Annotated in this window: 104 protein-coding genes, 1 tRNA gene, 2 pseudogenes and 2 riboswitches (2 of these 109 running past the window's edge); of the genes and pseudogenes, 63 read left to right on the forward strand and 44 right to left on the reverse strand. The window is 59.6% G+C overall.

The genetic code is table 11. The features are described from left to right. A protein-coding gene (locus QTL94_RS12750) for a DUF1993 domain-containing protein (protein WP_289801876.1) crosses the window boundary here: on the forward strand, positions 1–49 show its final stretch. It extends 461 nt beyond the left edge of the window; only the last 49 of its 510 coding nucleotides appear in the window; the start codon falls outside the window, past its left edge; its stop codon occupies positions 47–49. A gap of 4 nt (positions 50–53) precedes the next feature. Here QTL94_RS12750 and QTL94_RS12755 read toward each other — a convergent pair whose 3' ends face one another. Next, positions 54–1574 carry an alkaline phosphatase family protein gene (locus QTL94_RS12755; protein ID WP_065690565.1) on the reverse strand — a complete coding sequence of 507 codons (1521 nt, stop codon included), beginning with the start codon at positions 1572–1574 and terminating at the stop codon, positions 54–56. 9 nt (positions 1575–1583) lie between these two features. Continuing rightward, positions 1584–2567: a UDP-glucose 4-epimerase GalE gene (gene galE / locus QTL94_RS12760; protein WP_065690564.1), complete on the reverse strand. Its 984-nt coding sequence runs from the start codon at positions 2565–2567 to the stop codon at positions 1584–1586. Positions 2568–2918: 351 nt separating this feature from the next. Here galE and QTL94_RS12765 point away from each other — a divergent pair, with 351 nt between their 5' ends. After that, entirely contained in the window at positions 2919–3701 is a 783-nt protein-coding gene (locus tag QTL94_RS12765; protein WP_065690563.1) for a class I SAM-dependent methyltransferase, read from the forward strand. Positions 3702–3849: 148 nt separating this feature from the next. Here the strand turns inward: QTL94_RS12765 and QTL94_RS12770 are convergent, their stop codons facing one another. From QTL94_RS12770 to QTL94_RS12785, 4 genes are read right to left on the reverse strand one after another with little or no spacing between them, the layout of a single operon-like run. After that, positions 3850–4503, reverse strand: coding sequence for a CDP-alcohol phosphatidyltransferase family protein (locus QTL94_RS12770; RefSeq protein ID WP_065690562.1), 654 nt, complete (start codon positions 4501–4503; stop codon positions 3850–3852). Next, complete coding sequence (locus QTL94_RS12775; protein ID WP_065690561.1) at positions 4487–4897, reverse strand: hypothetical protein; 411 nt, start codon at positions 4895–4897, stop codon at positions 4487–4489. Before QTL94_RS12775 ends, QTL94_RS12770 begins: the two co-directional genes overlap by 17 nt. Beyond that, on the reverse strand, positions 4894–5844 hold the full coding sequence (locus tag QTL94_RS12780; protein WP_065690560.1) for a phosphatidate cytidylyltransferase: 951 nt from the start codon (positions 5842–5844) through the stop codon (positions 4894–4896). The genes QTL94_RS12775 and QTL94_RS12780 overlap by 4 nt, the downstream gene beginning before the upstream one ends. After that, positions 5841–6485 carry a lysophospholipid acyltransferase family protein gene (locus tag QTL94_RS12785; RefSeq protein WP_065690559.1) on the reverse strand — a complete coding sequence of 215 codons (645 nt, stop codon included), beginning with the start codon at positions 6483–6485 and terminating at the stop codon, positions 5841–5843. Before QTL94_RS12785 ends, QTL94_RS12780 begins: the two co-directional genes overlap by 4 nt. Positions 6486–6645: 160 nt before the next feature. Between QTL94_RS12785 and QTL94_RS12790 the strand changes: the two genes are divergently transcribed. From QTL94_RS12790 to QTL94_RS12820, 7 genes are all read left to right on the forward strand, one after another. Then, positions 6646–6960: a DUF6074 family protein gene (locus QTL94_RS12790; protein ID WP_065690558.1), complete on the forward strand. Its 315-nt coding sequence runs from the start codon at positions 6646–6648 to the stop codon at positions 6958–6960. Between the two features lie 207 nt (positions 6961–7167). Continuing rightward, positions 7168–10638, forward strand: coding sequence for an indolepyruvate ferredoxin oxidoreductase family protein (locus QTL94_RS12795; protein WP_289801885.1), 3471 nt, complete (start codon positions 7168–7170; stop codon positions 10636–10638). A gap of 24 nt (positions 10639–10662) precedes the next feature. Then, positions 10663–11826, forward strand: coding sequence for an isovaleryl-CoA dehydrogenase (locus QTL94_RS12800; RefSeq protein ID WP_065690556.1), 1164 nt, complete (start codon positions 10663–10665; stop codon positions 11824–11826). 37 nt (positions 11827–11863) lie between these two features. After that, positions 11864–13471: a carboxyl transferase domain-containing protein gene (locus QTL94_RS12805; RefSeq protein WP_289801888.1), complete on the forward strand. Its 1608-nt coding sequence runs from the start codon at positions 11864–11866 to the stop codon at positions 13469–13471. Between the two features lie 7 nt (positions 13472–13478). Continuing rightward, positions 13479–15464, forward strand: coding sequence for an acetyl/propionyl/methylcrotonyl-CoA carboxylase subunit alpha (locus QTL94_RS12810; RefSeq protein WP_289801890.1), 1986 nt, complete (start codon positions 13479–13481; stop codon positions 15462–15464). Next, positions 15464–16345, forward strand: a complete 882-nt coding sequence (locus tag QTL94_RS12815; protein ID WP_289801892.1) for a hydroxymethylglutaryl-CoA lyase — start codon at positions 15464–15466, stop codon at positions 16343–16345. The genes QTL94_RS12810 and QTL94_RS12815 overlap by 1 nt, the downstream gene beginning before the upstream one ends. Further along, positions 16342–17121, forward strand: a complete 780-nt coding sequence (locus QTL94_RS12820; protein ID WP_289801893.1) for a crotonase/enoyl-CoA hydratase family protein — start codon at positions 16342–16344, stop codon at positions 17119–17121. The genes QTL94_RS12815 and QTL94_RS12820 overlap by 4 nt, the downstream gene beginning before the upstream one ends. A 127-nt stretch (positions 17122–17248) precedes the next feature. Here the strand turns inward: QTL94_RS12820 and QTL94_RS12825 are convergent. Further along, a tRNA-Ser gene (locus tag QTL94_RS12825) sits at positions 17249–17338 on the reverse strand. 304 nt (positions 17339–17642) lie between these two features. Between QTL94_RS12825 and rplU the strand changes: the two genes are divergently transcribed. From rplU to QTL94_RS12845, 4 genes are all read left to right on the forward strand, one after another. Then, the gene (gene rplU, locus QTL94_RS12830; RefSeq protein ID WP_007790977.1) at positions 17643–17960 is read left to right on the forward strand and encodes a 50S ribosomal protein L21; all 318 of its coding nucleotides are present in this window, start codon (positions 17643–17645) and stop codon (positions 17958–17960) included. Positions 17961–17994: 34 nt separating this feature from the next. Then, entirely contained in the window at positions 17995–18264 is a 270-nt protein-coding gene (gene rpmA / locus QTL94_RS12835; RefSeq protein ID WP_007790980.1) for a 50S ribosomal protein L27, read from the forward strand. 129 nt (positions 18265–18393) lie between these two features. Then, positions 18394–19047 carry a GNAT family N-acetyltransferase gene (locus QTL94_RS12840; protein ID WP_289801898.1) on the forward strand — a complete coding sequence of 218 codons (654 nt, stop codon included), beginning with the start codon at positions 18394–18396 and terminating at the stop codon, positions 19045–19047. Next, the gene (locus QTL94_RS12845) at positions 19044–19628 is read left to right on the forward strand and encodes a GNAT family N-acetyltransferase (protein WP_289801900.1); all 585 of its coding nucleotides are present in this window, start codon (positions 19044–19046) and stop codon (positions 19626–19628) included. The genes QTL94_RS12840 and QTL94_RS12845 overlap by 4 nt, the downstream gene beginning before the upstream one ends. A gap of 41 nt (positions 19629–19669) precedes the next feature. Here QTL94_RS12845 and QTL94_RS12850 read toward each other — a convergent pair whose 3' ends face one another. Continuing rightward, complete coding sequence (locus QTL94_RS12850; protein WP_289802345.1) at positions 19670–20533, reverse strand: endonuclease/exonuclease/phosphatase family protein; 864 nt, start codon at positions 20531–20533, stop codon at positions 19670–19672. 83 nt (positions 20534–20616) lie between these two features. Here QTL94_RS12850 and obgE point away from each other — a divergent pair, with 83 nt between their 5' ends. The 7 genes from obgE to modC all read left to right on the forward strand — a co-directional run bounded on the left by obgE (position 20617) and on the right by modC (position 27797). Next, the gene (gene obgE / locus QTL94_RS12855) at positions 20617–21699 is read left to right on the forward strand and encodes a GTPase ObgE (RefSeq protein ID WP_289801902.1); all 1083 of its coding nucleotides are present in this window, start codon (positions 20617–20619) and stop codon (positions 21697–21699) included. Next, entirely contained in the window at positions 21686–22855 is a 1170-nt protein-coding gene (gene proB / locus QTL94_RS12860; protein ID WP_289801904.1) for a glutamate 5-kinase, read from the forward strand. The genes obgE and proB overlap by 14 nt, the downstream gene beginning before the upstream one ends. Continuing rightward, complete coding sequence (locus tag QTL94_RS12865) at positions 22848–24131, forward strand: glutamate-5-semialdehyde dehydrogenase (protein ID WP_289801906.1); 1284 nt, start codon at positions 22848–22850, stop codon at positions 24129–24131. Before proB ends, QTL94_RS12865 begins: the two co-directional genes overlap by 8 nt. A gap of 37 nt (positions 24132–24168) precedes the next feature. Further along, complete coding sequence (locus tag QTL94_RS12870) at positions 24169–24762, forward strand: nicotinate-nucleotide adenylyltransferase (RefSeq protein WP_065690546.1); 594 nt, start codon at positions 24169–24171, stop codon at positions 24760–24762. 410 nt (positions 24763–25172) lie between these two features. Then, entirely contained in the window at positions 25173–25958 is a 786-nt protein-coding gene (gene modA / locus QTL94_RS12875; protein ID WP_065690650.1) for a molybdate ABC transporter substrate-binding protein, read from the forward strand. A 76-nt stretch (positions 25959–26034) separates the two neighbouring features. After that, on the forward strand, positions 26035–26736 hold the full coding sequence (gene modB, locus QTL94_RS12880) for a molybdate ABC transporter permease subunit (RefSeq protein WP_065690545.1): 702 nt from the start codon (positions 26035–26037) through the stop codon (positions 26734–26736). Beyond that, positions 26733–27797 carry a molybdenum ABC transporter ATP-binding protein gene (modC, locus tag QTL94_RS12885; RefSeq protein ID WP_289801909.1) on the forward strand — a complete coding sequence of 355 codons (1065 nt, stop codon included), beginning with the start codon at positions 26733–26735 and terminating at the stop codon, positions 27795–27797. The genes modB and modC overlap by 4 nt, the downstream gene beginning before the upstream one ends. Here the strand turns inward: modC and QTL94_RS12890 are convergent, their stop codons facing one another. Continuing rightward, positions 27798–28175, reverse strand: a complete 378-nt coding sequence (locus QTL94_RS12890) for a winged helix-turn-helix domain-containing protein (RefSeq protein ID WP_289801910.1) — start codon at positions 28173–28175, stop codon at positions 27798–27800. 204 nt (positions 28176–28379) lie between these two features. On the opposite strand from QTL94_RS12890, the gene rsfS reads away from it, so the two are divergent. From rsfS to QTL94_RS12920, 6 genes are all read left to right on the forward strand, one after another. Continuing rightward, entirely contained in the window at positions 28380–28823 is a 444-nt protein-coding gene (gene rsfS, locus QTL94_RS12895; protein ID WP_065690649.1) for a ribosome silencing factor, read from the forward strand. A gap of 116 nt (positions 28824–28939) precedes the next feature. Continuing rightward, entirely contained in the window at positions 28940–29422 is a 483-nt protein-coding gene (rlmH, locus tag QTL94_RS12900; RefSeq protein WP_065690542.1) for a 23S rRNA (pseudouridine(1915)-N(3))-methyltransferase RlmH, read from the forward strand. Between the two features lie 148 nt (positions 29423–29570). Next, positions 29571–30977 (forward strand): murein hydrolase activator EnvC family protein, encoded by a 1407-nt coding sequence (locus tag QTL94_RS12905; RefSeq protein ID WP_198928686.1) that lies wholly within the window; start codon positions 29571–29573, stop codon positions 30975–30977. Continuing rightward, on the forward strand, positions 30967–32289 hold the full coding sequence (locus QTL94_RS12910; protein ID WP_065690540.1) for a S41 family peptidase: 1323 nt from the start codon (positions 30967–30969) through the stop codon (positions 32287–32289). The genes QTL94_RS12905 and QTL94_RS12910 overlap by 11 nt, the downstream gene beginning before the upstream one ends. 82 nt (positions 32290–32371) lie before the next feature. Further along, complete coding sequence (locus tag QTL94_RS12915) at positions 32372–33565, forward strand: divergent polysaccharide deacetylase family protein (protein ID WP_289801912.1); 1194 nt, start codon at positions 32372–32374, stop codon at positions 33563–33565. A 13-nt stretch (positions 33566–33578) separates the two neighbouring features. Beyond that, positions 33579–34112, forward strand: a complete 534-nt coding sequence (locus tag QTL94_RS12920; RefSeq protein ID WP_289801913.1) for an RNA pyrophosphohydrolase — start codon at positions 33579–33581, stop codon at positions 34110–34112. Positions 34113–34151: 39 nt separating this feature from the next. Here QTL94_RS12920 and bfr read toward each other — a convergent pair whose 3' ends face one another. The 5 genes from bfr to QTL94_RS12945 all read right to left on the reverse strand — a co-directional run bounded on the left by bfr (position 34152) and on the right by QTL94_RS12945 (position 40946). Further along, positions 34152–34637 (reverse strand): bacterioferritin, encoded by a 486-nt coding sequence (gene bfr / locus QTL94_RS12925; RefSeq protein WP_065690537.1) that lies wholly within the window; start codon positions 34635–34637, stop codon positions 34152–34154. After that, positions 34603–34992 carry a (2Fe-2S)-binding protein gene (locus tag QTL94_RS12930; RefSeq protein WP_289802346.1) on the reverse strand — a complete coding sequence of 130 codons (390 nt, stop codon included), beginning with the start codon at positions 34990–34992 and terminating at the stop codon, positions 34603–34605. Before QTL94_RS12930 ends, bfr begins: the two co-directional genes overlap by 35 nt. A gap of 101 nt (positions 34993–35093) precedes the next feature. Then, on the reverse strand, positions 35094–38543 hold the full coding sequence (locus tag QTL94_RS12935) for an error-prone DNA polymerase (protein ID WP_289801916.1): 3450 nt from the start codon (positions 38541–38543) through the stop codon (positions 35094–35096). Beyond that, positions 38540–40012 (reverse strand): Y-family DNA polymerase, encoded by a 1473-nt coding sequence (locus tag QTL94_RS12940; RefSeq protein ID WP_289802347.1) that lies wholly within the window; start codon positions 40010–40012, stop codon positions 38540–38542. Before QTL94_RS12940 ends, QTL94_RS12935 begins: the two co-directional genes overlap by 4 nt. Continuing rightward, positions 40005–40946 carry an ImuA family protein gene (locus QTL94_RS12945; RefSeq protein WP_289801918.1) on the reverse strand — a complete coding sequence of 314 codons (942 nt, stop codon included), beginning with the start codon at positions 40944–40946 and terminating at the stop codon, positions 40005–40007. Before QTL94_RS12945 ends, QTL94_RS12940 begins: the two co-directional genes overlap by 8 nt. A gap of 162 nt (positions 40947–41108) precedes the next feature. Here QTL94_RS12945 and QTL94_RS12950 point away from each other — a divergent pair, with 162 nt between their 5' ends. Next, a complete protein-coding gene (locus QTL94_RS12950; RefSeq protein ID WP_289801919.1) occupies positions 41109–41546 on the forward strand; it encodes a metallopeptidase family protein in 438 nt (145 codons plus the stop codon). 8 nt (positions 41547–41554) lie between these two features. Here QTL94_RS12950 and QTL94_RS12955 read toward each other — a convergent pair whose 3' ends face one another. Both QTL94_RS12955 and QTL94_RS12960 read right to left on the reverse strand, forming a co-directional pair. Further along, the gene (locus tag QTL94_RS12955; protein ID WP_289801921.1) at positions 41555–41761 is read right to left on the reverse strand and encodes a DUF1737 domain-containing protein; all 207 of its coding nucleotides are present in this window, start codon (positions 41759–41761) and stop codon (positions 41555–41557) included. Positions 41762–41772: 11 nt separating this feature from the next. Further along, on the reverse strand, positions 41773–42681 hold the full coding sequence (locus tag QTL94_RS12960) for an HpcH/HpaI aldolase/citrate lyase family protein (RefSeq protein WP_289801923.1): 909 nt from the start codon (positions 42679–42681) through the stop codon (positions 41773–41775). 113 nt (positions 42682–42794) lie between these two features. On the opposite strand from QTL94_RS12960, the gene QTL94_RS12965 reads away from it, so the two are divergent. The 3 genes from QTL94_RS12965 (at position 42795) to leuD (ending at position 44318) form a co-directional block, all read left to right on the forward strand. Next, on the forward strand, positions 42795–43037 hold the full coding sequence (locus QTL94_RS12965; protein ID WP_065690529.1) for a hypothetical protein: 243 nt from the start codon (positions 42795–42797) through the stop codon (positions 43035–43037). Between the two features lie 117 nt (positions 43038–43154). Beyond that, entirely contained in the window at positions 43155–43583 is a 429-nt protein-coding gene (locus QTL94_RS12970) for a VOC family protein (protein ID WP_289801926.1), read from the forward strand. 126 nt (positions 43584–43709) lie between these two features. Next, complete coding sequence (gene leuD / locus QTL94_RS12975) at positions 43710–44318, forward strand: 3-isopropylmalate dehydratase small subunit (protein WP_065690527.1); 609 nt, start codon at positions 43710–43712, stop codon at positions 44316–44318. Between the two features lie 53 nt (positions 44319–44371). Here leuD and QTL94_RS12980 read toward each other — a convergent pair whose 3' ends face one another. Continuing rightward, positions 44372–45304 carry a pyridoxal-phosphate dependent enzyme gene (locus QTL94_RS12980; RefSeq protein WP_289801929.1) on the reverse strand — a complete coding sequence of 311 codons (933 nt, stop codon included), beginning with the start codon at positions 45302–45304 and terminating at the stop codon, positions 44372–44374. Positions 45305–45481: 177 nt separating this feature from the next. On the opposite strand from QTL94_RS12980, the gene leuB reads away from it, so the two are divergent. The 3 genes and pseudogenes from leuB to QTL94_RS12995 form a co-directional block, all read left to right on the forward strand. After that, positions 45482–46594: a 3-isopropylmalate dehydrogenase gene (leuB, locus tag QTL94_RS12985; protein ID WP_289801931.1), complete on the forward strand. Its 1113-nt coding sequence runs from the start codon at positions 45482–45484 to the stop codon at positions 46592–46594. A gap of 118 nt (positions 46595–46712) precedes the next feature. After that, a complete protein-coding gene (locus QTL94_RS12990) occupies positions 46713–47474 on the forward strand; it encodes a phosphatase PAP2 family protein (protein WP_289801933.1) in 762 nt (253 codons plus the stop codon). A 79-nt stretch (positions 47475–47553) separates the two neighbouring features. After that, positions 47554–48285, forward strand: a pseudogene (locus QTL94_RS12995) (phosphatase PAP2 family protein); the annotation flags it as partial. Between the two features lie 52 nt (positions 48286–48337). On the opposite strand, the gene QTL94_RS13000 reads toward QTL94_RS12995, so the two are convergent. Together QTL94_RS13000 and QTL94_RS13005 are read right to left on the reverse strand one after the other, a co-directional pair. Beyond that, on the reverse strand, positions 48338–50224 hold the full coding sequence (locus tag QTL94_RS13000; RefSeq protein WP_289801935.1) for an MFS transporter: 1887 nt from the start codon (positions 50222–50224) through the stop codon (positions 48338–48340). Positions 50225–50494: 270 nt separating this feature from the next. Then, positions 50495–52258: a glucan ABC transporter ATP-binding protein/ permease gene (locus tag QTL94_RS13005; RefSeq protein WP_065690521.1), complete on the reverse strand. Its 1764-nt coding sequence runs from the start codon at positions 52256–52258 to the stop codon at positions 50495–50497. A gap of 323 nt (positions 52259–52581) precedes the next feature. On the opposite strand from QTL94_RS13005, the gene QTL94_RS13010 reads away from it, so the two are divergent. The 3 genes from QTL94_RS13010 to QTL94_RS13020 all read left to right on the forward strand — a co-directional run bounded on the left by QTL94_RS13010 (position 52582) and on the right by QTL94_RS13020 (position 57542). Beyond that, entirely contained in the window at positions 52582–53322 is a 741-nt protein-coding gene (locus QTL94_RS13010) for a helix-turn-helix transcriptional regulator (protein WP_289801937.1), read from the forward strand. A 116-nt stretch (positions 53323–53438) separates the two neighbouring features. After that, complete coding sequence (gene pyc, locus QTL94_RS13015) at positions 53439–56903, forward strand: pyruvate carboxylase (RefSeq protein ID WP_065690519.1); 3465 nt, start codon at positions 53439–53441, stop codon at positions 56901–56903. 78 nt (positions 56904–56981) lie between these two features. After that, positions 56982–57542 (forward strand): NADPH-dependent FMN reductase, encoded by a 561-nt coding sequence (locus tag QTL94_RS13020; RefSeq protein ID WP_065690518.1) that lies wholly within the window; start codon positions 56982–56984, stop codon positions 57540–57542. A 24-nt stretch (positions 57543–57566) separates the two neighbouring features. Here QTL94_RS13020 and QTL94_RS13025 read toward each other — a convergent pair whose 3' ends face one another. From QTL94_RS13025 to QTL94_RS13035, 3 genes are all read right to left on the reverse strand, one after another. After that, positions 57567–58328: an amino acid ABC transporter ATP-binding protein gene (locus tag QTL94_RS13025; protein WP_065690517.1), complete on the reverse strand. Its 762-nt coding sequence runs from the start codon at positions 58326–58328 to the stop codon at positions 57567–57569. Then, positions 58325–59005: an amino acid ABC transporter permease gene (locus tag QTL94_RS13030; protein ID WP_065690516.1), complete on the reverse strand. Its 681-nt coding sequence runs from the start codon at positions 59003–59005 to the stop codon at positions 58325–58327. Before QTL94_RS13030 ends, QTL94_RS13025 begins: the two co-directional genes overlap by 4 nt. A gap of 105 nt (positions 59006–59110) precedes the next feature. Continuing rightward, complete coding sequence (locus QTL94_RS13035; RefSeq protein ID WP_065690515.1) at positions 59111–59884, reverse strand: amino acid ABC transporter substrate-binding protein; 774 nt, start codon at positions 59882–59884, stop codon at positions 59111–59113. Positions 59885–60123: 239 nt separating this feature from the next. On the opposite strand from QTL94_RS13035, the gene QTL94_RS13040 reads away from it, so the two are divergent. The 3 genes from QTL94_RS13040 to ispG all read left to right on the forward strand — a co-directional run bounded on the left by QTL94_RS13040 (position 60124) and on the right by ispG (position 63506). Then, positions 60124–60906: a DeoR/GlpR family DNA-binding transcription regulator gene (locus tag QTL94_RS13040; RefSeq protein WP_289801943.1), complete on the forward strand. Its 783-nt coding sequence runs from the start codon at positions 60124–60126 to the stop codon at positions 60904–60906. A 57-nt stretch (positions 60907–60963) separates the two neighbouring features. Further along, a complete protein-coding gene (locus QTL94_RS13045) occupies positions 60964–62157 on the forward strand; it encodes an MFS transporter (protein ID WP_289801945.1) in 1194 nt (397 codons plus the stop codon). Between the two features lie 95 nt (positions 62158–62252). Continuing rightward, a complete protein-coding gene (gene ispG, locus QTL94_RS13050; RefSeq protein ID WP_289801947.1) occupies positions 62253–63506 on the forward strand; it encodes a flavodoxin-dependent (E)-4-hydroxy-3-methylbut-2-enyl-diphosphate synthase in 1254 nt (417 codons plus the stop codon). An 18-nt stretch (positions 63507–63524) separates the two neighbouring features. Here the strand turns inward: ispG and QTL94_RS13055 are convergent, their stop codons facing one another. Then, positions 63525–64166, reverse strand: a complete 642-nt coding sequence (locus QTL94_RS13055; protein WP_289801949.1) for a LysE family translocator — start codon at positions 64164–64166, stop codon at positions 63525–63527. A 104-nt stretch (positions 64167–64270) separates the two neighbouring features. Then, a complete protein-coding gene (locus QTL94_RS13060; RefSeq protein WP_289801951.1) occupies positions 64271–65185 on the reverse strand; it encodes a polyprenyl synthetase family protein in 915 nt (304 codons plus the stop codon). A 133-nt stretch (positions 65186–65318) separates the two neighbouring features. Between QTL94_RS13060 and mtgA the strand changes: the two genes are divergently transcribed. The 4 genes from mtgA to QTL94_RS13080 all read left to right on the forward strand — a co-directional run bounded on the left by mtgA (position 65319) and on the right by QTL94_RS13080 (position 67767). Beyond that, the gene (gene mtgA / locus QTL94_RS13065) at positions 65319–66065 is read left to right on the forward strand and encodes a monofunctional biosynthetic peptidoglycan transglycosylase (protein ID WP_289801952.1); all 747 of its coding nucleotides are present in this window, start codon (positions 65319–65321) and stop codon (positions 66063–66065) included. A gap of 160 nt (positions 66066–66225) precedes the next feature. After that, on the forward strand, positions 66226–66873 hold the full coding sequence (locus QTL94_RS13070; protein WP_289801953.1) for a glutathione S-transferase family protein: 648 nt from the start codon (positions 66226–66228) through the stop codon (positions 66871–66873). A 156-nt stretch (positions 66874–67029) separates the two neighbouring features. Next, entirely contained in the window at positions 67030–67215 is a 186-nt protein-coding gene (rpmF, locus tag QTL94_RS13075) for a 50S ribosomal protein L32 (RefSeq protein ID WP_003543812.1), read from the forward strand. A 144-nt stretch (positions 67216–67359) separates the two neighbouring features. After that, positions 67360–67767, forward strand: coding sequence for a hypothetical protein (locus QTL94_RS13080; protein ID WP_065690507.1), 408 nt, complete (start codon positions 67360–67362; stop codon positions 67765–67767). Positions 67768–67838: 71 nt separating this feature from the next. On the opposite strand, the gene phaR is transcribed toward QTL94_RS13080, so the two are convergent. Beyond that, on the reverse strand, positions 67839–68411 hold the full coding sequence (gene phaR, locus QTL94_RS13085) for a polyhydroxyalkanoate synthesis repressor PhaR (protein WP_289802138.1): 573 nt from the start codon (positions 68409–68411) through the stop codon (positions 67839–67841). Between the two features lie 235 nt (positions 68412–68646). Between phaR and QTL94_RS13090 the strand changes: the two genes are divergently transcribed. Continuing rightward, positions 68647–69828: an acetyl-CoA C-acetyltransferase gene (locus tag QTL94_RS13090; RefSeq protein ID WP_289802140.1), complete on the forward strand. Its 1182-nt coding sequence runs from the start codon at positions 68647–68649 to the stop codon at positions 69826–69828. A 65-nt stretch (positions 69829–69893) separates the two neighbouring features. After that, positions 69894–70619 (forward strand): beta-ketoacyl-ACP reductase, encoded by a 726-nt coding sequence (locus QTL94_RS13095; protein WP_065690503.1) that lies wholly within the window; start codon positions 69894–69896, stop codon positions 70617–70619. Between the two features lie 66 nt (positions 70620–70685). On the opposite strand, the gene QTL94_RS13100 is transcribed toward QTL94_RS13095, so the two are convergent. After that, entirely contained in the window at positions 70686–71462 is a 777-nt protein-coding gene (locus QTL94_RS13100; protein ID WP_289802143.1) for a class I SAM-dependent methyltransferase, read from the reverse strand. A 182-nt stretch (positions 71463–71644) separates the two neighbouring features. Between QTL94_RS13100 and QTL94_RS13105 the strand changes: the two genes are divergently transcribed. Then, positions 71645–72577 carry a LysR family transcriptional regulator gene (locus tag QTL94_RS13105; protein ID WP_289802144.1) on the forward strand — a complete coding sequence of 311 codons (933 nt, stop codon included), beginning with the start codon at positions 71645–71647 and terminating at the stop codon, positions 72575–72577. A gap of 33 nt (positions 72578–72610) precedes the next feature. Here QTL94_RS13105 and QTL94_RS13110 read toward each other — a convergent pair whose 3' ends face one another. From QTL94_RS13110 to metA, 7 genes are all read right to left on the reverse strand, one after another. Further along, positions 72611–72763, reverse strand: a complete 153-nt coding sequence (locus tag QTL94_RS13110) for a hypothetical protein (protein WP_289802146.1) — start codon at positions 72761–72763, stop codon at positions 72611–72613. Positions 72764–72846: 83 nt separating this feature from the next. After that, the gene (locus QTL94_RS13115; RefSeq protein ID WP_289802148.1) at positions 72847–72996 is read right to left on the reverse strand and encodes a hypothetical protein; all 150 of its coding nucleotides are present in this window, start codon (positions 72994–72996) and stop codon (positions 72847–72849) included. Between the two features lie 144 nt (positions 72997–73140). After that, the gene (gene nagA / locus QTL94_RS13120; protein WP_289802348.1) at positions 73141–74292 is read right to left on the reverse strand and encodes an N-acetylglucosamine-6-phosphate deacetylase; all 1152 of its coding nucleotides are present in this window, start codon (positions 74290–74292) and stop codon (positions 73141–73143) included. Further along, complete coding sequence (locus tag QTL94_RS13125) at positions 74292–75323, reverse strand: SIS domain-containing protein (protein WP_289802150.1); 1032 nt, start codon at positions 75321–75323, stop codon at positions 74292–74294. Before QTL94_RS13125 ends, nagA begins: the two co-directional genes overlap by 1 nt. Continuing rightward, positions 75316–76092, reverse strand: coding sequence for a GntR family transcriptional regulator (locus QTL94_RS13130; protein WP_289802151.1), 777 nt, complete (start codon positions 76090–76092; stop codon positions 75316–75318). Before QTL94_RS13130 ends, QTL94_RS13125 begins: the two co-directional genes overlap by 8 nt. 122 nt (positions 76093–76214) lie before the next feature. Then, the gene (locus QTL94_RS13135; RefSeq protein ID WP_289802154.1) at positions 76215–77228 is read right to left on the reverse strand and encodes an aldose epimerase family protein; all 1014 of its coding nucleotides are present in this window, start codon (positions 77226–77228) and stop codon (positions 76215–76217) included. Between the two features lie 137 nt (positions 77229–77365). Then, positions 77366–78289: a homoserine O-acetyltransferase MetA gene (gene metA / locus QTL94_RS13140; protein WP_065694590.1), complete on the reverse strand. Its 924-nt coding sequence runs from the start codon at positions 78287–78289 to the stop codon at positions 77366–77368. 34 nt (positions 78290–78323) lie between these two features. After that, positions 78324–78401: riboswitch (SAM riboswitch) on the reverse strand. Positions 78402–78551: 150 nt separating this feature from the next. On the opposite strand from metA, the gene QTL94_RS13145 reads away from it, so the two are divergent. Then, a complete protein-coding gene (locus QTL94_RS13145) occupies positions 78552–80378 on the forward strand; it encodes an ABC transporter ATP-binding protein/permease (protein WP_289802157.1) in 1827 nt (608 codons plus the stop codon). Positions 80379–80884: 506 nt separating this feature from the next. On the opposite strand, the gene QTL94_RS13150 is transcribed toward QTL94_RS13145, so the two are convergent. After that, positions 80885–83446 carry a GcvT family protein gene (locus tag QTL94_RS13150; protein ID WP_289802159.1) on the reverse strand — a complete coding sequence of 854 codons (2562 nt, stop codon included), beginning with the start codon at positions 83444–83446 and terminating at the stop codon, positions 80885–80887. 526 nt (positions 83447–83972) lie between these two features. Between QTL94_RS13150 and QTL94_RS13155 the strand changes: the two are divergent. Then, positions 83973–84128, forward strand: a pseudogene (locus tag QTL94_RS13155) (IS5/IS1182 family transposase); the annotation flags it as partial. Here QTL94_RS13155 and QTL94_RS13160 read toward each other — a convergent pair. From QTL94_RS13160 to QTL94_RS13170, 3 genes are read right to left on the reverse strand one after another with little or no spacing between them, the layout of a single operon-like run. Further along, the gene (locus QTL94_RS13160) at positions 84125–85945 is read right to left on the reverse strand and encodes an ABC-F family ATP-binding cassette domain-containing protein (RefSeq protein WP_289802161.1); all 1821 of its coding nucleotides are present in this window, start codon (positions 85943–85945) and stop codon (positions 84125–84127) included. The pseudogene QTL94_RS13155 and the gene QTL94_RS13160 sit on opposite strands and share 4 nt — an antisense overlap. Positions 85946–85948: 3 nt before the next feature. Further along, complete coding sequence (locus QTL94_RS13165) at positions 85949–86599, reverse strand: thiamine diphosphokinase (RefSeq protein ID WP_289802163.1); 651 nt, start codon at positions 86597–86599, stop codon at positions 85949–85951. A gap of 45 nt (positions 86600–86644) precedes the next feature. Next, positions 86645–87169: a MarR family winged helix-turn-helix transcriptional regulator gene (locus QTL94_RS13170; RefSeq protein WP_113521431.1), complete on the reverse strand. Its 525-nt coding sequence runs from the start codon at positions 87167–87169 to the stop codon at positions 86645–86647. A gap of 120 nt (positions 87170–87289) precedes the next feature. Between QTL94_RS13170 and QTL94_RS13175 the strand changes: the two genes are divergently transcribed. The 5 genes from QTL94_RS13175 (at position 87290) to QTL94_RS13195 (ending at position 94204) form a co-directional block, all read left to right on the forward strand. After that, positions 87290–88825, forward strand: a complete 1536-nt coding sequence (locus QTL94_RS13175) for an MDR family MFS transporter (RefSeq protein ID WP_289802166.1) — start codon at positions 87290–87292, stop codon at positions 88823–88825. Between the two features lie 60 nt (positions 88826–88885). Next, a riboswitch (TPP riboswitch) is annotated at positions 88886–89003 on the forward strand. A gap of 75 nt (positions 89004–89078) precedes the next feature. Continuing rightward, positions 89079–90077, forward strand: coding sequence for a thiamine ABC transporter substrate binding subunit (gene thiB, locus QTL94_RS13180; protein ID WP_244499582.1), 999 nt, complete (start codon positions 89079–89081; stop codon positions 90075–90077). Continuing rightward, positions 90077–91714: a thiamine/thiamine pyrophosphate ABC transporter permease ThiP gene (gene thiP / locus QTL94_RS13185; RefSeq protein WP_065694582.1), complete on the forward strand. Its 1638-nt coding sequence runs from the start codon at positions 90077–90079 to the stop codon at positions 91712–91714. Before thiB ends, thiP begins: the two co-directional genes overlap by 1 nt. Continuing rightward, entirely contained in the window at positions 91707–92414 is a 708-nt protein-coding gene (locus QTL94_RS13190; protein ID WP_065694581.1) for a thiamine ABC transporter ATP-binding protein, read from the forward strand. The genes thiP and QTL94_RS13190 overlap by 8 nt, the downstream gene beginning before the upstream one ends. Positions 92415–92659: 245 nt before the next feature. Next, positions 92660–94204, forward strand: a complete 1545-nt coding sequence (locus tag QTL94_RS13195; protein WP_289802168.1) for a M48 family metalloprotease — start codon at positions 92660–92662, stop codon at positions 94202–94204. 52 nt (positions 94205–94256) lie between these two features. Here the strand turns inward: QTL94_RS13195 and QTL94_RS13200 are convergent, their stop codons facing one another. The 5 genes from QTL94_RS13200 to QTL94_RS13220 all read right to left on the reverse strand — a co-directional run bounded on the left by QTL94_RS13200 (position 94257) and on the right by QTL94_RS13220 (position 100426). Beyond that, the gene (locus QTL94_RS13200; RefSeq protein WP_065694579.1) at positions 94257–95120 is read right to left on the reverse strand and encodes an RNA polymerase factor sigma-32; all 864 of its coding nucleotides are present in this window, start codon (positions 95118–95120) and stop codon (positions 94257–94259) included. Positions 95121–95497: 377 nt separating this feature from the next. Beyond that, positions 95498–96070, reverse strand: a complete 573-nt coding sequence (locus QTL94_RS13205; protein ID WP_065694578.1) for a CarD family transcriptional regulator — start codon at positions 96068–96070, stop codon at positions 95498–95500. Between the two features lie 397 nt (positions 96071–96467). Further along, positions 96468–96806, reverse strand: a complete 339-nt coding sequence (gene fdxA, locus QTL94_RS13210; RefSeq protein WP_065694612.1) for a ferredoxin FdxA — start codon at positions 96804–96806, stop codon at positions 96468–96470. 191 nt (positions 96807–96997) lie between these two features. Then, positions 96998–97402, reverse strand: a complete 405-nt coding sequence (locus tag QTL94_RS13215; protein ID WP_065694577.1) for an RNA-binding S4 domain-containing protein — start codon at positions 97400–97402, stop codon at positions 96998–97000. A gap of 3 nt (positions 97403–97405) precedes the next feature. Beyond that, on the reverse strand, positions 97406–100426 hold the full coding sequence (locus tag QTL94_RS13220) for a helicase-related protein (RefSeq protein WP_065694576.1): 3021 nt from the start codon (positions 100424–100426) through the stop codon (positions 97406–97408). Between the two features lie 674 nt (positions 100427–101100). Between QTL94_RS13220 and QTL94_RS13225 the strand changes: the two genes are divergently transcribed. Next, on the forward strand, positions 101101–101256 hold the full coding sequence (locus tag QTL94_RS13225) for a DUF3309 family protein (RefSeq protein ID WP_083199696.1): 156 nt from the start codon (positions 101101–101103) through the stop codon (positions 101254–101256). A gap of 31 nt (positions 101257–101287) precedes the next feature. Next, positions 101288–101557 (forward strand): YMGG-like glycine zipper-containing protein, encoded by a 270-nt coding sequence (locus QTL94_RS13230; protein ID WP_065694575.1) that lies wholly within the window; start codon positions 101288–101290, stop codon positions 101555–101557. Between the two features lie 153 nt (positions 101558–101710). On the opposite strand, the gene efp is transcribed toward QTL94_RS13230, so the two are convergent. Beyond that, entirely contained in the window at positions 101711–102280 is a 570-nt protein-coding gene (gene efp, locus QTL94_RS13235; RefSeq protein ID WP_065694574.1) for an elongation factor P, read from the reverse strand. 151 nt (positions 102281–102431) lie between these two features. Between efp and epmA the strand changes: the two genes are divergently transcribed. The 8 genes from epmA to QTL94_RS13275 all read left to right on the forward strand — a co-directional run bounded on the left by epmA (position 102432) and on the right by QTL94_RS13275 (position 114012). Beyond that, a complete protein-coding gene (epmA, locus tag QTL94_RS13240) occupies positions 102432–103496 on the forward strand; it encodes an EF-P lysine aminoacylase EpmA (protein WP_289802176.1) in 1065 nt (354 codons plus the stop codon). After that, entirely contained in the window at positions 103493–104545 is a 1053-nt protein-coding gene (locus QTL94_RS13245; protein ID WP_289802178.1) for a lysine-2,3-aminomutase-like protein, read from the forward strand. Before epmA ends, QTL94_RS13245 begins: the two co-directional genes overlap by 4 nt. A 261-nt stretch (positions 104546–104806) precedes the next feature. After that, complete coding sequence (locus QTL94_RS13250; protein ID WP_065694571.1) at positions 104807–105058, forward strand: acyl carrier protein; 252 nt, start codon at positions 104807–104809, stop codon at positions 105056–105058. After that, positions 105059–106240: an acyl-CoA dehydrogenase family protein gene (locus QTL94_RS13255; RefSeq protein WP_289802181.1), complete on the forward strand. Its 1182-nt coding sequence runs from the start codon at positions 105059–105061 to the stop codon at positions 106238–106240. A 4-nt stretch (positions 106241–106244) separates the two neighbouring features. Beyond that, on the forward strand, positions 106245–107153 hold the full coding sequence (locus QTL94_RS13260) for an amino acid--[acyl-carrier-protein] ligase (RefSeq protein ID WP_289802183.1): 909 nt from the start codon (positions 106245–106247) through the stop codon (positions 107151–107153). Further along, a complete protein-coding gene (locus QTL94_RS13265) occupies positions 107117–108124 on the forward strand; it encodes a DUF1839 family protein (protein ID WP_289802184.1) in 1008 nt (335 codons plus the stop codon). The genes QTL94_RS13260 and QTL94_RS13265 overlap by 37 nt, the downstream gene beginning before the upstream one ends. A gap of 16 nt (positions 108125–108140) precedes the next feature. Further along, positions 108141–110615, forward strand: coding sequence for a glycoside hydrolase family 2 protein (locus QTL94_RS13270; RefSeq protein ID WP_289802349.1), 2475 nt, complete (start codon positions 108141–108143; stop codon positions 110613–110615). A gap of 88 nt (positions 110616–110703) precedes the next feature. Beyond that, the gene (locus tag QTL94_RS13275; RefSeq protein WP_289802186.1) at positions 110704–114012 is read left to right on the forward strand and encodes an oligosaccharide flippase family protein; all 3309 of its coding nucleotides are present in this window, start codon (positions 110704–110706) and stop codon (positions 114010–114012) included. 18 nt (positions 114013–114030) lie between these two features. On the opposite strand, the gene QTL94_RS13280 is transcribed toward QTL94_RS13275, so the two are convergent. Continuing rightward, positions 114031–114410: the 3' portion of a glycosyltransferase family 4 protein gene (locus QTL94_RS13280; protein WP_289802188.1), read on the reverse strand. Its footprint extends 787 nt past the window's final position; only the last 380 of its 1167 coding nucleotides appear in the window; the start codon falls outside the window, past its right edge; its stop codon occupies positions 114031–114033.

The raw sequence follows: 114410 nt of genomic DNA on the forward strand, positions 1-114410 counted from the left end.
CCAGGGCGTCCCGGTCGGCAAGATGGACTATCTCGGTCGGTTTTCCTGACCTGTCAGGGCCGGTGTGAAACCGGCCCTCTTTCCGTCAGTTCGGTGTAGGCGAGTGTCTGATCGAGGTGGCGCGCACGAAGGGACAAGAGCTTCTCGGCGTAGGCCAGCCGGATCGCGGTATAGGCCGGATCGGCTGCGAGATTGTTCAGTTCCATGGGGTCGCTTCGAAGGTCAAAAAGCAGCGGAGGCAGCGCGGTGAAGTGGACGAACTTGAACTGTTCGTCGCGAACCACCGCAAGGCTGCATTCGTTGGAGCGAAGCCCGAAATGGCGTTCAGCCGTCTGATGGACGATGTCGCGGAAATCGAACTCCCAAAACGCGGCGTCACGCCAGCCATCGCTTCTGCCCGATTGAACGAAGGGCATCAAGGACTGCCCGTCCAGACCGTTGCGGGGCACGATATCCAGGCGGTCGCAGAGCGTCGGAAAGATATCGGCGGCGCTGGTAAACTCTTTGACTGTCGTTCCCACTATTGCCGATCGCGGATCACGGATGATCAGGGGCACGTGGTAGCTTCCGTCGAAGAAACCGCCCTTCCCGAACGTCCAGTGATCCCCAGCCATCTCGGCATGATCCGACGTGAATATGATGACGGTGTCTTCCCAGGCGCCCGAAGCTTTCAGTGCCTGCCAGATTTGTCCAAGCTGGAAATCCACTTCGGCGATCATGCCGTAGTAGATGGCGCGGATTGCCGAAAAGTCGGCGGCATTCCAATCGCTGATGGGGCCGGCGCCACCATGCATCGCGCTGCCCTTGCCGACCCTGGGCATCGCGTAAGACAGGTAAGGGTGAGATTTTTCCTCGGCCTCCCGGTTTTCGGCGCGGGCGAAGGCCGGTCCGTCGCTCGGCGCGAACATGCCGTTGAACGGGCTCGGCGCAGAAAAGGGCGGGTGCGGACGCAGGAAGGAAACGTGGGCAAACCACGGCGCTTCCTGCTCGCCAAGCCAACGTATGAACTCGCCTGTGAGAAACGCGGTTTGTGTCTCGTCCTTGGAATAGGCTGTCGGCGCGCTGGAAATCTCGCCCGGACGGGCGCCAACCGGAATATGAATGTCTCGGCTGGTTGCGTCCGCATGCCCCCGCATGCGCAGCCATGATAGCCATTGCTTCTCATGCTCTGGCAAAAGCTGCCGTGCAGTGAAGCCGGGGAGCAGGCCCTCGTAGGTCGTCAGATGCGGATCGCTATTGTCCAGCGCCCGCGGGTCGGGCGCCGTGTCGGTATAGCCGAACAATGTGGGATCATAGCCTGCGCGTCTGGCAGCCAAGGCCAGATTATCGAAGCGCGCATCCAATGGGGAACCGTTGCGGCAGACGCGATGGTTCATTTGGTAGAGACCGGTGTAAAGCGTCGCCCTCGCCGGCGAGCAGGGCGCAGTGCCGGCATAGTGGTGGGCAAACAGCGTGCCTTGCGCCGCAAGTGTGTCCAGGTTCGGGGTTTTTACGCAGGCGTGGTCGACTGCTGAAAGGCAATCACCGCGCCATTGGTCCGCGGTGATCAGGAGAACGTTGGGTTTGCCGGACATTTGCGGCGCTCAATGCTGGTTTGATTTCGCGTGCCAGTTCCAGGCCGAGCGGATGATTTGCGACAGATCATGCTGCGGCACCCAGCCGAGAACTTCCCGGGCCTTGTCGTTGTTGGCGACCAGCGTGTGGGAATCGCCTTCGCGGCGTCCGACATACTCGACCGGGAACGGCCGTGCCGACACCTCTTCGATGGTTGAAAGCAGCTCCTTGACGGTCGTGCCGGTCCCGGTTCCCAAATTGAGCGCGACAGACTCTCCTCCCCGCAGCAGATATTCGACCGCGCGAACGTGAGCGTCCGCGAGATCAAGGACATGGATGTAGTCGCGCACGCAGGTGCCGTCACGCGTCTCATAGTCGCTGCCGAAGACCTTGAAGCCTTCGCGCCGACCGAGCGCAGCATCGATTGCCAGCGGAATGGCGTGGGTTTCCGGCTGATGCCATTCGCCGATTCGCCCCTCGAAATCTGCGCCGGCCGCGTTGAAGTAGCGCAAGACCACGGATCGAAAGCCCGTGTACCGGTCGTAGTCGGAAAGCGCCTGCTCGACGATATACTTGGTGCGTCCGTATGGATTGATCGGCACCTGTCGATGTGTCTCGTCGAGAGGGACGCTTTGCGGAAGGCCATAGGTGGCGCAGGTCGACGAGAAAACGAACGCCTTGATGCCTGCGTCTTGGGCGGCTGCCAGCAGTGTCAGCGTGCCGATGACGTTGTTTTCATAGAAGGCGACCGGATCCTTGACCGATTCGCCCACTTCGATCAGCGCCGCAAAATGCAGAATGGCCGCTGGCTTGTGCTTGGCGAGGACTTCATCGAGGCGGCTCCGATCGCGAATGTCCCCCTCCTCGGCGGGACCCCATTTGACGAACTCGCGATGTCCGTTCGAGAAATTGTCGAAAACGACCGGCTTGAAGCCCTTGTTCGCGAGATCGAGACACGTGTGCGAGCCGATATACCCAGCACCGCCGACGACCAGAACTGTTTCACCTGCCATGTACCACCTTCTGTTGCCGCATAAAAACAGACGTAGGAGTAGGGCAGCTGGATGGCGATAAAAAGAAGAAACTGCCCTGCGACGACATTCTTTTCGTCTTGTTATCGTTGGGATTAGCAAATTGCCTTTTCGGAAGAAACTCCGAACGGCGATTTTTCTGATGGTGGCGTTGCGTAACAAGAAAATTGAAGTATCGGCAACGCTCGCGATCTATTCTGTCTCTCTTCAGGTCATGAATTTTCGGTGTTTTTGGTTGAAAGGTATGTTGTTCTGCTGTTTGCTTCTTACCATTCGTTGCATTTGTCTTGAAATGCGAATTGGTTTCGCCGGTGAGATCGAAAGTACTTTCCGATGGATATCGCGCTTCGAAAATTCATATTTCGCGATCTGCGAGCGATAAAGGGCTACATAGATCCTCCGGATGCGCTTGTCTTTCTTTCGCTTTTGCGCAGCCAGGAGGCGGCTGGTCTCAACGGAGCGGTCGCCGAGATTGGCGTCTACTTTGGCCGGTCTTACTTTCTCTTCCGGAAACTATGCGGCGGCGGCGCAAAAATTGTTGCGATCGATCCGTTCGACATTCCCGGGCGCGAAAATGGGCGGGGTCAGTATGAGGCTTTTATCGAGAACGGCCGCCGATTGGGACTGCCGGTGGATGAGGAGCTGGTCATCAAGCGTGACAGCACGCAGGTAAACGCGACTGACATCACGGAGAAGGCCGGCAAGGTCCGTTTCTTTAGCATCGATGGGGGCCACATGCTTCGTCACGTGCTGTCAGATGCCCGCTTGGCAGCGGAATCGCTAGCCGACCATGGGGTCATCGCCTTTGACGATACCTGCAATCCTGCGTGGCCGGAGGTAACGGTCGGTGTTGCCGACTTTCTGAGAGAACAGCAGGGTCGCTTCGCGAGCTTCTGCATGACCAAGTACAAAACCTATGTCTGTCGGCAGTCGTTTCACGGGCTCTATTCGCAAGCAATCGCGACATCGCCGGATCTTCTCGCCTTTGGCCATGTGCAGACCGAGTTCCTGGGATCGCAGGTCACCCGACTTGAGAATCCGATGCGGCGCCGGATCATGCATGAATTTCTGGTTCGTTCGGGAATGGGCGGGCTATCCGAGCGGGCCTACCGATAGCAAGAGCAGAGCTATAAAGGGAAAAGCGCCTCGCCGAAGCGAGGCTAGTCCAAGGCCGCTTCGGGGAAAAGAAGAAGCAGCGCGGTTGTTCTATGGCGATGTCGTTTTGCTGCAAAGCGCAGTTTCGCCCATTTTGGTACGCTTCATGTCAATGCTTGGCGTTATCCGCGTTGAGCCGGCCAATGAGCGTGCGGCTGCGACGTAGGGCCGTCACCGCCGCGCCTATTGCAACCACCAAAAGGGCTATGATCAGGACTTCGTTGCGGCCTCCCCAAATCGGCTCGAGGACCGAGAGGACCGCTGCTGCGGTGATGGTCGCCATGCGATGCTGCTTTGCCATCGGCCCGGAGAAATCGCTGGACATTCCCGTCGCCCGGCCGAGTTCGCGGACATAGGCGGTTAGCACCGCGAACGCCGCCGCGGCCCATCCAAGGCCGGGCATGCCCGCGCCCATGCCTGCCCCCGCGAAGATCAGGATGTCGGCGACGCGGTCGGGAAACTCATTCCAGAACGGTCCGTCAGGCGCACCTTTGCCGCCTTCTACAGCGACCATGCCGTCGAAAAGGTTGCATAGCAATCTGAGTTGGCAGAAGGCGGCTGCGAGCAAAAGCAGGACTATGCGTGTCGGTCCGAGGCTCGTTCCGGCAAGAAAGAATGAGCAACCGGCCAACGCCGCCGCAACCATACTGGCCTGGGATATCTGGTTGGGCGTCACGGATTTCGTGACGAGCCATTGTGCGATCGAGCGCGCCCAGTGCGTGTCGCGGCTCGCCAGTGGTCTGCGGTCACCCGATTGCGTCATTGGATCCCCTCTTTCGGTATAGCGAATAATTGTAGATCGCAGCGTAGCTTGTCGACACGGTCAGCGGGAGCGCGACCGTCTTCAGTATCTCCGGTGTTCCGCTCATCGCGTGGATTGCGACCAAGGCGGCCGCGGATGCCGTGCAGGCTATCAGCGGCGGCGCCCAAAGTGCCGGAACGCCCGAGAAACGCTTTGAAAGGTGCTCGATGACGGTTTTCAGAAACAGCGTCAGGCAGGCTGACAAGGCGCCCTGCACCAACCCCGCAAGGAGAGCCTTCGGCAGAGAGTGCGCTCGGTTGGCGAAGACCGCCCAGCCGCCCATCGCAAGGAACGCAAACAGGACGTGCGTTACCGTGCTGCGCGCGATGCGATCGAAGGCCGTGTCGCCGCTCACGTGCTCGACCACCAGTATCGAACCAGATGGAAGAAGATCGGCGCGGAGAACACGACCGAATCGAGCCGATCGATGAGGCCCCCATGCCCCTCGATGAGGTTGCCCCAATCCTTGACGCCACGGTCGCGCTTGATGGCGGACATGACCAGCCCGCCAAAGAAGCCCATCATCGTGATGACAAACGCAAGCAGCCCCGCCTGGAGCGGCGTAAACGGCGTGATCCACCATAGGCCGGCACCGATCAGCGTGGCGCTGGCGACGCCACCCACGAACCCTTCGACGGTCTTTGAGGGGGATAGTTTGGGCGCAATCTTCGTCCGGCCGAAAAGCTTGCCCCAGACATATTGAAGGACGTCGCTCAGCTGAACGATGATCACCAGGAAGGCTATCAGCAGGACGTTCCGGCCCTCGTAGCCGGCTATGTTCAAGGTCAGCAGAGCCGGTACGTGCGAGGCGCAAAAGACGCAGATCATCAGCGCCCATTGCACTTCGGCGATCCGGACAAGAAATCGCTCCGTATCGCCGCGCAGGACCGAAATGATCGGCATAAGCAGGAATGCGTATACCGGGATGAAGATTGAAAAGATCCCGTACTGTCTCTCCCAAAGGAGAAAATACTGAAGCGGCAGGACCACGAAGAAAGCGGCGGCCAACGCCCAGTGATCTGCTCGCTTGGTGTTTGTCAGCGTGATGAATTCACGCAGAGCGGCAAACGAGCAGAAGCCGAACAGGAGCAACACCCCGATCCGACCGGCGAGAAAGGCAAGGCCGATCAAGGCGGCCATGATCCACCATGCCTTGATCCGGGCGTTGAGATTCTCGATCGCGGCATTCGAGCCGTTGGGCGAAAGACGGTGGTGCAGGATATAGCCAACCGTCGATGCGACACAAAGCACGCCAATAATGCCGAGCACGAGTGTCCATAGATCGGAGTTTACCTGGCTCATTCGTTATCGCCTGTATGTTTCGGACAAAGGGCAAGAAGGGCGTTTCGCGTACGCTCGAGGAAGTCCTCTTTGCTTTCGCCTGCGGCAAGGTGCATGGGGCTGCCGAAGGCGACGCTGCACATGAAGGGGATCGGCACGATCTCTCCCTTCGGCATGACGCGATTGAGGTTGTTGATCCAGACCGGCACTAAATGGACATCAGGGCGCGCGGACGCGAGATGAAAGAGGCCGCTCTTGAATGGAAGGAGGGTCGCGTCGGTCTGATTGCGCGTTCCCTCGGGGAAAAGAATCAACGAGGAGCCGGCGTCCAGCGCCGTCGCCATGACCTCGATCGGATCGTGAGTGCGTTTGTCCCGATCGCGCTCTATCAGCACCGCGTTGAAGACATCGCGGCCGATGAACCTGTTTATGGAGGATTTGAGCCAGTATTCGGCGCCGGCGACTGGCCGGGCAGACTTCCTTATGCGCGGCGGCAGGACCGTCCACACGAGAATGAAATCGCCGTGGCTGCAGTGGTTGGCAAAATACACGCACTGACCGTCGGGAATGCCCTCGCTCGGCCAGATCGCGCGGACCGCGGTAATGGCGCGCGCAAAGAGAACAATTGCCGTGGCTACAGGCTTCGCGATGACCGCGCGCATCAATCCCCCTCATTCCCTTGATGCCGCTGACGGCACGTGAAAGGTGTAATCCTCTTTGCAAGCGAGCAAAAGCCCCCGCCCCACCATTGTGCTGGCCGCGAGAGGAAAGCGTTAACCATGCTTCGGTAGGAATGAGGTCGACGCGAAACGGAACGAATCGATGCCAGTACCATCACGCAAGACCTTGGACGCAATGACAACGAGCGAAATCGTGCTTTTTCCGGTTGCCTCGCGCGCCGGCGACATCGAACGGTGTGCAGCCGAGCTGGAACATCGCCATGGCGAGGAAGCGGTTCGCTTCTGGAAATCTGAATGCCGCAGGCTTGCCGACCAGCTCGAATCGTTGGGCTTCTCCGAAGCCGAGGTGCGTGAGCAGGTGATGATATTCCAGGCTGAGGTCCAGAACGATCTGGTCCGGCGTCACGAAGCGCGGGCCATCGCTCAAAGTCGCAGCGGTCGCGCGGTCAAGCAGTAATCGATTCGGGGTCCAGGCGGGTCCCGATCGCCGTTTTTACGAAGATGTCGCGCCAGCGACCTATTCTTTTCACTTGATACGTCCAGCATTCCCTCTTGGTACGGAAATTCCGTGCTCCAAGTGGTAGCATGATGGGGCGCACCGATGATCCAGAAGATCAACCGATGCGCCTGAAAAGTCATCGCTGCTATCTTGGGAGGAGAGCAGATGCTGGCAAGAAGCGTATCGCTCGACGACAAGTATACTGCTACCGACGGTCGGGTGTTCATTACCGGGCTGCAGACGCTGGTCAGGCTGCCGATGACGCAGATGCGTCGCGACCGAGCTGCCGGCCTGAATACGGCGACTTTTATTTCAGGCTATCGCGGTTCGCCGCTTGGCGGCTATGACCAGCAATTGATCAAAGCCAAGCCCTATCTTGATCAGTACGACGTCACCTTCCAGCCGGGCATCAACGAAGATCTTGCGGCGACTGCCGTTTGGGGCACCCAGCAGGTCGGGCTTTACCCCGGCGCACGCAAGGACGGCGTGCTTGGGATGTGGTACGGTAAGGGTCCCGGCGTCGACCGATCCGGCGACGTGTTGAAACATGCCAATGCCGCGGGAACCTCGCCTCATGGCGGTGTCCTCTGCATTGCCGGCGACGATCATTCGGCAAAGTCTTCCAGCATCCCACATCAGACCGATCACGATTTCATGTCAGCGGTCATTCCTGTCCTCTATCCATCCTCCATCCATGAATTTCTCGAGTATGGCCTGTTGGGCATTGCGATGTCGCGCTACTCGGGCTGCTGGGTGGGCATGAAAGTCATCGCCGATACGATCGAGACGACGGCTGCCATCGATCTGGCCGGCGAAAGCCGCAACTTCGTCCTGCCTACGGATTTTGAAATGCCGCCCGGCGGCCTCAACCTGCGCTGGCCGGACCCGCCGCTCGTTCAGGACGACCGGCTGCAGACCTACAAGGCGTATGCCGCAATCGCTTTTGCGCGCGCAAACCGGGTCGACCAGGTGACGCATGACGTCCCGAACGCCCGCTTCGGGATCATATCGTCCGGCAAGGCCTATGAAGATGTATTGCAGGCGTTGCGGGAGCTTGAGATCGGCCAAGCCGAAATGGCGACGATCGGCCTTCGCATCCTCAAGGTCAGGATGCCTTGGCCACTGGAGCCGGAGGCGGTCCGACATTTTTCAGAGGGCCTTCAGGAGGTCCTCGTCGTCGAGGAACGGCGTGAGATCATCGAGAACCAGATAAAGCAGCAGCTGTTTAACTGGCGCGCAGACGTCCGTCCGCGGATCGTCGGCAAGTTCGATGAGCACGACAAGCCCTATCTCAGCCTGTCGGCCGCGCTGACAGTCGGTGCCGTTGCCCGTGCAATCGCCGGGCGGGTGCTGCTCCTCGACATCGATCCGAGCCTGCGGGAGAAAATTGCCGCGAAGCTTGCCTACCTCGCCGACCGTGGCCAGATTGCGCGGACACATGTTCCGCCGGTATTGCGAACGCCGTTTTTCTGCTCCGGCTGTCCGCACAATACATCGACGCGCGTGCCCGAAGGCAGCCGTGCCACGGCGGGTATCGGATGCCATTACATGACGATCTGGATGGATCGGAACACCTATACCTTCACGCAGATGGGCGGCGAAGGTGTGCCGTGGACGGCTATTTCGCACTACACGGACGACAAGCACATCTTCGTCAATCTCGGCGACGGAACCTATTTTCACTCGGGTATCCTGGCGATCCGGCAATCGGTGTCCGCCAAGGTCAATGTGACCTACAAGCTGCTTTACAACGACGCGGTGGCGATGACGGGTGGCCAGCCGATTGATGGCTACATGACGCCCGAGCTGATGACGAAGCAGCTACAGAACGAGGGCGTATCGCCGATCTACCTGCTTTCCGACAATCCGGATGCCTATAGCCCGTCCATGCTCGCGCCCGGTGTCAAAGTACTGCATCGCGATCACCTCGATCAGGTCATGCTGACCTTGCGGGAAACCGAGGGCTGTTCTGCCATTGTTTACGTGCAGACCTGTGCCGCCGAAAAGCGGCGACGCCGCAGCCGTGGATCGTTGGAGGATCCGCCGAAGCGCGTCTTCATCAATGCTGCAGTGTGCGAAGGGTGCGGAGACTGCTCCGTGCAATCGAACTGCATCTCCGTCGAGCCTCTGGAGACCGAATTCGGGCGCAAACGCCAGATCAACCAATCGAGCTGCAACAAGGATTTCTCCTGCGTCAAAGGGTTCTGTCCTTCCTTCGTGACGGTGAACGGAGGTCAACGCAAGAAGCGCAAGGGGCTGGAAATCGGTGATATCGATATTCCGCTGCCCACCCTCCCCGTCGTTGGCGAGCGTCCATGGAACGTGGCGATCGCGGGTGTCGGTGGGACCGGTATCCTGACGATCGGCGCGATCCTGGGAATGGCCGCCTATGTCGACGGCTATGTTCCGATGATCCTCGACATGGCCGGCCTCGCCCAGAAGGGGGGCGCTGTCATGAGCCATTTGCGGATCGGAAGGCAGCAACAGGATGTAACCTCATCCCGCATCGTCAACGGCGGTGCCGATTTGCTGCTTGCGGCTGACGATATCGTTGGCGCATCGAAAGAGGCGGTCACGCTTTGCAAGCCCGAACGAACCATGGCGATCGTCAATACTGGCCTGATGCCGGTTGCCGACTTCGTTCGCAATCGCGACTTCGATTTCAAGACGGGATCGGTGGTGCATACAATCGCCAAGACGGTTCATGACGGTTCCGTCTTTCTGGATTTCGGCCATGTCGCGACGGCGCTTACGGGCGATGCCATCTCTACCAACATATTGCTGACCGGCTTCGCATGGCAGCGCGGCCTGTTGCCTCTCACGCTTGAGGCAATCGACAAGGCAATTGAGCTGAACGGCGTTGCTGTCGAGCAGAGCAAGGCGGCGTTCCAATGGGGCAGGATGCTTGCTCACGATCCGCATGCCGTGGATCGGTTGATCGGCGAGAAGCCTGCGGCCAAGACCTTGGCGGATATGGATCTTCGCGAGCTGGTGGCGCACCGCAGTTCCCATCTCACAGCCTACCAGAGCCGACGCCTGGCAAAGCGTTATGCCGCCTTCGTCGAGCGGGCGACGGCATTCGCGGAGAAGGCTCGCCTCTCCGACAGGGTCGCCTATGCCGTTGCCGTGACATACGCACGGGTACTTGCCTACAAGGACGAGTACGAGGTCGCGCGGCTGCTGACGGATCCGGCATTTGAAGCTGATCTTCGCGAGGAAATGGAGGGTGAGTTCAAGCTCCTCTTCAATCTCGCGCCGCCGTTCATGGCCGGCAAGGATCCGAATGGCCGCCCACGCAAGCGCGAGTTCGGGGCATGGATACTGCCCGTGCTTCGACAGCTGGCACGCTTTAAGGGCCTGAGGGGCACTCCGCTCGATCCGTTTGGCTATCTGCCCGAACGAAAACTCGAACGGCGGCTGATCCGGGAATACGAAACCGCCGCCACGAAGGTGCTGGGCGGCCTTCGCCCGGATAACGAATTGGAAGCGCTTGCCATTCTTACGCTCTTCGATGAGATTCGTGGCTTCGGTCCGGTGAAGGAGGCTGCGGCCGACAAGATCCTGGCGCAAATCGCCGAGCGCCTGACGACATACGAAAAAACGGGAGAGACTGCGCGCATGCCGGACGCCGCGTAACTGCGTCGGACAAGGGAGGTAGGCATGTATTCAGGTGGGTTGAGTTTTGCATTGGCCGACGAGATCGAAGCACTGCGCGATGGTGTTCGCCGTTTTGCGGCTGAGCGCATTGCGCCATTGGCGAACGAGATCGATACCAGCAACAGCTTTCCGCATTTCCTCTGGCGGGAAATGGGCGAGATGGGATTGCTCGGCGTGACCGCGGAGGAGTGCTACGGCGGGGCTGGTCTCGGCTACCTCGCGCATTGCGTGGCGATGGAGGAGATCAGCAGGGCATCGGCCGCGATCGGCCTCAGCTATGGCGCTCATTCCAATCTCTGCGTCAACCAGATCAGCCGCAACGGGACCGTACAGCAGAAGGAGCGCTACCTACCTAAGCTCATATCCGGCGAGCATGTCGGCGCGCTTGCGATGTCCGAACCCGGATCCGGTTCCGACGTCGTCTCGATGAGGCTGCGCGCCGAAAAACGCGGTGACCGGTATGTCCTGAACGGCAGCAAGATGTGGATCACCAATGGTCCGGATGCCGATGTACTGGTTGTCTATGCGAAGACGGACCCGGACGCCGGGCCGCGTGGCATCTCGGCGTTTCTGGTCGAGAAGGCATTCAAGGGATTCTCGACAGGACCGAAACTCGACAAGCTCGGCATGCGTGGCTCAAATACCTGCGAGCTGGTCTTTGCCGATTGCGAGGTCCCCGAGAGCAACTTGCTCGGTAGGGCGGGAGGCGGCGTCGGCGTTCTGATGTCGGGGCTCGATTATGAGCGGGTCGTGCTGTCCGGTGGTCCACTCGGCATCATGGCCAGTTGCATGGATGTTGTCATACCCTACCTTCATGAGCGAAAGCAGTTCGGCCAGCCGATCGGCGAGTTCCAGCTGATGCAGGGCAAACTTGCCGACATGTACGTGACCATGAACACGGCTCGCGCTTACGTCTATGCGGTGGCGAGGGCATGCGATCGCGGCGAGACGACGCGCAAGGATGCAGCCGGATGCATTCTCTACGCGGCCGAGAAGGCAACCCTCATGGCCCTGGAGACGATCCAGGCTCTTGGAGGAAATGGCTACACCAACGACTACCCCGCGGGGCGTTTGCTGAGGGATGCAAAGCTCTACGAAATCGGTGCGGGGACTTCGGAAATAAGGCGTATGCTGATCGGACGCGAACTCTTTGCGGAGACGGCCTGACCACGAAATTCATCGGCAAATCTGATCCTGGTGACGAATGACGGTACTGAAGTCGCAGATCTCCACGAATTCGGACAGTTTCAAGGCGAACCGAACGGCCATGGGAGAGGCTGTCCGGGTGGTGGAGGAGGCCGTTGCCGCCGTGATGCAGGGCGGCGGGGCGGCGGCGCGAGAGCGCCATCTCAGCCGAGGCAAGATGCTTCCAAGGGATCGAATTACAACCTTGATCGACCCCGCTACGCCGTTCCTGGAAGTCGGGCTGACGGCGGCTCATGGCATGTACGGCAACGAAGCGCCCGGAGCCGGCTTGATCGCCGGCGTTGGCCGGATTGCGGGCTGCGAATGCATGATCGTCTGCAATGACGCGACCGTAAAAGGCGGCACCTATTACCCGATGACGGTGAAAAAGCATCTGCGTGCGCAGGAGATTGCGGCGCAGAACAACCTTCCCTGCGTCTATCTCGTGGACTCGGGCGGTGCCAATCTTCCGAACCAGGACGAAGTCTTTCCCGATCGGGATCACTTCGGGCGGATATTCTTCAATCAGGCAAACATGTCAGCGGCAGGCATTCCGCAGGTCGCCGTGGTCATGGGGTCGTGCACCGCAGGGGGCGCATATGTCCCCGCGATGTCGGATGAGGCGATCATTGTCGAAAAGCAGGGAACGATCTTTCTTGCGGGCCCGCCTCTGGTCAAAGCTGCAACAGGCGAGGTTGTCTCTGCCGAAGATCTCGGTGGCGGCGACGTCCATACAAGGCTGTCCGGCGTTGCCGATCACCTCGCCCGAGATGACGCTCACGCGCTCGCGTTGGCACGACAATCGATCGCCAATCTCAATCGTTCGAAACCGGTGGCCGCCACGCAGGCATCAAGTGAACCGCCACTCTACGATCCGGCCGAGATTGCGGGCGTCGTCCCCTCTGACCTGCGGACCTCCTATGACGTCCGGGAGGTCATTGCGCGTATTGTCGACGGCTCACGCTTCGATGAATTCAAGGTCCGGTACGGCGCCACGCTGGTCTGTGGATTTGCGCATGTCCACGGAATGCTGGTTGGCATCATTGCCAACAATGGCGTGTTGTTTTCCGAGTCGGCGCAGAAGGGAGCGCATTTCGTCGAGCTCTGCTCGCAGCGCAAGATCCCACTCGTTTTCCTGCAGAACATCACCGGCTTCATGGTCGGCCGAAAATACGAAACCGAGGGCATCGCCAAGCATGGCGCCAAGCTCGTCACCGCGGTCGCCACGACGAATGTGCCAAAGATCACGATGCTGATCGGCGGCTCCTTCGGGGCTGGCAACTATGGCATGGCCGGGCGCGCCTTCTCGCCACGTTTTTTATGGAGTTGGCCGAACAGCCGGGTTTCCGTGATGGGCGGGGAGCAGGCGGCCAGTGTGCTTGCAACCGTGCGCGGCGAGGCACTTGCCCGCGCCGGCACGCCATGGTCGCCGGAGGAAGAGGCCGGCTTCAAGCAACCCGTGCTGGATCTCTTTGAGCGTCAGAGCCACCCGCTCTACGCGTCGGCGCGCCTGTGGGACGATGGGGTCGTCGATCCTGCCAGGAGCCGCGATGTGCTCGGGCTGTCCTTGTCGGCGACATTGAATGCGCCGATCGAAGATACGCGCTTCGGCCTGTTTCGGATGTGAGGGCGGCATGTTTCACAAGATCCTCATAGCCAACCGGGGTGAAATCGCCTGCAGGGTCATCCGCACAGCTAGGCGCATGGGCATTTCGACCGTCGCGGTTTACTCGGACGCGGATGTCGATGCGTTGCATGTGGAGATGGCCGACGAGGCGGTGCGCCTTGGCCCTGCAAGCGCGCAGGAGAGCTATCTTTCTATCGAACGGATCCTGGCCGCGGCCGAGCGGACGGGCGCGGACGCCATCCACCCTGGCTACGGTTTTCTATCGGAGAACGCGGATTTTGCCGAGGCCACGGAAACAGCCGGGATTGTCTTTATCGGGCCGCAATCCTCCTCAATCCGCGCCATGGGTCTCAAGGATTCCGCAAAGGCGATCATGGAGCAGTCCGGTGTGCCGGTTGTTCCCGGTTATTATGGGGCTGAGCAGGATAACGGCTTTCTCGCGGATCAGGCGGCAGTGATCGGTTATCCCCTCCTTATCAAGGCGCGAGCCGGGGGCGGCGGCAAGGGTATGCGGCGCGTCGATCGGGAGGAGGACTTTCTGGAGGCGCTGGAAGCGGCGCGGCGCGAGGCAAAGGCGGCCTTCGGTGACGACGGCGTTCTTCTGGAGCGCTACTTGCTGCAACCCCGCCACATCGAGTTCCAGATCTTCGGCGACCGGCACGGCAACGTCGTTCACCTGTTCGAGCGCGATTGTTCTCTTCAGCGCCGCCACCAGAAGGTCGTAGAAGAGGCGCCGGCGCCAGGCATGACCGATGAGATGCGCCGGGCGATGGGGGAGGCAGCCACGCGCGCGGGCCGGGCGATCTCCTATCAAGGCGCCGGTACGGTCGAGTTCATTGTCGACATGTCGAACGGTTTGCGGCCCGATCGGTTCTATTTCATGGAAATGAATACGCGGCTGCAAGTCGAGCACCCGGTGACAGAAGCCATCACCGGCGTTGATCTCGTGGAATGGCAGCTGCGGGTGGCAGCCGGCGAACCGTTGCCGAAAAGGCAGTCCGAGCTTGAGATCTATGGCTGGGCATTCGAGGCGCGGATCTATGCCGAAGATGCGTCCAAGGGGTTTTTGCCAGCGACGGGGATAGTCAGGCAGCTTGGCTTCCCCGATGTCAGCGTTCGTGTCGACACCGGCGTGCGCCAAGGGGATACCATATCGCCGCATTATGACCCGCTGATAGCCAAGATGGTTGCACATGGGCCGAACCGCGCGACTGCGCTGTCTCGCTTGTCGAGAGCGCTGACGGCCTCCCACATCGGCGGTGTCACAACCAATCTCGGCTTCCTGGCACGCTTGGTCGGTGTGGACGAGTTTGTGGCTGGGCGCCCGGACACTGGCCTGATCGAGCGCGATCTTCAGTCACTGGTGACGACCGAGCGTCCGCAAGACACCGTCGTCGCCCTTGCCGGTGTGCTGTCGCTCGGCGCTTTTACAAAGCCCGACGGCCGCGATCCCTGGCAGGCACTGGGGTACTGGCAGCTCTGGGGCGAGATGCAGCGCATCGTCATCCTGGAGCATGAGAGTGGTCATGCAAACCTGAGGATCGCGGCCAAGGGCTTCGACTTCTTCGCGGTTCATGATGGAAAAAGAGTGATCCCGGTGAAAATCGTCAGCCGCTCCGACGATGGATGTCGAGCCGAGATCGAAGGACGCCAGATCGCAGCGAAGGCGAGCATGACGGGGCATCATCTCGCGTTAACGCTGGACGGCCAGACCCATGTTTTTCGCGCCGCGGATCCGCTCGATGGCGATCTCCAGAACGGTCCGGGCGGCGACAGGGTGATCGCGCCGATGCCTGGTTTTGTCAGGATCGTCCGCGTTCACTCGGGGGCGGAGGTCGCCGAAGGACAGGCCCTGATCGTCATGGAAGCGATGAAGATGGAGCTGACGCTGACGGCGCCACGAAACGGCATCGTTGAGACACTGGAGGTCAGCGAAGGCCAGCAGGTCAGCGAAGGCGCAGTGTTGCTGATATTGCAGCCGGAGGAGGCGTGATGCAACCAGGCGTCTCATCCTTGCTCGCGCGTGATGTCTCCATCGTCGAAGTTTCCCCGCGCGATGGTCTGCAGAACGAAAAGGATCTTGTTCCGACCGCTGACAAGATCGCGCTTGTCGATATGATCTCAGAATGTGGTTTCGAGCGGATCGAGGTGACGAGCTTCGTTAGTCCAAAGTGGGTGCCTCAGCTTGCCGACGCCGCGGATGTCATGGCGGGCATCAAGCGTAGACCCGGTGTGCGCTATGCTGTGTTGACACCGAACAAGAAGGGATTCGAAGCGGCGATGGCGACGGGTGCCGACGAGGTGGCGATCTTCACGTCGGCATCGGAAAGTTTTTCGCAGCGGAACATCAATTGTTCGGTCGCCGAGAGCATCGAACGATTCCGCCCGGTCGCACAGGCGAGCCGAGCGGCGGGTGTGCCGCTCCGTGGCTATGTCAGTTGCGTCGTGGAGTGCCCCTACGAGGGGGCCGTCGAGCCTGATGCGGTTGCCCAAGTTGTCGAGCAGCTTCATGCGCTCGGCTGCTATGAAATCAGTCTGGGTGACACCATCGGGCGTGGGCGGCCGGAGGCGGTCGACCGGATGTTGCTGACCGTCCTCTCCCGCGCGCCGGCGACCATGCTCGCAGGCCATTTCCACGACACAGACGGCTGGGCTCTCGACAATATCGGCGTGTCGCTGGAGCACGGTGTTCGTGTTTTCGATTCATCCGTTGGCGGTCTTGGGGGCTGTCCGTTTGCGCCGGGGGCCCAAGGCAATGTCGATACGCTGCTGGTTGCACAGTATCTTGCCCGGAAGGGATATCGGACAGGTCTTTCGACGGAAAAGCTTGAGCAAGCGGCCGCCTTTGCCCGCAAGCTCAGGAGCGCGCAGTGAACCCGGAGACGCTTCAGATCACGATCGATGACCGCGGAGTAGCCCGTCTGACGCTCGCACGTCCGGACAAGCACAACGCAATGTCAGCACGGATGATCAGCGAACTCACGGAGGCCGCGCAAGCGCTCGGATCAAACGCAGATGTTCGGGCGGTCGTCATCCAGGCTCTCGGCAAGAGCTTTTGTGCCGGGGGAGATCTTGAGTGGATGCGTGCCCAGTTTTCCGCCGACCGTGCGGGCAGAATCGCCGAAGCTCGGCGATTGGCAATGATGCTCAAGGCGCTGGACGAGCTTCCGAAGCCGGTCATCGCGGAAGTCCGTGGAAATGCCTTCGGCGGCGGTCTTGGCTTTATAAGCGTCTGCGATATGGCCGTCGCCGCCGAGACCGCGCGCTTTGGCTTGACGGAAGTCCGGCTGGGTCTCATTCCGGCGACGATCAGCCCCTATGTCACCCGCCGGATTGGTGTTTCGGCGGCGCGACCGCTGTTCCTGTCGGGTAAGATGTTCGATGCCCATCATGCAGCGGCTATTGGTCTGGTCGATGCGGTGGTGCAGGCGCCAGACCTAGAAAAGGCCGTCGAAATCGAAATCAAAGAGTTCCTTGCGGCCTCGCCACAAGCAGCGGCTCGTGCAAAAGTCCTGGCGCGCTCTTTCGCTCCACCGATTTCGGACGAGATCATTGACGCTGTTGTAGCCCAACTCGCTGACAGCTGGGAGACGGCAGAGGCAAGGGAGGGCATTTCCGCGTTCTTCGAGAAGAGAAAGCCGCAGTGGTAGCAGATCGCGCATCGCTGTTCGTCGGTTCTGCGAGGTTTTGAAACGCCTCAGATCACCAGTCATCTGTGAGCATAAGCTCGCGCCTAGGTTCTGGCGGCGATCAAAGTGGAACGTCAATATGAGATTATGGCGGAGAGGGTGGGATTCGAACCCACGATACGGTTGCCCGTATGCCGCATTTCGAGTGCGGTGCTTTCGACCACTCAGCCACCTCTCCGCTTCGCTGGTCGGCGCTTGTTCGGCGCGGGCTGTCTCATAGCGATGAAATATCCGGCTGGCAAGACGAAATTCAAAGCTTTTCATCCTTTTGCCTTGACAGTTTTTTGGGGCTCGCGTATCTGCCCAAGCCAATAGGTGTGGATAAGTCCGCGCCTTGCCCGCCTTGCGCCCGCGCAAGGCATCACCGGCAGACAGAGTTCCTGGGCGAGAGCCTCTGAAATCCCTGCTTAACATCGACTGATAAAAAGACGGCCACCTGTTTTGACGCGGGTTGAGCCGGAACGAACATGAAAGGATAAAAAATGTTCGCAGTCATCAAGACCGGCGGTAAGCAGTACCGTGTGGCAGCAAACGACGTGCTGACCATCGAGAAGCTTGAAGCAACCGCTGGCGACGCAATTGAATTCACCGAAGTCCTGGTCATCGGCGAAGGCGCCGACGCTGCGATCGGTGCTCCCTTCGTCAAGGGCGCTTCCGTCAAGGCCGAAGTGGTAGAGCACAACCGCGGCAAGAAGGTCATCGCCTTCAAGAAGCGCCGTCGTCAGAACTCGAAGCGTACGCGCGGCCATCGCCAGCATCACACTGTTGTCCGTATCACGGACATCGTGGCTGCTAAGTAAGATCACGGGACTTAAGGTTTAAAGGAGAACTCCAATGGCACACAAAAAAGCTGGCGGTTCATCGCGCAACGGTCGTGATTCCGAATCCAAGCGCCTTGGCGTGAAGAAGTTCGGCGGCGAAACCGTCATCGCAGGCAACATTATCGTGCGTCAGCGCGGCACGCAGTGGCACCCGGGTTCCAACGTCGGCCTCGGCAAGGATCACACGATCTTTGCTCTTACCGCCGGCAATGTGAACTACCGTACGAAGGCCAACGGCCGCGTATACGTATCCGTGATGCCGAAAGCGGAAGCAGCGGAATAAGCCGGTAGCGCTTTATAGCAGCCGGTGTCTCATCGACCCGGCTGAGCGTACAAGGTTCAGTCAAGACAAAAGGGGAGATGGGACACCACCCATCTCCCCTTTTTCTTTACCCTCAAGGAGGACTGAACCATGCAAGGCGAATTGTTACGGAGAGACCAAAGGTCTCCCCGGGAAGACCAGCGGTCTTCCTTGGAGCGGCTGAGGCCGGAGCGGTTAAGGACCGATTGCCCTGTCTTACTGTCGGAACGGCTCGTCATGCGCGCGCCGCACGAAGAAGACATCGACGCCCTTGCCCATCTCGCCAACAACGCCAAAGTCGCCACAATGGTGTCGCGCATGCCGCACCCGTATACGGCCAATGATGCCGCCGACTTCGTGCGACGCACGAAAAATGGCGAGATTGGCAAGTGCGTCTATGCGATTACGAAAGCCGAAAACGGTGCCTTTGTCGGGTGCTGCGGGGTCGAGCCTCATCTGGACGGTCGGACCGTCGAGATCGGCTACTGGCTCGGAGAACCGTACTGGAATCAAGGCTTTACCACGGAGGCGTGCCATGCGCTCGTCGACATGGTGTTTCGTACGCGGCAGGATGTCGACCAGATCGACGCCCGTTGCCGGGTGATGAACGTCGCCTCCAGGCGGGTGATCCAGAAGTGCGGCTTCCAGTTCCAGGGCTCCGGGCTTGCTGCCTCGCTGGCACTTGGCAGCAATGTGCCGGTCGAATGGTACAGGCTTGATCGCAAGACCTGGATGTCGTTGAGAAGCTGGGGGAGCGTCCTATGAACGCGATCAGCCTCGAACGGCCCAAGCCCACGGTCCCAACCGCCGGATCACAGCCGATCATAGCCACGCAGCGTCTGACGCTGCGTCCGCACCGGCTGAGCGATGCCGACGCGATTGCGGAATCGCTGTCGGATTTCGCGGTCACACGCATGCTGGCCCGGGTTCCCGCACCTTATGATCGGCAGGACGCGCTGGACTGGCTGGTGCCGGCCACGGCGGGTCGCCTGCCCGACTGGCAGATGGCGATCACCAACGGTGATGACGCGCATATCGGCGTGGTGTCGCTCGAACTGCGCCATGGCCGCTGGCATCTTGGTTACTGGTTGAACCGCTACTATTGGCGGCGCGGCTACATGACGGAGGCGGTTGCGGCGACGCTCGAGCGGTTCTCGCGCCGAATGCCCGAGACGATGGTGCATTCCGGCGTGTTTGCCGACAATCCTGCATCGCTTCGGCTTCAGGAGAAGCTTGGTTTCCGCATGACGGGCTGCAGCGAAATCTTCAGTTTCGCGCGCAACACGATGGTCACGCATGTCGAGACTGCGCTGAAGCCTGGCACGCTGCAAAACCAGAGCGCCTGACGAAACAGGAAGCGCCCCGGCATATGATCGGGGCGCTTCGTTCAGATGTCGATCTCTACCCAGACGGGAAAGTGGTCGGACCCCGCAGCAGTCGTGTCGACCCTTGCGGATCTTAGCTGGCTTTCAAGGCCGCAGCTGACGAAGACGTAGTCGAGATGCATGCGTTTGCCGTGATCCGCAGGGTCCATCCAGCTATAGCTTTCGGGCGCGTAGGCGTTCAGCGCGGCAAGCGCGTCGATCGGCGTGCCGATACGGGCCGTGCGGCCGTAATATCCGTCGCTGGCGCCGGCGAAGCTGCAGTATTCCGGCGATTCCGGCACCATGTTGAAGTCACCCATGACGATATAGTCCTCGGGCAGCGGCAGTTCGTCGATGTCGAACTCCAGCGAACCGGTCACCGATCCGCCTTCGCGGGTGAAGGCGTTGATGCGTTCGTTGAGATAGGCGAGCTGGCGGATGCGCTCGTCGTTGGAGACGTGGTCGAGGTGGACCGAATAGACGCGAAGAGCGCCGCCTGGAACAGCGACGACCGCTTCGGTTGCGCCGCGCTGCAGGTTGAGCTTGGACAGGGTTCGGCTGCGCGGCAAAAGCAGCATCCGGTTGGAAAGAATAGGCCAGCGCGACAGGATCATGTTGCCGAACTGCAGGCGGGTATTGCGGGGGGCGGGCCTGTCATTGATCCGCTCCACGTGCAGGTCGCACGCCGGGCCATACACCCAGAAATAGTCGGGGAACAGCGCGGTGAGATCGGCCTGCATGTCCGCATAGTCGTTCCTCGAGAAGCCTCGAGTGACCTCCTGGAGCGCGATCACGTCGGCGCCTTTGAGACTGTCGGCGATTCGTTCGAGATCGTAGCGCCCGTCGAGACCGAAGCCGTACTGTATGTTATAGCTCGCAAACCTAATGATAATCTTTGACCTCCGGCTGAACGGCCTATATCGATCAGGCCAAGACGGGCGTCCAACTGACACCGAATGATGGAAGTAAAATGAAATTTCTCGACGAAGCAAAGGTCTATATCAAGTCTGGAGACGGCGGCGCGGGTGCGGTGTCCTTCCGGCGCGAGAAGTTCATCGAGTTCGGCGGTCCCGATGGCGGTGATGGCGGACGCGGTGGCGACGTGTGGGTCGAGGCCGTCAACGGTCTCAATACGCTGATCGATTTCCGGTTCCAACAGCACTTCAAGGCTCAGATCGGCACGCACGGGATGGGTCGGAATCGCACCGGTGCCAATGGTGGCGACGTCACGCTCAAGGTTCCTGTCGGCACGCAGGTTCTCGAAGAGGACAAGGAAACGCTGATCTGCGACCTGACGCGGGAAGGGCAGCGCTTCCGGATCGCGGCGGGCGGCAACGGCGGCTTCGGCAACGCGCATTTCAAGACGTCGGTCAACCAGGCGCCCGACTGGGCCAACCCGGGTCTCGCCGGCGAAGAAAAGACGGTCTGGCTGCATCTGAAGCTGATCGCAGACGCCGGCCTCGTCGGTCTGCCGAATGCCGGCAAGTCGACCTTCCTTGCCGCCGTTACGCGCGCCCGGCCGAAAATCGCCAACTATCCCTTCACGACGCTGCATCCGAATCTCGGCGTTGCCACCATCGACGGGCAGGAGTTCATTCTTGCCGATATTCCCGGCTTGATCGAAGGGGCCCATGAAGGCGTCGGGATCGGTGACCGCTTCCTCGGACATGTCGAGCGCACCCGCGTGCTGCTGCATCTCGTCTCCGCACAGGAAGAGAAGGTCGGCAAGGCCTATACGACGGTGAAGACGGAGCTTGAGGCGTACGGCAAGGATCTGGCTGAAAAGGCCGAGATCGTCGCGCTCTCGCAGATCGACGTGCTCGATGACGCGACACTGAAGAAGAAGACGAAGGAACTCGCCAAAGCCTGCGGCAAGACGCCATTCCAGATTTCCGCGGCTACCGGCAAGGGCATGACGGAAGTCCTGCGTGCGCTCCGAGATGTTATCGTGGAAGCCAATGCCGGGGTAGAGAAGCTCGCGAAAGTGCCGAAGATCAGGCATCGCGACATTGCGGAATCAGGTGACGGAGAAGACGTTGATGGGCAATCGTAAGCCTCTCGACAGCTATCGGCGCATTGTTATCAAGATCGGTTCCGCCCTGCTTGTGGATCGCAAGGCCGGACTGAAAAAGGCTTGGCTTGATGGCGTCTGTGCCGATATCGCGGCACTGAAGGCGAAGGGCGTGGATGTACTTGTCGTATCGTCGGGTGCCATCGCTCTTGGCAGGTCGGTTCTGGATCTGCCCGCCGGCGCGTTGAAGCTGGAAGAAAGCCAGGCTGCAGCCGCGGTCGGCCAGATCGCCCTTTCGCGTGCCTGGTCGGAAAGCCTGTCGCGCGACGATATCGTCGCTGGCCAGATCCTGCTGACGCTTGGCGACACCGAGGAGCGTCGCCGCTACCTGAACGCTCGCGCCACGATCAAGCAGCTTCTGAAGATCGGCGCCGTGCCGATCATCAACGAGAACGATACCGTTGCGACGAGCGAGATCCGCTATGGCGATAACGACCGCCTGGCGGCACGCGTTGCCACCATGACCGGAGCGGACCTGTTGATCCTGCTGTCGGATATCGACGGCCTTTACACAGCTCCGCCGCATCTCGATCCGGACGCGCAGTTTCTTGAGACGATCGGCGAGATCACACCTGAGATCGAAGCGATGGCTGGCGGAGCAGCATCCGAGCTGTCCCGTGGCGGCATGCGCACCAAGATCGACGCCGGCAAGATCGCGACAACAGCCGGTTGCGCGATGATCATCGCGTCGGGCAAGACGGAAAGCCCGCTATCGGCTATCGAAAACGGCGCGCGTTCGTCGTGGTTTGCTCCGTCCAAAACGCCGGTCACGGCGCGGAAGACCTGGATTGCGGGCCAGTTGCAGCCGGCTGGTGAACTGCATGTTGATGATGGGGCCGTCACGGCGTTGGGTGCTGGAAAGAGCTTGCTTCCCGCTGGCGTCAGAAAGGTGCTTGGCATCTTCAGTCGCGGGGATACAGTTGCAATCATCGGTCCCAACGGTCGAGAAATCGCGCGGGGCCTCGCCAGCTACGATGCGGACGAGGCGCGCCAGATCACCGGCCGGAAGTCATCCGAGATCGAAGCAATCCTTGGCTATGCCGGTCGCACGGCGATGATCCATCGCGACGATATGGTTATGACTTCCCCGGTAAATTCCAAATCGGAAAGGCAGCAGAAGGACGCAGCCCATGCTTAATACAGTTGTGCAGAGCCCGGATATTGACGTGCTGATGAATGACATCGGCCGCAAAGCCAAGGCTGCTGCCCGACCGTTGGGGTTTGCCTCTTCCGAGACAAAGAACCGCGCGCTGAATGCGATGGCGGATGCGATCCTCGCTGGCAAGGACCACATTCTTGCTGAAAACGCCAAAGATCTGCGGGACGTTGCCGGTACAGAGATGCTCGCGTCCTTCGTCGATCGACTGACGCTGAACGACAAGCGCGTGGCGGACATGGCGGAAGGAATTCGGGCCATCGCTGCGCTGAAGGATCCGGTTGGCGAGGTGATCGCCACATGGGACCGGCCGAATGGTCTCAAGATCGAGCGCGTACGGACCCCGCTTGGCGTGATCGGTGTCATTTTCGAGAGCCGGCCGAATGTCACGGCGGATGCCGGTGCACTTTGCCTCAAGGCGGGCAACGCCGTGATCTTGCGCTGCGGCTCGGATTCGCGCCGTTCATCGCAGGCTATTCATGAATGCCTGGTCCAGGGCCTGAAGGCGGCCGGGTTGCCCGAGCACGCCATCCAGCTGGTGCCGGTGACGGACCGCCAAGCGGTTGGCGCAATGCTGCGCGGGCTCGACGGCGCTATCGACGTGATCGTTCCGCGTGGCGGCAAGAGCCTGGTTGCGCGGGTCCAGAGCGAAGCGAGAGTGCCGGTTTTCGCCCATCTCGAAGGGCTTTGCCATATCTACGTGGATGCGTCGGCCGATCTGGCGATGGCGAAGGAGATCGTCGTCAATGCCAAGATGCGCCGCACGGGCATCTGCGGGGCTGTAGAAACTATCCTAGTCGACAGCGCCGTTGCCGGCAGTCACCTCCAGCCAATTCTGGAGGTGCTTTCTGCGGCCGGTTGCGAGATCCGGGGATCGTCCGCCGTTGTGGCGGCGGCTGCCGGCATCACGCCTGCGACCGAGGAAGACTGGTCGACGGAATATCTGGATGCGATCGTATCGGTGGCGCTTGTCGACGGCATTTCCTGCGCGATTGCGCACATCCAGAAATATTCGTCGAACCACACCGAAGCCGTTCTCGCCGAAGATCCTCAGGTCGTGGAGCGTTTCTTCACGGAGGTCGATTCCGCCATCCTGCTGCACAATGCGTCGACACAGTTTGCCGATGGCGGTGAGTTCGGCATGGGGGCGGAGATCGGCATCGCCACCGGCAAGATGCATGCGCGCGGCCCGGTGGGCGTCGAGCAGCTGACCTCTTTCAAATACCGCGTGCACGGCACCGGACAAACCCGGCCCTGACGTGAACGAAGAGGAAATAGACCGGCGCTATCTCCGCATGCCGCACGCTGAGCGCGGCATGATCGTCGGTCTGTTTGGCGGCTCTTTTAATCCGCCGCATCAGGGGCATGCGCTTGTTGCCGAGATCGCCATCAAGCGGCTGGCGCTTGATCAGCTCTGGTGGATGGTGACCCCCGGTAATCCGCTCAAGAGCCGCAGAGAACTTCTGCCGCTCGCCGAGCGGATCGCGCTCAGCGAGCGCCTTGCCAGGCATCCTGCCATCAAGGTGACTGCGTTCGAGCGCAATTTCGGAACCAGCTTTACCGCGAACACGCTGGCGCGCGTCAAGGCAAGCAACCCGCATGTGCACTTCATCTGGATCATGGGCGCGGACAGTCTCAAGACGTTTCATCACTGGCAGCGATGGCAGGATATTGCCCGTACCTTTCCGATTGCGGTGATCGATCGCCCTGGTTCGACGCTTTCGTTCCTGTCGTCGAAAATGACGAAAACGTTTGGCTTTGCACGCATCGATGAGGATGATTCACGCGCCCTTTGGCGAAAGCCGGCACCTGCCTGGACCTTTATCCATGGGCCGCGATCCCGCCTGAGCTCGACGGCAATCCGCGCAGAGCGCGGGGCAGCGAAGTAACCATTTCGTCATCGGCCCAAAAAGTAAAAGCCCGACGGGGGAGGATCCGTCGGGCTTTATAAACTTGATCGACAACTGGGAGGAGGAGTGTCGCCGATCCGTATCGAACAGCTTTGGGAGGAGGAGATGCCGTTCGATAAGTCAGTTGTACCAGAATCCCCGAAATCTTGAAGCGGGTTTTATTGCATCGCAGCATTGCATGTTGCGCATGCGTTGACGGACCGGAGTTCACTTGTTGCTGATTTATTTGGCAGTAGTGGCGCTTCATTTCCGACATGATTTCCGGCGCGTGAGGACGACACCGCGTTCAGCCGCGCTGGCCGAGCGGTTGTGTTTCTTAAAATATAACGCTGGCCAAGCTGCCGGCGCCGCTATATTCCTACGGATATTTCGAATCTGGGGAGCAATTCATGCACAGCCGCCGTCATTGGATGAAAACTGCAATTGTCGCGGTATCCGCGCTCTGGTTTGGCGCGGTGGCAACACCCGTCTTAGCCGCTGAAAAGGTAACGGTCTTCGCGGCCGCGAGCCTGAAGAACGCGCTCGACGCGGCAAATGCCGCCTGGGCAAAGGAGAGCGGAAATGAGGCTGTGTCGTCCTATGCGGCCAGTTCGGCGCTGGCGAAACAGATCGAAGGCGGCGCACCCGCCGACGTTTTCATCTCCGCCGACCTCGATTGGATGGATTACGTCGCCAAGAAGAACCTGATCAAGGCCGACACGCGGTCCAACCTGCTCGGCAACCGGATCGTGCTTGTCGAGGCAAAGGACAAGGTGAAGCCGGTCGATATCAAGCAGGGCCTCGATCTCGCAGCCTTGCTCGGCGACGGCAAGCTTGCCATGGGTGAAGTCAAGTCGGTTCCAGCTGGCAAATATGGCAAGGCTGCGCTTGAAAAGCTCGGCATCTGGTCCTCGGTCGAGAACAAGGTCGCTGGTGCGGAAAGCGTGCGTGCCGCGCTTGCGCTCGTTTCGCGCGGCGAAGCGCCCTATGGCATCGTTTATCAGACCGATGTGACTGCCGATCCTGGCGTGGCCATTGCTGGTACGTTCCCCGCGGACTCCCATCCGCCGATCATTTATCCTGTTGCCATTCTTGCGGAGAGCAAGAATCCGGCTGCTTCATCGTACTTGGAGTTCCTGAAGTCGGAGAAGGCGGCACATTTCTTCGCGGATCAGGGTTTCACCATTCTGAAATAATTGCGGATTTCCGTTCAGCAGAATAGCGTGGAGGCCCGCTCTAGTGGGCCTTCTATATTTTTAAGGACAAGAATATTTGGAATCGCTGGGCCTAAGCAGTGATGAATGGACCGCAATCCTGCTTAGTCTGCGTGTGTCGATCGTCGCCATGCTGGCGAGCCTTCCGTTCGGTATCATTGCTGCGCTGTTGCTCGCGCGCGGTCGCTTCTGGGGGAAGTCGATCCTCAATGGGATCATCCACCTGCCACTGATCCTGCCACCAGTGGTCACCGGCTTTATTCTCCTCGTTCTTTTCGGGCGTCGCGGTCCGATCGGAAGCTTTCTTGACCAATATTTCGGCATCGTTTTCTCGTTTCGCTGGACCGGCGCGGCGTTGGCATGCGCCGTCATGGCTTTTCCGCTGATGGTCCGCAGCATCAGGCTCTCCATCGAGTCGATCGATCGGAAACTGGAGGAGGCGGCCGGGACGCTCGGCGCCAGCCCGCTCTGGGTCTTTCTTACGGTCACCTTGCCGCTGATCCTTCCCGGAATTATCGCCGGCATGATCCTGGCGTTTGCCAAAGCCATGGGGGAATTCGGCGCAACGATCACGTTCGTCTCCAATATTCCAGGAGAAACACAGACGCTCTCTGCTGCGATCTATTCGTTTACGCAGGTGCCGGGCGGTGACGCGGGTGCGTTCCGATTGACGCTTGTGGCCATTGCGATCTCCATGGCTGCCCTGCTGGCGTCGGAGTTTCTATCCCATGTCGTCGGACGGAGGATCGATCCGGAATGACACTGACGGTGGAAGCAAGGCACAAGCTCGGGGCGTTTACGCTCGATGCGGATTTCACGTCGCAACGCGGCATCACGGCGCTGTTCGGTCGATCGGGTTCCGGCAAGACGTCGCTGATCAGAATCATCGCCGGGCTAACGCGCCCGGATGAAGGGCGCGTCCTGCTTGATGGAAAGGCACTCACCGATACAGGCCGTCAGATCTTCATCCCGAAGCATCGCCGCAGGTTTGGTTATGTTTTCCAGGAGGCGCGGTTGTTTCCGCATCTCAGCGTGCGCAGCAACCTTGCCTATGGTCGTTGGTTCGCGCGGGGCCGGGGCACACCGGAAAACCTGGACCGCATTGTCAGTTTGCTCGGCATCGAGAAGCTGCTCGAGCGCAGGCCGGAAAAGCTTTCTGGCGGAGAGAAACAGCGCGTTGCGATCGGTAGGGCCCTTCTGTCGTCTCCAAGCCTGCTGCTGATGGATGAGCCGCTGGCAGCGCTCGACGAGGTTCGCAAGGCGGAGATAATGCCTTACCTGGAGCGTCTGCGCGACGAGATGGAAATCCCGATCGTCTATGTCAGCCACTCTATCAGCGAGGTCGCCCGCCTCGCTGACCAAGTGGTCGTCATGCACGAGGGGCGGGTGGAGGCCTTCGGGCCTGCGGCGGATGTCCTCAGCCATGCGTTGCCGTCGCTGGATCGGCGTGAGGTTGGAGCGCTGATCGAGGGCCGGGTCGAGAGCCTGGACGAGCGGCACCAGCTGTCTACCGTTGCGCTGAAATCTGCGCGGCTGCATGTGCCAGGAACCATGCTGCCAGCCGGCAAGGCGGTTCGCGTTCGTATTCCTTCGCGCGACGTCATGCTGGCGACGACGCGTCCGGAAGGGTTGAGCGCCTTGAATGTGCTACAAGGCACGGTTCAGGCGTTAATGCAGGACAATGCCACGGTAGAAGTTCTTGTCGATTGCGGGGGCAACGCAATCCTTTCCAGGATCACGAGCTTCTCCGCCGAGCGATTGGGGCTGGCCGTCGGGACGCCCGTCTACGTCATCATCAAGACCGTGGCTCTGGAGCCGTAGTTATTCGCCGCTGACGGTCCGCGGGGCCCGGTTGCTTTCCAGCCAGGCGAGATCGCCGGCAAGGCTCGAACGCAGGGCACGTTCCATGTTGCGAAAACGCTCGACCAGCTCTTCTCCAAACGGGGTCAAGGCTGCACCTCCTCCCTTCTGGCCGCCGCGCTGTGATTCCACCACGGGCTCGTTGAACATCCTGTTCAGTTCGCTGACCAGCAACCAGGCACGGCGGTAAGACATATCCATTGCGCGGCCGGCCGCCGAAATCGAGCCGGTTTCCCGGATGCGCTCGAGCAGTTCCATCTTTCCACGACCCAGGCGGTCGTTATCCGGAAAACTGATGCGGAGAATGGGGACAAGCCGGTCTTCGGTGGCGCTCTTCATGGAAATCTTCAAGTCTCGGTGAATGCCCGGCACTTTACGCATTGCCGCGGCGCCTGTACACAGCGCCATATCCGGTTACTGGCGCCTGCTCATCGCTGCCGCGCCAAATCGGCCGTTCATGCTTTGTGATAGCGCGCGTCTTGAAACCTTAATGGTTTGGTGCCTATCTTAACTATGATTTGGTTCGCCAAATCAGTGATGTGCATGTTCTGTCATTCCGAGAAAGGGAAAGCACTGACAACAGTACACGCCAAGGGAAGAACGCTTGCCGTTGTCCCGAAGAGCCCGGAACGTGGCGTTGATGCCGCTGCCCGCGCCCTGCACGCCGTCCTCGTAAGCTTAGAGGATTCCAAGGCTGAAGATATCGTCACCATCGACATTGCCGGAAAATCGGCGCTCGGAGACTTCATGGTTGTTGTCTCTGGCCGCTCGAACAGGCACGTGATGGCAATCTCCGACCACCTCCTGACCGATCTGAAAGACGAGGGCTTCGGTAATGCCCGCGTCGAAGGTCACGAGAGCGGCGATTGGATCCTGATCGATACCGGCGATATTATCGTGCACGTTTTCCGTCCAGAAATCCGTGAGTTCTACAACATCGAAAAGATGTGGGCGGCTCCGGATATGGATGAGGAAACGCTGCACTAACAGGTAGCCTGGACGGTACGTCCGCTACCTGATAGACGGCGACGACTTGGGCCGGAGAGTTTACCGGCCCCGTGGTTTCTTGCGCTGCAGGACGCCGAAGAGCGGGAGCAGGACGAATGCGCATAGGCCTTTTTGCTGTGGGGCGGCTGAAATCCGGCCCCGAGAAGGATCTTGCCGCACGCTACTTTGATCGCTTTTCAAAGGCAGGCCCGGCAGTCGGGCTCGAGTTTTCCCGTATTGCCGAGGTGGCCGAGAGCCGCGCCTCGAACGCTGAGACGCGCAAGCGCGAAGAGGCAGCGATGCTGCAAAAGACGCTGGCCGAGGGTAGCGTTCTCGTCCTGTTGGACGAGCGCGGCAAGGCACTGGACAGCGAAGGCTTCGCAAAACTTCTTGAAACCTATCGCGACCAGGGCAAACGCGACCTGCTGATCGCGATCGGTGGTGCTGATGGTCTGGATCCCTCGCTTTACGACAGGGCGGACGCGACATTGTGTCTGGGCAAGATGACCTGGCCGCATCAGCTTGTCAGGACCCTCATCGCCGAGCAGCTTTATCGCGCTGTCACAATTCTTTCCGGCCATCCCTATCATCGTGTATGAACGGCTCCAGCGCTCACGCAAGCTTGTCTTGCGCTCTCGGCGTCGATCCGCAATCTTATGGAAAAGCATGCCAAATCACCTTAGTGTTCGCGCGATTTGAGAGGATTGCTCAGCACGCATGCCGATGTCCGCGTTCCAGCGAAAATATCTGATCCTGCCGGCGTTTGCCGCCGGCTTGAGCGCGTCATCTATTGGCATCTATTCGTCTTGGACGATTGATGCCGTAGCGCAGGAGGCAGCGGTCGATGCGGCTCCTTCCGTGCCCGCTGCCGGCGTGACGGAGCAAGCCGTTCCAGACCCTGCGGCGGAACTGGAAAAGAAACGCGACCAGACACGCGGTGAACTGGATGCGCTGTCGAAGACCATCAGCCTTTCTTCCGACAAGGTCGCAGAGCTTCAGAAGAGTATCGCCGATCTCGACAAGAGCACGACCAGCGTTCGCCAGGCGCTCATAGATTCGGCTGCGCGGCGCAAGTCACTGGAAAAGCAGATCCTGGACAGTGAAAAGAAGCTTGCGGAGATTGGCCTCAAGGAGGATGCCGTCCGTCACTCGCTGCACGATCGGCGTGGCCTTCTGGCCGAGGTGCTTGCCGCTCTCCAGCGGATGGGCCGCAACCCCCCGCCCGCGCTTCTCGTCACGCCTGACGATGCCCTCGCCTCGGTTCGAAGCGCGATCCTGCTGGGTGCCGTCGTTCCCGGCATCCGCAAGGAGACCGACAAGCTTGCAGCCGATCTTGCGGATCTTGCTTCGCTTCAGGCGGCCAGCGTTGCCGAGAAGACCAACCTGACGGCGACGATGACCAACAGTCTTGAGGAGGAGCGGCGAATGGATCTGCTCCTTGCGGAAAACGACAAATTGAGCCGCAGCAATGCCGCCGAGCTCGATGCCGAAAAGAAGAGGTCGGAGGATCTTGCGAGCAAGGCAACGAACCTTGAAGGCCTCGTGGCATCCATGGAAACGGAGATCGCTTCCGTTCGGGAAGCGGCTGCGGCTGCGCGGCAGGCCGAAGAGAATCGCAAGCTGCTGTCCGACGAGCAGCGGGCGCAGGCCAAGGCGCTGGCCGACAGCGGGGTGCCCGATAAAAACCGCATTGCACCGGCATATGCCTTCGGAGATTTGAAGGCGAAGCTTGAGCTGCCCGTGGCAGGCGACATACTGCGCCAATTCGGTGATGCGGACGGAACTGGTCACGAGGCCATGGGAATGACGCTTGCGACCAATCCGGAGACGGTGGTCACTGCGCCGGCGGACGGTTTGGTCGTCTATGCAGGCGCGTTTCGCAGCTACGGCCAGATGATCATCCTTGATGCTGGCGACGGTTATCACCTCGTTCTCTCTGGAATGGAGACAATCAGCACGCGCCAGGGAAAGTTCGTTTTCTCGGGTGAACCGCTGGCGACGATGGGCGCAAAAAGAGTGGCAAGTGCGACTGCATTGGCGCTGGAAACAAACCGCCCAACGCTTTACATTGAATTTCGAAAGGACGGTAAACCGGTCGATTCCCGACCGTGGTGGACCGCCAAAGACACTGGAAAGGCACGCAATGATTCGTAGGGCTTCTCTTGTTCTGGTTGGCGCATTGATGGGTGCGACGGCCATGAGCGTTATTTACTCCGCGGGGGCGCCTGCGGAGGCTGCGGGAGCGTCCACCTACAAGGAGCTTTCCGTTTTCGGTGATGTCTTCGAACGTGTCCGTGCCCAGTATGTGACGCCGCCTGCCGAAGACAAGCTGATCGAAAATGCCATCAACGGTATGCTGTCTTCGCTGGATCCGCATTCAAGCTACATGAATGCCAAGGACGCCGCCGACATGCAGACCCAGACCAAGGGTGAGTTCGGCGGCCTCGGCATCGAAGTCACCATGGAAGACGAGCTCGTCAAGGTTATTACCCCGATCGACGATACACCGGCTGCGAAGGCTGGCGTTCTCGCCGGCGACTACATCTCGGAGATTGACGGCCAGTCTGTTCGCGGCCTGAAGCTCGAAGACGCTGTCGAGAAGATGCGTGGCCCGATCAATACGCCGATCAAGCTAACGCTCATCCGCAAGGGCGCGGACAAGCCGATCGAGCTGACGATCGTGCGCGACATCGTCGCCGTGCAGGCCGTTAAGTCGCGTGTCGAGGATGATGTCGGCTATCTCCGCGTCATTTCCTTCACGGACAAGACCTATCCCGACCTGGAAAAGGCGATCGAGAAGATCAAGAAGACCGTTCCGGCTGACAAGCTCAAGGGGTATGTCCTTGACCTTCGTCTGAATCCGGGCGGCCTGCTCGACCAGGCAATTCAGGTTTCCGACGCGCTTCTCGAGCGTGGCGAGGTGGTGTCCACCCGCGGCCGCAATGCCGACGAGACACGTCGCTGGAACGCAGGCCCGGGTGACCTGACGGACGGCAAGCCTGTGATCGTTCTGATCAACGGCGGCTCGGCTTCGGCTTCCGAAATCGTCGCTGGCGCTCTGCAGGATCTGCGCCGTGCTACTATCCTGGGTACGCGCTCCTTTGGTAAGGGATCTGTACAGACGATCATCCCGCTCGGCGAAAACGGCGCCCTTCGTCTGACGACGGCTCTCTACTACACGCCGTCGGGTCGTTCGATCCAGGGAACCGGGATCACGCCTGACATCAAGGTCGAAGAACCCTTGCCGGACGATCTCAAGGGCAAGATGGTGACCGAAGGCGAATCCAGCCTGCGTGGCCACATCAAGGGCCAGAGCGAAACGGACGAAGGCTCCGGTTCTGTCGCTTACGTGCCGCCGGATCCGAAGGACGACGTGCAGTTGAACTACGCGCTTGACCTTTTGCGTGGGAAGAAGACCGACCCGTCCTTCCCGCCGAATCCTGATAAGGCCGTCAGCGCAAAGTAACCAATGAGACAAGGCGTCAGGCCGGATTTTGTCCGGCCTGACGCCTTTTTGCTGCCCTGATGCCCGAATCCAGGAAAGAACGTTGAGGACCGACCTACACGCACCGTTGGGACAGAATCAGAAAAGCGGACGCAAGCGGCCGGGCGTGTTGCGCATGGGTCGAATCGCTGCTGGCCTCTGCCTTATCCTTGTCGGTGGCTTCTCATTCTATACGGCCCTGCGCGACGATGGGCTGAAGCAGGAAGAGCCGAAGGAAAAGACTTCTCCGGTGCCTACCGAGACCGCACAGAAGACCGACGAACCTCAGACGCCGGCGGACGCCGGCGGCGTGACGCGATCGGGTCCGCAATCCGGTGCCAATGTCGAACAGATGATCGCCGGTGATGGTTCGGTCGTGACCAAATACAGTCCCAAGAGCCGGGAGGGCGACGGGCCGGTTCTGGTCGATGCGACGCAGATCGGACAAGACCCGCGGATGGCGGCCATTCCGAATGATGCCCTGCTGGAAGATACGCCTCAGGGACGGCTGCCGATTGTCGGGCCGGATGGACGGCGACCAATGGACCAGTATGCTCGGCCGTGGTCCGGTGCGCACGGAACCAAGATTGCGATTGTCGTCAGCGGCCTTGGCCTCAGCCAGACCGGTACGCAGCGCGCGATCCAGAAGCTGCCCGAGGAAGTGACCTTTGCCTTCGCCGCAAGCGGCAACAGCCTGCAGCGATGGATGCAGGATGCCCGCCGCGGTGGCCACGAAATATTGTTGCAAGTCCCATTCGAACCCTTCGGTTATCCGGCGAATGATCCTGGCCCCGGCACGCTCCTGACCTCGAAATCCGTCGCCAAGAATCTCGACAGTCTTCACGAGGCGATGGGCGGGATTACCAATTACACCGGCATCATGAACTACCAGGGCGCGCGCTTCCTCTCTGACGTCAATGCGATGGAGCCGGTGATGCGCGACATGAGCAAGCGCGGGCTGTTGTTCCTCGATGACGGGACGTCTGCGCAGTCAAAGACCGCCGTTCTCGCGAAGGGAACGGAGCTGCCTTACGCACTTGCCGATGTTCAGCTGGACAAGCAGCTCGATGTGAACGCAATTCTGCAGAAACTGGACGAGCTTGAGCGGGTGGCGAAACGCAACGGTCAGGCGATTGGCGTCGCATCGGCCTTCGACGAGAGCATCGATGCCATTTCGCAGTGGACCGAAGAAGCGGCGATGCGGGGCATCGAGATCGTCGGCGTCTCGGCGCTGGTCAATGATCCCAAGAAACCGTGAACCGAGACATTCGATGAGCAACCGTATCGTAAAGCCAGAAGATCTTCCCTATCGCCCATGCGTCGGTGTCATGATCCTCAATCGTAGTGGTCTCGTGTGGGCGGGGCGGCGGATACCCGAGGAGAACTCGGAGTATGACGGATCGCCGCAACTCTGGCAGATGCCGCAGGGCGGTATCGACAAGGGCGAGGAGCCGATCGATGCAGCGTATCGTGAGGTCTACGAGGAAACGGGCATTCGGACCGTCACGCTACTTGCCGAGGCGAAAGATTGGATCAATTATGATCTGCCTGCGCATCTGGTCGGAATAGGCTTGAAGGGAAAGTTTCGCGGCCAGACCCAGCGTTGGTTCGCATTTCGCTTTGAGGGAGATGAGAGCGAGATCGCGATCAATCCTCCGCCGGGCGGCCATGCGGCGGAATTCGATGCGTGGGAATGGAAGCCCATGGAAGCGCTGCCTGATCTCATCGTCCCTTTCAAGCGTCAGGTCTACGATCAGGTGGTCAGCGAATTCCGGCATCTGGCGGGGTTGAGCGCCGCAGAGTAGCTCTGGCCGCGGAAGCGGCCAGAACCATGTTGTGACGTATTATTCCGCCTCGTTGGCGGAATCGGCGTTAAGCTGGCCGTATTTCGCTTCGCCAATCTTGCCGAGGAGTTCGAGCTGGGTCTCGAGGAAGTCGATATGACCTTCTTCGTCGGCGAGCAGTTCTTCAAACAGTTTCATAGAAACGTAGTCGCCGGCCTCATGACAGATGTCGCGCGACTTCTTGTAGGCAGTGCGGGCGTCGTACTCGCCGGCAAGGTCGGATTCCAGAACTTCCTTTACGTTCTGTCCGATGCGCAGAGGTGCGAGCGTTTGCAGGTTGGGGTGCCCTTCAAGGAAGATGATGCGTGCGACTAGGCGGTCGGCGTGATGCATCTCTTCGATGGATTCCGCGCGCTCCTTCTTAGCGAGCTTCGTGTAGCCCCAATCTTCAAGGAGTCGATAATGAACCCAGTATTGATTGACTGCGCCGAGCTCGAGAAAGAGGGCCTCGTTAAGCCGCTCGATGACTTTTTTGTCGCCTTTCAATGTCCGCTCTCCTGTTTTCTTCATGGAAGTTTCTGAGGCGAGACATGAAATCAAATATTTCCGCTTCCGTCGAGTGGTGACGAGCGTGATATTCTTCTGTCGTTTGAATGATGATGTCGACGACGTTCGGGAAGCAACCGCAGCAACGGCCCCGTTTTTCCATCGCGTGATAGACCTTCGCAGGCACGATCAGCTGCCAACAGTCCTGATCGAGAAGCTCGTTGATGACTTCCCGGATTTCGTGATCCGTTATGTAGTTACAGCTGCAGACAAGCACGTCGTCATTCCAAACATGACATTCACTATCTGCTTTTCTGCAAAAGAAGACGTTGGTTGTCAAGAAAAATTCACACATCGGAGCGAGCGAGCTGTTCGAGTTTAGCATCGGATTTCAGCGGACTAGATCGTGCTATTCCTTAGACTCCGTCGAAGTCCGAGGCCGTTCGATATTGAAAATCAATGAAAATTACGGCCCTTCGGCATGACTTCGGCAGTGCCCGAACTGGGTCTTTGGTGCTCCTGCGACAGCATACGTTTTTCTCTCACTGTCTTCTCCACATGGTCGGCCAGCTTACGTTCCCGTGGGTCCGCCGTTGGTCTCAGTGCTTCGTCGGAGCGATCACAGACGCCAAACCTTTGTGCCTCCTTCTGCAAAAGCCCGAGCGCAGGCGTCATGTCTTCGATGTGGTCGACCACGGTGTGGATCACGCCGTTCTGGCTCTGCAGCTTTCCCCGGATCTTGACCAGCCGGGCCCCCATGACAATGGCTCGGTATTTCTCGAAGGATTTCGGCCAGACGATGGCGTTGGCAACTCCTGTTTCGTCCTCCAGCGTCATGAATATGACACCCTCGGCCGAGCCCGGTCGCTGGCGCACCAGCACGAGGCCTGCAATGGTGACCCATGCGCCGTTCGCCACCTTGAGCAGATCGACATTACGGGTAATGCCGATGCTGCGAAGCTCGTCGCGCAGGAAGGAAACGGGGTGCGCCTTGAGCGACAGGGACAGGTATCGATAGTCCTCGACCACCTGCTCTCCTTGCAGCATTTGCGGTAGCTTGGTCTGCGGCTCGACCTGCAGATCGAGATGCGATACCTGATCGAACAGCGGCAACCGCTCCGCCGCGCTTTTTACGTCGAGCGCTCGTACCGCCCAGAGCGCTTCGCGCCGGGAGAGGCCGATACTGTTAAAGGCATCCGCGTCCGCCAGACGCTCGATGTCAGGCTTGTCGAGGCCGGATCGCAGCCAGAGATCTCGGATGGAGGTGTAGCCGCTTCCCCGGTTCGCTACCAACCTTTCCTTGATTGTTGTCTCGGACAGTCCCTTGACCTGGCGAAAGCCAAGGCGTACAGCGCGTTTCGCCTTGATGATGTCGCTCATCTCGCGATGGCGAAAATCGATGCGGCGGCTGTCGAAATGTCCTTTCTCCAGCAGGCAGTCCCAATCCGAACTGTTGACGTCGACCTCGCGGATATCCACGCCGTGTTCCCGGGCATCGCGAACCAATTGCGCCGGCGCATAAAATCCCATCGGCTGCGAGTTGAGCATGGCCGCGCAGAAGACGTCGGGATAGTAGGCCTTGACCCAAGAGGAGGCATAGACGAGCAGGGCGAAGGACTCCGCATGGCTTTCGGGGAAGCCGTATTCGCCGAAACCCTTGATCTGGTTGAAGCACTGTTTGGCAAACTCGGCAGTGTAAATGTCTCTTGATACCATGCCGTCGATGAAGCGCCTTTCGAAATTGCCGATGGTGCCGGTTCGTTTGAAGGTCGCCATGGCGCGGCGCAGCTGGTCAGCTTCGGCAGGCTTGAAGCCTGCTGCGGTAATGGCGATCTGCATCGCTTGCTCTTGAAAGAGTGGCACGCCAAGGGTTCGCTTCAGGACATCCTTCAGCTCTTCGCTTGGATATTCGATCGGAATCTTCCGCTCCTCTTGTTCCCTGCGCTTCAAGTAGGGATGGACCATGTCGCCCTGGATGGGGCCAGGTCTCACGATGGCAACTTCGATGACGAGGTCGTAAAACCGCCTTGGTCGCAGACGTGGCAGCATGCTCATCTGTGCCCGGCTTTCGATCTGGAAGACGCCCAGCGTGTCGGCCCGGCACATCATGTCGTAGACCGGCTTTTCGTCCTCATGCGTGTCGTTACCAAGATCAGCCAGCGTCTTCTTCACGTCGTAGTGCAGTAATAGAAGATCGAAGGCCTTGCGCAGGCATGTCAGCATTCCGAGCGCCAGGACATCCACCTTGAGGATCTTCAGATTGTCGAGATCGTCCTTATCCCACTCGATCATGTAGCGACCCGCCATGGCCGTGTTCATGATGGGCACGACCTCGTCGAGGCGGTCCCTTGTAATGACGAAGCCGCCGACATGCTGGGTGAGGTGGCGGGGGAAGTTCAGAAGCTCGGACGCATATTTCAGGACATTGTTGGTGATGGGATCTTTCGTATTGAGGCCGGCGGCCTTGGCTTCCCGCTCAGACAGCGTGTCTTCTGACCAACCCCAGACCAGACTACCGATCGCCGACTGTATATCCTCCGACAGGCCGAACGCCTTGGAGACCTCGCGCCCGGCCGAACGCGCCCGATAGCTGGTGACCGCGGCTGTCAGGCACGCATGTTCCTTGCCATATCGGTTGTAGATATGCTGGATGACCTCCTCGCGTCGATCATGCTCGAAATCGACATCGATATCAGGCGGCTCGTCGCGGTCGGTGGACATGAAACGATCGAACAGAAGCGTGCTTTTCTCCGGATTCACCTCAGTGATCTCAAGGCAGTAGCAAATGATCGAATTGGCTGCCGAGCCGCGCCCCTGGCAGAGGATGCCGAGCTCGTATCGGGCATGCATGATGATCCTGTGAACCGTCAGGAAGTAGGGGGCGTATCTCTTCTCCTTGATGAGGCCGAGTTCGGAATCGATCTGCTTCTGGACATTCGATTTGATCCCGCCAGGGAAGCGCTTAGCGGCGCCGGCTCTGGTCAGGCGGTCAAGCGTTTCATAAGGGGTCTCGCCCTCGTCGTTTTCATCGGGGTAGTTGTGCTCCAGATCGTCGAGACGGAACGACAGCCTGGCAAAGAATTTTTCCGTATTGGCCATGGCTTCGGGATAATCCCTGAAAAGCCGTGCCATCTCGACCCCGTCCTTGAGATAGCGTTCTGCATTCGGCGCCAGTAGAAAACCGGCTTCGGGGATTGGGACATGTTCGCGTATCGAGGTGACGACATCGGATAGGGGGCGGCGGGCGGTCTCGTGATAGAGCGGCTGATTGGTGGCGATAAGAGGCACGCGGTTGCGGGTGGCGAGCATGGCAAGCACCGAGAACATACGCTTGTCGCGGCCGTCATAGGCTGGCGTCAACGTCATATAGAGCTTGTCACGGAACCTGCCGCGCAGACGCTCGAGACAAGTTTCGAATGCCTGCAGACGAAGGGGATCATCGGCAATGGACGGGTCAGGAACGAGGGCCAGCATCATCTGGTCACCCCATTCCACAAGATCCACCTCCCACAGGATGCAGTTTCCCTTCTCCGTGCGCAGGTTGCCGGCGCTCAGCAATCGGCATAGATGCGCCCAGCCTTCCCGGTTCTGCGGGTAGGCCAGAATGTCAGGCGTGCCATCCGAGAAGACGAGCCGAGCGCCAGGCTGGAGAACGACCGGGTCGAGGATGTCTTCAGGCTTCTCGTCCTTTTCCAGAAGTCCTTGCTCCTTTCTCTCGAACTTCTTTCTGAGTACTTTTGCCTGGGCATGCGCCCTGACGACGCCGGCTACCGAGTTGCGATCGGCAATGCCTATGCCTCCCAGCCTCAGGATCGCGGCCTGCAGTACCATCTCTTCAGGCCTGGATGCCCCTTCCAGAAAGGAAAAGTTCGTCTTGGCGCCGATCTCGAAGAAGACGGGTGTCATGCGAACATTCCATGCATGTACCAACTCTGCCTCTCGTCATGGCCGTAAAGGCCCTTACGATAGATCCAGAAGCGGTGTCCCTGATCGTCCTCTACACGGAAATAGTCGCGGGGCGCGGTATCGCTGCCGTCGATCCACCATTCCATGGTGAGACGCTCCGGTCCTTCGCTTTTGACGATATGGTGGCGCATACGACGCCAGTGAAAATTGGCGGGCGCGCCATCCGGTACGTCAATGGCAAAGGCGTCCACTGGCTCCGGCCTTTCCAGGAGGCGGACGGGTCTTTCGTTGCGTGACGGGGGAGGATTCCCTTTCCTGGCCTTTGACGCAGACAAGGCGTCGATGGCGGGAACGGCAAGAACCGCCCTTTCTGGCAGATGGCTTTCGCGCAGCTGGAAGGATTGAAGACAGTCGGCGCCAAGCCTTGCGGAGACGCGATCGACAAAGGCGGCCAGCGATGCATACTTCTGCTTGTGTCCTTCGAAATCGCTTTGCGTCGTATCGAAGGCTTCGTAGCGCAGGACATTGAGGCGCAGGATTTCAAATCCATAGCCGGCATCAAGATCGTCATATACAGCCTGCAAACGTTCTGTGAAAAGGGCAGCGATGCGCCTGGGTTCACGCAGCGGCTGGGCTGTGCCGGCGGAGATTCGGAAAACTCGACCATCGACACGGAACAGGACAAGTTCGAAAATGCGTCCGCCAGCGCCACGAGCCTCCAGCGACGGTTTCAGTGCCAAAGCGATCTGATCGGTAAGCGCGAGAATATCTTCTTCCGCGCCGATCGGCTCCATCAACCGGCGTTCGGCCGAGAGGCTGGCGACCGGCAGGCGTGGCGAAATTGGTTCCTCGTCCGTGCCTAGAGCCTGATCTAGCCGAAGAAGCACTGTTGCTCCAAAACGGCGCGCAAGCGGCGCACGTGGTGTTTCCATGAGGTCGCCGACATATTTCAAACCCATTTTTCGGAGCAAGGCGACGGTATCGTCGGCAAGGCGCAGTGCTGTGACGGGGAGAGGGGCGACTACACGCTCAGCCTCTATTTCATCAATGACGCCACCCTGACCGAAGCGACTGACGGCCCAGGAGAGGCCGGGCGAGGAGGTGATGGCGCCGCGGACGTCGAGTCCCATTTGAAGGAGCCGCGATAGAATATCCTTGAGGAGAGCCTTCTCGCCACCGAACAGATGGGAGCAGCCGGTAATATCGAGAAACAGGCCATCCTTGCCGTCGAGTGCGACGAGTGGCGTATAGCGATCGCACCAATCGGCGATGCCTTCAAGAAGGCGCAGGTCGGCGGCAGGATCTTCTTCGATTACTTCGAGCGTCGGGAAGATGGCGCGGGCTTCGGCAACGCCCATGCTCTTACGAAGGTTGATCGCTTCCGCGGCTTCGTCGAGCGCCGTCAGCCGCATGCTATTGGCGTAGCGGCCGGAGCAGACGATGGGTGGAGCCTTAGGACGATCATGCAGACGCCAGGAAAGCCCCCATCTTTTTCTTGATATCCGGTCGGTCGGCAGATGCGGGAAGTTCAGCGCCAGAATGCGCTGCGCGCTTGGTTGGAACGCGAGTGTCGGCTGATGGGCGGACAGGGAAAAACCGGCGGTCATGGGGGTTCCACTCCAGAAGAACGGAGAGCGGAGCCGGATTGCGGCTCTTCTCCAGGGTGAGGCGAAAGATCGGATTGCCGATGCTGCCGCCCAGCATCGAGCCATCCGGCATTGGCCGCGCCCGGGTTGACGCGGGTTCGGCCAGGAAGCGGAAAATGGCGCTGCTTGCCTCTTCCTCTCCCGCTTGCCGCAACAGGAAAAGCGGGCGCCCGGAGGACTTTGTCCGCAGGTTGAGTCGCCGGCTTTCGGTCAGTCCAAAGGGCTTCGGATTGCCGCGAACCTCTAGAATGGTGGCAGGAAACACACCGCTGGCAACGGCGGCTTCCGCGAGCCACAGCGCATCTTCCAATTTGCGCGGTGTCGCATGCAGAAATAGCCGAGGCTCCAGGCCGAAATCCTGCAGTCCGACGGCGTAGGGGCGTCCCGCCTCGATCGAGGCCACCGTATCCGCGATCCAAAGGATCGGTAGTTTGCCTCGTCCTTCCTCCTCATCCTGTCGCTGCAGCATGGCAGCGAGCGCCAGAACGAACCCGCTGCTTGCACCTGCATTGCGCAACAACCGGGTACGGACTTCGGTCAGGCCGTCGCGCGGTACGCCTCCTTCCAAGGCGTCGTCGATATCAGGTATTCCAATCGAAAGACGAAGCGTGTTTTCGGATTTTTCTTCCTTGAAACCGGCTTCAGCCAAGGCTTCGCCTTCCGCTGCAGCCAGGGCCGGTATCGGTTTTCCTTCAAGCTTTGCAATGGTTTCGCGGAGCGCAAAAAGACGCTCGCGCGTCACGGCCGGCTGTGCCATGACGTTCTCCAACTTTCTAATGTTCCTGTTATGTTCCTATAGATTCCAAAGGTCGGCCGAAGAGTCAACAGCCATATGATGTGAATTTATTCCTGCCTTTGATTCCGCTCTCGAAAATCGTGCGTAAAGGTTCTATATGGGCCGCAAAGGAAGGGAATTTTTATGGCCCGCATAGACCAGAGCGATAATTGGCAGGACCGCCACGCTCCGACGATCAGCACTTTCGAGTCTCTGGCGATGGAAGCTTACAGCCATCTGCCGGACGAATTTCGTGCGCTGACCACCAATCTGACGATCGAGATCGAAGACTTTCCTGATGACGACGTGTTCGAGGACATGGCGCTGGAAACGCCGTTCGACCTGCTCGGGCTTTTCGAAGGGCGCGGGATTTCGGAACGTTTCACCATGGAAACCGGCGAATTGCCGAACCGTATCCGCCTCTACAGGCGCCCGATCCTCGATTACTGGGCCGAAAACGACGAAACGCTGGGCGATATCATCACCCATGTTCTGATCCACGAGATCGGCCACCATTTCGGCCTCAGCGACGACGACATGGAGCGGATCGAGGAAAGTGCCGAGGAAGCCGCCGAGCGGTAGGCTTTACCTTATTGCTCGGAGAGTTTCATATCCGGGTGATAGTCCTTGCCTTCAACGTCTTTGACGATTGCCTGGCCAGCCATGACCTGGCCGGTTTGCGCATTGAAGGTGAGCGAGGGCGATCCGTGCAGAACCCAGCCCTTGTTGAGGGCATCGGTCACGCGATGGCAGAACGCGGCATCGTCCTGGCCGGTCAGAAGGCGGTAAAGCTTCATAAAATCGTCTTTCATTTCGCCGTTTGGCGCTCTGCGATCAGGCGGGCTTTATGAACCAGACTTTCGGCCTGGACAAGATGCAGCCGCTCGATCATCCGGCCATTGGCGTCGATGACATTGAGCCCATCGGTGGCCGGATCAGCGAAGGCGGCAATGATCGCTTCCGCCTCGGCGACGGCTGATGCGTCCGGACCGAAATGGCGGTTTGCCGCCTCGATCTGCGCCGGGTGGATCAGCATTTTTCCGTCAAACCCCATGGCGCGGGCCTCGGCGCATTCGGCGTCGAAGGCAGCTGCATCCTTGAAATCGTTGAAGACGCTGTCAATCGCGTCGAGGCCGTAAGCGCGCACGGCAAGGATGACCTGCATCAGCCACGGCACGAGATAGGTGCGGCCCGGCTGCGGCAGTACCCCTGTTTCCTTGCGCAGGTCGTTAAGGCCCACGACGAAACAATCCAGCCTTGAGCCCGCGGTTCGTCCCGCTTCGGCGATTGCTGCGGCGTTCAGTATGCCGCGCGGCGTCTCGATCATCGCCCATATGCGGAGGGTTTCGGGGGCATCGGCATCGGCGAGGAAATCGCTGACCGTCATGACATGCTGTGGCTCGTCCACCTTTGGCAGCAGCACCGCATCCGGCTCGAGCGCGGCAACCAGCTCCATATCGGCACGGCCGAAGTTGGAGGAAAGCGCATTGACGCGGATGATGCGCTCCTTGCCCTGAAGCGGCGCGCCGGCGAAGAAGGCGGCCAGATTTTCCCGTGCCTCGGCTTTCCGTTCAGGTGCCACGGAATCCTCGAGATCGAAGATCACGGCGTCGCAGTCCAGCAGGCGGCTCTTTTCAAGTGCGCGAGAATTGATGGCTGGAACGCTCAGCACCGAGCGCCGCAAACTCATTGAACGGGTCAGGGGATCTTGGCTCATCACGAATGTGTGCCAAGCTTTGTGACAGCTGGCAAGACAACAAAAAGCCATGCTCATCTTGCAGAGAAGGAAATGAAGGACCACATTCCTTTCCGAAGAAAGGTTTTAAACCCATGCAGAATATCCGTGCCATCTTCCTCTTGCTCGCAGGCATCACCGCCTTTGTTGCACTGGCGCTTCTCACCTTTTCGGTGACGCTCGCCGTCGGCGGCATCCTGACGGTGCTTATGGTTGGCCGCGCGCTTTCGATGAAGATGAAACCGGCACCGATCCGCGCTACGGCTAAGGCAAAGCCTCGCTCCGGCGAAACCATGCGCATCTGGAACGACGGGCGCGGCACGATCATCGATCTCTGATCAACATCGGCCCTGCATTAAATTTTTCCGAAGCTGTCGGCTTGCGCCATTCTCCTGCGTCCTTGAAGCAGCAAGGCATTTTGTCTGCTTCAAAACCCAAGCGAATGGAGGACAAGCATGGATACCGATACCCAGACGAGCAAAATGACGTTGCCGCCTGTGAAGAACAGCCTTCTGCCTTACATCACGGTCGATGGCGCCCTGAAGGCTGCGGAATTCTACAAGCAGGCTTTCGGTGCCGAAGAAGCCTATGTCGTTCCCGTTGATGAAAACGGACGGACGATGCATGTTCATCTCTATATAAACGGCAGCTCGCTCATGCTGAGCGATGCCTACCCCGAACACGGGCATCCGTTCCAGAAGCATCAGGGCTTCTCGCTGCAGCTCATCGTCGACGACATCGATTTCTGGTGGGATCGGGCAGTTGCTGCCGGTGCGGAGGTCGTCATGCCTGTCGAGCTGATGTTCTGGGGCGACCGCTATGGCCAGCTGCGCGATCCGTTCGGCGTCAGCTGGGCAATGAATGCGCCGGCCAAGACGAAATGACGCATAGGGCTGGCTTCGCCGAATCCGCGAGGCCAGCGCCATGGCGCAAATTTTCCTTCATTTTGGCGGAAAACTGGACTAAACGCTGATCAACACACTACGTCTGCTGAAATTGGAGGCCAGGCCATGGATAAATTCGTAAAGCTGACGGGCGTCGCTGCCCCTCTGCCGGTCGTCAACATCGACACCGACATGATCATTCCGAAGGATTACCTGAAGACGATCAAGCGCACCGGCCTTGGCAAGGGCCTCTTCGCGGAAGCCCGTTACAATGAAGACGGCTCGCCGAACGAAGATTTCGTTCTCAACAAGCCGGCCTACCAGAATGCCAAGATCCTCGTTGCCGGCGACAATTTCGGCTGCGGCTCCTCGCGCGAACATGCGCCGTGGGCGCTTCTCGATTTCGGCATCCGTTGCGTCATTTCCACGAGCTTCGCCGATATCTTCTACAACAACTGTTTCAAGAACGGCATTCTGCCGATCAAGGTCAGCCCGGAAAATCTCGACAAGCTGATGGACGACGCTTCGCGTGGCTCCAATGCGATCCTTACGGTTGATCTGGAAAACATGGAGATCACCGGTCCGGATGGCGGCATGATCAAGTTCGATCTGGACGAGTTCAAGCGCCACTGCCTGCTGAACGGTCTCGACGATATCGGTCTGACAATGGAGAAGGGCAAGGCGATCGACAGCTTCGAAAAGTCGAACGCGGCATCGCATCCATGGGCTGCGTAAGCCTCTGAAACAATGCATGAAAAAGCCGGGTCTCAGCCCGGCTTTTTCTTTGGCTAGAGCAGCCGCTCTTTCCATGCTTTCAGTTTTTCCAGCGACACGCCAATGCCGCCGCAAACCTCGATGAGGGGATTTTTGAAGCGCGCGAGAAGATCGGGGTGCACGTCGGCGACCGCCAAGGCCGCGCCGCAGGCGGGTTCGACCAGAATGCGATAGGCATCGGCGAATTTCAGGCAGGCGGACACCGCCTCGGCATCCGTCACCGTCACGGTTTCGATCGGGTGCTCCTTCGGCAGGTCGAAGACGTGCTGGGCGACTTGTCGCGCGCCGAGCGACGTGGCGATCGAGGTGATGGCGGGTAGGGTGATGCGCTCTCCTGCCACGATACTTGCATGAAATGATGCTGCGCCTTCGGTTTCGACCGCGATGACAGGCACATGCGACAGCCCGTTTCGCTTGAGGCCAGCAACAATTCCAGCCAGCAGGCCGCCACCGCCGACGCTGGCGATCACGCAATCGAAGTCAGCTCCTTTGGCGACGACTTCGTCAATGAGCGTGCCGTGACCTTCCCATAGAAGGGGGTGGTCGAAGGGGTGCACGTAGGCGGCCTTGCGTTCTCCGGCGAGACGGATGGCATGTGCGTTGGCCTCGTCGAAGACCGAACCGTGGACGAGAACGGTTGCGCCGGTGGCGGCGATCGATTGGCGCACGTCTTCCGAGGTTGTTTGCGGCACGACGATGGTGACGGGTATGCCGAGCGCGCGGCCGGCATAGGCGGCAGCGATGCCGGCATTGCCACCGGAGGCGCAGAAGATCTCCCTAGCGCCGTTTTCCACCTCATGCTGGCAGAGCCTGCCGACGCCGCGCAGCTTGAAGCTTCCCGATGGCTGCACCGCGTCGAGCTTCAGCCAGAGCGGTCTGTTGCTGGCGCTGTATGCGGTGGACGTCCGAAAGAGTGGGGTGTCGAGATGAAGCGGGGAGGCAGGCATTGATGATTTCCGGATAGCGGTCACGATGCCTTCTTGTTGCTCAAGGAGATACCGTGGTCAACTCAATCGAGATTGATGGCAAGTGGTGGCCAACCGTACCGAATCGGCCTCTAACTCGCTTGAAATGCCTGATCCCGAGGGCTAATAAGCCGCAACTTGTTTTTCCCGGAGGGTTTCATGACGACGCGCAATCTTTTCCTGCTGCCGGGTGACGGCATCGGTCCTGAAGCGATGGGCGAGGTCCGCAAGATCATTGCCTATATGAATGAGGAGATGAAAGCCGGTTTCGTCACCGACGAAGGTCTCGTCGGCGGCAGCGCCTACGACGCCCACGGCGCGGCGATCTCGGAAGCCGACATGGCAAAGGCGCTTGCCGCCGATGCGGTCCTGTTCGGCGCCGTCGGCGGCCCGAAGTGGGATGACGTTCCCTATGAAGTGCGCCCGGAAGCCGGTCTGCTGCGCCTGCGCAAGGATCTCGAACTCTTCGCCAACCTGCGCCCTGCCATCTGCTATCCGGCGCTGGCAAATGCCTCGTCGCTGAAGCCGGAGCTGGTCGAAGGCCTTGATATCCTGATCATCCGCGAACTGACCGGCGGCGTCTATTTCGGCGAACCGAAGACCATCACCGATCTCGGCAATGGTCAGAAGCGCGCCATCGACACGCAGGTTTACGACACCTACGAGATTGAGCGTATTTCGGCGGTAGCCTTCGAAATGGCCCGCACGCGCCAGAATCGCGTCTGCTCGATGGAAAAGCGCAACGTCATGAAGTCGGGCGTTCTGTGGAACCAGGTCGTCACCGCGACGCACAAGGACAAGTATTCCGACGTCAAGCTCGAGCACATGCTGGCGGATGCCGGCGGCATGCAGCTGGTGCGCGCGCCGAAGCAGTTCGACGTCATCGTCACTGACAACCTGTTCGGCGACATGCTGTCTGACGTCGCTGCCATGCTCACGGGTTCGCTCGGCATGCTGCCGTCCGCTTCGCTCGGCGCGCCTGATGGCAAGACCGGCAAGCGCAAGGCGCTCTACGAGCCGGTACACGGTTCGGCACCTGACATCGCCGGCCAGGGTATCGCCAATCCGATCGCCATGATCGCTTCGTTCGCCATGTGCCTGCGCTACTCCTTCGGCATGGTCACGGAAGCCGACAACCTCGAGAAGGCGATCGCCAACGTTCTCGACAAGGGTATCCGCACCGCCGACATCATGGCCGATGGCGCCAAGAAGGTCGGAACCGTGGAAATGGGCGAGGCGATCCTCACAGAGTTCAAGGCGCTTTCTGCCTGATATTTCACGTGAAACACGTTTCAGGCCCTTCGCATCTGAGGATGCTGAGGGCCTTTGCATTGAAGGGGCTTGTTGCAGCCCCTATCTCCCTCCTGATTGAGAAGAGATCGGGAGTGGAATGAGCGAGAGCGCCGATGACAGGCTGAGTTTCTGGGCCTATTTGAGAAGGCGCTATCAGGCGCGCCGCACCGTCCATCGGCGGGTTCCCTGGAAAGGCTTCGCGTTTTCCGCGATCAATGCCATTGCCATTGCCTTCTTCGTGTTCGACCGTCCGCTCGGACAAGCAGCCAAGGGGCTTGCGCCACCGCTGATCTCGATTGCCGGCGATGTGACCGACATCGGCAGATTGGTCTGGATCCTCTGCGGTCTCTGCACCGTCTTTGCCACTGCCTATCTCGTTCGACGACGGCTATGGAAGGTGCGACGACGATTTCGCCTGATCTATTTCGGGCAGATGACAGCCTATGTCGCGCTGTCCGTGCTGTTTACCGCCATCGTCGCCAATCTGTTGAAGTTCGCGATCGGGCGGGCGCGGCCGTTGATCTATGATCAGGAAGGCATCTTCAGCTTTGCCCCTTTCAACATGGATTTCCTGCATCAAAGCTTCCCTTCAGGACATTCGGCCAATATCGGCGCGCTGTTCGTAGCGCTGGCCCTGCTCTTCCCCAGATTCCGTCTGGGCTTCATTGGTATCGGTCTCTGGCTTGGTGCGACGCGGGTGATCATCGGCGTGCATTATCCGAGCGATGTCGCGGCCGGGTTGGCGCTCGGGGCATGGCTCGCCTTCGCGACATCCATCCTGTTTGCCCGTTTCGGGCTAGTCTTTTCGATCGGGCGCGACGGTGACTGGCCAACGCCTCGGCTCAGCCGCTTGCTATAGCGGCCGTAAAAAATCTGTGTCCTGTCTTTGCTAGGTCTCGGTGGTGATCGATAAACCCTGAAGCGGACGGCCGGCAGACATGAAATCCATCTTCGCGTCACTTGAGAAACGCAGGCGCCGTTGCTCTGGCTGCATGCCACACCTGCGTTGGCAATCCTGTCTGTTTGTGACGGTCAATGCCGTGATTATCTCACTTCTGCTGTTCGATGGTCCGGTCGGTGGAGAAAACGTGCCGGCCGCCATGCGCCGTGTTGGGTTGATGCTGACGGATTTCGGCAAGTCCGACTGGATCATCGTGGTCAGCGCCTTCCTGCTGTTTCAGGGGTGGGCATCGTCACGGATTGCAGCAACCGCCCGTGACCGCCTTCAGGCTCTTAGTATCAGCTGTATCGGAGGCTATCTTCTAACCTCGATTGCGCTTTCCGGGCTGGTTGCCAATCTGCTGAAGCGGCTGATCGGGCGGGCGCGACCGGAACATTTTCAGGAATACGGTATCTTCTCGTTCTCGCCCCTCTCGGGCCATTCCTTCGAAAGCTTCCCTTCGGGTCACGCCACGACGATTGGCGCGTTCTTCGCAGCCTTCGCACTGCTCTTTCCGCGTTATCGCATCGCTTTTCTTGCCTGCGCTCTGTGGCTGGGCATGACGCGGGTGATGGTGGGAGCGCATTACCCGAGTGATGTCATCGCCGGTCTGGCGCTTGGCGGCTGGTTTTCGATGATGCTGGCGACGGCCTATGCCCGCCACGGCTTTCTATTTCGGCTGGACGGTGCGGCTGGCTGGCCGCAGCCGAAGAGACTTTTTCCGGCATTAAAAAACCCGGCGCCTTTCGAGCGCCGGGCCTGGTCTGTCGTATCCGGGATGATCAATCCATGGCGTGGATATCTCGGTCCTTTGTTTCCGGCAGGAAGATCAGGCCGATGACCAGCGTGATGGCCGCGAAGACGATCGGGTACCAGAGGCCGAAGTAGATGTCGCCGGTGGCCGCACTCATCGCAAAGGCCGTTGCCGGCAGCAAGCCGCCGAACCAGCCGTTGCCGATGTGGTAGGGCAGCGACATGCCGGTGTAGCGGATGCGGGTCGGGAAGAGTTCGACCAGCAGGGCCGCGATCGGGCCGTAGACCATCGTGACGTAGAGAACCAGCACGAACAGGATGGCGATCGTGCCGATCCAGTTGACGCGTGCTGGATCGGCCGCCATGGCGAAGGTACCGCCGCCGGCGATGTTGTAGACCGCCATATCGGTGACGCCATTGGCTTCATCCGCCGTCAGGAGCTTGCCCGCTATCAGCTTGTCAGCCGGCATGGTTTCCTTGGTGCCGGCGCGGATCGCATCTGCGTTCAGCGCAAGCTCGGGATTGGCAGCAATGAAGGCGTCCAGCTTGGCATCCGGAACCTTGATGGCGCCGCGGTTGAGCGGGTAACCGCCGTCATGAAGGGCGATGTTTGCGCTCTTTTCGAAGGCTGCTGTCAGACCCTTTGCCTTGTCTCCGGCAGCCACCGCGTCGAAGCTGGTGATGGTCTCATCGCCGATCTTCACCGTTGCCGGTTGGCCGGCAGGGCCAGGAACAACGTCGTAAGGCACCGAGTTCTTGGTCAGGAAGGCTGTCGCCACGTCGCAGGAACTGGTGAACTTGGATGTGCCCGTCGGGTTGAACTGGAATTTGCAGTCAGCCGGATCGGCCGTCACCATTGCGCGGACGGAGGCCTGGGCTTCCGCAAGTGCAGGGTTGGCGGTCCAGGTCATTGCCTTGAAGAGCGGGTTGTAAGTTACCGCCGCAATCAACAGGCCAGCCATGATGATCGGCTTGCGGCCGATCTTGTCGGAGAGCCCACCGAAGACAACGAAGAAGGGCGTGCCGAGGATGAGGGCAATGGCGACCATGATGTTTGCCGACTGCAGATCCACCTTGAGCACGTTCTGCAGGAAGAACAGGGCGTAGAACTGCCCGCCGTACCAGACGACTGCCTGACCCATCGTGGCGCCGAGAAGCGCAATCAGAGCGATCTTGGCGTTCTTCCACTGACCGAAGGCTTCGGTCAGCGGCGCCTTGGAGCCCTTGCCTTCCGCCTTCATGCGCTGGAACGCAGGTGACTCGTTCATCTTCAATCGTATCCAGACGGAGACGCCGAGAAGGATGACCGAGACCAGGAACGGAATACGCCAGCCCCAGGCAGCGAAGGCGTCCTTGCCCATGATGAACTGGACTCCGACGATGACGATCAGCGACAGGAAAAGGCCGAGCGTTGCTGTGGTCTGAATCCAGGAGGTGAAGTAGCCGCGCCGCCCATTCGGCGCATGTTCGGCCACGTATGTCGCGGCACCGCCATATTCGCCACCAAGCGCCAGACCCTGCAGCAGGCGCAGGCCGATCAGGATGATCGGGGCGGCGATGCCGATGGTCGCTGCACCGGGCAGGACACCGACCAGGAAGGTCGAGAGGCCCATGATCAGGATCGTGACAAGGAAGGTGTATTTACGGCCGACGAGATCGCCGAGGCGACCGAAGACAAGCGCGCCGAACGGGCGCACCAGGAAGCCGGCAGCAAAGGCCAGCAACGTGAAGATGTTGCGGGTGGCTTCGGGATACTGGGTGAAATAGGTTGCGCCGATATAGGTGGCGAGCGAACCATAGAGATAGAAGTCGTACCATTCGAAAACGGTACCGAGCGACGAGGCGAAGATAACCTTCTTCTCCTCGCCCGTCATCGGACCGGCTTTCGCGCCGTCGACGCTTGCGACATTTGCCATTTTCTGTCCTCCGCAGAACGATGTGAAACGCGGCGCGCGACCATACTCTCCTCAAAGCATACCCCGGGTCGCGGTTCGCCTGACAAGAATGTGACAGAAAAACACCCCCTTAAAGAGAGCGGCTTTGGGATTATGACTTTAGTCTAATGCCTTTAGACGGGTTACGCGTGTGCACGCCGGCAATCGAAGGCGACATCTCCCGCGTGCTGTTTGCATAGAAAAAGCCGGATGGCAGGACCATCCGGCTTTATTGTTTCGTCTTGCGATTTCTCAGGCGGCTTCTGTCGTATGTGCCTTGCGGACTTCTTCGTCCGTCAGGATACCGCTGGCGCGCAGCAAGGCGGCGAAGCGGCCGTTGCTCTGGCTGAGCTCGTCGAAGCTGCCTTCTTCGACGACGCGGCCGTTGTCGAGGAAGAGAACCTTGTCCGCCTCGCGAACCGTCGACAGACGGTGAGCGATGATGAAGGTGGTGCGGTTCTGACGCAGATTGTCGATCGCAGCCTTCACGCGGTTTTCGGTCTCGACGTCGAGCGCGCTCGTCGCTTCGTCCAGTACCAGGATCGGCGCATCCTTGAGGATGGCACGGGCGATGGCCACGCGCTGGCGCTCACCGCCGGAGAGCTTGTTGCCGCGCTCGCCGACATGGGTGTCGTACTGGTCTTCGCGGGTCTCGATGAAGTCTGCCGCGGCGGCAGCTTCAGCTGCACGGCGCATGTCTTCATCCGAGGCATTCTCCCGGCCGAGGCGAATATTGTCGCTGATCGAACGGTTGAGCAGGCCGGCGTCCTGGAAGACGGTCGCGATATAGCGGCGTAGCGACTTGCGGGTGATCTTCGTCGTATCGTGGCCGTCGACGAGAATTTGGCCACTGTCGGGGTCGTAGACGCGCTGCAGCAGATTGATCATCGTGGTCTTGCCCGAGCCGGTCGGGCCGACGATCGCAACCGTCTGGCCAGCCTTGGCGGTAAAGGACACGTTGTGCAGGCCCTGTGCCGTATTGCCGAAGCGGAACGACACGTTGCGGAACTCGACTTCACCCTTCACGTCGGTGATGTCGGCATTGCCGGCCGGCTCTTCACGTTCACGAACCGAGTCTTCGAGAGCGTAGAAGTCCTCGAGCTTGGAGCGTGCTTCGAAGATCTGCGAAGCGAACTGGCGCATCTGGTCGAGACGCGAGATCAAAAGGTTGGCAAAGCCGATGAAGGCAATGACGTCGCCGATGCGCAGCTCGCCGGACTGGACCATGAGCGTGCCGATGACGAGGATGACCATCATGGCGATCGTCGATGCCATGCGGTTCATCGCACCCGCCAGGGCCCACCAGTCGAGCACCGGATACTGAGCCTGCAGAAGGCGGTCGGCAAAGGACTTCAGCGCCTTGGTTTCTGCTTCGATACGGTTGTAGCTGTGCAGGACGGAGACGTTGCTGATGGAGTCGCTGACATGCGAGAAAACCGTATGATAGTGGTTCTCGACCGACGCCTGGCCATCCTTGGTGCGGCTCATGACGAGGCGACCGATCAGCCAGTAGGCAATGCCGAGAACGACGAGCACGCCGGACAGGCGCAGGTCCATCGAGATCGCGGTGGGGATCAGGATCATGATGGCAACGGCAGTTGCCAGGTGATTGCGCATGAACTCGAGCCACAGGCCGAACAGCGTTTCACAGGCGCGCAGCAGCGTATGCAGCGCGTTGGATGTGCCGCGCTGGTGATGCCACGACAGCGGCATGGAGATGATGCGGCCGAAGGCTTCGGTCAGCAATGTGGCGCGGCGGCCGTGAGCCAGCCGGTCCGCCTCACGAGCGACCAGAACGAATGCAATCGTATTGAAGACGGCGAAGGCAGCCCACATAAAGAGGATAGGCTTCACATCACCCTTGCCCGAGATCGCATCGATGATGCGACCGAACAGTACGGGCTCGGCGATGGTGATCGCGGCTAGAACGATGTTCGCGATAACGACCAGGGATACGCGGAGCTTGTAGGCGCCCAGATAGCGCAACGCTCTTGCATAGACCTTGAATAACGACACGGCGATACCTCTTGTGCATCTGCGAAATAGTAGATGATGCAATGCTACTAAAAGCTATCTGAACCGGCGATTAACGGCCGTTCAGGGATCGCTCGAAGGGCGAAAATCGAGGCCACTCGCCCGCGATTTCAGGAGGAAGCACCCAAAATTTTTCAGCGAAAGGCGAAATAATCGCAATTATCACTTGCGTTGCAGGTTCAGACTGGCACACCATAAAATATATTACCTAAGTACGTTTTCAGTTGCATCGGCGACCGTTGAGGTGCCGGCGGATTTCAATGCGGCGATCTGAGTGACAACGCCCAGTCTGACAGGGGCATATTTTGAATATTCATTCGTTAATTCAATTCCTTGTTGTTCTGGAGGAATGTCGCAAGCCGGAGACCGTGCTGAGCGAGTTTTCCCACGTCGTCACTTCCTATGGTTTCCAGTATTATGGCCTTCTTCGATACACCAAGCAGACCGACGACCTCGCTAGCATGATGCTTGTCGGCCATTGGCCGGAGAAGTGGCCACAGGTCTACATCTCGAAGAAGTACGTGCTCATCGATCCAGCCGTGCGCTATCTCGCGCATGCACAAAGACCGTTTCGCTGGAGGGAGAGTTTGGCCGCTTTCCGAAAAGACCCTCATTATCGCCGAATGGATCAGATGGTGGCGGACGCTCATTCGCATGGCCTCAAGGACGGCTACACTTTTCCCATCCATGGACGTAGCGGCATTATTGGCAAAATGAGCGTCGGCGGTCGTTCCGTAGACTTGTCGCCGGTCGAAATATCTCTGTTGGACGCGGTTGCGCGTAAGCTGTTCTGGCGCCTTCTCGATCTTCGCGGAGAGTCGTCCCTGTTTGAAAGCCCTCTCGGGGTCGATACGCGCATGACGCGCCGGGAAATGGAAATATTGCAATATCTTGCAGAGGGGCTGACCTCTGTCGAGATCGGCAAGCGTCTCCAGATTTCCAATCATACGGTCGATTGGTACATGAACGGCTTGCAAGACAAGCTTAAAGCCAAGAACAGGCAACACGCAGTCGCGGTTGCCTTCCGCCATGGACTCATCATGTAGTTCCGGAGAAATTCGATTTGAGGGCCGTCGAGGAAATTGAACTTTCCGTGACAGCGCGCTAAGACTTCTCTTCGCGGGTGCAGCATTGCCCGTTTCGATGCCGTGAGGAGACTGCATTGCCCATTTCCAAGATACTTGTCGCCAACCGTTCCGAGATTGCCATCCGCGTGTTCCGCGCAGCCAACGAGCTCGGAATAAAAACGGTCGCAATATGGGCGGAAGAGGACAAGCTGGCGCTGCACCGCTTCAAGGCAGACGAAAGCTATCAGGTCGGCCGCGGCCCGCATCTTGCCCGCGATCTGGGACCGATCGAAAGCTATCTGTCGATCGATGAGGTCATCCGTGTCGCCAAGCTTTCCGGCGCCGATGCCATCCATCCCGGTTACGGCCTGTTGTCCGAGAGCCCCGAATTCGTCGACGCCTGCGACAAGGCCGGCATCATCTTCATCGGCCCGAAGGCCGATACGATGCGCCAGCTCGGCAACAAGGTGGCGGCCCGCAATCTCGCCATCTCGGTCGGCGTTCCTGTCGTTCCGGCCACCGATCCGCTGCCCGACGATATGGCGGAAGTTGCCCGCATGGCCGACGAGATCGGCTATCCCGTCATGCTCAAGGCCTCCTGGGGCGGCGGCGGCCGCGGCATGCGCGCCATTCGCGATCCGAAGGATCTCGCCCGCGAAGTCACCGAAGCCAAGCGCGAGGCGATGGCCGCCTTCGGCAAGGACGAGGTTTATCTCGAAAAGCTCGTCGAGCGCGCCCGGCACGTCGAAAGCCAGATTCTCGGCGACACCCACGGCAATGTCGTGCATCTCTTCGAGCGCGACTGCTCGATCCAGCGCCGCAACCAGAAGGTCGTCGAGCGCGCGCCAGCTCCCTATCTCAGTGAAGCGCAGCGCCAGGAGTTGGCCGCCTATTCGCTGAAGATCGCGGCGGCCACTGGCTATGTCGGCGCCGGCACCGTCGAATATCTGATGGACGCCGATACCGGAAAATTCTACTTCATCGAAGTCAATCCGCGCATCCAGGTCGAGCACACGGTCACAGAAGTCGTCACCGGCATCGATATCGTCAAGGCGCAGATCCATATCCTCGACGGCTTCGCGATCGGCACCCCGGAATCGGGCGTTCCCGCACAGGCCGATATCAAGCTCAACGGCCATGCCCTGCAGTGCCGCATCACCACCGAGGATCCGGAGCACAACTTCATCCCGGATTACGGTCGCATCACCGCCTATCGTTCGGCGTCCGGCTTCGGCATTCGTCTCGATGGTGGCACGTCCTATTCGGGCGCGATCATCACGCGCTACTACGATCCGCTCTTGGTCAAGGTCACGGCCTGGGCGCCGAGCCCTTCGGAAGCGATTTCGCGCATGGACCGCGCACTGCGCGAATTCCGCATCCGCGGCGTCGCCACCAACCTGACCTTCCTGGAAGCGATCATCACGCATCCGAAGTTCAAGGATAACAGCTACACCACCCGCTTCATCGACACGACGCCGGAACTCTTCCAGCAGGTCAAGCGTCAGGACCGCGCGACGAAGCTCCTGACTTATCTGGCCGACGTCACCGTCAACGGCCACCCAGAGGCCAAGGACAGACCGCGCCCGACGGCGGATGCCGCCGAGCCCGTCGTGCCCTACACCAACGGCACGACGATCAAGGACGGCACCAAGCAGCTGCTCGACACGCTGGGCCCGAAGAAGTTCGGCGAATGGATGCGCAACGAAAAGCGCGTGCTGATGACCGACACGACGATGCGCGACGGCCATCAGTCGCTGCTGGCGACCCGCATGCGCACCTACGACATCGCCCGCATCGCCGGCACCTATGCGCATGCGCTGCCGAACCTGCTTTCGCTGGAATGCTGGGGCGGCGCCACCTTCGACGTTTCCATGCGCTTCCTGACGGAAGATCCGTGGGAGCGCCTGTCGCAGGTCCGCGAGGCAGCGCCCAACCTGCTTCTCCAGATGCTGCTGCGCGGCGCCAACGGCGTCGGCTACAAGAACTATCCTGACAATGTCGTCAAATACTTCGTTCGCCAGGCAGCGGCCGGCGGTATCGATCTCTTCCGCGTCTTCGACTGCCTGAACTGGGTCGAGAACATGCGCGTGTCGATGGATGCGGTCGCCGAAGAAAACAAGCTCTGCGAAGCGGCGATCTGCTATACCGGTGACATCCTGAACTCGGCGCGCCCGAAGTATGACCTGAAGTACTATACGGATCTCGCTGTCCAGCTCGAAAAGGCCGGCGCGCATATCATCGCGCTGAAGGACATGGCGGGCCTGTTGAAGCCAGCCGCCGCCAAGGTGCTGTTCAAGGCGCTGCGCGAGGCGACCAGCCTGCCGATCCACTTCCACACGCATGACACCTCGGGCATTGCGGCCGCGACCGTTCTCGCAGCCGTCGACGCCGGCGTCGATGCCGTCGATGCGGCCATGGATGCGCTGTCGGGCAATACGTCCCAGCCGTGCCTCGGCTCGATCGTGGAAGCGCTGCGTGGTTCCGAGCGCGATCCGGGTCTCGATCCGGAATGGATCCGCCGCATCTCCTTTTACTGGGAAGCGGTGCGCCACCAGTACGCGGCCTTCGAAAGCGATCTCAAGGGACCGGCCTCGGAAGTCTACCTGCACGAAATGCCGGGTGGCCAGTTCACCAATCTCAAGGAACAGGCCCGCTCGCTCGGCCTCGAGACCCGCTGGCACCAGGTGGCACAGGCCTATGCCGACGCCAACCAGATGTTCGGCGATATCGTCAAGGTGACGCCGTCCTCCAAGGTGGTCGGCGACATGGCGCTGATGATGGTCTCCCAGGATCTGACGGTTGAGGATGTTGTTAATCCGGCCAAGGACGTGTCCTTCCCCGAATCCGTCGTCTCGATGCTGAAGGGCGATCTCGGTCAGCCGCCGTCTGGCTGGCCGGCAGCGCTGCAGAAGAAGGCGCTGAAGGGCGACGCCCCCTATACGGTGCGTCCGGGCTCGCTGCTCGAAGACGCCGATCTCGATGCGGAGCGCAAGACGATCGAAACCAAGCTGGAGCGCGAGGTCAACGACTTCGAGTTTGCCTCCTACCTGATGTATCCGAAGGTCTTCACCGACTTCGCGCTGGCATCCGACACCTATGGCCCGGTCTCGGTTCTGCCGACGCCTGCCTATTTCTACGGTCTTGGCGACGGCGAGGAGCTGTTTGCCGATATCGAGAAGGGCAAGACGCTCGTCATCGTCAACCAGGCGATGAGCGGCACCGACAGCCAGGGGATGGTCACGGTGTTCTTCGAGCTCAACGGCCAGCCGCGCCGCATCAAGGTTCCGGATCGCGCCCATGGTGCAACCGGCGCCGCCGCCCGCCGCAAGGCGGAGCCGGGCAATGCCGCCCATGTCGGCGCGCCGATGCCTGGCGTCATCTCCCGCGCCTTCGTCTCGGCCGGCCAGACGGTCAGCGCCGGCGACGTGTTGGTGTCGATCGAAGCCATGAAGATGGAAACGGCGATCCACGCCGAGAAGGACGGCACGATTGCCGAAGTTCTCGTCAAGGCCGGCGACCAGATCGACGCCAAGGATCTGCTCGTCACCTACGCAGGCTGATTGATCATTTGATATTGGAGGGGCGGCTGAGAGGCCGCCCTTTTTCCGTTTGTGTCTTTAATTGGAGAAAGAGTGGATATGAGTAAGCTAAAGATTGCCGTTATCGTTGGAAGCACGCGCATCGGTCGTTTCGCCGATCATCCCGCAAAGTGGATTGCCGAGATTGCTGCGAGCCGTCCTGAGCTTGAGGTCGAAGTCCTCGATCTGCTGGACTACCCGATGTCTTTTCTCGGTGAGGCAAGCGCCACCGAAGCTGAAAACGAAACAGCCGAACGCTGGAAGAAGAAGCTGCGCGAGTTCGACGGCTATGTCTTCACCGCTGCCGAGTACAATCATGCTCCGACCGCCGTTCTCAAGAACGCGATCGATCTGGGCGAGTTCATCCACAAGCCGGTTGCCTTCGTCGGTTACGGCGGTGTTGGCGGCGCCCGCGCGGTCGAGCAGTTGCGGCTGATCTTCGTGGAAATGAGCGCTGTGTCGGTGAAGACCGGCATTCATATCTCGTTCCCGGAATATCTTTCCATCCTCAAGGATGGCAAGGCCCTCAACGACTATGCCCACCTCGTCGAAGCCGCAAAGAACCAGCTCGATCAATTGATCTGGTGGGGCAGTGCCCTGAAGGCCGCGCGTTCGGCGTAAACCGAAGACTACCGCCGCCCACCCTTATATGTCGTAGGTGTGGGCGGCGTTGATCGTCGAGATGAAGCGCTTGGTCCGCTCGCGCTCCGGCGCGGTAAAGATGCTCCTAGCGCTGCCGGTCTCGACCACACTTCCTGCCTCGAGGAAGACGACATCATTGGCGATCTTCGAGGCGAGTCTCAGGTCGTGGGTTGCCATCACCATGGTCGTTCCCTCGCCGGCCAGACGGCCAAGCACATCCACGACTTCGGCGGAGAGTTCAGGATCGAGCGCCGATGTCGGCTCGTCGCAAAGCAGCACGCGCGGTGATGGAGCAAGGGCGCGGGCGATTGCCACGCGCTGTTGCTGCCCTCCGGAAAGCGTTGACGGCCAGGCATCAGCCTTGTGAGCCATGCCGACCTTGGTCAGCAGTTCCATCGCGCGGTCGTGAGCCTTCTGCTTCGGCCACTTCAGCACCGTAACGAGGCTCTCCATGACGTTCTCAATGGCGGTCTGGTGCGGAAACAGCTGAAAGTTCTGAAACACCATCCCGGTCTGTCGGCGGATCTTCTGGATTGCCTGCCAGCTCGTCTTTTGACCCGGCTTGAAGGTCAGCCTTTCTTCGCCAAGCTGGATCGTGCCGGCGGTCGGGATTTCAAGCAGGTTGATGCAACGCAACAGCGTGCTCTTGCCGCCACCCGATGGACCGACGAGGGCGGTGACGCTGCCTTCCGGAATACGGATGCTGATATCCTTCAGGATGACGGCGTCGCCGAAACGCTTTTCGATGTGGGATAGCTCGATCATGCGTTGGCCTCCAACATGCCGCCATAGCGGGCGAAGCGGCGCTCCAGCCGCACCTGCAGGGCCGATAGGACCGAGCTCAGAGCCAGATAGATCAGAGCAGCCTCGATATAGAGAATGAGAGGCTCGTAGGTTGTCGCGACGATCCGCTGCGCGGCCTGAAACAGCTCCGGCACGGTGATCGCGGCGGCAAGCGACGTGTCCTTGACCAGCGAAATGAAGGTATTAGACAGCGGCGGCACAGCGACGCGCCCCGCCTGAGGCAGGATGGTGCGGCTCATCGCCTGGCGCCAGCTCATGCCGATCGAATAGGCGGCTTCCCACTGACCCTTGGGCACCGAGGAGATGACGGCACGTATGATCTCGGAGCTGTAGGCGCCGATGTTGAGCGTAAAGCCGATGAGGGCGGCGGGGAAAGCATCAAGCAGGATGCCGATGCTGGGCAAGCCGTAGAAAATGACGAAGAGCTGGACCAGAAGCGGCGTGCCGCGAATGACCCAGACGTAAAAACGCGCGATTGCCACGATGGGCGCCGCACCGAACAGGCGCGATATGGCTGTGATCAGGCCCAGAATGAGACCGAAGGTGAATGACAGCAATGTCAGCGGAATGGTGAAGATCAACCCGGCCCACAGAAGGGGCACAAGCGAATCCGCCATCAATTGAAGCCAGTGCGGCACGGGCGCGTTCCTCAAAGAAAGAGGCGTCCAGCGAGATTTCGCTGAACGCTTTCAAAGGCACATATAGAGGATGTAGAGGCGGCGGGAAACTCCGCCAATGACGCGTTACTTCGAGACGTCCTGGCCGAAGTACTTGTCGGAGATCTTCTTGTAGGTACCGTCAGCCTTGATCTCGGTCAGCGCCTTGTTGATCGCCTCGAGAAGTTCCGGCTCGCCCTTGCGGATGATAATGCCGGAGTAATCAGCGTTTTCTTCCTGGGCAACGATCTTTACCGGCGCGTCCGGCTTGTGCTTCTTGAAGTCGAGGAAGGAGAGGCTGTCGTTGATGGTGGCATCGGCGCGCTTCGTCAGCACCAGCTGGATCGACTGATCAAAGCCATCCGTACCGACAAGTTCAGCGCCGGACTTTTCCGCCAGCTTGCCGAAGTTGCTGGTCAGCGACTGCGCCGACTTCTTGCCCTTGAGGTCGGCGAAGGTCTTGATGCTGTCGTCGCCTTCGCGAACGATGAGCACAGCCTTCGATGCGATGTAGGGCTCGGAGAAGTCGTACTTCTGCTTTCGCGCGTCGGTGATGCCGACCTGATTGATCACGGTATCGTAGCGTTTTGCGTCGATGCCGGCGATCAGGCCATCCCACTTGCCTTCCACGAATTCGGCCTTGACCCCGAGTTTGGCGGCAACGGCTTCACCAATCTCGACGTCGAAGCCGACCAGCTTGCCGCTGTCGTCATGATAGGTGAATGGCGCATAGGTCCCTTCGGTGCCGATCTTCAGAACGCCTGCGGACTTGATGGCGGAGAGGTTTTCGCCAGCGAGCGCCGGCATCAGGACTGCGGCCTGGATCAATGCGGCGGTGGCGAGGGTCTTCAGGAGGTTCATTTTTCTATCCAATTCACCAGGTGTGTCGATGGGTGGAAAATCGCAGAAAAGCGCATGCCGGGATGCGTAGAAAACTGCAGAAAAAATCGGCAGTTGCGAATATTTTTCTCATTTATCACGAATCTGGCGTGCCGTGTTTCACATTGTGAAGTAAGCGATGATCGCGCCCACTTGTTTGCGTGTTCGTATCGGTTTATGCGTGTTTTTACCGATTTACCCTTGATGTGACGAAAACCGGCATGAACATGAACGAACTTCTTCTGCAGGAGCGGCAAAGCGCGATCTCGCGCAAGCTGCAAACCCACGGTCGGGTCTTGGCGGCCGAGCTTGCGGCGGAGTTCGGCGTTTCTGAAGATACCGTTCGTCGCGATCTGCGCGAAATGGCAGCCGCGGGTCTGTGCGAGCGTGTCTATGGCGGTGCTCTTCCGATCTCGCCCGCGGGCGGCAGTCTCAATCATCGAGCCGGCATCGCGCGGGATCGCAAGCAGTCCCTGGCCGCCGCCGCCGTATCGCAAATCGTGCCTGGATCGACGGTGTTTTTCGATGCGGGGAGCACGAACCTTGCCATTGCGACCGCGTTGCCCATCGATATGACACTGACAGCCGTAACGAATGCACCGGCAATTGCGGCAGCGCTGATCGAGAAGGCGGCCGTCCAAGTGATCCTGATCGGCGGTCTTATTGATCGGCAGGTTGGCGGTGCGATCGGCGCGAAAGCAATGCGCGATATGGAGTCCCTGTCGCCGGATCTTTGCATTCTCGGTGCTTGCGGCATTGATCTCGCCGCCGGCGTGACCGTCTTCGGATTCGAGGATGCCGAGTTCAAGCGCTTCGCCGCATCGCGTAGCAGACACGTTCTTGTTGCCGCAACGTCCGACAAATTCGGCACGACTGCGCCTCATGGTGTGGTTGCGGCGTCGCAATGCCAATGCCTCGTGGTCGAGCGCGATACCGATGGGGCCATGCTGGCGCAGTATCGTGATCTTGGCTGCAAGACGATCGTCGCCGACCCGGCGGCATAAACATCATTCAATCCGGCGCATGTGGGAGTGCAGCGCCAAGGCATATTGGGAAGAGACATGGATAATCATGTGAAGACAACACCGGTCGCCAAGAGCGGCTTCCTAACCAAGAACAGGGTGGCTGTGTCGCTGCTCTTTCTGATGAACGGCTTCATGGTCGGTTGCTGGGCGCCGAAAATTCCTGAATTCGCAGAGCGGCTGCAACTGAGCAAGTTTCAGCTGGGCTTGATGATTCTGGTCTTCGGTGTCGGATCTCTGACGCTTATGCCGATTGCAGGGACGCAGATCGCTCGCTTCGGGTCGCGATGTGTTGTTCAGGTCGCGGCGCTCGGCCTGTTGCCGAGCCTCCTGACGCTGACGCTGTCGCCAAACATCCCAACGGCGGTGATCTCGATCTTCCTCTTCGGTGGCTTCATGGGCGCGATGGACGTGGCGATGAACGCGAACGCCGTTGCCGTCGAGCAATCCATGCGGCGAGCGATCATGTCCTCATGCCATGCCTTCTGGAGTCTGGGCGGACTGATCGGCGCGGGCCTCGGTGGCTTGCTGATTGCCAAGGCCGGCGTCCTCGTGCATGCGCAGATCGCCACCCTACTTGCCGCGATCGTCATCGGCATCGGCTGGCGCATCATTCTTGTCGACCAGCCTCATCCCGACACGAAAAAGGAAAAGACGCGGCTGCCGATGCTGCCGCTGCCATGGCTTCTCGGTCTCATGGCACTGCTTTCCATGATTCCTGAAGGTGCGGTGCTGGACTGGGGTGCGCTTTACCTGCGCCAGGAGCTCGGTGCATCCGTTGCTCTCTCCGGCTTCGGCTTCGCGGCGTTCTCGCTGACCATGGCAACGATGCGTTTCGGGGGCGATCTCGTTCGCGATCGGCTCGGCGGGGTCAAGACATTGCGGATCTGCACCTTGTTTGCGATATCCGGCATGCTGCTTGCCGCCTTCGCGCCGAGTGCGGAAATTGCCATCCTCGGCTTTGCGCTGTGCGGTATTGGCATTTCGAACATGGTGCCGATCGCTTTTTCCGCTGCGGGCAACATTCCGCACCTGAAGGCGGGCATCGGTCTCTCCGTCGTCACCACCATGGGCTATTCCGGCATGCTGGTGGCGCCGTCGGCCATCGGCTTTGTCGCTGAGCACATTGGCTTCAGCGTGGTGTTCATGGTGCTGCCGATGCTTCTGATCGTCGTGCTGCTGCTCTCTAATCTGGCGCGCTACGCAGATGGCATTTCGGGTGGCGGCCACTAGCGACACTGCCAAACAAAGTGAAGGCGTGGGCGGTTGACAAGCGGGCGGGCATGATCCACCTGAAAGGCACGAAATAAGCGTTCAAAGAGCTCTTCATGTCTTCTGCCACCGATTTTGATCCCAAACCGCGCCGCGCTTCCGTGGCCGTCGATGTCGGCGGTGTCATCGTGGGTGGTGGTGCGCCGGTCGTCGTCCAGTCCATGACCAACACCGATACGGCCGATATCGACGCGACGGTCGCCCAGGTGGCCGCGCTGTTCAAGGCCGGGTCGGAACTCGTTCGCATCACGGTCGATCGCGATGAAAGTGCGGCTGCGGTGCCGAAGATTCGCGATCGGCTGTTGCGCCTCGGCATGGATGTGCCGTTGGTCGGCGACTTCCACTATATCGGCCACAAGCTGCTTGCCGATCATCCTGATTGCGCCGAAGCGCTGGCGAAGTACCGCATCAATCCCGGGAATGTCGGTTTCAAGGACAAGAAGGACAAGCAGTTCGGCGACATCATCGAGATGGCGATCCGCTACGACAAGCCGGTGCGCATCGGGGTGAACTGGGGTTCGCTCGATCAGGAATTGCTCACCGCGCTGATGGATCAGAATTCGGCAGCCGGCTCACCATTGTCCGCGCGTCAGGTCACGCGCGAAGCGATTGTCCAGTCGGCCCTGATTTCGGCTACGCTGGCCGAAGAGATCGGCCTGCCGCGCAATCGCATCATTCTCTCGGCCAAGGTCAGCCAGGTACAGGACCTGATCGCCGTCTATTCCATGCTGTCCGAACGTTCGGACCACGCCTTGCATCTCGGCCTGACCGAGGCGGGCATGGGAACCAAGGGCATCGTCGCCTCGTCTGCTGCCATGGGATATGTCCTGCAGCACGGCATCGGCGACACGATCCGGGTGTCGCTGACACCGGAGCCGAATGGCGACCGCACGCGCGAAGTGCAGGTGGCGCAGGAAATCCTGCAGGTCATGGGCTTCCGCCAATTCATTCCCGTCGTGGCTGCTTGTCCCGGCTGCGGCCGCACGACCTCCACGGTCTTCCAGGAATTGGCGCAGAATATCCAGAACGACCTGCGCAAGAACATGCCGGTCTGGCGCGACAAGTATCCAGGCGTCGAAGCGCTCAACGTTGCGGTCATGGGCTGCATCGTAAACGGCCCCGGCGAGAGCAAGCATGCCGATATCGGCATTTCGCTGCCCGGTACGGGCGAGAGCCCGGCGGCTCCCGTGTACATCGATGGCCAGAAAGCGATGACGCTGCGCGGCCCCAATATCGCCGGCGATTTTGAAGCGCTGGTTGCCGATTACATCGAAAAGCGGTTTGGCCAGAACAGGACGGCGGCGGAGTAATCCGCGCGGCCCTCGACCTCAGATGCGGCTTGTCAGGAGCTTCAGGCCCGCAAAGCAATAGAAGGCGGCCATGGTGCCTTCGATCCAGCGGCGAATGCTCCGGTAAACCTTGAGGGCGTGCGGCGTCGAAAACAGCAGCGCATAGCCCATGAAGACTGTGAAGCCCGTTGCCATGCAGACGCCGATGATCAGCGCGGCGACGGATGGCGGAGCGCCCTGCGGCATGCCGAGCGCGATGATTGCCAGCCACGCGAATATCGCTTTCGGATTGGTCACGTGAATGCCGTAGCCACGCAGCAGCAGTGCGCGCGTCGACAGGGTCGTCTTCTGTTCTATGGTCTGAGGCAGGTCGCCGTTGGACCGCACAGCCTTGAACGCCTTGTAGGCGAGATAAAGCAGATAGATGCCGCCAAAGACCTTGAGGATCTCCAATGCGATCGCATAGGTCTGCAGGATCGTCGCCAGGCCGAGAGCGGCTGCGCATGCCCAGGTAAATGAGCCGGCGAAGATGCCCAGCGAGATCGTCATGCCCGCCCTTCGGCCATGCGTCATCGATGTCGATACGATTGCCATGATGGCGGGGCCGGGGCTGATGACGGCGATCAGATAGGCGATGTAGGCGGGAACGATCTGCGGCAGGTAACTGAGGGTGTCGTGCATTGTCGTCTCTTCTTCCGTCGGCAAGAATGAACGCACGACGTCGAAATTCAGCTTATGCTCGGGCTTATCCGACTGCTGCCGGAATATTGTCGCGGTGACGCTTTTTAGCTGCTGCGCTCGGCAATGAACCGCGCAGCATCCTTAAGCACGGTGGCTCGTTCACCAAACGGGGCCAAGAGGGCTTCAGCCTGGTGCACGTGCTCCGCGAGCGCTTTCTCGGCCCAGCTCATGCCATGAAGACCGACCAGCGTTCCCTTGCCGCGAGCGGCGTCCTTGCCCGTTGCCTTGCCCATTGTGGCCGCGTCGGCGGTCAGGTCAAGCATGTCGTCGGCGAGCTGGAAGGCCAAGCCAATTCTTTCGCCGAAGTGACGCAACCTTGTCCGATCTTCGGCAGAAGCGCCGGCTACAATCGCTCCGGCTTCGCAAGCAAAGCGGATCAGGGCTCCGGTTTTCATCGCCTGCAGGATGACGATGCCTTGTTCATCAGGAGTCTGTTTCTCCGCAGCGAGGTCCAGGGCCTGTCCGCCTGCCATTCCGCCGATACCAGCGGCTCGCGCCAGCGCCAGGACGAGGGCGATCTTGCTCGCCTCGGGCAGCGCGGTTTCGGCGGATGCGATGATGTCGAAGGCATAGGTCAACAGACTATCGCCGGCAAGAATTGCCGTTGCCTCATCAAAGGCGATGTGGGTCGTCGGCTTGCCACGGCGCAGCTTGTCGTCATCCATGGCCGGCAGGTCGTCGTGGACCAGCGAATAGCAGTGTACGCATTCGAGAGCCGCGCCAACTCTCAGGGCGGCCTGACGGTTGCCGTCGAGCATCGTCGCCGTTTCGACGACAAGGAACGGTCGCAGGCGCTTGCCGCCGTTCAGAGCGGCGTAGTGCATCGCTGCGCGCAGCCGTTCCGGGCGTGCGATTTCGTCATCCAGTAGGTCTGTCGAGAGCAATGCATCGAGAAAGGCCTCGATTTCACGAGCGCCTCCGGCCAGACGATCTTCGAATGTTTTGAAATGTGCGTCCATGGGGCGCTCTTTGGCATGAGCGACCTTCGGCTTGCAACGGAATTGTCGATGGAGTGGCCAAGATTCCCTTTGTCGCTGGTCATGCCCGTTCGCAGACGATATGGAGAAGGAGGGAACAAACTGGGTCGGGGAATTGGACGTAACACCTGAGAGAGAGGAAAGCATGGCTGTGCCCTTTCATAGGCACGTGATGCTTTGGCTGACGGATCGCCCGATCATGATGCGCGTCGTTCTGGCGATTCTCGCCCTTCTCATTCTGCCGTATGTGCTGATCTTCCTCTATGTCATCCCCTTTATTCATCCGGTCTCGACGCTGATGCTGCGTGATCTCCTGCTCCTGCGCGGATACGATAGGCAATGGGTGTCCATCGACAAGATTTCTCCTGTCCTGGTGCAGTCCGTAATGATGTCGGAAGACGGACAGTACTGTTTTCATGGGGGCGTTGACTGGAGCGAGATGCGGATGCTTCTCACGGATACGCTCGGAGGCAAGTCGACGCGCGGCGGCAGCACGATTCCCATGCAGACCGCCAAGAACCTGTTCCTGTGGAACAGCCGTTCCTTTGTGCGCAAGGCCATGGAATTGCCGCTGGCTGTCGCTTCCGACTTCGTATGGTCGAAGCGCCGGCTGATGGAAATCTACCTGAACATCGCCGAATGGGGTCCGGGCATCTACGGGATCGAAGCCGCGGCGCGGTATCATTTCAAGGTGCCGGCCTCGAAGCTCACAAGCCGACAGGCGGCGCTGCTGGCGGTTTCGTTGCCCAACCCGATCGATCGCAATGCTGGCAAGCCGGGCAGGGGGCTCCGCAGGCTGGCTGCCGTGATCGAAAGACGGGCACGCAATTCCGGCGAATACATCAGATGCATTTATGATTGACATCAAAACATGTCGTTGGCGGTGAGTGGCGGGATCGGGCATTCGTTCTGCCGATAGCGCCTGGGCGTCCGGTAAGCCGGATCCGGCGTACATGTGGTAGAATGCGGCCGCTGGCTTCCCATTGGGATCACGCTTGCCGCCAGCAAAACGGAGAGGGTCGTTGGACAAGCTCACGCTCTATATCGGCAACAAGAACTACTCCTCGTGGTCCCTGCGCCCATGGATAGCCATGACGGCGGCGGGTATTCCGTTTCAGGAGAAACTGGTTCCTTTTGATTTTGCTGCGGGCAATGCGCATTTCAGGCAGTTTTCGCCCACCGGCCAAGTGCCGGTCCTGCATCATGGAAGCCTTCGTGTCTGGCAGTCGCTGGCGATCATCGAATATGTCGCCGAGCTCTTTCCCGAGGCAGGACTCTGGCCGAAGGAACGGGATAAGCGCGCCGTCGCAAGAGCAGTCTCCATGGAGATGCTGGCCGGTTTCGGCGCTCTTCGCAACGCCTGCCCGATGAACATCCGGCGCCCAAAGGGCAAGATAGCCCTTGCCGATGGCGTCATGGGCGATGTCGCCCGGATCGAGACGATCTGGCGGGACCTGCGGGCGCATTCCGGCGGACCGTTTCTGTTCGGCGCCTTCTCCGCGGCCGATGCGATGTTCGCGCCGGTCGTCAACCGCTTCGACACGTACGAGCTGGTGACTGCCGGCGATACGCTGAGCTACATCTCCGCTGTCAAGGCGCATCCTGCCTGGAAAGCGTGGGAAGATGCCGCGCGCGCAGAACCGTGGATCGTGCCGGAGGATGAGGTTTGACCGCGGAATCGCCCGATTCTCAAAAAATAACTGTGGGGACTGGTCAAGCCCCTTCAAGGCATGTATAAGCGCGCAAAATTTCCGAAATCGCGATACGTCGTTTCGGCCGCCAGTCTGGCCGTTGGATATGTTCGCCCGTGAAGTGGAGTAAGAGAAATGGCTGTACCGAAGAGAAAAACGAGCCCGTCCAAGCGCGGTATGCGCCGCTCTGCTGACGCGCTGAAGGCTCCGACCTATGTTGAAGACAAGAACTCCGGCGAACTGCGCCGCCCGCACCATATCGATCTGAAGACCGGTATGTATCGCGGCCGTCAGGTTCTGACGCCGAAGGAAAGCGCATAATATTTTATGCGTTCTGCCTCAGCAGGCTTCAAGAGGTCGGCCCAGTGCCGGCCTTTTTGCTTTTCAGCGACAATATATTCTTTGCTATCTTGAAGTGATATGGCGGTTTGCGGCACTATTCTTCATCGAGGGAGAATATGCCGTATGCTCAAAGCTGTTCCGCTGATGATTATTCCTTTCATTCTCTATAATCTGGCGATGTTTGGATTGATGGGCAGTGGCGGTCTTCCGTCGTTGCAGAACGATGTGATCGTCCTTTCGATGATTTCAGGCGCAATGTGGAGCATGTCGCTCGGCGATCTTTTCATCGTCATCGCGCTCGCCGTGCTGTTCTTCGAGATATTGAAGGCGACCCGCAATGCCGGCGGCAACCTGGCAAATCATATGCTGTCGATGCTGGTGTTCATTGCTTTCCTGGTCGAGTTCCTTCTCGTTCAGGATGCCGCGACACAGGTCTTTTTCATCTTGCTGACAATTGCGCTGATCAATGTCATAGGCGGCTTTGCGGTATCGATCCGCAGTGCCGGGCGCGACGTTTCAATCGGGCTTTAGAAAACCCGCTCGGTGCATGCCTTCTGATTTGTGTCAGAAGTCATGCGAAACCGGCGATCGTTGCGTTGGACTTAGAGGCTGTCGAGCTTGCTTTGAAGCGCGCGCAGCTGCTCTTTCAGTTCATCGATGTCTTTTGCTTCGGCCTTGCGGCTTTCCTTGGCCGGCGGCGTCATGAATGGCGAAAACATCTGCATCGCCTGCTGGAACATCTCAGTGTTTCGGCGAACCTGGTCCTCGACCATCTGTATCGGCAGTTGCAGGTTCTTGCCGAGCGGCGTTTCGCCAAAGGCACGGGTCACCTGCTCGCGCATCTGCGTCTGCTGTTCGGTGAACGCGCGCATCGAATGTTCGAGAAAGCTCGGAACGACCATCTGCATCTGGTCGCCGTAATAGGTGATCAGCTGGCGCAGAAATGAAATCGGCAGCAGCGTGTTTCCTGTCTTGGATTCCTGTTCGAAAATAATCTGCGTCAATACAGAGTGAGTGATGTCATCGCCGCTCTTGGCGTCCTGGACCGTAAAATCCTCCCCCTTCTTGACCATCTCCGCCAGGTCTTCCAGCGTCACGTAGGTGCTGGTGCCCGTGTTATATAGGCGGCGATTAGCATATTTCTTGATTACGATCTGACCGTCAGTCTTCGCCATATTACTCTCCCGAAGCCCGTCTGTTTGTTATGGAAGCTCCTCCACTTGGAAGTGTAGACGCAAAAGAAGGCCGGTGACAATCTCTTTGTGCGATGCGGCAAGCCCTTTTGCGACAGGCATAATTTGGCGGAATGTAAGCGACTCCAAAAATAGCAGATAGATTATTGTCGTTTGACTTGGCATCGAAGCTTTGTCAGTTTCACTCATATGCGTGAGGCGCAAAGAGGAGACCGACATGTCCAATTCTTCCATCGTCATCGCCAGCGCCGGCCGTACCGCGGTTGGCTCATTCAACGGTGCATTTGCAACCGTTCCTGCCCATGAACTGGGCGCAGCGGTCGTCAAAGGTGTACTGGAACGCGCGAACGTCGATGCGTCGGAAGTCGACGAGGTCATCCTCGGTCAGGTTCTGCCCGCGGGCGAGGGCCAAAATCCGGCTCGACAGGCTGCCATGAAGGCCGGAGTTCCCAAGGAAGCGACCGCCTGGGGTGTCAACCAGCTCTGCGGCTCTGGCCTGCGCGCGGTGGCGCTCGGCATGCAGCAGATCGCGCTCGGCGATGCAAAGATCATTGTCGCGGGCGGGCAGGAATCCATGTCGATGGCTCCGCATGCGGCGCATCTGCGCGGCGGCGTCAAGATGGGCGACATGAAGATGATCGACACGATGATCAAGGACGGGCTCACCGACGCCTTCTATGGCTACCACATGGGCGTCACGGCGGAGAATATCGCCCGCCAATGGCAACTGTCGCGCGAAGAGCAGGACCAGTTTGCCGTCGCTTCGCAGAACAAGGCGGAGGCGGCGCAGAAGGCCGGCCGGTTCAACGACGAGATCATATCCTATATCATCCAGGGTCGGAAGGGCGACGTCACGGTCAATGCCGACGAGTATATTCGCCATGGTGCCACGCTCGATGCCATGACGAAGCTCCGGCCCGCCTTCGACAAGGAAGGCACGGTGACCGCCGCCAATGCGTCTGGTCTCAATGACGGCGCCGCAGCGGCCGTGCTGATGACCGAAGCGGAGGCATCGCGGCGCGGTATCCAGCCGCTCGCGCGTATCGTCTCCTGGGCGACAGCGGGCGTTGATCCGCAGGTGATGGGCACGGGTCCGATTCCAGCCTCGCGGAAGGCGCTGGAGAAAGCAGGATGGTCGGTCGGCGATCTCGATCTGGTCGAAGCGAACGAGGCGTTCGCTGCGCAAGCCTGCGCCGTCAACAAGGATCTTGGTTGGAACCCTGACATCGTCAATGTCAACGGCGGCGCAATCGCGATCGGACATCCGATTGGTGCTTCCGGCGCACGCGTCCTCAATACGCTTCTGTTCGAAATGAAGCGCCGCGGCGCCAAGAAGGGATTGGCTACCCTCTGCATCGGCGGCGGCATGGGCGTTGCGATGTGCTTCGAGGCACTTTGAATAACATGTAAGTGCATTGTGATCGGAACCGCGCAGCATAGCGCGGTCTTACAGGGGAGCGGAACATGAGCAGAGTGGCTGTCGTCACTGGGGGTACCCGCGGCATTGGCGCGGCGATTTCCGTGGCTTTGAAAAATGCCGGTTACACAGTTGCCGCCAACTACGCGGGCAACGACGAGAAAGCCAAGGCTTTCCATGACGCCACCGGCGTCCCGGTCTTCAAGTGGGATGTGTCCGACTACGCCGCTTGCGGCGAGGGGATCGCCAAGATTGAAGCCGAGCTTGGGCCTGTCGAGGTGCTGGTTAACAATGCCGGCATCACCCGGGATGCCATGTTCCACAAGATGACTCCGCAGCAATGGCACGAGGTCGTCAATACAAACCTGACCGGCCTGTTCAACATGACCCATCAGGTGTGGGTCGGTATGCGCGAGCGCAGTTTCGGGCGTATCGTCAACATATCGTCGATCAATGGTCAGAAAGGCCAGATGGGACAGGCGAACTACTCCGCCGCCAAGGCAGGTGACCTCGGATTTACCAAGGCCCTTGCCCAGGAAGGGGCCGCGAAGAACATCACGGTGAACGCGATTTGCCCCGGCTACATCGGCACCGAGATGGTTCTGGCCGTTCCCGAGAAGGTCCTCAACGAACGGATCATCCCGCAAATTCCCGTGGGCCGTCTCGGTGAACCTGAAGAGGTTGCGCGGTGCGTGGTTTTCCTTGCGTCCGATGATGCTGGGTTCATCACCGGGTCGACGCTGACCGCCAACGGCGGGCAGCTTTTCGTCTAGGCTCGGGGCTTTCGGAACCGGATCATCGGCTTGAGAAACGCTCTCGCTGCTTCTCGCGAGAGCGTCTTATGTGTTTGCAATAATGAGGCGCAGCGAGCCCTCGAAGAAGGGCTGGGTGCGCAAGTGCCCATGTTGCTTGTCCCATGTGCCGTCGTTCAGGTCGCGGCTGAGTTCCGCGACGAAACGCTCGGCGATCGATCCATCGACAAAACTCCAGGCGGAATTCGCCAGGCGAGCACCCGGATCGAGAAGCCGTTCGGGACGGCCATAGTACCCTTCGCCAAAGCCATCGGTGCACTGTAGCGGGATCGGCACCTTTTTGACTTCGACCGTGCCGCCCAGCAGGTCGGCGATCGATGCCATCGACGGATAGCGGCTCGCCTCGACCGCGATCATCTCGGGCGCATAGATCTGCAGCCAGCAGCGATACAGTTCATCGGGATCGCAGCTCAAGATGACGACGGGCCCACGCGTGACCCGGCGTATTTCGGCAAGCCCTGCTGCCAAATCCGACCACTGATGCACGGTGAATGTTGCCATGCTGGCGTCGAAACTGTTGCCGGCGAATGGAAGCTTTTCCGCGGTCGCATCGATTGCAACGGGAAGATGGGCCGGTCTTTGCGCGCGCATGGACGCCGAGGGTTCGACCGCCGTGACGGTCCGGTCGACCGGTTCGTAGGATCCGGCGCCGGCGCCGACGTTTAGAACGGTCTCGGCGTCACCCAGTGCATTTCTGATGAAATCAGCGATATGCGGGTCGGGCTGGCGATAGTTTGTGTAGTTGGAGCCGATGACGCCATAGTTTGCATCGCCGGCGCTTCCGTCCTTGTGCCTCATGTTCATATGAAATCCTTTGCTTGCTGGTTGACCGATCCGGCAAAGCTTCGCCATCCCTCGAAATCGCATTGATTCCGAAAATGATTGTGCGCCTGGCGCCGATGCTTTGCTCTGTTGCCGGTAGAAAACATCATGAAGCGCAAAGAGAAAACCGATATGATTGAACAGACAATGTTCGGAAAACTCACATGGCTAGGCGAATTCCCTCACTCAACGCGTTGCGAGCCTTCGAGGCCGCAGGTCGACACGGGCGCATGACGCTGGCAGCTGAGGAGCTGAACGTGACCCATAGTGCGGTCAGCCGGCAGATCCAGCATCTGGAGGACGTGCTCGGTGTCCCGCTGTTCGAAGGGCCGAAGAACAGGCTGCGACTGACAGATGCGGGATCGACGCTTCTCACTGGTCTGGTGGCAGCTTTCGACCAGATCGATCTGTCTGTGCGGGCCGTGGCCGATACCGAAGACGGGCCACTTGATGTCTCGTGCCCGGGCACTTTCACGATGCGCTGGCTCATACCGAGGCTCTATCGCTTCCAGGCGGAGTATCCGAATATTGATGTCCGTCTGACTGCATCGTCGCGGCCGGTCGATTTTTCGCGAGACGGGTTCGATGTTGCGATCCGCGTGGGTGTAGCCCCTTGGCCAGACGGGGCCGAGGTGATCGGGCTGTTTCCGGAGCAGACCGGACCGGTCCTTTCTCCTCTGCTGAGAGATGTCGTCTCCAGTCGCTTCGGTGGGATGTCGCTTCTTCATACGCGAACACGACTGCGTGCCTGGGACGATTGGCTCGCTCGGTCGGGCATTGCCGTCGATGGCGGTGCACGCGTGGAATACGAGCATTTCTATTTCATGCTGGAAGCGGCGGGTGCAGGGCTTGGCGTCTGTGTCGCGCCATGGCCCTATGTTACCGATGACATTCGGAACGGGAGATTGGTGGCGCCGCTCGGCTTCATCGAAAGCGGCCACGAGTATGTCGCTTTGCGGCGCGCGCGGCGCAACAGGAAGTCGAATTTGTTCTGTGACTGGTTGCGCGAGGAGGCTAACACCTTTTCGGCCTCCCACCCTGCGAAGACTAGAGAAGGGGGCGAGCACCCGACTATCTCAAGCACGATAGCAAACTAGACGCGGCGCGATATCGGTCTGAAAAGTGGCAGGTTACCGGATGGATGCCGTGTGATTCTCGTCGCGGCTGTCGGTCTGATGCGAATAGCCGCTGGACGGCGTGCGAACCTCATAAGGATGCAGGGAGGCTGCGTAAGCTGCGAGCGCGATCGTCAGGAATGCCGCCGCGCCAATTATTCTCGTCATTGTTGCCTCCCCTGTGCTGGTGACCGCATTCGTCGTTCAGGTCGGTGTCGATATTTGGGCCGATTTGAGGAAAGATTGAGTTGTTACGTCCTCTGTGGATGACGTCGCGCTCTTGCCTTCACGGGCACCCTTTGAAGCGCGGTGTTTTCGCCGCGCAGGGCGGCAATTGCCGTCGTAACGAATGCAGCGGCGCTCAATATCGCCACCGCCGAATTGAGGATGATCTGAGCCATGCGAGTATTCCCTTTCCAGAGCTTGGCGAGGTGTCTGTCGCCGTTCGCTGTTCATGAAAGGAATATGCGCCCGTCTCAGGCCGTTCGATAGATTGGCGTTTCGCAACCGACTGTCAGCGTGGTGTTGACAATCGGTCGCGTCCGTCAATTCGGCTTGCCGCTGATCCAGGTCTTGGTGACCTGAATACCGTCCGTGAGATGCACCAGGTCGGCACGTAGCCCCGGCGATAGGCGGCCGCGATCCTGCAGTCGCAGGAACCTTGCCGGATAGAGTGTTGCCATCCGCAGCGCTTCGGCCAGGCTCAAATCGAGATACGTGATTCCGTATCGGATGGTCGATGCCATATCCACGTCCGAACCGGCGAGCGTCCCGTCGGCAAGCACCAGCTTGGAGCAGAAGCCGCCCTTCTCACGCCGCACGACGCGGCCGTTGAGCATGAAGGTGTCGCTTTTCGATCCGACCAGCGACATCGCGTCGGTTACGAAGAAGAGCTTGCCCTCGCCGCGCTTTGCGCGAAGTGCGACGCGCAAAGCCTTTGGATCGACATGGTGGCCGTCCGCAATGATACCGCACCAGACGGCGGGATGATCGATTGCAGCTCCGGCCAGGCCCGGAGCGCGGTGCCCGATCTGGCTCATTGCATTGAAAAGATGCGTAACGCCGCGCGCGCCGGCATCGAATCTGGCTTCGGCTTGCTCGCTGGAGCAGTCGGAGTGACCAATGCTGACGGTGACGCCGGCTTCACTAAGCTCGCGCACCTGCCGCGCTGTGACCTGCTCGGCTGCCATCGTCACCAACAGCGTACCGATCGATTGCCTGGCTGCGACCAGGGCTTTGACATCCTTGTCTTCAACAGGGCGCATCAGTTCGGCGAGATGGGCTCCCTTGCGCGCGGGCGCAAGGTGAGGTCCCTCGAGGTGCAGCCCGGCAACGCCTCGATTGGCCTTCGCGGCTTCCTTCGCAGCCTCGATGGCCGCAGCCGTTGCCTCGCCGGTGTCCGTGATCAGGGTTGGCAGAAGCGACGTCGTTCCGTAGGGCCGGTGGCCGTCAGCGATGAGGTACATGGATGCCGTCGACGGTTCGTCATTGAGCATCCGTCCGCCGCCGCCATTGACCTGGGCATCGATGAATCCAGGCGCGAGGATGCCGCCATCCAGCAAAACGGTCTCGCCTTCCGGCAGGTCTGTTTTCGCGGAAATCGCCTCGACGAGACCATTGGCAACGAGAAGCGCCTTGTCGTCGTGGAAGCGCTCCCCGTCAAAGATACGAGCGCCGACGTAGATCTTGCGCGCCATCATATCGTCTCCGTCACCTTGAGCAGGTTCGCGGGCTTATCAGGGTCGAAGCCCTTGCGGCGGGTTACCGATTCGATCATGCGATAGTAGACCAACAGGGAAACAAGGGGATCGAGCAGGCCGTTGCCGGTGGTCGGCACCTGCAGATTGATGCCCGCCTGCGGCTTGGTCGAGAAGGGAACGGTCGTCGCGCCAAGCTTCTGCAGGCGTTCCAGCGCCTGAACGTTGTTGTCGTAGGCCGGATCATCCGGTGTGAAGGCGAGGATCGGGAATCCGGGTTGCACGAGGCGCATCGGGCCATGCATCAATTCGGCAAGCGAGAAGGCTTCCGCATGCAGTCCGGCTGTTTCCTTGGCCTTCAGTGCTGCCTCGAGCGCGATGGCGAAAGCCGGGCCACGGCCTGCCGTGTAGAGCGACGTTGCGTTGAAAAGGACATCTTCCGCCGCGCTTGTGTCGATACCGCTAGTTCCGGCGAGTGCTTCAGGAAGTTTGTCCAGCGCTGCGTGGAGATCGCGCTTGGCGCCGATTGCAGCCGTGACGCCGGAAAGCGCCGCAACGGACGCAATGAAGGATTTTGTGGCGGCAACGCTTTTCTCCGCGCCCGCATTGAGGCCGACGACAACGTCGGCCTTCTGGGCGAGCGGGCTGTCGGTCACGTTGACCACAGCGATGGTCGTGGCGCCGCCGCGCTTGGCGGCTTCCTGCAGTGCCACGATGTCAGGGCTGGCGCCGGATTGCGAAACGGTGAAATGGATGCCGCCCTGGAGGTGCAGCGGTGCGCCGTAGACCGAGGCGATCGACGGGCCGACGGAGGCGACCGGTACGCCGCAGGTGATCTCGAACAGATACTTGAAGAACGTCGCCGCATGGTCCGACGACCCGCGGGCAGCCGTGGTTACGACGCTCGGCGCCGAGGACGAAAACAGCTTGGCGATCTCTTCGAAAACCGGCTTTTCCTTCTCCAGAAGCGTTGCCACCACCTCCGGCGACTGACCTGCTTCCTGCAACATCAGCGATTGGGCTTCACTCATAGTCGTCTCCAATTCTCAGTTCTGCGACAAAATCATATGCATCGCCACGGTAGTGCGAGCGGGTGTATTCAACGACGCGCTGGTCATCCAGGCGCGAGATGCGTTCGATCAAAAGTGCAGGTGCGCCCGGCTTGACCTCTAGGGCGGTGGCCGAAGACGGATCGAGCGTGACCGCGCTCAGCCGCTGAACGGCGCGAACCGGCCGATGGCCCTTGGCCGCCAGTGCGTCATAAAGCGAGCCTTCTCCGGCGGCGTCTTCATTCAGGAACTTGACAGGGACGACCGACCGCTCGATGGCCAGCGGCAGCCCGTCCGCAAAGCGCAAACGGTCGAGACGAAGCACGGGTTCATCAAGCTGCAGCCCGAGAAGAAAGGCTTCCTCGGGCGACGGTGCGCTGACGCCGCGCGCCAGGATCTTCGCGGCTGGCACCCGCCCGCGTGAGCGCATGTCTGCGGAGAAGGAGTTCAGCCGCCAAAGCGACTGCTCCATTCGCTCGACCTTGTTGGACACGAATGTGCCACTTCCGTGCTTCGAGTCGAGCGTGCCGGCATTGAGAAGATCGCGGTAGGCGGCGCGAACCGTGACGCGACCCACCTCCAGCGCCTCGGAAAGATCGCGTTCGCTTGGAAGCGCGGCGCCCGGTTTCAACAACCCTTCCTGAATCAGTCCCGTCAGCGCCTGCGCGAGCCGCTTGTAGAGCGGGCCGGCAACGGTCTCGCCACGAAGGCCACGGCTGTTGAGTTCCGCTATCAGACTGGTTCTATCCATGGGCCAAACAATAGAACCTATTTGGAACCAATTACAAGGTGCAAAGCAATAGCCGCGGACAGAAAAACCCCGCGGTCGCCTGCGGGGGTTCAAGGTAGATCCTTGCGTCCGAAAAGCGGACGTCAGTTCTTGGAGAAGATGTAGTCGGTTTCCTGGCGCAGTACCTCGCCCGGGCGAAGGACCGCGTTCGGGAAGTTCTCGTGGTTGATGGCATCAGGCCAGATCTGCGTTTCCAGGCAAAAGCCCGCAAAAGGCCCATACTGGCGGCCATCGATGCCTGATACCGGCACGTCCATCTTGAAGCCCGCGTAGAACTGAATGCCGGGCTCGGTCGTGCGCACTTCCAGCGACACCCCGGAATGCAGGCTACGTGCGAGCGCGACGGAGCGCTTTACTGTGCGTTCAGCCGAGAGGCAGAAGTTATGATCGTAAAGCGCCTGCTGATCTCCATCGAAACGCTTCATCGGCGCCATTTCGCGGAAGTCGAAAGCGGTTCCCGCCACAGACCGGACCTCGCCAGTCGGGATCTGCAGCTCATCCGTCACGAGGTAGCCGTCGGCGGCAATCATGATGTCATGCTCGAGCGCATCGTCGCGTCCATCGAGATTGAAATAGGCATGCTGGCAGACATTGGCGAGCGTCGGCTGATCCGATGTCGTTTCATAGGTAACGGAAAGCTGACCGTTGCCGTGCACGCGATAGGTTGCCTGAATCGTGCAATTGCCGGGGTAGCCGCCGCGTCCGTCCTGGTCGACGATCTTGAGGACGACGTGATCGGTGTCGTGTTCGACGATTGTCCAGTTGCGCACGGCGATGTTGTTGCTGCCGCCGTGAAGATGGGTCACGCCGTTTTCGTTCAGATCAAGCTGGTATTGCTTGCCGTCCAGGGTGAATTTGCCATGGCCGATACGGTTGGCACAGCGACCGGGTGTCGCGCCAAAATAGGGCGAATGCGGGGGGTAGCTCTCGAAATTGTCGAAGCCCAGCGTGAGCGGCGCAACATGTCCGTCAAGACGGAGATCCTGGATCACCGCGCCCCAGGTAATGACCTTCGCTGTCAGCCCGCCGCCGATGATTTCAACCCGATGAACGGTTTCGCCCGTTTCGGTGTGCCCAAAAACTTCCCGCTCCAACATGTCCTCCTCACGACCGCCTGTCTGTTTTTCCGAGGCCCGGAACCTGCCCCCATTTGCCGCAATTCGCAACCGCCGTGCGATAAAAAAGAAGCGCCACCAGATCAATGGTGGCGCTCGATCTTGCGATGCAAGAACCTTCAGCTGTTCTTGCCGATCTCCTCGAGATCGTAGGGCGTCGTCTGGTACATCTCATTGATCCAGTTGCCGAACAGCAAGTGCGCGTGGCTGCGCCAGCGATTTTGCGGGGCAAGCGACGGATCGTTATGGGGAAAATAGTTCTGCGGCATCTTTATCGGAACGCCGGCATTCACGTCGCGGAAATACTCGTCGGACAGTGACGTTGAATCGTACTCGACGTGATTGAAAATATAGAGCCGCTTACCCTTCTTCTCATGCACGAGGCACACGCCCATCTCGCTCGATTCCATGAGGATCTCGAGGCTCTCCGACTTTTCGATATCGGCGCGGCGCACCTCAGTCCACCGCGAGACCGGGACCTCGAAGTTGTCGGAAAAACCGTTCAGGTAGACGGACGACGGTGCGAGGTTCTTGTGGCGATAGACGCCGAACGCCTTTTCCTTCAGTTCGTGCTTGGGAACGCCATGGAAATGGTAGATCGCCGCCATCGCGCCCCAGCAGACGTTCATCGTCGAATGGACGTTTGTTTGCGTCCAGTCGAAAATCTGCTGCATTTCGCCCCAATAGTTCACATCTTCATATGGAAGGGTCTCGATCGGCGCGCCCGTGATGATGAAGCCGTCGAACTTCCGGTGCTTAACCTCTTCCCATGTCTGGTAGAAGGAGAGGAGATGGTCTTCCGAGGTGTTCTTTGCCTTGTGGTTTCCGATCCGGACGAGCGACAGTTCGACCTGGAGAGGCGAGGCGCCGACGAGACGCGCCATCTGCAGTTCCGTCTTGATCTTGTTCGGCATGAGGTTGAGAAGCCCGATCTGCAGGGGGCGGATGTCCTGGCGAATTGCCGCCGTCTCGGTCATCACGCGTACGCCTTCCTGAACCAGGGTTTCAAAGGCGGGCAATGTATCGGGAATCTTAATGGGCATTGCGGTCACTCGACAAGAAAAACGAAATATCGCTATCGGTCCGCACGCGGCCCTTTAGCAACTTCTTTAACGTGGCTGCAAGCCGGCCGGCCAAATCACCACGGAGTGCATTAGATAGCGCTACTCAGCCCGCGAATCAATGTCCGAAACGGTACAGGACGCTTCCGGACGATAACTGCCGCATTAATGGTTGCTAGAATCTGTTGCTGGACAGGATAGAAGGCCATGTTATTCAGGTGAGATGGGTGGTTTAGGAAAGCAAATGAGAGATGATGTAAAAGGGAGGCAGAGCATCCAGGCGCAGGATCGAGTGGGTTACGAGTTGAGCCTGATCTATCGCTTGAAGGTGATGTTTGCCGCCTTCTGGAGTTCCCGCGTGCGCACCAAGGTCCTGCTTATCGGGCCGGCGCTGATCGGTGTCATCCTGCTGACTGCCTATGCAACGGTGCTCCTGAACCAGTGGAATGCGCCATTCTACGACGCCATTGCGCGTCGCGACCTGCCGGGATTCTTTCATCAGCTCAAGATCTTTGCCCTGATCGCCGGTCTGCTCCTGCTACTGAACGTCATTCAGGCGTGGTTCAACCAGATGACCGCGCTCTACATGCGCGAGGGGCTAACCCGCGATCTGGTCGATCAGTGGCTGCAGCGAAAGCGGGCATTGCGCTTGTCCGCCAGCGGGCTCATCGGTATCAATCCCGACCAGCGTCTGCATGAGGATGCGCGAAATCTTGCCGAAAGCACCACGAGCCTGATGATCGGGCTGGTCCAGTCGACCATCCTCCTGGTGAGCTTCATCGGCGTGCTCTGGGAATTGTCGAGCGGTTTCGTCTTTCATTTCGGCACGCACAGTTTTTCCATTCCTGGCTATATGGTTTGGGCGGCTGTCTTCTACGCAGCGTCCGCCTCCGTTCTTAGCCAGCTCGTCGGTCGCAAGCTTGTTCGATTGAACGCCGACCGCTTCTCCAAGGAAGCCGAGCTTCGTTTCGCGCTGATGCACGCAAACGAAAACATGCCGGCGATTACCGTCGCGCGCGGCGAGGAGAACGAACGGCTGCGCATCAATGGGGACATCAGCGGCGTGCTTGCTGTTCTCAGAAGGTTGGCGATGGCCAACGTGAACCTGACCTGGGTTTCCGCCGGTTATGGCTGGCTGGTCGTGGTCATCCCCATCATCGTTGCGGCCCCCGCCTATTTCTCGGGCGGCCTCACGTTCGGCCAGCTGATGATGTCGGTCGGCGCGTTTAACCAAGTCAACACCGCGCTTCGCTGGTATGTCTCGAACTTCGGGCCGATTGCCGAATGGCGCGCAACGCTAATGCGCGTCACCGATTTTCGTCAGGCGCTGACGAGCATGGGCGACGATCACAATCTCAAGGAAGGTATCGACTATGAGAAGGAGGCTTCCGATACGCTGACGCTCGACCGGGTGCAGATCGCGGCCAAGATTGGGGAAGAAATCGACCAATGTGGTGGCTTCCGGGTGCACGAGACCAGCGTGACCATCAAGGCCGGCGAGAAAGTCATGATCAATGGCGATCATAGCGTCAACCGACGCCTGCTTTTCCTGGCGCTTTCAGAAATATGGCCGTTCGGTTCCGGCAAGATCGGGTTGCCGTCTTCCGGTGAGATGCTTTTCGTTCCGCAGTCGGCCTACATACCCGGCGGCACGCTCCGCGAGGTTCTTGCTTTTCCCGAGCCGGCCGGCACCTACAACAATACCGACGTTGAAGCTGCGCTCGGAACGGCTGGGCTCCAGCACCTGATTGCACGCCTCGACACGCAGGCGCGCTGGGACAAGCTGCTCGACTCCGACGAACAGAAAGCCATTGGCTTCGCCCGTCTGCTGCTTGTCCGCCCGCGCTGGATCGTCTTTGACGAAGTGCTTGAAGGCATGGAGCCGGCGTGGCTGGTCACGATGATCAAGGTGCTCGAATCCATGCCCGAAAGCACGATGATCTATATCGGCCGCTCCGAGGCCTATGTCGAAGCGCTGCAGCCGCGCATCCTGCATCTCGAGCCCCTTCTGGGGAGGCCGGAACCGGTAGTCGTTGCGAAGGTGCCGAACTCGCCGGCGCCAGCCATCTGAACGACGCGCGAAAGCGTTCGCAGCATGGCTGAACGCCATGCTGAGGAGCTAGGACCGCCCGTCCTCAAATGGAAACGGTTCTATTGGCTCAAGGGAGTCGGATAGCCCGGCCGGCGCGCGGCGTCGCCCAGTTCCACGACCAAGTCGGCCGAGCGATCAGCCGGCCCGTTTCAACCAACCTGGTGGCTTGCTTCGCAAACCAGCTAGGGCTCGGTGTCTTTCCGTCGGGATCAGGCGATCGAAGCATAGCGCCAATTGATGGGACGAGCGTCCGTGGGTTCGGCTTATGCGTTCAACAGGCTGGCTGAGGAGCAGGAAGTGATCGCTCTGCGATCTCGTCCCTGAAGGATGATCCGGCTGCCGCCAGTTCGGCTGCAGCCGGTCGATGCCGCATCCGCGGCGGCTCGAAGCATAGGCGTAGGCGGCAACCGCCGTACGATTTCCTTAAATCGTTCGGACCGAACGGTTTCCTGCCTCTTGCTTTCTCACGTGAGTGCGGCTCGCAATCACGTGCGCGGCTTCAGGTTCTCCGGATCGTAGATCGGCTTGTAGCCGACGCTGACCACTTCGACCGGATAGGTCTCGGCGAAATATTCGACATTCAGCTTGCGGCCTACCTGGCAGTATTCCTGCGGCAGGTAGGCGAGCGCGATGTTCTTGCCGACCGTCGGGCCGTAGGCGACCGAGGTCGTGTAGGAGATGCGGCCGAGGCTATCGACCAGCGTCTTGCCTGTTTCCGGATCCATGACTGGCATGGAGCCGACGGGGTAGCGCTTGACGCCCTTGCTGTCGGTGTTTTCGGTCATGACGAGCGTGCAGAGCATCGCCGGCTGGTGTTCGCGGGCCTTGTATTCCAGGTGCTTGGCCTTGCCGCGGAAATCGGCTTCCTTGACCTTCGGCCGGGCGAGGTCTGCTTCCAGCAGATTGTACTGGGTGAGCAGGTCGCCGTTCTGCAGGCGCAGAGACTTTTCCATGCGGCGCGAGTTCGCGTAGGTTTCGACACCGAAGGGCATGACGCCGGTGGCGCGGAGCGCATCCCAGACGGCTAGGCCATCCTCGTACTTCATGTGCAGCTCCCAGCCCTGTTCGCCGACATAGGAGATGCGGAAGGCGGTGACTGTCTTGCCCGCGATCTCGATCGGCTTGATGGCCGCGAAGGCGAAGTTTTCAGGATCGAGCGCTGCCGGTTCGGCCACGACCTTCTTCAGCGTGGGCCTAGCGTTCGGGCCCCAGATGCCGATCGTGATGAACTTTTCCGAGACGTCGGTGATGGTCACGTCGAGACCGCGATCCTCGGCGACGCGCTTCATGTAGTGGAAGTCGCGCGGGCCGGCATCGGCGCCGTTGATGAGGCGGCAGCGGTCGGCCATGCGGATGACGGTGAAGTCGGCGCGGACCATGCCCTCGTCGTCGAGGAAGTGGGTGTAAATGCCTTTGCCGATATTGGCGTCACCACCGATCTTGGCTGCGCAGAGCCACTCAAGCAGCTCGACATGATCGGGGCCTTCAAGGTCGACCATGTGGAAGTGGCTGAGGTTGACGATGCCGCAATCCTCGCTCATCGCAAGATGCTCGGCGTTGGAGACGCGCCAGAAGTGGCGGTTGTCCCACTCGCTTTCACGCACCGGAACGCGATCGGCGTATTTCTCCAGCAGATGCTCGTTGGCCTTGTAGCCATGCGCACGCTCCCAGCCGCCGAGCTCCATGAAGTAGCCGCCGAGCTCCTTTTCGCGCTCGTAGAAGGGCGAGCGCTTGGCGTTGCGGCCCGACGCATAGGGTTCGCGGGTGTGGACGGCGGGGAAGTAGATCTTCTGCGCGGCCTCATAGCAGCGGCCGGCGATGAAGTCCTCGGTCAGCTGGTGCGGGTAGAAGCGGGAATAGTCGATCGAATTGTGGTCGATCTCGGTACGGCCGTCGGTCATCCAGTCGGCGATCAGCTTGCCGTAGCCCGGGCCGTCCTTGACCCAGATGGCAACGCAGTACCAGAGGCCGCGCACCTTCTGGCTCTCGCCGCAGGAGGGGCCGCCGGCGGCGGAGACCTGCAGCAGGCCGTTGAAGGAGTGGCCTTCATTATAGCCGAGCTCGCCGAGGATCGGCGTCAGTTCCATGGCCTTTTCGAGCGGCTCGAGGATCTGTTCCATTTCGAGATCGCGCTGCGAGGGCGAGAGGCGCGCCTCGTGCTTTTCCAGCAGTTCGCGCGGGTGGCACATGCGCGGATTGGTGGTCTCGTAGTAGCCCCACTCGATCTGGCCGCCTTCGGTGGTCTTCGGGTCGCCGGTGTCGCGCATATAGGCGGAGTTGCCCTGGTCGCGCAAAAGCGGGAAGCCGATTTCCTTGCCGGTGCCTTCGAACTCGTTATAGGGGCCGAAGAAGGTGAGGGGATGATCGACCGGCATGACCGGCAGGTCTTCGCCGACCATTTCGGCGATCAGGCGGCCCCAGAGGCCGGCGCAGACGATGACGTGATCGGCCATGATGGTGCCGCGATGGGTGACGACGCCCTTGATGCGGCCACCTTCGACGATCAGCGACTGGGCCGGCGTGTTGCCGAACATCTGGAGCTTGCCGGATTTTTCGGCGGCATCGACCAGCTTGCCGGCAACGGTCTGCGAGCGCGGAATGACGAGGCCGGCGTCGGGATCGAACATGCCGCCCTGGACCTGATCTTCCTCGATCAGCGGGAACATTTCCTTGATCTCAGCGGGCGAGACGTAATGCGCCCGGGTGCCGAAGGCCTTGGCGGAGCTGAGCTTGCGCTTGATCTCTTCCATCCAGGCATCGTCGCCGGTACGCGCGACTTCAAGGCCACCGATGCGGGAGTAGTGGCCCATCTTCTCGTAGAAATCGATCGAATACTGGGTGGTCCAGACCGAGAGATAGTCGTGTGACGTGGTGTAACAGAAGTCCGAGGCGTGGGCGGTCGAGCCGATATCGGTCGGGATACCCGATTTGTCGATGCCGACGATGTCGTCCCATCCTCGTTCGATCAGGTGATGGGCGATCGAGGCGCCGACGATGCCGCCGAGACCGATGATGACGACTTTTGCCTTGGTTGGAAATTCCGCCACGTGCCGGTTCCTTCTTGGTTCTTCGACGAATGTGTCACGCCACATCCGTTTTCAATTCTCACTCAGATCTCTTCGCATACAGACCACGGTATTGGGCAGCTTATGATCGTCATCGGGTCCACCTCCCGCGACATCGGTGTAGTCGCGCCAGAGTGAGGCCTGATCAAACCCGATATCGCCGATCACCTTAGCTTTCCGGTCAGTGTTGATGTGGCCGTCTCAACAGCAATCAACTTGTGCCATTTCAGGCTAACCGACCGCTGCCAGAACGACGTCAGCTTGAGCGGCCTTGCGATCGATATCAAGAGGCCCAGGGAAGGTTCATCTCGAGATTGGCAAGCACCCTACGGGCTCTGCTCTTCTCGATCACTCTGGTCAGGCAACGCAGCAGCGTCGACTTGCCCGACCCGGGCAGGGACCGCAAACACGAGGCCGGGTTACCCTGCTAAAAGCTCGGGTACTGTCCGTCGCCCCAGGCGACTTGCCGACCGGTCGCAAGGTCCAGCGCACAGCCGATCTGGTGCTCTATAAGAAACGTAATGTCGTCGAACGTTACTTCTGTACACTCAAGCACTTTCGGCGCGTGGCAACACGTTTCGACAAGGTCGCCAGGCACTTCCTTGCCGAAGTTATGCTCGCCTCAGCCCCCATATGGCTCAGAAATTGGGAGCTCGCCGCCTAACCCTCTAGTTCCTCGCGGAGCATCTCAAGCTCAAGCCATTCCTCTTCCATTTTCGTCAGGCCGTCGCGGAATTTCTCCATTTCCGCGGCCAGCCGGTTGAAGGTGGCAGGATCCTTCGTGAAGAGATTGGGGTCGGCCATCTTCTCTTCGCGCTTGGCAATCTCGGCCTCGGCCTTGGCCATTTCCTTGGGCAGGTTCTCGAGAGCGAACTTTTGCTTGAAGGACAGCTTGCCCTTGGCCTTTGCCGGTTCGGCGACGGCGGTGTCCTGCGCTTTCGCTTTTTCCGCCCGCTCAGCCTTCTTGCGTTCGTCTGCGGCACCCTTGCGCTGTACGAGCATGTCGGAATAGCCGCCGGCATATTCGATCCAGCGACCGTCCGGTGCATCGGGAACGGCTGGTGCGATCGTCGATGTCACGGTGCGGTCGAGGAAATCGCGGTCGTGGCTGACGAGGATGACGGTGCCCGGAAAGCCAGCCACCACTTCCTGAAGCAGATCCAGCGTTTCGATGTCGAGATCGTTGGTCGGCTCGTCGAGGATGAGTAGGTTCGACGGGCGCGCCAGCATGCGTGCCAGCATCAGCCGGGCGCGCTCGCCACCTGAGAGGTTCTTGATCGGCGTACGGGCCTGCTCCGGCTGGAACAGAAATTCCTTCATGTAGCCGGTCACATGCCGCTGTTCGCCATTGACCAGCAGGTTTTCGCCGCGACCGTCGGTGAGATAATGCGCAAGCGTATCATCCAGGTTCAGGTCTTCGCGCTTCTGGTCGAGCGTTGCGATTTCGAGATTGGTGCCGAGCTTGATCGTGCCGGTGTCGGGAGCAAGCTGCCCCGTCAGCATCTTCAAGAGCGTCGTCTTGCCGGCACCGTTCGGGCCGACGAGGCCGATACAGTCACCACGGTGAACGCGGATGGAGAACGGCGTGACGATCGGACGGTCACCATAGGTCTTGGTGATCTTGTCGGCCTCGATGACGAGCTTGCCGGATTCCTGTGCGTCGGAAATGGTTGCCTGCACGGATCCCTGCGGGCCCTTGTGTCCGCGATATTGCGAGCGCATTGTCTGCAGCTCGCCGAGGCGGCGCATGTTGCGCTTGCGCCGCGCTGTCACGCCGTAGCGCAGCCAGTGCTCCTCGCGCTCGATCGCCTTGCCGAGCTTGTGTTGCTCCAGCTCTTCCGCCTCGAGGACCTGATCGCGCCAGGCTTCGAAATGCGCAAACCCCCGGTCGAGCCGGCGCGAGGTGCCGCGATCGAGCCAGACAGTGGCAGTCGAGACCTTTTCGAGAAAGCGGCGATCGTGGGAGATCAGAACGAGGGCGCTGCGACTCTTCTGCAATTCGCCTTCCAGCCATTCGATCGTCGGGAGGTCGAGGTGGTTGGTCGGCTCGTCGAGCAGCAGGATATCCGGCTCGGGAGCGAGAACGCGGGCGAGTGCCGCGCGGCGGGCTTCGCCGCCAGAAAGGTTCTTCGGATCCTCCTCGCCGGTCAGGCCGAGATGCGACAGCAGGTAGGTCACGCGGTACGGATCATCCCCAGGCCCGAGACCGGCTTCGGCATAGGCCTGAACCGTCTTGTAGTCAGCAAAATCGGGAGCCTGTTCGAGATAGCGAACCGTTGATGCCGGGTGCCGGAACACCTCGCCGGACTGGGCCTCGACAAGGCCGGCGGCAATTTTCAGCAATGTCGACTTGCCCGATCCGTTGCGGCCGACCAAACAGATCTTGTCGCCGGGCTCCACTTGCAGGGCGGCGCCCGCCAGAAGCGGCGCGCCGCCGAAGCTCAGGAAGATGTCATCGAGTTTAAGGATGGGGGGCGCCAAAAATCAGACTCCGGAAAGATCGTAGGGACGGGCGAGGATGATCGCGCGGCCGCTTTCAAGCGAAAAGCGCACAGGGCCTTCCGCGACATTGGAAATGGTGCGCGACGAGCCGAACGGCAAATGGAAATTCATCAGCGGATAGCGCGCGTTTTCGATGTTGAGGCCCGCGAGTTCGCTGAAGCCTGGAACGGAAAAGAGGCATCCCTTCGGCAAATCCAGATCGATAGCGCCGGGAATGAGCGGCACGGCTTCTTCGGTGCCAGACGTCAGCAGCACGTCGAAGCCCGCTTCCGCCAGGCTGACCGCATAGAGAAGATGCTGGAGCTCGTGATCGGATCGCTCGCCGGCCAATGCACCGGCAAGAACAAGTCGCCGGGCGCCAAGCCTGATGGCTTCCGATACGGCGATCTCGCCGTCGGTCGATGCCTTTGCCGCCGGATAGGGCTGCTTAGGCACGCCAGGGAATGAGTCATCGAGATCTGTCGGCGTCGAATCGAAATCGCCAACCCAAAGCTCGGGTACGACGCCAAGTGCGAGCGCATGGCGCATGCCGCCATCAGCCGCAATGAAGCGCGTTCCCGCGACCTCCTTTTGCAGGCGATCGGTCAGTCGCAACTCGCCGCCCAGCAGAATGGTGAAGGTGGATTGGTTCATGGCATTGCCCATAGCGCAAAGCGGGGGGCAAGGGAAAGGCGCTTGTTAGCCGTCCTCGGCCACATCCTTCATACGTGCCTGAAAAACCGCTTCGAAGCCGGATATGTACCTGTCGAAAAGCGTTCCGAACATTTCGACATCATCATTACTCCAGTCCGCCACGATCTCGGAAATGATCGCGAGTTTCTGCGCCTTGACCTCAGACATCAGGCGCTGGCCAAGCGGCGTCATGACGACGACGATCCGCCTCGCATCAGCCTGGGAGGCCTTGCGGAGCAGGATGTTGCGGCCGACCATCTCAGAGACCACGCGGCTTGCACGCGACGGATCGATGCGCATCGCTTCCGCGATCGCGCCGACCGTGACTTCTCCATCAGGCTCGGCGCGCCGGACGGCCTCCAGAACGTCGAGATGCGACAGTTCGAGGCCGGGAACAATGCTCTGGATCGCCAGTCGACCGATCAGACGTCGCCCGGTCATCAGTCGCATGCGCGACATGCTTTGGCCGATGTAGGAGACACCTTCCCGGACCGTGTCGTCGTCTTCAAGTTTGGCTGCGGTTTCGCTCATGTCGAAATCATATCAGAACCAAATGGGGATGAGAATATGCGCCTGTCATCAATGTGACATTGACAAATATATGCTGATAGCACATAAAATCGCTCACCTTCCAATTGGAATGATTTCTTCATGGATATGCAAGCTGCCGTCGTGCCGCTCGTGACGGATCATCGTCGCAGGCTGGTGCTCTTTCTTTTCCTTATGACGGCCATGTTCATGGCCACGCTGGACAACCAGATCGTCGCCACCGCGCTGCCCACGATCGTTGGTGAGTTCGGACATCTCGAGCGGTTCAGCTGGGTAGGCTCCGCGTATCTGCTGGCGGTGAGCGCCGTGATGCCGCTCTACGGCAAGCTCGGCGATCTCTTCGGCCGCAAGTACGTGATGATGGCCGCCATCCTGATCTTCACGGTTGGCTCCGCCGTCTGCGGACTGGCCGTCTCCATGAATACGCTGATTGCCGCGCGCGTTCTCCAGGGATTGGGCGGCGGTGGCATCATGGTGTCGATCTTTGCGGTGAACGCCGATCTGTTCGAGCCGCGAGAGCGCGCTCGCTACCAGAGCTATTCCAGCCTCGTGCTGATGGCATCAGGCGCGATCGGCCCGGTACTTGGCGGCGCGATGAGCGACCTGTTCGGCTGGCGTTCGATATTTCTCGTCAACGTGCCGATCGGTGTTGTCGTATTCGCCGGGCTTATCTTCATGTTGCCCTATCGCAAGCCGCATCGCCGCCCCAAGATCGATTATGCCGGTGCTCTCCTGCTTGCCCTGACGACCACGAGTGTCGTGCTTGCAGCCGATAGCAGCGAACTCTTTGGTTCCCTCGTCTCGGTGCCTGCCCTTTCGATCATTGCTGTCGGCGTCCTGTGTGCGGTGCTGTGGGTTCTCGTCGAGCGCCGCGCGGCCGAGCCGATCATTCCGCTGCAGCTGTTTCGCAATTCGACCTTCGGGCTGATGCTTGTCATGTCGATCATGAGCGGCGCGATCGGTATAGGCATGGTCAACTATTTTGCTCTTTTCCTGCAAACGACCACAGGTCTTTCCCCGTCGAGCGCCGGCGGCCTGTTCGTATTGCTTACGGGTGGCATCGTCTGCGGTTCGTTGTCTGCCGGACGGATCATCGCTGCAACGGGACGCTACAAGCCTTTTGCGGTCGCAAGTCTCGCCTGTAGCGCACTCGCATTTGCGATGCTGACGCAGGTGCATGCGGGAACGTCGGTGTTCGTGATCGGTGCGATCATGGCATTCCATGGATTGGGCGTTGGTCTCGCGCAGCAGGTACCGGTGATCGGCGTTCAAAATGCGGCTCCCGCCCGCGATGTCGGCGCCGCAACTGGCTCCGTGACACTCTCGCGCATGGGTGGCGCATCGATCGCGATTTCCATCTACGGGGCAATCGTCGCCTCGCAGCTTGGCAGGCATGGCACTTCTATTTCCGGTATTGCCGATATCGAGCAGTTGACACCGAAGATGATGGCGGCTCTGCCGGAGGCCGCGCGCGAGGCGGTTGCAGACGCTTATGCCGGCGCGTTTACGCCGCTGTTCATGACATCCTGCGTGATTGCACTGATCGGTCTTGCCGCAGCGTTGATGCTGGAGCCTGTTCAATTGCCGCGCGCTGGTGAAGTCAAGCAGCCGAAACCCGCTGCCGAAGCGGCAGAATAATCAGCTTGAGGCGGGTCACGCCGCCTCTTGTCATAAACCCATTACGACGGTACATCTCTTCTCGCTCTAACGGGGTGCCCCTGTGTCTGTCCGACGCACGGCTGAGAGGCGCGTAAAGCGCTAACCCGCGGAACCTGATCCGGCTAACACCGGCGGAGGGATTAGACGCGTGACACCAGGCACCGCCCATTCCCCTTCATGTGCGTACACCAAGAGGAGAGGTGCCATGTTCAATTTTATGACCAAGACTCGCATGCTTCTTGTCGCCTTGCCAGCATTTCTTGCCGTATCGGCGGCAGATGCGAGCGCGGCCGGCAAGACGCTGACCATCTACACCTATGAGAGCTTCACCTCAGAATGGGGACCCGGCCCCAAGGTGAAGGAAGCCTTTGAAAAGACCTGCGATTGCACGGTCAATTTCGTGAGCGTCGCGGACGGTGTTGCCCTTCTTTCGCGCCTCAAGCTCGAGGGTGCAGGCACCAAGGCCGACGTCGTGCTCGGTCTGGACACCAATCTTGTCGGTGAGGCCAAGGCGACGGGGCTGTTTGATGCGAGCGGTGTCGATACCAGCGCGCTCAAGGTTCCCGGCGACTACAAGGACGACGTCTTTGTACCTTACGACTATGGTCATTTCGCCGTGATCTACGACACGCAGACGATCAAGAACCCGCCGCAGAGCATGAAGGATCTGGTCGAAGGCGATCCGTCGCAGAAAATCGTGATCGAAGATCCGCGCACGTCGACGCCGGGCCTCGGTCTGCTGCTATGGGTAAAGTCGATCTATGGCGACAAGGCCCCGGAAGCCTGGGAAAAGTTGAAGAACCGCGTTCTCACGGTGACGCCTGGCTGGTCTGAAGCCTATAGCCTCTTCACCAAGGGTGAGGCACCCATGGTCCTGTCCTATACGACTTCGCCGGCGTACCATATGGTGGCGGAGAACACTGATCGCTATCAGGCTGCTGCTTTCTCCGAGGGGCACTACATTCAGATTGAGGTTGCCGGCCTGATGAAGAACGCGCCGGAGAAGGACCTTGCCCATGATTTTCTGAAGTTCATGGTAACGCCCGGCTTTCAGGATACGATCCCGACCAACAACTGGATGATGCCAGTGTCCGCGACGTCTCAGCCGCTACCGGATGCCTTCGGCAAGCTGGTCAACCCGTCGAAGACCTTCCTCATGAGCTCGGACGAAGTGGCGAAGAACCGCAAGGCCTGGATCGACGAGTGGCTGGCCGCCATGAGCATGAACTGATGCTGCAAACCACGGCTGAGAAGCGGTGGGCGATGACCGGCGGGGTGTTGAGCCTCGCCGCTATCGTTTTCTTCGTCAGTCTGGCGACATTGGCCCTGCTGGCGGCGAGCGGCCCATTGGCAATATCCGAGGTGCTGTTCGATCCCTATGTTCTGAGAGTTGTTCGCTTCACATTGGTGCAGGCGGTTCTGTCGACCGCTCTGTCGATCGTCTTCGCCATTCCGCTAGCGCAAGCGTTGGCGCGTCAGCCGCGCTTTCCCGGCCGGATCTGGGTCATTCGCCTTCTCGCGGTGCCGATGGGCTTGCCTGTCCTGATCGGTGCGCTGGGTCTGATCGGCATCTGGGGTCGGCAGGGTGTCTTGAACTTGATCCTCACCGAGATTGGCCTTGCGGAGCCGATTAGCATCTACGGCTTGTCCGGCATCCTGCTCGCCCACGTATTCTTCAATCTGCCGCTGGCCGCCCGGCTCATGCTGGCTGCGCTCGAGCGCGTGCCAGGAGAGTATTGGCTGATGGCGAGCAGCCTCGGCATGCGGCGGGGTTCGATTTTCCGGTTTGTCGAATGGCCGGTCCTGCGCTCGGTCATTCCAGGCGTCGCCGGTCTCATTTTCATGCTGTGTGCCACCAGTTTCACCCTGGTACTGACGCTCGGCGGCGGACCGGCCGCAACGACCATAGAAGTCGCGATCTATCAGTCTCTCCGGTTCGATTTCGATCCGCCGAAGGCGGTTGCGCTTTCATTGTTGCAGATCGCATTGACCGTTGTCGTGCTTGGGGCATTGTCGCTCCTTCCTGCAACCGGCGACGAGGGACTGACGACCGGCAAGACGATCAAACGCCCGGACGGGGTATCGCCTGGCGCACGACTGGCCGATGGTGGTTCGGTTCTCCTCGCTACGCTATTCCTGGGGCTGCCGCTTGTGTCGGTGATCGTGGCCGGTTTGCGTGCCGATCTGGTGAAGCTTCTGGCTGAGCCGATCTTTTGGCGCTCGGTTGCAACGAGCGCGGCGATGTCGGTTTCCGCCGCCCTGGTATCGCTGACTCTTGCTTGCGCCCTCGTGCGCGCACGCCACACGATCGCCTCGGCAGGCATGCAGGAACGTGTTTTTCGCTCTTTTTTTGCAGCGATGGGTGGCGCTTCATCGCTGGTTCTTCTTGTTCCGCCGATCGTTCTTGCTACCGGTTGGTTCATGGCTCTGCGTGCTTTCGGCGATGCCACCACCTGTGCCCCTGTTCTCGTAGTCGCGATCAACGCTCTGATGGCCTTGCCGTTCGTCATGCGGGTTCTTGAGCCCTCCTATGCCATTCATCAGAGGCGGACGCAGAGGTTGAGCGCGAGCCTTGGCATTTCCGGCTTTTCCCGCCTTCGCCTCGTCGATTGGCCCGCGCTGCGTAAGCCTATCCTCACGGCCTTGTCGTTCGCGATGGCGCTGTCGCTTGGTGATCTGGGCGCCGTCGCCCTGTTTGGCTCGGATAGTTTCGTGACGTTGCCGTGGCTGGTCTATAGCAGGATGGGTAGTTATCGAACGAATGATGCGGATGGATTGGCGCTGATCCTCGGCATTATATGCCTGCTGCTGACGATCGCCGGCACGATGAAGCAACCGCCGCGACGGGAGGTCGCCTTGCATGGGTGACGGGGTTGAAATGCAGAATGTCTCGCTGACGCTTGGCGGGCATGATTTCCTTTTCGATTGCAAACTTCCAGCCGCGGCCGTGATCGCGGTGACTGGCGCCTCGGGGGCTGGAAAATCGACCTTTCTCAATTTATTGGCCGGCTTCGACGTGCCGGCGCAGGGAGGCATCTTCATCGCGGGGATGAATGTCACCCGAGAGCATCCGGCGAAGCGGCCTGTTTCATTGGTCTTTCAGGACAACAATCTTTTTGCTCATCTCGATGTCTTCACCAATGTTGGGCTGGGCGTTGATCCCGGGATGAAACTCTCTCAGTCCGATCGGCTGTCGATCACGGCAGCGCTTGCGAAAGTCGGACTTGCCGGTTTTGAGGGGCGCATGCCGGCAACGCTATCGGGTGGAGAGCGCCAGCGCGTGGCCTTCGCCCGCGCGCTTGTGCGAAAGCGACCTGTGCTCCTGCTTGACGAACCGTTTGCAGCGCTCGATCCCGGCTTGCGCAACGAGATGGCTGCACTGCTTCTCGACATGCACAAGGAAACGGCGAATACGGTGATCATCGTCTCGCATGATCCCGACGAGGTTCGTCGCATTGCAGACTATGCAGTCTTCATCGATCGTGGCCGCATCGCAGTGGCGGCCCCGATTGGCTCGTTTCTGAGCCATGAGGGGCATCCAGGTTTGCGTCAATTTCTCGACAACTGACGAATCTGGACTGTGCAACGGCACTTTCGCCATAATTTCAAGCGACCCAAGCAACTCCTTAACCACGTTACGCTTGCTAAAATACAACGGCGCTACATTTAAGCAGAGTCTCGCTATGCAACCGATGCGGAAATCAGTTACAGCAAAGACTTACGTCCTCGATTGTGCACTGCAGAAGCGGGGACGGACGCCTGTTGACCCTTGATGAAGACGGCCGGTTCGCTAGGAGCCGACCGACAAGAACGATGACTTGGAGAGCCCGCCTGCACAGCATGACGACGTGGAAATGGCCCGCGACCTCCAGTGATGTGTTCTTTGCAACGTGCCGTTGGGCACGAAGGCTGTCGCTTGTCTCTTTTGCAAGCGTCGCGCTGTACGGCTGCCAGTCCGCTTTGGAACAATCCTATCAACCGAGCGTCGGCCCGTCCTCAAATCCGCAGATCGTCGACGAGGTGCAGAAGAACGATCCGCGCGCTGCCATGGGCGCTCGCGAACATCCCCGTATCGTCGCAAGCTATGGCGGCGAATACAAGGATGCGAAGACCGAGCGTCTGGTTGCGCGCATCGCCGGCGCGCTGACTGCGGTGTCCGAAAATCCCAGCCAATCCTACCGCATCACGATCTTGAATTCCCCGGCTATCAACGCCTTCGCCCTGCCTGGCGGCTATCTCTATGTGACCCGTGGCCTGCTGGCGCTCGCCAACGATGCCTCGGAAGTGGCGGCGGTTCTGTCGCACGAGATGGGCCACGTCACCGCCAATCACGGCATTGAGCGACAGAAGCGGGAAGAAGCTGAGGTCATCGCCAGCCGTGTTGTCGCTGAAGTTCTGTCGAGCGATATTGCCGGCAAACAGGCGCTGGCACGCGGCAAGCTGCGTCTTGCGGCCTTCTCACGGCAGCAGGAACTACAGGCTGATGTCATCGGTGTGCGGATGCTCGGCGAGGCTGGCTATGACCCTTACGCGGCCGCGCGCTTCCTTGACGCTATGGCGGGATATAGCCGCTTCATGTCTGTCGATCCGGATGCCGACCAGAGCCTCGACTTCCTGTCGAGCCATCCGAACTCTGCCCAGCGTATCGAGCTCGCGCGTGACCATGCCCGCGCTTTCGGCCAGGAAGGCAAGGTTGGAGACACTGGCCGCGACTACTATCTCGATGGTATTGATGGGCTTCTCTATGGCGATAGCCCCGAGGAAGGCTATGTCCGCGGCCAGACCTTCCTGCATGGCGGTCTTGGCATTCGCTTTGACGTGCCGCCCGACTTCAAGATCGACAACAAGGTCGAGGCGGTCATGGCAACCGGACCCAACGATGTTGCGATCCGTTTCGATGGCGTTGCTGACAACGAGAACCAGTCGCTGACCAACTATATTTCGAGTGGTTGGGTGACCGGCCTTGATCCTTCGACGATCCAGCAGATCACGGTCAACGGCATGGAAGCCGCTACCGCCCGGGCTAGCGCAGATCGCTGGGACTTCGACGTTACGGTCATTCGCAACAAATCGCAGATATTCCGCTTCCTGACTGCAGTGCCAAAGGGCAGTCCGAGCCTGCAGCAGACGGCCGATGTGCTGAGAGCAAGTTTCCGGCGCATGACGCCTGAAGAAGCGGCGTCCCTGAAGCCGTTGCGGATTCGCGTCGTCACCGTCCGCCCGGGCGAGAACATCACCACGCTCGCTTCGCGGATGATGGGTACGGATCGCAAGCTCGATCTCTTCAAGCTCATCAATGCCCTTCCAACGGGTGCGTCGGTGGCTGTCGGCGACCGCGTTAAAATCATCTCGGAATAAAAGAAGGCCCGGCTTGCGCCGGGCCAGTTGCATCACTGGGGGAGTAATTCTGTCAGACCGATGCGGCCATATAGGGATCGGCGCTCACGAGGGCCGACCGAAGCTTTTCCATTGCCCGGCTTTCGATCTGTCGAACGCGTTCCTTGGAGATGCCGAGATCGGCACCGAGCTCTTCCAGCGTGGCGCCGTCTTCCGCCAGCCGGCGGGCACTGATGATCTTCATCTCGCGCTCGTTCAGGCGTGTCAGGGCCGATGCGAGCCAGACGCGACGACGTTCGCCGTCGATCATGTTTGTCACCTGTTCGTCCGGGAGTGGCTCGTCGCTGACGAGGAAGTCCATCTTCTCGGCACTATCCGCGTCACCGGAGACCGAGGGGGCCTGGAGCGACGCGTCGTTGCTTGAAAGCCGGGCATCCATGGTCTGAACGTCCGCAAGGCTCACGCCGAGGGCACCGGCGATCTCCTGATGGATGGATTGTAGCGTCAGCTGCGTATCGCCCTTTGCGAGCTTCGCGCGCAGGCGCCTCAAATTGAAGAAGAGCGCCTTTTGCGCGGAACTCGTTCCCCCGCGAACGATGGACCAGTTGCGAAGGATGTAATCCTGTATGGACGCGCGGATCCACCAGCTGGCGTAAGTCGAAAAGCGAACGTCACGTTCGGGTTCGAAGCGGGCGGCTGCTTCGAGCAGGCCGACATAGCCTTCCTGCACGAGGTCACTCATCGGGAGACCGAAATTGCGGAACTTCGCTGCCATCGAGATAACCAGGCGCATGTGCGCCATTGCGATCTGGTTGCGCGCGCCGCGATCCTCGTTGTGCTTCCAGCGGACAGCCAGGTCATGTTCTTCTTCTCGGGCAAGATAGGGCGCCGCCATGGCAATTTTGATCATGCGCCGGTCTGCAGACATGTTCTTCATATCGATCTCCTGAACTTACGCTTGGGCCCTCGACGGGGCAAACAATGTTCAATTCCGGGCGTTGCACCCAGATCAAAATCTTGGCTTGAAGATATGAAGGCCCCGAACTCTGGACGTTTCAGCAGGAGGCCCTACTTTAACGTTATGCGTCGGAAATCCGGCGAAGAGAGATCAGTCTTGTCACGTTGCCGATCTGGCAAATTGTGGAACGCATAATCCACTCCTCATCGAACGTAGACCCAAAAGCGAACGTTCGATCGGGGTGATAGCCCCGTAGACATTCGCAACAGCAATTCGATAACGCGCGAGGCTGGAAAAAGTTCCAAAAAAAACCCGGCTCGAAGGCCGGGTTTTTGATAGGGGAAGCGGGCCGCTGTTTAGGCAGCTTCGTCCTGAGATTCGTCTTCTTCAATCGCCTTGCCGCGCTTGGGACCCTTGTTCAGGTTGGTCTCAACGAGGCGAACGGCTTCGGTTTCCGACATCTTGTTTACGGCAGCGATTTCGCGAGCCATACGGTCAAGCGCAGCTTCGTAAAGCTGACGTTCGGAATAGGACTGTTCCGGCTGGTTTTCGGCACGGTAGAGGTCGCGCACGACTTCAGCGATAGAGATAAGGTCGCCGGAATTGATCTTGGCGTCATACTCCTGAGCGCGACGGGACCACATCGTACGCTTTACGCGCGCCTTGCCCTGCACAACCTTCAGTGCCCGATCAACAAAATCGGTTTCAGAGAGCTTGCGCATACCGATGCTCATGGCCTTCGCGACCGGCACCTTCAGGCGCATTTTGTCCTTCTCGAAATCGATAACGAAAAGTTCGAGCTTCATGCCTGCAACTTCTTGCTCTTCGATAGCGGTGATGGTACCGACGCCATGTGCGGGGTACACGATCGATTCACCGGTCTTGAAGCCGTGACGTGCGGAAGAAGGCTTTTTCTGCTGGGTCGTCATTCTATTCAAAAACTCCCTGTTACGCTTCCGGCGGCGGCCGGAGCCGGGTCAGTCAGGCCCGGGTTAGACGGTGCAACCCGTCGGGTGACTTTGCTTCTGTTCCGACCGAACGGAAACAAACACAATCACGCGCACGATTTCGGGACCTCACAGCTCAAGGCGTTGATATGTCACGGAAACCGCGTGTGGATTTGTTTTGCTTTCGTGGTGGTTTTGGGCACGCAAAATGCCGCAAATGGATCAGTGTTGTAAAGCTACCACAAAAATATGAGGAAATCAATAATTTACTGAGCCTGAGTCATGCAGGCAACACATGTCACCCATATGATTCAAGCAATTTCCTGTGCATCAGTGGACGCATCCCGCACTTTTTTGATCGGCGGGTTTTGCCGGTCGATCAGTCGCCTGCGCCGGGCTTTTCCGAGAAGTACTTTTCGAACTTTCCGGTCTCGCCGTCCAGCTCCTTGGCCTCCGGCATCGCGTCCTTCTTGACGGTGATGTTTGGCCAGATGCTTGCGAACTCGGCATTGATCTTCAGCCACTTGTCGAGGCCCGGCTCCGTATCCGGCTTGATCGCCTCGGCGGGACATTCGGGCTCGCAGACGCCGCAATCGATGCACTCGTCAGGATGAATGACAAGGAAGTTTTCGCCTTCGTAGAAGCAGTCTACTGGGCACACTTCGACGCAGTCCGTGTATTTGCAGCGAATGCAGTTGTCGGTCACGACATAGGTCATGAAGAACTCCAGGATTTCCACGCAGTGGGGCGGGCAACCTGGAACGTCGCGCCTTTCCCCTGGCCGGACTGGGGCGTGGACAACTGTGCGAAGCCTCACGTAATCCGGCAAGTCGAATGTGAAGTATCGGTTCTGATGGCGGATTTCAAGAATAAACCGATCGCAAAACGGGGCCGTTGAGAGACAGTTTTCTAATCGTCGTCAGACATTAGCCTGTCGATTGCTCTGCGCTCTTTTTTCGTCGGCCTTCCGGCGCCAATCGCACGCGTTGCCTGCTCGTAGAGGGAAAGCCGTTTCGTCTCGTCCGGAGGTGGCGTCAGATCCTCATATAGGAGTCTGGCCTCTTCGTAGGGGCCGCGCCGATCTCCCGCCGCCTTGACCACAAGGACGAGATCGCGCCGTTCAAGCGCGATTTCCACCTTGTCGCCGGTCTTTATCATATGGCTGGGCTGGGCGACGCGGTCGCCATTGATGCGCACGTGGCCCGCCTGGATGTGGCTTTGCGCCAGCGAGCGCGATTTCACCATGCGCGTGAAAAACAGCCACTTGTCGATGCGCTGCCGCGAATCGCCGGATGGCTGTCTTTCTCCGCTCATTGGTTACTTCTTCATCTGCTCCTTCAAGGCAGCGAGCTTGGCGAAAGGAGAATCCGGATCAATCGGCTTTTCCTTGCGTGGCGGCTTTGCCTCGAAGCGCAGCGGCTGCGGGCCGCCGCGATTGTTGTTTCTGTCCTTGCGGTCGCCACGGTCCTGGCGATCGCCGCGCTGTTCGTTGCGATCACCGCGTCCTTGCGGCTTTCCGCCGTCCTTGCCGCGGTGCTGGCGGTTGCCGTCACGGTTTTCACCGCCTTCTCGGCCCTCGCCACCTTGGCGACGCTGGCCCTGGGCGCGTTCTTGACCCTGACCACCACGACGCTCGCCGTGATTGCGCGGCTGGCGTTGATTGTCGTTGCGACCACCGAGGCGCCAAAGGAGAACAGGCTTCGGTTCTTCGGTCTCGGCAGCGTCGGTTGCCTCGGCGGCGTCTTGTTGCGTGGCAACAGCCTCCGTTGCACTGGCTTCCGCGGCGGGTTCTTCCGCTGAGCTGTCCGCATCGTCGTGATCAGCCTTGTCAGCCGTCTCTTCCGTCGCACTATCGGACGGTGGCGTGGACGAAGCATTCTGGGTGGAGAGATAGGCAGCTGCTTCCTCGGCCTTGACGGCGTCAGCGCGGTAGCCAAGTCCCTTCAGGATTTCTTCCATGTCGTCGAGCGTCGCACCGAGAATGGAGAGCATCGCCGTCGTCGTCGTAAACCGCCGGCCGTCGTAGGCGCCTTCCGGACGGTTGGGTTGACCGGGCTTCCACTGCAGCAGCGGACGAATGATGTCGGCCAAACGCTCGAGGATATCGATTCTCACCGCACGCTTTCCGAGGAAGCGGAAGCCGGCAAGCTTGTAGAAGGTGCGTTCAAAACCAGGGTCGGTGACAACCGAGGTGCGGCCGGCGGCCAGAACCGGAATGAGGTCGCCGTAGCCCGGCTTGTCGAGACCGTCGTTCTTCAGCGCCCAGAGGAGGGTGATGAGCTCGGCCGGTGCCGGCTTCAGCAGCGCAGGAACGAAGATGTGGTAGGCGCCAAAACGAACGCCATAGCGGCGCATCGATGCGCGCGCATCCTGATCCAGCGACTTCACTTCTTCTGTAACGTCGCGACGGAACAGAACGCCGAGATTCTCAACCAGCTGGAAGGCGAGACCCTTTGCGAGGCCCTGCAGATCCTCGGCACGCGAAAGATCGTCGAGCGGCTTCAGAGCCGTGCTGATGTGATGGTTCACAAAGCGCTCGATGCGAGCAGCCACGTGATCACGAGCATTGCCCGTCAGCTGCTCGTCGGCAAGCAGCAGAACGCGCGGTCGCATGATGTGATCGCTGCCCGCCAGGCGCGCAACAGGGTCGCCGAGCCAGCGGATCAAGCCATCCGAGCTGATTGCCAGATCGCCATTGCCAGCCGCATGCAGACGCGCGGCGCGCGCCTCGAATTCAAGAGCAAGCGCCTTTTGCGAAGCAGTCTGAACTGCCTTGGCGTCTGGTCCATCCGCTCCCGAAACAGGCGTGAACCGGAATCCCGACAATTGTCCCACATGATGTCCTTCAACGAAGACATCGCCATTTACACTGATTTCTGCTTCCAGCATCGCATTCTCTCTCAGGCGCTTCATGAGCACAGATGTCCTGCGATCAACAAAGCGTTTCGTCAACCTTTCATGTAACGCATCGGACAATCGATCTTCGATTTCCCGCGTCTTTTCCTGCCAGTGTGTCGGATCAGCAAGCCAACCAGGCCGATTCGACACATAGGTCCACGTTCTTATCTGCGCGATTCGCGCCGAAAGCGTGTCAATTTCACCGTCTGTTCGATCAGCGCGATGCACCTGCTCGGCAAGGAAGTTCTCGTTTACCGTGCCATAGCGCACAAGATCCGAAAAGAGGGTGGATATAAGATCGGCATGTTGTGCCGGTGTAATACGACGATAGTCGGGTAGGGCGCAGGCTTCCCACAACTTTTCCACGCGTTCGGGCGTGGTGGCAAGGTCGGTGATTTCGGGATAGCGCGACAGCTGCTCCAATGCCTGCTGATCCACGGACGGAAGCGCGCGCGTCAGCCCTGATACGCGTGGCGCGGTCTCAAGGCTGGTCCGCAATCTCTGGATCGAGGCGAAGTCGAGGTCTTTCGTCCGCCACTGCAGCACCTTGACGTTGTCGAACTGGTGAGACTCGATGCGGTTGACGACCTCGTCGTCGAAAGGCTCGACCTGTCCGGTGACGCCAAAGGTACCGTCACGCACATGGCGCCCGGCGCGGCCCGCGATCTGGCCAAGCTCGGCTGGGTTGAGATTGCGGAACTGGTAGCCATCGAATTTACGGTCCTGCGCGAAGGCCACGTGATCGACGTCGAGATTGAGGCCCATGCCGATGGCATCGGTCGCAACGAGATATTCGACGTCACCCGCCTGGTAGAGGGCGACCTGAGCGTTGCGCGTTCGCGGGCTGAGCGCGCCGAGAACAACTGCCGCACCGCCGCGCTGGCGCCGAATAAGCTCGGCGATCGCATAGACCTCGTCAGCGGAAAAGGCGACGATGGCCGAACGCTGGGGCAGGCGCGTGATTTTCTTCTGGCCGGCGTAGAATAAGTGCGAGAGGCGGGGCCGCTCGACAACGGTGATGCCAGGGAGGAGTTGCTGGAGGATGGGGCGCATGGTGCCAGCGCCAAGCAGCAACGTCTCGTCACGGCCGCGCAGATGGAGAATGCGGTCCGTGAAGATATGGCCGCGTTCCAGATCACCCGCCAGCTGCACTTCATCGATGGCAACGAAGGCCGCTTTCGTCTCGCGCGGCATGGCCTCGACGGTGCAGACGGAAAATCGTGCATTGGGGGGCGATATCTTTTCCTCGCCCGTCACCAAGGCGACGTTCTGAACGCCTACCTTTTCAACGACACGCGTATAGACCTCGCGAGCCAGCAGCCGCAGCGGCAGGCCGATGACGCCGGTACCATGGGCGACCATGCGTTCAATGGCATAATGCGTCTTGCCGGTATTGGTGGGTCCGAGCACCGCGGTCACGCCGCGCCCGGACAATATCATGGGCTGCGATGTCAGTTTCTTGGTCCTGAAGGTAAGCGGGATGTCCCGAGGGTCGTTCAGCTCCTCTCTGAAGCACACCACACATGGACAGCCAGCCACCCAAACGCAAGGGTCGATTTTGAATTTGATGTCCTGAATGGATGCGCGAATAGCTTGCAGAATGCGCGTATTCCGATTCGGAACAGCTTGAGAACGAATCAGCGACGAATCGATGACTCCAGATGATTCAGTGTTTGTTCACGGCTAAGTATTGATTTTGAATCACTTTTTCCACAAGATGCTGAATCTCAAGATTCTCGCATTGCGGGTGTTCGAACGCTACCAAGCCATGTCAATGCTGATTCAGCTACGGCTGGGTTTTACTGATGTGACTGGCAAGCGAGCGGTGTTTTTTACGCCGCGATTAACGTCTTGATCAAAAACGGAACAAACGGACGACGAATCAGCGACTTTCGCGTTTTCGGCATTTGTTCACGGCAACATATTGTATTTAAATTGTTTTTTAACCATATGATTAGGTGGAAAAGTTGTCCCTCCCGCACAATTCGGCTAGTCGCCGTTAAGAATTAGCCGCGCCCGGATATCGCTTGATGCGCAGACGGTGGTCGGGAACAAAAATGTGACAAGCGTGTTTCATGTTCATTGAAACTCGAAATTCGCTGAGGCTACGAAACATGCTCGGAACCATACTTCTCATTATCCTTATTCTGCTTTTGATCGGCGCCCTACCAAATTGGGGTTACAGCCGCGCATGGGGCTATGGACCTTCCGGTGGTTTGGGGCTAGTTCTTGTAATTATTGTTATTCTTCTGCTGATGGGACGCATCTAGGCGCCCCAAAAAAACCTGGGAGATCTATGTCATGATGAAGAAAATCGTTCTCATTGGCGCATTGGTCGGCGCACTTGCAGCTTGCACACCGACCGAGCAGGGTACGGCGATTGGCGCCGGTAGCGGTGCCATCATTGGTGGCGCGATCAGCCACAGCTGGGGTGGTGCTGCCGTTGGCGCCGTAGCTGGTGGTCTCGTTGGCGCATTGATCGGCCGCTCGACTGAAAACCGGGGCTACTGCGTATACCGCGACAGATACGGTCGTCGTTACGAAGCACGTTGCCCGCGCAACTATTACTAAACTGAGCCGCGCGGTTACCTCCCGGTTGCCGCGCGCTGCCTGAGAATAAGAAAAGCGCTGGCATTTGCTGGCGCTTTTTGTTTGGTGGAGTGCACATAGAAAAAGCCGCGTTAGAGATAACGCGGCTTTTCTTGAATTGCGATCTGACGAAAATCAGTCCTTGGCGCGCTCGACGTAGGAATTGTCTTCCGTTGCGATAACGACGCGCGTACCGGCGTTGATGTGCGGCGGTACCAGGGTGCGGATGCCGTTCGACAGCATGGCCGGCTTGTAGGAGGACGAGGCCGTCTGACCCTTGACGACCGGTTCCGTCTCGGTGATCTCGAGGGTAACGTGACGCGGCAGTTCGAGTGCCAGCGCGATGCCTTCATGCATGGAGAGAATGCAGGTCATGCCTTCCTGGAGGTAGGCCTTCTGGTCGCCCATGGTGTCGACGTCGACGACGACCTGATCATAGCTCTCCGGGTTCATGAAGTGGAAGCCTTCGCCATCTTCATAAAGGAACTGGTGATTGACGTCCTCGACGAAGGCACGCTCGACCTGTTCGGTGGTGCGCCAGCGTTCGGAAACCTTCACGCCATCGACGATGCGGCGCATGTCGACCTGGGTGACCGGCGTGCCCTTACCGGGGTGAAAGTTCTGCGCCGTCAGGACGACATAGAGCTTGCCGTCCACATCAAGAACGTTGCCCTTGCGGACAGAAGAGGCGATAACCTTGACCATAAGACTTCCTTGTAACTCGGCTTTTGGCGTCGTAGAGGACTGTTCGTATGGCCCCGGAGACGCAATTGATTGTTCTTTGGGGGCGCAACTAACCTAAAATCCGGCAAATAGCCAGCCCTCGCGTTGGTCCATCCGGCTGAGACCCAATCGTATGAAACCCTCAATCGCCAGAGCATCTCCGTGGTGGACGCCAAGCGTTCATGCCGATCGCCGACCATTCCTGCTTGGCAGAAATGCAATTCAGGCGGCGTTGCGTGGCTATTTTGCGCGCGAGGATTTTATGGAGGTGGACACGGCCACGCTTCAGGTGTCCCCCGGCAATGAGGCGCACCTGCATGCCTTTGCCACGCAAGCATTGACGACGGACGGTCAGGCTGCGCCATTCTATCTGCACACCTCGCCTGAGTTCGCCTGCAAGAAGTTGCTTGCTGCCGGTGAAGAGCGCATCGTGTGCTTTGCGCATGTCTATCGCAATCGCGAACGAGGGCCGCTGCATCATCCGGAATTCACGATGCTTGAATGGTATCGTGCCGGTGAAAGCTACGAGAGCCTGATGATGGACTGCGTGCGGATCCTTGCGCTGGCGGCAGAGACGACGAAGACCGCCAAGCTTAACTATAGAGGCAAAGAGTGCGATCCGTTCAATGGTCCGGAACGGATCAGCGTGGCGGACGCTTTCAGACAACACGCGAACATCGACCTACTGGCCTCAGTCTGCGCCGATGGATCGACCGACCGCGACCATCTCGCAGCGGAGGTCCATCATGTGGGCATGCGTGTGGCTGATGACGATGGCTGGGCCGACCTATTCAGCCGCGTCCTTGTCGAAAAGGTGGAGCCACATCTCGGTTTTGGCCAAGTCACCATTCTTGACGAATATCCGGTTTGCGAGGCGGCGCTGGCGCGACCATCGGCACGCGATCCTCGTGTGGCCGAGCGCTTCGAGGTTTATGCCTGCGGCGTGGAGCTCGCAAATGGCTTTGGTGAATTGACAAATCCCGTCGAGCAACGCCGCCGTTTCGAGATTGAAATGGCGGAGAAGGCGCGTATCTACGGTGAGACCTATCCGATCGATGAGGATTTTCTGGACGCCCTTTCAATCATGCCGGAGGCAAGCGGTATAGCCTTGGGCTTCGATCGGTTGGTGATGCTCGCGACCGGTGCCTCCCGGATCGATCAGGTGTTGTGGGCGCCGGTGGCGGAGTACGGGCGGTGAATATTGTCAGGCCGATCAAGAGCGTTGAAGATCTGGGCGATGCCGGACTGATTGCGGAACGCGATCGGGCCGCATTGAGTGAGGTCGCGGCGCGCTATGCCATTGCGCTGACGGCTGACGTGGTGAAGCTGATCAACCGCGACGATCCTGCCGATCCGATCGCTCGCCAGTTCGTGCCGGATGCGGCCGAACTCGTGGTGACTGCCGAGGAGCGGGCCGACCCGATCGGCGATCATGCGCACAGCCCGGTCGAAGGTATCGTTCACCGGTATCCGGACCGGGTACTGCTGAAGGCCGTTCATGTTTGCCCCGTCTACTGCCGTTTCTGTTTTCGCCGCGAGATGGTGGGGCCGCAGGGTTTGGGAACGCTCGATAGCAACGCCATGAAAGCTGCGTTCGATTATATCCGGGAACATAGCGAGATATGGGAAGTCATTCTCACGGGTGGTGATCCGCTGGTTCTGTCGCCGCGCCGCCTCAAGGAAATCCTTGGCGAGCTGGCATCGATCGAACACGTCAAGATCGTTCGGTTCCACACACGCGTTCCGGTCGTGGATCCCCACAAAGTGGATGCTGCGCTGATCGATGCGCTGAAAGCGAGCGGAAAGACCGTTTACGTGGCATTGCACGCCAATCACCCGCGCGAGCTCAGTGCGGAAGCCCGCAGCGCATGCGCACGCTTGGTGGACGCAGGCATTGTCATGTTGAGCCAGTCTGTATTGCTTAAAGGTATAAATGATGATCCGGCTATACTTGCGGATTTGATGAAAGCCTTTGTCGAGACGCGTATTAAGCCGTATTATCTGCATCATCCCGACCTCGCGCCCGGAACCAGCCATTTCCGGCTGACGATCGAGGAGGGGCAGAAGATCGTTTCCGCGTTGCGGGGCCGCATTTCCGGCCTGTGCCAGCCGACTTATATTCTTGATATACCAGGCGGCTACGGCAAGGCGGATATCGGCGAGCGGGCAATTCGCAAGGTCGATGAAGGGTCTCATCTGGTTTCCGACTACCGCGGTGGCGAACATCGGTATCCGCCCGCCGAATAACGCGAAAGGGTGCTAGAAGGCGTACTAATCTTGGACAATTTGCCACACGCCAAAAGTGCGGCTGTCGGCAAATTCCGCATAAGCAATTGCTATTGCTATATTTTTTCTGATATGTTTCGGTTTTGTTAAATTTATATTCGTTGTTATTAACGTACTTTAACTACGTCATTTAGGGGAATCTTGGGTTTTCAAGATTAGGGATATTGTATTGCAAGAGGCGTGCTCGCCCTCGGGATATGATCATCTTGGAGATGTTATAGAATGAATACGACAATCCGCGAACTCTTGGTCAAATTCGGAAAGCTCCCGATCCCGGTTGATCAGGTGGCGGATGATGCCGATCTTTACGGCGCCGGCCTGACGTCCTTCGCTTCCGTTCAGCTGATGCTGGCGATCGAAGAGGCCTTCGACATCGAATTTCCCGATAATCTTCTCAATCGCAAGTCTTTTGCCAGTGTCTCGGCGATTGCCAAGACGATCGATCAGATCAAGGACAGCCGGAAAGTTGCCTAAATGAACTTCCCTGTCAAAATCACGGAAGAAAGTCTGACTGCAAGGGTGGCTCGCGTTGCCGCGATCGCGGCGAAGTGCGCAGACGCCGTTGATTTTGAGGGACGGTTCCCTCAGGAGGCTGTCGATGCGATGAAGGCCGAGAAACTGCTCGGCATTCAGGTTCCATCCGAGTTTGGTGGCGAAGGCGCGACCATCGCGCAGATCGCCGAGCTATGCTCGCTGCTGGGTCAGTCCTGCGCGGCTGCGGCCATGGTCTTTGCCATGCACCACATCAAGCTATGCAGCCTCGTCGAGCATGGCGGCGCCAGCGACTGGCATCGCGACTTCATGCGACGTGTCGCCGGCGAACAACTGCTTATCGGCTCGGCCACGACCGAAGGCGGCATCGGCGGGAACCTCAGAAACAGCATTTGTGCGATTGTCGTGGATGGACCGATCTGCCGTCTTGAGAAAGATGCGACGGTCATCTCCTACGGATCGTATGCAGACGCAATCATGATTACATCGCGGGCACATCCTGACGCTGCACCGTCCGATCAGGTTCTGACGGTTTTTCTCAGCACACAATATACGCTCGAGAAAACGCATGCGTGGAACACGCTTGGCATGCGGGGCACTTGTTCAGACGGGTTCCTGTTCAAGGGTGAAGCGCCTGCCGAACAAATCCTGCCGAAGCCCTTCGCGGAGATTGCTGCGCAATCCATGCTGGCATCGTCACATCTTCTCTGGAGCAGCGTCTGGTACGGTATCGCCGTTGATGCCGTTGCAAGAGCCCAGGCTTTTGTCAGGGCCGCTGCGCGTAAGTCGCCAGGCGTGACGCCACCCGGCGCACTTCGATTGGCGGAAGTCTCCAACCTGCTTCAGATGGTGCGGTCGAATGTCGTCGCCGGATTGAAGGCCTATGAGGACGCCAAGGTCGACGTCGACAAGCTGTCATCGATGGGCTTCGCCGTTGCGATGAACAACGTGAAGATCGCGTCTTCGGAAACAATTCTCGAGATCATCAATCATGCCATGCTGATCTGCGGGATCATGGGATACAAGAACGGTACGCCGTTCAGCGTCGGACGCCATCTCAGGGATGCTCATTCCGCGCAGCTCATGATCTCGAACGACCGCATTCTCGGCAACACGTCGAGCATGCTTCTTGTCCACAAGCAGGACACTAGCTTACTGGGGTGATGACATGGATGCGCAGACGACGTTTCTGGACAGGCTTTTTGAAGCCGGCCTGTTGATCGATACCGGTGTTGACGGCCTTTATGGCCGCAGCGGACAGTTTGAAGATGTCATCGCGGCATTCGAGCGTCTGATCGATCGGTTCGGCGGCCCGGATGGCGCAGAAGCGATGCGTTTTCCGCCGGGCATGAACCGCGACATCTTCGAGAAGAGCGGCTACATGAAGAGCTTTCCACAGCTGGCCGGAACGGTCCACAGCTTCTGCGGCAATGAACTCGACCACATGAACTTGCTGCAGTGCATGGAAGTCGGCGACGACTGGACCAAGGGCCAGGAAGCGACCGAAATCGTGCTGACGCCGGCCGCTTGCTATCCGCTCTATCCGACGGTAGCCCGCCGCGGCAACCTGCCTAAGGACGGTGCGCTGTTCGATCTGCAATCCTATTGCTTCCGCCATGAGCCGTCGCGCGATCCTGCCCGCCAGCAGCTGTTCCGCATGCGCGAATATGTCTGCATGGGTACGGAAAAGCACGTTACCGATTTCCGCCAGAACTGGATGGATCGCGGCCTTGAAATGATGAAGCTCGTCGGCCTCGATGTCACCATCGACGTCGCCAACGATCCGTTCTTCGGCCGCGCCGGCAGGATGATGGTCAACAACCAGCGTGACCAGAATCTGAAGTTCGAGCTTTTGATCCCGATTACATCGACAGCCAATCCGACCGCCTGCATGAGCTTCAACTTCCATCAGGATTCATTCGGCCAGAAGTGGGGGCTGAATCTTGAGGATGGCAGCGTCGCCTTTACAGCCTGCGTCGGCTTCGGGCTTGAGCGCATCACGTTGGCGCTGTTCCATCACCATGGTCTGGATGTGAAGGAATGGCCGGCCTCCGTGCGGCAGGCGCTGTGGGGCTAAGCGATTTGACAGCATCCGTTTTCCCGGGGATCCGCCCCGAGACCTATGTCTCGCATGCACTGCATTCGAGCGAGCGCATGTGGCCGGAAACCAATTGCTATGTCGATCTTTGGATCGAGGTATTGAGCGCGCTGAACGTAGCGCCAGAAGCGATGCTGGGGTTCACCCTCACGCAGGATTTCGAAGGCGACCAGTTCACGTTCTTCAAGGTTCCGCTGGAAGATCTTGAGGCGCTTTACGACATTCGCGTCACCGAACTGGCGATTTTCGATCGTGTGGAACGGCATCTCGACGTGCAGATCGAGCGTGGGCGCCTATGCCTCGTCGAGATGGACTCGTTCTACATGCCCGATACGCAAGGGACGTCGTATCGCACCGAGCACGGTAAAACCACGGTCGCAGTCAATCGGCTCGACGTGGCCGGCAAGCGCATCGAGTATTTCCACAACGGCGGTTACTTCGCGCTTGAAGGCGAAGATTTCGACGGGCTTTTCCAGGTTCATTTGGCGGACGACGCCCCTCCGTTCCTGCCCTATACGGAATTCGCAAAGTTTCCCGCGGCGCCGAGCGATCCGAACCACGTTCGGGCAACGTCGCGGCAGCTGCTCAAGCGACATTTCGATCGCCGCCCTTCGGTTAATCCGATCCGCACCTTCGCCAATGTCTTTCCCAGGCAGGTCGAAGAGGTGGCCGAGCGGCCGTTCTATTTCTTCCACAAATATGCGTTCAATACGCTGCGGCAGTTCGGCGCCAACTTCGAGCTCGCGGGCGATCATCTGGCGTGGCTCTCCGCGAACGAGTTCTCGGAGGCGGTCGAACAGGCGCGCCGGATTTCGGAAGTGGCGAAGTCCGTACAGTTTCAGCTCGCTCGGGCCGTCACGCGAAAGAAATACGAGCCGCTGCTGACAGCACTTGATCCCGCAGTTGATGCATGGGATGCCATGATGGCTTCGCTCGCGGAGCGCCTGTGAAGCCGAGGGCATGAGCATGCAAGGCAGGTTGGCAAGCATCGGAGCGGAGGAGATCCGGCTTTCTGAGGGATGGAACCTCATCCTCACGGAGCCCGGCGCCTGCCTCAATCCTCACGATATTCCACTGTCCGCCAAGGTTATCGCCGCAGAGGTTCCGGGGACGGTCGCGGCTGCGCTTGAGAAGGCCGGGTTGTTCGATCGGGAGAATCCGCACCCGCTTGATAGCGACGATGCATGGTACATCTGCCGGCTGTTCGACGCCCAGCCCGGTGATGCCATTCTGCGATTCGAGGGATTGGCAACACTTTGCTACGTGTTCCTCAATGGTCAGGAAATCCTGTCGTCGGAAAGCATGTTCACGGCGCACGAGATCCCGGTGACGCTTCTCGGCGGCGATGAACTCGCGCTTTGCTTTCGAGCACTCGCGCCCCGGTTGGCCGAGAGCGGCCCGCGCGCGCGGTGGCGGCCACAGATGATAACGCCACAGGGATTGAAGAACGTTCGCACGACGCTGCTCGGACGGATGCCCGGCTGGTGCCCGGAAATTCACGCGGTGGGCCCGTGGCGGCCGATTACGCTTGTTCGGCGCGATGTCGTTTCAATCGACGATGTTTCGGTGCGAGCCGTTCTCGAGGGCGACGGCACCGGACGATTGAGCGTTTCGCTGCATGCCGATGTCGACAATCCCGACCTGTCGCTTCGCTGCGGCGGGATCGAGCAGCCATTCGAAAAGGTCGGAGACAAACATTATTCGGCGATTCTGCGCTTGAAGGATGTTGAAACCTGGTGGCCGCATACGCACGGATCGCCGGCGCTGTATGATTTTTCGGTCGTCGTGGATGGTGTCGAGCATCCTGTCGGCAAGACGGGTTTCCGGTCCATTGAGGTCGAGCGCGGGCCGGACGGCGACGATTTTGCGCTTCGCATCAACGGCCAGCCGGTTTTCTGCCGTGGTGCGGTCTGGGCGACCGCCGATATCGTCCGCTTGCCGGGCGACCGTGCCGACTACGAACCATTCCTGCGCTTTGCTGCGGAAGCCGGGATGAACATGATCCGCATTGGCGGAACGATGGCTTATGAAACGCCGGACTTCTTCAGGCTCTGCGACGAACTCGGCCTGCTGGTGTGGCAGGACTTCATGTTCGCCAACTTTGACTACCCGAAGAGTGACAAGGCGTTTACGGCGCATGTCCATGCGGAAGTCGAAGAGTTCCTGCACGGCGTTCAGTGTTCTCCGTCGCTGGCTGTGGTCTGCGGCGGCAGCGAGATCTACCAGCAGGCGGCCATGCTTGGTTTGCCGAAGGAATTCTGGACCAACCCGATTACCGAAGAGATCATCCCGGCGATCGCATCGCGCATGCGCCCTGATGTGCCTTACGTGGTCAACTCGCCATCAGGCGGGTCGATGCCGTTCTCGCCCGACGCCGGGGTCACACACTATTACGGCGTCGGCGCCTACATGCGACCGCTGACCGACGCGCGCCGGGCAAATGTGCGCTTTGCGGCGGAGAGCCTCGCATTCGCCCATGTCCCGCAGCAGAAGACGCTTGAGCGTCACCTTGACCTGCCGCCAGTCCATAGTCCGCTATGGAAGGCGCGTGTCCCGCGCGACCGCGGTGCCTCGTGGGATTTCGAGGATGTTCGCGATTTCTATCTGGCTGAACTCTATGATCTGGATCCGGCGCGGCTTCGGCGCGAGGACGTCGGACGCTACCTCGATCTGTCGCGTGCGGTCACAGGCGAAGTCATCGAAGAGACATTTGCCGAGTGGCGCCGCAAGGGGTCGCCGTGCAATGGCGCCCTGGTCTGGACGCTGCAGGACCTGCTGCCGGGACCTGGCTGGGGTGTGATCGATTCGACGGGCGAGCCCAAGCCGGCTTGGTACGCAATGCGCAGGGCCTTCCGGCCGGTTCAGGTGTTGTTGACGGACGAAGGGACCAACGGGCTTGATGTCCACGTCATCAACGAAACCGCCGATGCTTTGCAGCTCGACCTCGAGCTCGTCTGCCTGCGGCAGGGTCGGCAGCATGTTGTCAGTGGTGGGCGCATTCTGACACTGGCTCCGCGAAGCCAGCAGAAGTTTGCGAGCACGGACCTCTTCGGCGCATTTTTCGACACGACCTATGCGTTCCGCTTCGGACCGCCGTCACATGATGTCGTGGTGGCGCGGCTGCGGCTGCCGGATGGGGGTGCCGTGGTTGCCGATGCCTTCTATTTCCCTCTCGGTCGCTCGAAGGCGCTTCACGAAGCGGAGATCCAGGTTTCCGTTACCCGTAGTGAGGACGGATGGGTCGCCGACATTGGTGCCGACAGTTTCGTCCAGTCCGTTCATGTAAATGCCAACGGCTACCAGACGAGCGACGACTGGTTTCATCTGGCCCCCGGCGGTGCGAAACGGGTGCGGCTTCTGCCACGCCCGGGTACCAACATCGATGACCTGCCCTCGGGCGAGGTGCTTGGTCTCGGCGGCTCGCGCCCCGTCATCTTCTGACAGGTCGCCCGAAGCACGCTCGCAACCAAATTCGAAAGATTTTCACACTAGCATGCGCGCTGGATAAGCGGCGCCAAGCGGAAGAAGTATGTCAAAAGGGATTATTGCAAACTCAGTCATGAACGGCGCCGCGGGAATGCTGTTGCTGCTGACCGGGTTCCTTTCCTCCATCATTACCGCTCGTCTGCTGGGGCCGGAGGCCAACGGGATCGTTGCGTTTTCACTCTGGCTGGTGGTGACGGGCGCATCCATCGCCGAGCTTGGCTCAAGCATCACGCTGTCGAAGACGCTGCCGCAATTGCAGGCGGAGGGCTTTGACGCGAAGAGGCGGCGCGGTTTCGCTTCGCTGCTTGTCACCCTGATGCTGTTTTCGACCTTGGTACTGCTTGCGCTGTACGCGCTGTTCTTCCTGACCTCGGAAGAAATGCATTGGGCCGAGACGGCACCGTCGGTTGCCTATGTTACGGCCGCGCTGTTCTTCGTTCAGGCGATCGGATCGTTCGTCAAGTTCTACCTGATCGGCGAGCGCCGTCTCGGTGATTTCATGCGGCTGGCAACGCTCGTCTGCGTCCTGCAGCTGGTTGGCGTGGCCGGTGGCGCGATACTCCACGGCGTGGAAGGCGTCCTCGTCGGCTATCTGCTCGGACAGCTGGTCTTCTTCGTGGCCACGGTGCCGATCCTGCTGACGCCGCGCGATCGATGCGGCGTGCCGCTCAAGCTTCTTGCTGCATCGTCCGTGGTGCTGTCCGCGCAATTCATCATCGACTCGATCTTCCTGAATAGGCTGGAGATCCTCTTTCTCCAGCAGTTCTGGTCCGTCGAGATGGTTGGCTTTTATGCCGTCGGTCTTTCGATCGCCAATATCGCCTTGCAGCTGCCGATCCAGATGACGGGCAGCCTGTTGCCCTATTATTCCGAGCGTCGTCACAACAGCAGTGACCGAAAGCTGCCGGTCGAGGTCTTCGCGGCCGTTACCCGCAGCATGGCCTACATTATCCTGCCGATGAGCTTCGGGCTGGCGGCAATTTCGGGCGACCTCGTGCGCGCGGTATTTGGTGAGGCGTTTCAGCGAAGCGGCACGGTCGTGGCGTTGCTTGCGCTGGCGGCGCCCGCCTATACCTTCATGCAGACGCTCAGCCTCTATCTTCTGTCGATGGACCGCGCTCGCGACCGTCTCTGGGTCAGTGTCATCGGCGGCTTTGTCATGGCTGTCGGCTGCCTTCTGGTCGTGCCGTTCTTTGCCGCCGAAGGCGCTGCCGTGGTTCGCATCGGCGTCTTTGTCGTGATGTGCGTGATCATGGTCAGGCAGACCGGTTTCGGCAATCAACTGTCCGGCTTGTACGTAAGTCTTTCGAAGACGATGACGGCGGCCGTGTTTTGCGCTTGTATTGCCTTTGCAGTTTTACAATTTCTAAATGGTTCTATTGGACTTTTGGCCGCAATAGCGGCCGGGGGGCTTGGCTATATCATCGCATTGAAGATGCTGGCTGTTATCCCACGCGAGGATGCCGAGGTTATGTTGTCTATAGTTGGGAAAATGCCTGCAGCGTTACAGGGGCCTGCTAAAGCGGCGGTCGGATTTGTTTCGCCGGCAGGCGTGGTTGATGCAAACGTAGATACGTCTTCCGAGGTGTCTTTCACGGATCAGGGGGAAGGTGCGGGTCGCGATGCGGCTTTGCCTCTTGCCTTTGACGGTACGATCGGGCTGTTCAAGCCAGAGAGCCCCGGCGTGCAGAAGCGATCTGCGGCGGTGCTCTTTGTCAGCCCCTGGGGTTTCGAAGACATGTGCAGCCGGAAGTTCTTCCGCGTGGCGGCAGAGCATTTCGCCGACGTCGGGGTACCCAGCCTGCGCTTCGACTATCCGGGAACGGGCGACGCGCTTGAGGTTACGGACGCGCCTGTCACGCTCGCCGTTTGGGAAAGCGCCATTCGTGGTGCCGCGGAAAAGCTCAAGAGCCTGAGTGGCTGCAGCCGGATCATTCTTGTGGCCCAAGGGCTCGGCGCAACGCTCGCCCAGCGCATGGGCAATACGATCGAGGACGTGGACGCCATCGTCATGCTTGGTCCGGTTCTGAACGGGCGCGCCTATCTGCGCGAACTCAGCGCCTGGTCCAAATTCATCAACCATCATCTCGGCTTGGGTGAACACCACGTCCCAGACGGCCAGCATGTGATCGCCGGGCTGGTGATGCCCGCGGGTGTCGCCGCGGAACTGTCGAAGGTGAATATCTCCTCGCCAGAGCACGTCGCTTCTTCGCGCTATCTCATTCTTGAACGGCCGGCACGTGCCGACCAGACGACGTTCGCCGACAATCTGCGCGCGCTGGGGGCCAAAGTCGAGCAACGCGTCTTCGAAGGCTACGACGAACTCGTGACCGATCCGCTCTTTGCCAGGACTCCGATGGCGGCCGTAAACTATCTGGCGGATTGGATGGCAACGCATGTTCCGGTGGATTCGGAAGCAGCCGGCCCGGCCGTTGCAATCGAACCGGGTTCCATGAAGGGCGACGGGTTCGAAGAGGTTCCTGTCCGCTTCGGCGAACAGAACCATCTTGTCGGCATCATTAGCCGCCCTCTCGGTGCTTCGACGGGGAATGCCGTTCTCTTCCTTTCGACGGCGTATGACCGGCATTGCGGTTGGGGTCGAACGATTGCCAACATGGCGCGAGATCTAGCGCGTCAGGGCATCATTTCGCTTCGCTTCGATTCCGCAAATGTCGGCGATAGTCCTCCGCGGCTCGATGCGCCGGACCAGATCCTCTATGCGCCGTCGCAGAGCGAGGACGCCCGCGCCGCCATCGACTTTCTCGAGGGTTTTTCGCATCGACCGCTCATGCTCGCGGGACGTTGCAGCGGTGGCTATCTCGCCGTTCGTGCAGCGGCAGACGACGAGCGGGTGAAGGCGGCGGTTTCAATCAACCCCTTCGTCTACTATTGGGATCCGGAGCAGGCCGTGCAGAAGAAGCACGTCGTTTCCGTTCCGCGCAGCTTCGAGGATTACGGACAGCGGTTCAGCCTACACACGTTCAAGCGCATCATTCGCGGCGAAATCGACGTCAAGGCGGCGGCCAAGAATGTGATCATCGCATTTGCGCGCCGTATGTCGGTCAGGGTTGCGCCATTGCTGGAGTATCTGCCCAGCCGGCGGAAAACGACGGTCGAGGTGAGGAATTCCTTCACGACGTTCGGCAAGCGCAAGCTGCCGCTGACGCTGATCTACAGCGAAGGCGATGTCGGGCTGGAGCACATGTACTTCTACTTCGGCCCGGGGGCGCGCAAGCTGGCACGTCACCCGAACGTGCGATTGGTCATGTTACCCGACGCAGATCATAATCTGACGCCGCCTGAATCACGCAAGACGGTGTTTGCGGAGATTGCCCGCCTGGCGAAGAGCTAAGAGCTTGCCTGGCTTCGGTCAGGCGCCCAGCAATTCCTCGTAGACCGCGATATAGCGGTCTGCAACGACGTCCCACGAATAGGTGCGCGCATCGCCAAGAAGCTGTGCTCTTAGCGATGGCCCATGCGTCTGCAGACGCTCGAACGCGGTTTCGATCGTTGTGGCCGTTGCCGTTGCGTCGGAGAAGTCGGCAAGGAAGAGTTCGTTGTGGCGTTCCGCCAGCGTCTTGAACGCGTCGTTTCCGTTGAGGACCGGCAGAAGTCCTGCGCTCATCGCTTCCAGAGCCACGAGGCCGAAGCCTTCATAGGCTGATGCCGACGCAAAGATCGAGGCCTGTGCAATAATGGTCCGGATCGTCTCGTTGTCCGGCGAGACATGGATCGATACGGAGTCCTCAA

The sequence above is a fragment of the Rhizobium sp. S96 genome (assembly GCF_030382195.1).
GTDB lineage: Bacteria > Pseudomonadota > Alphaproteobacteria > Rhizobiales > Rhizobiaceae > Rhizobium.

Coding starts and splice junctions, on each gene's coding strand:
- QTL94_RS13110 (WP_289802146.1), bottom strand. CDS start 72,763: ATGACGAGAATAATTGGCGCGGCGGCATTCCTGACGATCGCGCTCGCA.
- QTL94_RS12870 (WP_065690546.1), top strand. CDS start 24,169: ATGCCGCACGCTGAGCGCGGCATGATCGTCGGTCTGTTTGGCGGCTCT.
- metA (WP_065694590.1), bottom strand. CDS start 78,289: ATGCCCATTAAGATTCCCGATACATTGCCCGCCTTTGAAACCCTGGTT.
- QTL94_RS13170 (WP_113521431.1), bottom strand. CDS start 87,169: ATGAGCGAAACCGCAGCCAAACTTGAAGACGACGACACGGTCCGGGAA.
- epmA (WP_289802176.1), top strand. CDS start 102,432: ATGAAACCCTCAATCGCCAGAGCATCTCCGTGGTGGACGCCAAGCGTT.
- QTL94_RS12955 (WP_289801921.1), bottom strand. CDS start 41,761: ATGAAGCTTTACCGCCTTCTGACCGGCCAGGACGATGCCGCGTTCTGC.
- QTL94_RS13205 (WP_065694578.1), bottom strand. CDS start 96,070: ATGACGACCCAGCAGAAAAAGCCTTCTTCCGCACGTCACGGCTTCAAG.
- QTL94_RS13025 (WP_065690517.1), bottom strand. CDS start 58,328: ATGATCGAGCTATCCCACATCGAAAAGCGTTTCGGCGACGCCGTCATC.
- QTL94_RS13220 (WP_065694576.1), bottom strand. CDS start 100,426: ATGATATTGTCCGGGCGCGGCGTGACCGCGGTGCTCGGACCCACCAAT.
- QTL94_RS12910 (WP_065690540.1), top strand. CDS start 30,967: ATGATTCGTAGGGCTTCTCTTGTTCTGGTTGGCGCATTGATGGGTGCG.
- thiP (WP_065694582.1), top strand. CDS start 90,077: ATGCTGCAAACCACGGCTGAGAAGCGGTGGGCGATGACCGGCGGGGTG.
- modA (WP_065690650.1), top strand. CDS start 25,173: ATGCACAGCCGCCGTCATTGGATGAAAACTGCAATTGTCGCGGTATCC.
- QTL94_RS13270 (WP_289802349.1), top strand. CDS start 108,141: ATGCAAGGCAGGTTGGCAAGCATCGGAGCGGAGGAGATCCGGCTTTCT.
- QTL94_RS12950 (WP_289801919.1), top strand. CDS start 41,109: ATGGCCCGCATAGACCAGAGCGATAATTGGCAGGACCGCCACGCTCCG.
- QTL94_RS13145 (WP_289802157.1), top strand. CDS start 78,552: ATGAGAGATGATGTAAAAGGGAGGCAGAGCATCCAGGCGCAGGATCGA.
- QTL94_RS13040 (WP_289801943.1), top strand. CDS start 60,124: ATGAACATGAACGAACTTCTTCTGCAGGAGCGGCAAAGCGCGATCTCG.
- QTL94_RS13095 (WP_065690503.1), top strand. CDS start 69,894: ATGAGCAGAGTGGCTGTCGTCACTGGGGGTACCCGCGGCATTGGCGCG.
- QTL94_RS13105 (WP_289802144.1), top strand. CDS start 71,645: ATGGCTAGGCGAATTCCCTCACTCAACGCGTTGCGAGCCTTCGAGGCC.
- rlmH (WP_065690542.1), top strand. CDS start 28,940: ATGCGCATAGGCCTTTTTGCTGTGGGGCGGCTGAAATCCGGCCCCGAG.
- QTL94_RS13100 (WP_289802143.1), bottom strand. CDS start 71,462: ATGAACATGAGGCACAAGGACGGAAGCGCCGGCGATGCAAACTATGGC.
- QTL94_RS12810 (WP_289801890.1), top strand. CDS start 13,479: ATGTTTCACAAGATCCTCATAGCCAACCGGGGTGAAATCGCCTGCAGG.
- QTL94_RS12790 (WP_065690558.1), top strand. CDS start 6,646: ATGCCAGTACCATCACGCAAGACCTTGGACGCAATGACAACGAGCGAA.
- QTL94_RS13135 (WP_289802154.1), bottom strand. CDS start 77,228: ATGTTGGAGCGGGAAGTTTTTGGGCACACCGAAACGGGCGAAACCGTT.
- rsfS (WP_065690649.1), top strand. CDS start 28,380: ATGTTCTGTCATTCCGAGAAAGGGAAAGCACTGACAACAGTACACGCC.
- QTL94_RS12805 (WP_289801888.1), top strand. CDS start 11,864: ATGACGGTACTGAAGTCGCAGATCTCCACGAATTCGGACAGTTTCAAG.
- galE (WP_065690564.1), bottom strand. CDS start 2,567: ATGGCAGGTGAAACAGTTCTGGTCGTCGGCGGTGCTGGGTATATCGGC.
- QTL94_RS12770 (WP_065690562.1), bottom strand. CDS start 4,503: ATGACGCAATCGGGTGACCGCAGACCACTGGCGAGCCGCGACACGCAC.
- phaR (WP_289802138.1), bottom strand. CDS start 68,411: ATGGCGAAGACTGACGGTCAGATCGTAATCAAGAAATATGCTAATCGC.
- QTL94_RS13035 (WP_065690515.1), bottom strand. CDS start 59,884: ATGAACCTCCTGAAGACCCTCGCCACCGCCGCATTGATCCAGGCCGCA.
- QTL94_RS13275 (WP_289802186.1), top strand. CDS start 110,704: ATGTCAAAAGGGATTATTGCAAACTCAGTCATGAACGGCGCCGCGGGA.
- QTL94_RS13255 (WP_289802181.1), top strand. CDS start 105,059: ATGAACTTCCCTGTCAAAATCACGGAAGAAAGTCTGACTGCAAGGGTG.
- QTL94_RS13260 (WP_289802183.1), top strand. CDS start 106,245: ATGGATGCGCAGACGACGTTTCTGGACAGGCTTTTTGAAGCCGGCCTG.
- fdxA (WP_065694612.1), bottom strand. CDS start 96,806: ATGACCTATGTCGTGACCGACAACTGCATTCGCTGCAAATACACGGAC.
- leuB (WP_289801931.1), top strand. CDS start 45,482: ATGACGACGCGCAATCTTTTCCTGCTGCCGGGTGACGGCATCGGTCCT.
- efp (WP_065694574.1), bottom strand. CDS start 102,280: ATGGTCAAGGTTATCGCCTCTTCTGTCCGCAAGGGCAACGTTCTTGAT.
- QTL94_RS12840 (WP_289801898.1), top strand. CDS start 18,394: ATGCAAGGCGAATTGTTACGGAGAGACCAAAGGTCTCCCCGGGAAGAC.
- QTL94_RS12920 (WP_289801913.1), top strand. CDS start 33,579: ATGAGCAACCGTATCGTAAAGCCAGAAGATCTTCCCTATCGCCCATGC.
- modC (WP_289801909.1), top strand. CDS start 26,733: ATGACACTGACGGTGGAAGCAAGGCACAAGCTCGGGGCGTTTACGCTC.
- QTL94_RS13130 (WP_289802151.1), bottom strand. CDS start 76,092: ATGGATAGAACCAGTCTGATAGCGGAACTCAACAGCCGTGGCCTTCGT.
- obgE (WP_289801902.1), top strand. CDS start 20,617: ATGAAATTTCTCGACGAAGCAAAGGTCTATATCAAGTCTGGAGACGGC.
- QTL94_RS13080 (WP_065690507.1), top strand. CDS start 67,360: ATGCTCAAAGCTGTTCCGCTGATGATTATTCCTTTCATTCTCTATAAT.
- QTL94_RS12935 (WP_289801916.1), bottom strand. CDS start 38,543: ATGACACCCGTCTTCTTCGAGATCGGCGCCAAGACGAACTTTTCCTTT.
- QTL94_RS13200 (WP_065694579.1), bottom strand. CDS start 95,120: ATGAAGAACATGTCTGCAGACCGGCGCATGATCAAAATTGCCATGGCG.
- QTL94_RS12965 (WP_065690529.1), top strand. CDS start 42,795: ATGCAGAATATCCGTGCCATCTTCCTCTTGCTCGCAGGCATCACCGCC.
- QTL94_RS13090 (WP_289802140.1), top strand. CDS start 68,647: ATGTCCAATTCTTCCATCGTCATCGCCAGCGCCGGCCGTACCGCGGTT.
- QTL94_RS12980 (WP_289801929.1), bottom strand. CDS start 45,304: ATGCCTGCCTCCCCGCTTCATCTCGACACCCCACTCTTTCGGACGTCC.
- QTL94_RS13195 (WP_289802168.1), top strand. CDS start 92,660: ATGACTTGGAGAGCCCGCCTGCACAGCATGACGACGTGGAAATGGCCC.
- QTL94_RS13055 (WP_289801949.1), bottom strand. CDS start 64,166: ATGCACGACACCCTCAGTTACCTGCCGCAGATCGTTCCCGCCTACATC.
- QTL94_RS12845 (WP_289801900.1), top strand. CDS start 19,044: ATGAACGCGATCAGCCTCGAACGGCCCAAGCCCACGGTCCCAACCGCC.
- QTL94_RS13125 (WP_289802150.1), bottom strand. CDS start 75,323: ATGAGTGAAGCCCAATCGCTGATGTTGCAGGAAGCAGGTCAGTCGCCG.
- QTL94_RS12890 (WP_289801910.1), bottom strand. CDS start 28,175: ATGAAGAGCGCCACCGAAGACCGGCTTGTCCCCATTCTCCGCATCAGT.
- rplU (WP_007790977.1), top strand. CDS start 17,643: ATGTTCGCAGTCATCAAGACCGGCGGTAAGCAGTACCGTGTGGCAGCA.
- ispG (WP_289801947.1), top strand. CDS start 62,253: ATGTCTTCTGCCACCGATTTTGATCCCAAACCGCGCCGCGCTTCCGTG.
- QTL94_RS12960 (WP_289801923.1), bottom strand. CDS start 42,681: ATGAGCCAAGATCCCCTGACCCGTTCAATGAGTTTGCGGCGCTCGGTG.
- QTL94_RS12755 (WP_065690565.1), bottom strand. CDS start 1,574: ATGTCCGGCAAACCCAACGTTCTCCTGATCACCGCGGACCAATGGCGC.
- QTL94_RS13190 (WP_065694581.1), top strand. CDS start 91,707: ATGGGTGACGGGGTTGAAATGCAGAATGTCTCGCTGACGCTTGGCGGG.
- QTL94_RS12785 (WP_065690559.1), bottom strand. CDS start 6,485: ATGCGCGCGGTCATCGCGAAGCCTGTAGCCACGGCAATTGTTCTCTTT.
- nagA (WP_289802348.1), bottom strand. CDS start 74,292: ATGGCGCGCAAGATCTACGTCGGCGCTCGTATCTTTGACGGGGAGCGC.
- QTL94_RS13215 (WP_065694577.1), bottom strand. CDS start 97,402: ATGAGCGGAGAAAGACAGCCATCCGGCGATTCGCGGCAGCGCATCGAC.
- QTL94_RS13115 (WP_289802148.1), bottom strand. CDS start 72,996: ATGGCTCAGATCATCCTCAATTCGGCGGTGGCGATATTGAGCGCCGCT.
- QTL94_RS12780 (WP_065690560.1), bottom strand. CDS start 5,844: ATGAGCCAGGTAAACTCCGATCTATGGACACTCGTGCTCGGCATTATT.
- QTL94_RS12970 (WP_289801926.1), top strand. CDS start 43,155: ATGGATACCGATACCCAGACGAGCAAAATGACGTTGCCGCCTGTGAAG.
- QTL94_RS13250 (WP_065694571.1), top strand. CDS start 104,807: ATGAATACGACAATCCGCGAACTCTTGGTCAAATTCGGAAAGCTCCCG.
- rpmF (WP_003543812.1), top strand. CDS start 67,030: ATGGCTGTACCGAAGAGAAAAACGAGCCCGTCCAAGCGCGGTATGCGC.
- QTL94_RS13000 (WP_289801935.1), bottom strand. CDS start 50,224: ATGGCAAATGTCGCAAGCGTCGACGGCGCGAAAGCCGGTCCGATGACG.
- QTL94_RS12945 (WP_289801918.1), bottom strand. CDS start 40,946: ATGGCACAGCCGGCCGTGACGCGCGAGCGTCTTTTTGCGCTCCGCGAA.
- QTL94_RS12865 (WP_289801906.1), top strand. CDS start 22,848: ATGCTTAATACAGTTGTGCAGAGCCCGGATATTGACGTGCTGATGAAT.
- QTL94_RS13020 (WP_065690518.1), top strand. CDS start 56,982: ATGAGTAAGCTAAAGATTGCCGTTATCGTTGGAAGCACGCGCATCGGT.
- QTL94_RS13165 (WP_289802163.1), bottom strand. CDS start 86,599: ATGAACCAATCCACCTTCACCATTCTGCTGGGCGGCGAGTTGCGACTG.
- thiB (WP_244499582.1), top strand. CDS start 89,079: ATGCTTCTTGTCGCCTTGCCAGCATTTCTTGCCGTATCGGCGGCAGAT.
- leuD (WP_065690527.1), top strand. CDS start 43,710: ATGGATAAATTCGTAAAGCTGACGGGCGTCGCTGCCCCTCTGCCGGTC.
- QTL94_RS13060 (WP_289801951.1), bottom strand. CDS start 65,185: ATGGACGCACATTTCAAAACATTCGAAGATCGTCTGGCCGGAGGCGCT.
- QTL94_RS12795 (WP_289801885.1), top strand. CDS start 7,168: ATGCTGGCAAGAAGCGTATCGCTCGACGACAAGTATACTGCTACCGAC.
- QTL94_RS12815 (WP_289801892.1), top strand. CDS start 15,464: ATGCAACCAGGCGTCTCATCCTTGCTCGCGCGTGATGTCTCCATCGTC.
- QTL94_RS13045 (WP_289801945.1), top strand. CDS start 60,964: ATGGATAATCATGTGAAGACAACACCGGTCGCCAAGAGCGGCTTCCTA.
- QTL94_RS12990 (WP_289801933.1), top strand. CDS start 46,713: ATGAGCGAGAGCGCCGATGACAGGCTGAGTTTCTGGGCCTATTTGAGA.
- proB (WP_289801904.1), top strand. CDS start 21,686: ATGGGCAATCGTAAGCCTCTCGACAGCTATCGGCGCATTGTTATCAAG.
- QTL94_RS12800 (WP_065690556.1), top strand. CDS start 10,663: ATGTATTCAGGTGGGTTGAGTTTTGCATTGGCCGACGAGATCGAAGCA.
- rpmA (WP_007790980.1), top strand. CDS start 17,995: ATGGCACACAAAAAAGCTGGCGGTTCATCGCGCAACGGTCGTGATTCC.
- QTL94_RS13175 (WP_289802166.1), top strand. CDS start 87,290: ATGGATATGCAAGCTGCCGTCGTGCCGCTCGTGACGGATCATCGTCGC.
- QTL94_RS13230 (WP_065694575.1), top strand. CDS start 101,288: ATGATGAAGAAAATCGTTCTCATTGGCGCATTGGTCGGCGCACTTGCA.
- QTL94_RS13225 (WP_083199696.1), top strand. CDS start 101,101: ATGCTCGGAACCATACTTCTCATTATCCTTATTCTGCTTTTGATCGGC.
- QTL94_RS12930 (WP_289802346.1), bottom strand. CDS start 34,992: ATGTGTGAATTTTTCTTGACAACCAACGTCTTCTTTTGCAGAAAAGCA.
- QTL94_RS13265 (WP_289802184.1), top strand. CDS start 107,117: ATGGCCGGCCTCCGTGCGGCAGGCGCTGTGGGGCTAAGCGATTTGACA.
- QTL94_RS12765 (WP_065690563.1), top strand. CDS start 2,919: ATGGATATCGCGCTTCGAAAATTCATATTTCGCGATCTGCGAGCGATA.